Source organism: Ohtaekwangia koreensis (assembly GCF_900167975.1).
GTDB classification, from domain to species: domain Bacteria; phylum Bacteroidota; class Bacteroidia; order Cytophagales; family Cyclobacteriaceae; genus Ohtaekwangia; species Ohtaekwangia koreensis.
Genome location: NZ_FUZU01000002.1, coordinates 1,045,585 through 1,160,927 on the forward strand (window position 1 = coordinate 1,045,585; position 115,343 = coordinate 1,160,927).

A 115,343-nucleotide genomic window follows, 5' to 3' on the forward strand; every position below is an offset into this window, starting at 1 on the left:
TTTGTTTTCTTTTAATTGCTGAACCGGTGTTATTGACAGTTCAGGCATTTGATTTTTGAAATTCAGATTAGGCCAAACCTTTTGTTGTTGCAGGGCCATCAGGCAATATATAGCCTCTACACTTCCGGCAGCTGCCAGTGTATGGCCGGTATAGGGTTTGGTGGAACTGAAGTCTGGGACTTGTTCTCCAAATAGCCGTTGTATTCCTAATCCTTCAGAAAGATCATTGTTTTCTGTAGCTGTACCATGGGCATTGATATAGTCTACTTCTTCCGGAGATATACCAGCCATGGACAATGCTTGCTCCATCGCAAGGAAGGCACCTTTACCATCCGGCGATGATGCAGTCTGATGGAATGCATCGTTCGCATTACCGTATCCTTTTAATTCTGCTATCGGTGTTTTGCCGGATCGTGCTATAGCCTCTTCTGATTCGAGTACAATATAGGCTGCGCCTTCTCCGAGGTTAAGTCCTTTTCGTGTACTATCAAACGGCCTGCAATGTTCCGGATCCAGAATCATCAGGGAATTAAAACCGTTGATGGTAAATTTTGACAATGCTTCTGCGCCTCCGCAGATCACGCGATCAAGCTTTTTATATTTAATCAGCTGAGCACCCTGCATTAATGTATTGGCAGAAGAAGAACATGCTGTACTGATCGTACCTATATATTTTTTTATACCGATGAAGTCTGCCATCCGTTCGCAGTGTTCACCAGGATTGGCAGTATCCGTAAAGCGCACAAAGTCACCGCGCTGTTCCGGGTCCATCAACTCATAATAATATTTTTCGAATTCGCGGATGCCTCCATTGGTAGTGGCCGATAATAGCCCCGAAGACTTTACTTCTTCTTCTGAAAGTCCGGCCATTTTTATGGCCTCTTGCAAAGCCATTAAGCCTAACAATGTAGTGCGGGTAAATCCGATGTCGGCGGTTACGCCAACAGAAGTATATAATTGCTGATCGTGAATCTTTACTTCACATGCCGGTAGTGTTGTGCGATGAATCGTGTCCAACACACTCAACTCACCATACCCGGCTTTGCGATGAACTAGCGCATGAAGATTTTCTGTCGCGTTTTTACCAAGTGATGTTATAATGCCATAGCCTGTGATAAACACACGTTGGCTCATACACGCGTACTGTTCTGATGTATATATTCTGCCATCGTGCGAATGCTTTGGAAAACATGGCGGCCTTCCTTCGGATCTTTTAATTTGATGCCGTAGTTTTTATCAAGCAACACAACCAGTTCAAGCGAGTCGATAGAATCCAGTCCAAGGCCTTCTCCGAATAAAGGAGTATTCTCATTAAATCCTTCCGGGAGCATATCTTCCAGATTCAATTGCTTGATCAGTTCTGCACGGAGTTCAACTACAAGTTCGTCTATCGTTTTCTTCATGAATGGGGGTTTAATATTCAGTTATAAAATGGTTCTTGATTTATGGATGATAACACTGATAAATAAAGTTACCAGTGAGAACCCCGTTAATCGCAATACGTTTGGCAGAATGGTTTGTATAGATGCCTGACGTAAAAATAAGTCATTAAAAGATTCCAGTCCCCAACTCATAGGAGAAAATCGGCTGATGGTTTGTAAAATCTCGGGCATCACGTATACCGGAACCCAAACACCACCAATAGCGGAAAGGATTACCACAGAGACCGATCCGAATGAGAGCGCCTGTTGTGGCGTACGGAAATAGACCGCGATCAATACGCCGTATCCAGTGGCGGCCATGGCTACCGAACAAGCAATGAGCAGGATTCCTGCAATGTTACTGCCCAGCACGAGTTTACTCAGCCCGAGCAGCGGCATGATATAGATGCCAACAGCAATCATCAATACAAACTGCAGGAGGCAGATCATAAAGTAAAAAGCGAATTTTCCTGAGATCACCGGAAATTGTGATCCTGAAATCAGTCGTAACCGAAGTAGACTTCCTTCTTCACGTTCTTTAATAAAATTCCCGGCCAACGGGTATAAAATAAAAAACATGGCAAACATGGTCCATGCTGGTACATTGTGCTGCACCGAGTTAAGCATTAAGCCTTGGTATTTTTTTTCAGACGCGTACTGCTCTTTTACCTGTATAATATCGGTCAGGCTCACCTTTGTTTTCTTTACATCTGCGCGGCCTTCACTTAACTGATTCTGCAATTCATCAAGGATCCATTGTGCCTGAATGCCTGCTATAATTTTTTGTACACCACCCGTAAGGGTCTGCTTATAGTTTGATTTGATAGCCGGATCAAAAAGAATTTTTATACCGATCGCGTTCATGTCCACAGAATCCTTTGAAGCTTCAGCCAAGCCGAAGTTGGAAAACACTTCGATGATTAACTGTTTCGTTTTTTCGCGCAACGTTTCACTGGAGTTGGCAGGTATAACAATGGCTGCTTTAAACGCTCCGGCCTGAATAAGTTTTTTTACTTCGGCTGTATCGGTTTTAACAACCAGGTTTACATTGGGAGAAGAATCAAAAGCCTGCTTTACTTTAGCGCTCAATGAATCTGCATCCTGATCTACGAAGAGTACATCCAGCTTCACTTCCTGGTAATCGCGGAATGGAGCATCCTGTACCAGCGCCATAACGATCACCAGCGCAAGCGGCATAATAAAGATGAGTGCCAGGCCACCGGGATCGCGGATCAGCAACAGGAATTCTTTATATATAGTGGCCAGTGTTTTCAATCGCGAATATTTTTGCCGGTTAATTTCAGGAACAACTGTTCAAGATTCTGACAATCGGGATGCGCTCCCATAATGTTTGTGCGGGTACCTTCGGTGATCAACGTTCCTTCGTCAATGATACCGAGGTGTGAACAGATTCGTTCGGCTTCTTCCAATACATGTGAAGAGTATATAATGGTAGTGCCCTCGCTTTTCAGATCCTTTAAAAAATCAAGGATCATGTTACGTGATTGGACGTCTACCCCGGCCGTTGGTTCATCGAGTATAACTAATTTAGGCTGGTGAAGTAAAGCGGCCATTAGGTTCAGGCGTCTCTTCATTCCTCCTGAGAATGTATGGACTATCTTTTTAGATTTTTCAGTAAGCCCGAATATGTGCAGATACTTGTCGATCTGTGAACGGATCATCGCTCCAGGCATACCATACATGCGACCGAAGTAAAAAAGATTTTCGTAAGCAGTAAGGGTCGGGAACAATGCAATCTCTTGTGAGGCTACACCTATCTTTTGTCTGATCTCCGTGCCTTGCTCCTGCATGTTCATGCCGAGTACATTTACAGTGCCCGCGTCTGGTCGCATCAGCCCACACAGCATCATTACTGTAGTAGATTTACCAGCACCGTTCGGACCGAGTAAACCATATACCGCGCCTTCAGGAATCTGAAGAGATAAATTAGAGACAGCAGCTTTATTGGTTTTAGGATACTGCTTCGTGAGGCCATCGAGTCGAACTGCGCTTGTGCTCATTTTGACCGACTCACTTCGTATAGTTCATTAAATATAGCCTGCTCTTGTTGTGAGCATTCTTCGAGTATGTCGCCAAGCTCAGCAAAAGTCTTTGTGTCTGATTTACGGTTTTTGCAAACACGACCAGCATAGTATGCGAAGTCACGAAGCTTATCTCCGCTCTTGGTGAGTTGCTTGGAAAGATCGATGAGCTTATCGTTGTTAAGCTTTTGACCAGCCTGATCCAGGAAGGCTGCATATATAAAACGGAAGCCTGCACCACCTGTGCCGATCTCTTCCTGCATGCGGATGAGATTGCCAAGCCATAATATAGCTTTACGATCCCCTATGCGCTCAGGCCATTTGCGCATACGACCCGCCAGGTATTTCATTCCTTTCGTGCCCACCAACGGCATGGGTATACGCGTCATGTGGTCGCTGGTTTGTTTGATACCGGTCCATAGTGCCTTCTCAGTGTTAAACTCTCCCGGCACTTGCAACGGATAGTACATACGCCCGCTGGGCTCTGGCATGCCTTTGGCAAAACGTGCACGCGCCAGATCTTCATATGAAATTTCGGTTGTTGTTTCCATTACCGGATCACTTACCAGGTAGCGGCCATTTTCTTTTCCGAAAACAATAATGTTATGTGCATTGAAGTGGAAGCGATACGCTGCCGGGAGATAGTCCAGAAAGAAAACAGAAGTAAGCATACCAACAGGTTGGCCTTTGTCCAGCATTTGGTCTAACGCATCCATTGCCTTCGCAGGATTGGAAAACTTTTTGCGTTCTATTTTGATCCCGATACGATCTGAAAATCTTTTAAAAATCTGTCCTGGCCAGATACGATACGCAACCCCTGGAATTCCATTCACCCGAACAAAAGGCAAATATGTGAAGAACAGTCCCGAGCCGATACCAAATACCATAGGCTCATCGAACTCCAGTCCATGGAACCGGAGCAAGTTAGACACAACGCCATTTTCGCAATGGGCTGATTGTTTATGATTGAAATTAACGGTCATTTTTTTTGAGTCTTTCGATATCGGTTAATTCTTCTACAGAGATGCGGAATGTATAGGCATACTTCTCGAGTTGTTTTTTGCTAAGCCGGTTAAAGAAAAAAGGCTTGCAGTGCAGGCGTACCATAAAACCAAAGGTGGAAGCATACGCTGCTACCATGCCGGTGGTCATTATATTTTTTTTGATCCAGTAAAGCAAAGGACTTGCTTTACCATCGATTACTTTCTTGCGAGCTGTTTCTACTTCATCGTTCACAACATCCCAGGCTTGTTGCATGGCAACTGTTTCGGGCTCCCAGCCGATGCTGTTTACCTTTACATAGTTGCCTTTTTCGTCCGTAGCATAATATAGCTTTGCCAGTTTTCCCTCGTTGAGGTTTTCCTGATCCTGGGGTACTTGTTCCTGTTTCATAGAGGGGATTTTTTCCGTTAACAATGTTATAGTTAACGTTATCTGTTTAGCAGGTAATTATACCAAACAAATAACGGTTCTATAGGTCTATTAACAATTAACGGTTACACGCTTACACTACTGTGAGCATGATGTAGCCGTAATTGAAACGTGCACTTTCAGGAATCATCATCCAAAGCGTATCACCCTTCTTCAATCTGCCTGAATTGAATAATTCTTCAAGCATCAACAACGGAGACGCTGCACCCACATTACCGACCCACGTGAGGTTTGTGAACCATTTGGATGAAGGTATATTCATACCCAGAAGTTCTAACTCCTTGGCTATACGAGATCCAAAATACTGTGATGAGAGATGTGGAAGAAAGTATGTTATTTTATCGATATCAAACTTCTTCTTTTCTACCAGTTCTTTCATAAACTCACCGCCTTTTTTAACGATGAACTCGCCCAGTAATTTGGTATCTTGTTTAAGTGCGAAGGCAGATTCGCCAGCCCACTGATCTTGCTCAAGATCATTCCAGCCAATGAAGTTTCCTGCCTCATCTTTTATAGCACCTGCATACATGCAGGCAGGTAATAAATGTGCGTATGAACGTTGCTCGATCCACTCGATCTTCAAAGAGAGTCCGTCAGCATTGGGTTTGTCTTTCAGTAATGCCGCAGCAGCACCATCAGACAACATGAAGCGCAGAAAATCTTTTTCAAATGCGATCATGCCATCGCCTTCCAACTGTGCTACTTTCTCAGCCTCTTCTTTGAAGAATTTTGCCTGCATCCATTTTGAGAAGCGCTCAGATCCTGTACATACAGCATTCTCGGTGTTACCGGAGAGTACAGAAAGATATCCGAACTTGAGTGCTTGTATACCAGCGCTGCACGACCCCGAAGCGGTGTTGATCTCAACAGGGTTTCCTCCCAATTCTCCATGTACCATGGCCGCATGTGGTGGAAGCAATTGATCAGGGGTAGTTGTACCACATGATAAAAGTTCTATATCAGCTTGCTTGAAATTCTCATCAAGAAGTTTTTCAATCGCTAACCGCGTCAGGTTCGTATTGGTATGCGTTGTCTTTCCTTCCTTATCAAAAGAATAATAGCGGGTTTTGATTTGGTTATTACGCAGGATCAAAGGTCTCGCTTTCGATGGCTGGTTATTGATCAACCCGAGAATCTTTTCTATATCATCATTCGATACCGCTTCGTTCGGGTAATAGCTTGCTAATTTTGTAATGTAAACACTCCTATTCATTCTCTATGGTATGCGTTTTATATATACAGATTTTATTTTTGAATTTGAGCCCGAAAGTACTTCATTCTCTGTAAAATTTAAAACTTCAGACCGCGTCTCGTACCGTTGATAACATTCTATTAAACTTCTTTTGGTACAGTTGTATGATTCACTTGTTTTTTAGAAGCAGTCTGATGTGTATTATTTTTTGCGTAATGAATTCTGCTTAAAATATTCTACATCCAGTACCAACTCTTTTCGCTTTACAGTGAGCAAAATTTTGGATAATAACCACAGCAACGGAGAAAGAAAAAATATAGCTGTCGGTAAGAGGTACATGAATATATAGACCCGGATTTTACGGCCTGTAGAATGCAGGGCACCACCTGAAGCTATAAATTTTGACCACACGGAAAAAGCTTTTTGTCCGCGTCTCTCCATTAATACAAGATTCGGTTTTATTTCAATGGCACCTTCCTGAAGAAGCTGTGATTGAAGCGTAGTAAAATCATTTGCAGTAAGATGTTCATTGATCTGTTTTCCGAATGCTTCAGCATGTTCCACATCCTGATTGGACACGCCTGCTTGCGGAAAAAACCAGAAAGGTTTACGATCGCCAGTAAACATCCAGCGTAAAATTGTAATAAGACTTGTAAGATTACCCGAGCGATCTGCAAGTGCGATGTGTCCTACTAGGTTTGCTTTTGCATCCAGCAGACGCTGCTTCACTTTTTCCTGTGCACCAAGCCACATGTTACGACATCCTAAAATGGTAACGACTGGCTTGTTCTGCAGGATTTTTTTTGCTTCATCATTTTGAAGGAAAGAACTCACAGGACGTGATGGTGTCAGGAACCACGGCTGATAGCCAATGATGACAAGATCATATCCATCGAGCGCCTTGCCTGACAGAGGTTTTAGTGCTAAAGGTTTTTGTGAAAATGTTTCGGGAAATGCATTGAAGAACTGAAATGCACTCCAGGGAAATGGAAATTTTTCTTCTGGCTGAATTTCTTCAAAGTGGACCATGTGGCCCGCACTGACAAATGGTTTTGCCAGAGATTGAAGTATGGACAACTGTTGACCAGACTGGGTGTAATATACAATCAGGACTTTTTTCATCAAGGTTCAGTAGGTAAAGGGTGCAAAGTTATATTTTTTTAACAGTTTTTCCGTCTGCTCCTGAGGGGCTTTCGTTTTTTGACGAGAGCGAGTTTTCGGGTGTCCACCAGCGAACATTTTCATGGATGAAGAGATGTCGCAAATATTAACTTATACATCCTGACCCATAACTAACATTCGAACACCCCGAATGTATGCTCATAAAAAAACTCACCTCGATTGAAGTGAGTTTTTCGGAAGTATATTCTTTACTTAAAATGAGTTACGATATATAAATTATTTTCTATACACTACGAGAATCTAATTTGAATGTTAAGATCATATTAAATTATTCTGTCGATCACTGTTTTAGTATTTTTTTCACCACCTCACGTTTTTCATTTGATATTCGCAGGTAATAAACGCCAGGTGCCAGCGTGTTTACGGTATGGCTATACGTTCCGCCAGAAGTATCATCCGAGAATAAGAGTTGCCCGATGTCATTATAGCAATCGATGTGGGTACCACTTTCGAAACCATTGCTGAGTTTTATAGTAAATTGATTTTGCACCGGATTAGGTGACACAACGGCACCACTATCCGCATTTCGCGCAGCCGCCGCTTCGACAGGATCCAGTGAGTAGAGTAATGTTCCGTAACCAAGCTGATCATACCCGCCACTGCTTGGCCCGTAATTTCCACCACCACCTTCGGGACGAACCTTGCTGGCGAACTGAGCGCTATAGGGAGCCTCCAATCCTTTACGATGTACATAGTGATTATATACAAGCTCCCAGATTGGCCGTGTATTTCCTCTGCCTGCAGAACTAATCTCCGTTTGATTTACGTTAAGGCAATTGTTATAGGTAACATATGGCACAGATTCACCTAAATTATATTTAGCCACATATTCAGCACCTTTTAAGAAACGATTATCATCATAGCCGTAAAGATCATCACCCTGGTTCCAGGCCATTTCACAAAAGATTCCCATCAGCCCTATACCAAGCGAAGAGTGGCCCTGATCTCTGCCACTTTCCTGCCATTGTCCTAAACCATTCGGATGAATATAGTATACCGCGTTCGCGATCGCTCCGTTGCCGGCACCATTTTTAAAATATTCAACCGCCTCATTATAGTATTCACGCTTGTCGCAGAGTACACCTATAGCAAGTATAGACATCATCGTGCATTGATCCCAGTTGGCATAGAAGTGTGTTATACACCGCTCTCTTCGGGTAAGGAAATTGTGGTTGATGGGATAGAAAATTGTGAGCATCATATTTTTGAACCGCGCGAGATCATCGCTCTTCCAACCGCTATAGCTTCGCATAATTTCAGCAGCATTCGCGAATTCATATCCATATAAGCCTGCGGCCAGCACATTGTCATTGTTGCCAGCTAAAGCTTTTAATTTAGCAGACCATGCATTCATGATCTCAATAGATTTGTCTGCGTAAGCAACATCGCCAGAAACCTTCCATCGAATGGCTGTGGCATATGCCGCTGCTATATCATTGTATAGCAAATTATAGTTCTCTTTATGAATACCATCATAACCACGATAAACTGTATCCATCGGGTTTGCAACCCAGTAAAGTGCTGCATGCGGATTTGATGTTAGTCTGTTCCAACCCGAAAGCCAAGGTTCAAGCTTTGCATTGACTTTCGTTCGCATTCGTTGAAAGTCTGCTTCGGTATGCAACAAGCCTGGATGTTTAAATGATTGTGCTAGAGTTATACCTGAATACAGAAAAAACAGGGAAAGGCAAATTGCAATCTTTTTCATAAAGGGATTTCAGAGCATTAGAAATAGGCTTAGTTATGTGGATTAACGACACTTCAATAGGGTGATACTCGAACCACATTTCGCGTAATGTATTCTAAATAAAGTAAAAGACTATTAATTATCGGTATACAAGATACACTGCAAGGTGAATGCTATATCTATACCGTTAAGCAGCAAAATGACGCCAACGTAATGTAGGAAAATCTGGGGGATGGTTTTAAGTAGTAATTTGGTGATTTACACGGGCTTGTGATTTGTGGCAGGATACTAAATTGACCTGAGACGCTGGTCAACGATGTCTTTTTGATACAGTAGATTTATTCGATGGCGGTTTAGTAAATTAGTTTTCACAGCTTGCTATATATAAGCCAATGAATATAGTATATATAAATTCTTTCATGAGTATAAAGACAAGAATTATGGTGATATTTATTCTAAAATAAAACCATGAAAAAACTACTCGTTGTACTTTTAATAGCATTCGCTGGCCAACTTCATGCACAAGACTATAGAATCGGATTCCGGTTTGCCCCGGATCTTTCTTTTACCCTTGTGCATCAGTATAAAAGCGCTTATCCCGGAATAAAACAAAAAGGTGTTGGAATCAGAATGTCGTTTGGTCCGACTGTAGATTATTTCTTTTCGAAAAACATAGCGGCCTCCTCCGGCCTCTGGTATACAGTAAAGGCTGTGAACATATATATGGGAAGCCTGTATAACAGACCAGGCGATCCCAATAGTAAGTATTATTCGAAGACACGTTACAACGTTGCCTATCTGCAGATTCCGGTTACGGGGAAAGTCTATACGAAATTTATGATTAAAAAAATGGCGAAGCTTTATTTTCAGGGAGGAGGTACCATCGATATTAAAGTATCTGAAAAGGCTAAAGACACCGGGTTAAGCTACGGGGCAAATAATTATTTCTATAATACCTCCACGATTCCCTCGTACAATAATGACGGTAAAGTTTTTCGCACGTTCAACCTCGGTTATTATTTGGGAGTGGGGGCAGAGAAATCGTTGAAAAAGAATAAAGCACTATTTGCCAGTGTCAGTTTTACAAAGGGATTAATTCAGATGCTGCGACACATGAATGACCGTGATGATAACGGTGTATTAAATGATATCTCAAAAACGCTTCATGTCCAAACAAGTCAATTGTCGTTTGAGGTAGGTATGAAATTCTTATAGCAATACTAAACTGAAGCAATATTCAACGCTCCCTAAAATCTGATCAGCTATATATATAGTTTTTTTTGAAAATTAATTGATGTGTTTTCAAGAATAGAATTATTCGAAGTATCTAATACATGATTTTGCCCTGTAACATGTTGAGGTACAGCTAATATAGTATGCCGTAAAATGGATGTAAGATAATCTGAATATTTCCACCACTATTAGGGGTCACTTTAGCATAAACGTTGTTATTAACGGCCGAGTCTGTGATTATTGAATTGTGTATAACGGAAGATTCAATCAAGTTTTTGTTACCTCATTATATTGTCTCTATCATAAAAACTTAATCTTAACTCAATTTTTAGCATGAAAATGACCAAATTCCTTTTGCTCGCAGTAGCACTTTTTGCTTTCTCGTGTTCTGATGACGATGAAAAAGCCAGCTCGAGTCTTGAGAACCAAGCCCTAAGTCTTACAGAAAGCAATAGCGTTATCGTTGCACCTTCTGCCATGCAGGCATCCGAAGATAGTTATGCACAAACTGCAGTTTCTTACATCTCTATGGCAAATGCCATGAGTGGCTATCTTTCGTACTTTAAAATTCCGGAGGGATCTGTGAAATCATCCAACAGAATTACAGCTGCTAACGGACGTGCACAAAACACAGGCGATGTAGTAGTATATACCTGGCATGATGCAAACTCTGGTTATAGTGTAGGGTACCAGATCAGTGAAGCTTCCGAAAGTTACGTGTTTGAAATCTTCATTATCCTTCCTGGTGAGACAGCATGGCTTAAGTATTTCCATGCTGAAGAAAAGAAAGATCGCAGCGAAGGCTTCATGAATATATATGATATCTTCGGTGTAGAAGGTGATGATACTTCTGTTGTATGGCTGGCCTATAGCTGGGGTAGAAGTGGTGACATCTTTACTTTTTCAGTGACTGACCATTCCGGTGACTTCAACTTCAAGTTGGCTGTTAACGAAAAGACAAAAGCTGGTAATATTGTTTACTATTTTGACAGTGTAAAACAATTCGAGATGTCGTGGAATTCAGACGGTAGCGGAACATGGGCGTACTATGATACAGAAGGCAACCTGGAGGAAGAAGGTAGCTGGGATGTATAAGTATCATTCCTTAAAATAATTTAAAGAGGCGTTGTTCTACAAAGAGCAACGCCTCTTTGTTTTTACAGTATTTCGAGTCCACATGGGGTAATTATTTTTATGAATATATTTGAGCGTATATAAGGTCGAGCAGCAGTATGACTAAACAACAGATAGGTGATCTAACACTTTGGCAATTTGAGGGGTTTGGTAAAGAAATTTCCATCAAGCATTTTGTTACAGATCGGAGTTCGCATGGTGACGATAAAGAGTTTACATTAAGCTGGTCAAGTTCTCCGGATAGAGAATTTGTCCGGGATAACCGGCATCTTCTTGCGAGCGCGTTGGGCATTGAAGACACGCAACTATATTTTCCATCGCAAGTACATAAAACGCGGATTGTTCATGTTTCCTCCGGAATCTCAAAAGATGAGTTAATGGAAACAGACGCACTGATCACCAATGAAAAAGGTATCTGCATTGCTGTCATGTCAGCGGATTGTGTTCCAATTCTTTTATACGACAAGAAAAATAAAGCTGTAGCTGCTATACATTCAGGTTGGCGCGGAACGGTGGCAAGAATCCTTGATAAAACATTGCAACAGATGCATGCAACATTCGGAACAAAAGGAGAAGATCTTATTGCCGGCATTGGTCCTTCTGTTAGTCAGGAGTCGTATGAAGTAGGGACGGAGGTAGTGGAGGAGGTTATACTCGCATTTGGAAAAGACAGTGGTCTTTTAATTCCTCAGCCGAACCAAAAGGCAAAGCTTGATCTTTGGAAAGCGAACAAAATACAGCTTCAGCAATTCGGTGTACCTGAAACGCAGATTGAAGTTTCCAATTTGTGTACCGTATTGAACAACAATAATTTCTTTTCAGCACGAAAGGGAGATACAGGAAGATTTGCTGCCGGCATCGTGTTGGTATAGTTGTGCGATTAGCGGTAAGTATATAAATATAGCTTACTTCGGCTTTCGTTTCTTGGCAGGTTTTGCCTTTTTATTATAGACCAGGCAGAGGTTAATCCAGTAATCAAGATTCTTCTTCGTCTTGACGTTGTCTTCATTAACGTAGATATAGCCCTTGATGGGTTTGCCATTGCGAACCATCGCACGGCATCCATCGCGTTCGATAGCTTCTTCGTAGATTTCCGGATCGATGCGGCACATGATTTCATCGCCGCTGACGCAGATACACATTTTTCCATTTACCATGAAGCACATCCCTCTGAACATTGTCTTTTCCTCAACCTTTTTCTGGTCTGTAAGTACTTCGCGGATCCGGTCCGCCAGTTTTTCATTATAGGGCATAGTAATTAGATATATAGATGGAAACTAAATATACCATTATTTCAGAAGAATGATTTGTTGAATGATCTTGAGTCGGGATTCAAAAAGTGGTCGTGATGCATCCTGCGCTTTTTGAAAAATGTGTGGTTCTGCATTCCCGGGTGACCCGGAATCGAAAGGTGGCGCAGGATTATACTCCAACATTAACTGGATAGTCTTGGCCATTTCTTCTCCTCCTATCAATGCTGTTAATGTTAGCGCAAAATCAATTCCTGCAGTTATACCACCTCCTGTAATTCTGTTTCGATCAACAACAACACGTTCTGCAACTGCATCAACACCCAACATTGATAGCAACTCAAGTGATCGCCAATGCGTAGTGGCTTTAAAGTTTTGCAGCAAGCCAGCAGCTGCTAATAATAACGATCCTGTACACACCGATGTAATATACTTTGCATGCACAGCCTGTTGTTGCAGGAATGTGTGATATACTTTGTTAATGAGTAAAGGTGTAATGCCTCTGCCACCGGGTACAAATAAAATATCCAGCGGAGGACAATCCTCGAACGAGTAATCAGCTTTTACTGTGAGACCACCTTCAGCATGCAAAAGCGAAGTTGTTTCAGCGACAATATATACTTCAAAGCAGGTAGCCCTGATAAAGACGTCATAGGGGCCAACAAAATCCTGAATCGTAAGGTCAGGAAACAGCAACATACCGATTTTATATTTTTGCATGCTATAGTTTTATAATCCCAACGCGTTCATTTTTTCCTCTTCATACCGACTGTCCTCAGCCGGATATCGGAGTATATTTTCATATTTACCGGATTCCTTTGCCAATGCCCAGATAAGACTTTCCCCGGCAGGAACGGTAGAAGGATTTGAGTCAAATATTTTATCCTTATAGGCTTCGTGTGCGTGAATTGTATTCCATCCTTTTTCTTTAAACATCTTAATCAGATCGCCCAGAAACAAGGCAGAAGTCAGGTTGTGATGCAGCAGCAATGTATGATGTATATGGCGACCCGTTAATTGAAAGGAAAGTTGCTCATAATATAGCGCTCGTTCATATATATGGTTCAGATAGAATTTTTTGAAAGGCTCTAGGTCAGCGGCCGGATTCGTCTTCAGTTTTTTTATTAACCGGCTGTCAATATACCAGTCCGATGCATCAATGGTTACATATCCGTTTTTATAGTGTTGCTCTTTGAGTAATGTTCTGAACAGCTCGATCTTTTGCTTTGTATCACCTTCTTTCAAATATGGAAACCGAAACATTGCCAGGTAATTAGTATACGGATTGATAATTGAATCTGTTACCAGGAGCTCACGTCTGAATTTTTCGAAGGAGGTATGCTTACTGCTATAGTTTGGATGTGAATAAGTATGATTGGCAATTTTATGCCCACGATCGTTCCAGCGCTGTAAGAGTAGCTTTCCCTTTTCATCGGTTTTGTTTGCACCGGTCACAAAGAAGATTGCCTTCAGATTGGCATCATCGAGATGCTTCAACAATTTGTCATTCCATTGTTCAAACGAATATCCAGGCATGTCTCCGGTAACTCCATCATCAAACGTAAAGCTCACAGTGGGCTGTGCGTATGCGGTGAGGTTACCAAAAAACAAAACGAGTGGTATAAGAATGATCCTGAACATGTGGAGGTTTTAATTAGTGATAAAGATTCTACGAATATAATGAGTCTTGAATGAAGTTTCATTTGTAACTTTCCTGTCATTGTATAATTGATTACATGTATATAAATCCTATGAAAAAAGAGATTCTCATAACCCTGGTTACAACGGTAGGCCTGGTGCTTTCCTTCACTTCGAATGCACAGACCAAAGCAAAGAGCTTGTTTAACGGAAAAGACCTCACAGGTTGGCATGCTGATGTGCCCGAGATGGACAACAATGCTGCCGTTAAAAGTCCGTTCATCGTGCGCAATGGTTTATTGGTAAGCCTGGGCACACCCGGTGGGCACTTGATCACGGATTCAGTATATCAGAACTATAGACTTGAAGTTCAATATCGCTTTGCCGGAAAGCCTGGTAACTGCGGAGTGCTTGTGCATGTCTCCACACCACGCGCTTTATATAGTATGTTCCCAAAATCAATTGAGGTACAAATGATGCATGAGAATGCCGGTGACTTCTGGTGTATAGAGGAGGACATCACCGTTCCTGATATGGAAAAGAGACGTGGCCCGAAAGAACAGTGGGGAGTGAACGGTGATAAGAAACGTAGAATTATAAACCTCACCGATGGCTCTGAAAAACCTTTAGGTGAATGGAATACCATGATTATTGAATGTGTCGCAGATGCTGTAAAGGTGTGGGTAAACGGTGACCTTGTAAACTATGGTACAAAGAGCACGGCACAAAAAGGCCAGATAGCTTTGCAAGCTGAAGGGTCTGAAGTTGAATTTAAAAAAGTTGTGCTGACACCAATTGCTTCATTGCGGCCTTAGGCTATATATACGTTACTTGTTTAAAATATATTCCAGTATCCTGTGTAAAGTATATTGAGATAAAGCAGAGGACCATGTTAAGGTCCTCTGCTTATTATATTTTAATGCATGGTTATTATGTGATGAATAGGAAGGACGGCTATATCATCTGATAACACTTCCGCTGTAAATCCAAAATCATGTAAGAGGTCGATTAGTGGAAAACACTGAACCGATCCTGTCGAAGATTTTATACGTAGAATTCTATCACAATCCTCCAGATCAAAATTAGCAATGTAGTCTGTAAAGGTTTTATGAATCTGAGCAATCAGCATGCTCGCGTGATGCTGTTCCTCAACGTTGGTTTTAAACACTTCTACCATATACATATGCTCACTATTTTTTCTGAACTATTCACTACTATACAGTAACGGAATGATTGGTAGATTGCTTTTCAATAACCTGTTTTAGTGTTATAAGGCTCTCTTCCAAATCCTGTCCAAGCATTTTTTCTATATTCATAAATAAGCGCATAAAGTTCATAGGATAGGGCATTGCGCTTTTAAATCCCCAGGTCACATTTGTTTGCGTTAATGCAATTGATTGTGTTGCTATATATGCATCTGCAACTCCTTGAAACGGTTTAACAAATCGAAGTTGCAAGTCGAGTCTCTTGCCTGGTATAATTGCTTTTATTTCCTGCTCACCTTTGCCGACTTTCTTATTATCACTATCCCAGGCTGATATAAAGCCCACAATTCCATCTGTACCGGTATAGGACTTGCGGGCATTGAGATCTGCCATTACCCATTTGCTATAGTAGTCCTGATTCTTTAAGAGCTTTATATAGTTGAAAACCTCTTCACTTGTTTTATGGATGGTTACTGTACGTTCAATGGTATATTCTTTCTTAATGAATAATGTCAGGATTAACGGAATTGCAATAATGGCAGCAATTACCAGGACGATTGTTAATGCGGTGTTCATTCCTTTATATTTTTTTAGTATAGAAGCTTCGACTTATTTATGCGGTGCGTAATCATAATTTACCATCCATTGCACTCCGAACTTGTCCGTTAACATACCGAAGTATGCATTCCAGAAAGTCTTTTCCAGTGGCATTGTTACTTGTCCGCCTTGCGAGAGTCCATTGAATATTCGGGATGCCTCTTCTTCACTATCTGCACCGATGGCGATGGAGAAGTTATTGCCAGGAGATAAAGTATGTCCTGCAGATTCGAGTGCATCAGTACCCATAATTCTATTTTCACGTCCTATAGGTAAAGCGATGTGCATGATTTTATCCTGGTCTTCAGGAGGAACATTCGCTGTTTCGGGAACGTCTTTGAATCGCTGCACCGCTGCGAACTCTCCACCAAAAACAGATCTGTAAAAGTTAAAAGCTTCCTCTGTAGTGCCGTTGAAATTTAGATAGGGATTAATGGTTGCCATGTTCTGTTTTGTTTGAGGTTGATATATAGATATACTTGATCAATGGTATAATTCAGCTGGCGAATGCCAGAGGTTTGAAAGAGGTTAACGATACTTCTTTCTCTTTTCCTCTTAGTTTAATGGCTCCCAATGGTTGGGTCAAAAAGTTATTCGCCAATTGAAGACTTGCTACTAAATCTGCAGATGCAATTACTTCTGCGTTGAATTCTTTGCACATGCTGAGAATCCGGGAAGTAGTATTCAACACATCGCCAGAATAGGTGATGTCACGTTTAATAATTCCAACTTCTCCGGCAACTACTTTTCCACAGTGTATACCAGCTTTAAAAGATGGTACTAGCCCGTAGCGTTGTATATATTTTTCTTTGTTCTTTTCAATGTGCAGTTTAATGTCATAGAAGCATTGTACACATTGACTTTTCTCAATTCCGTCTTTATGTTTCCACGCAATGATAACTTCGTCCCCTACATATTGATGGATTTCCCCTTTGTTGGCAATGATGGGATTCGTAATGTCTGCGAAGAAATCTTTCAGAAGCTCGTGGTATTTTTCATCGCCCAGTTTCTCGGCTATGGTGGTAGATGAGTTCAGGTCCAGAAACATGAAAATACGATTCTCTTCTTTAGGCGTATTATATTTTCCTCTGATAATATTTCCAAAAACACCTTGTCCGAATTTACTGCTGATCTGGAGTAGCAACTGAGTAATTGCAACTACGATTGACCACACAAGTATATTTTTGGCTCGTGAGCTATCCATCAAAAAGTTTTTAAAGGCCTCCTGAGAGACAGGATCCATAAAAGGTTTACCTGTGCGGAGGGGAACGGACACCAGGCCCAGCAGTAAAATTATAAGTAGTATAATGGCGAAAAAAGATATACTCACCGCAGCAACGGTATGGCCATACGACTTATCCTGATATTTTACATTCACAAAGAATACCAGGAGGCTTCCTCCCAGTAAACCTCCAACCAGTGCTGAGCCGAGGTTAAACATCAGCGACAACCCAAATGAATACTCCGGTGAGGGCCCTTGGGAATTGTTCGTCAACAATACAAGATGATCATATATAGATATAATAAAACCAACGATCATCCATGCGCAGATGATTGCGCCAAGTTGGTGTAGTTTGAGTTGTGTTGTTCGATTCATAACTTTTAATATTTCGTGAACCAACTAATTCTATCCCGTCCCCTCAGCCTATTGCATGTACAAATGTAGCGACCATAATAAAAGTAAACGGGGTGTAAATACGGCAATCTAAAGGGTTGACTCCGACATTATCTTCTGCTAGTTTTGGGAGGATGAATTTCCAGAATCAGAGTCTTAACACGTATAATGCTTAACAGATGAAACACATTTCTATTCTCGTTCCAAGAGGTGCTGCTGCCTTAAGTTGTATTGAAGGTGCATTCACTTGTTTTACAAAGGCAAATGATTTTTTAACGAGCATGGGGCGGTCACCATTATTCAAAGTGCAATTGGTGGGTATCGACAATGATGCACAGGTATATGACCGTTTATTTAAAGTGTCGCCTGATGTGGTTGTTGCCGAACTTGAAAAAACCGATCTGATCATTATACCCGCCGTAAATGGAGACATGAATAATGTCATAACAAGCAACGCTGAATTTTTTCCATGGATTGTAAAGCAATATAAAAAAGGAGCGGAGATTGCGAGTCTTTGCGTTGGAGCGTTCCTGTTGGCAGCGACCGGATTACTTGAAGGGAAAAAAGTTGCCACGCACTGGCTATCCGCCAATGACTTCAGAAAAATGTTTCCGGATGTAGAGTTAGTGTCAGATAAGATTATTACAGATGAACAAGGAATATATTCCAGTGGTGGCGCGAATTCATTCTGGAACCTCCTGCTATATTTGTTAGAGAAATATACTGATCGTGAAGTCGCTATTCTTGCAGCAAAATATTTTGCCATTGAGATTGACCGGACTACCCAGTCGGCATTCATTATGTTCAATGGACAGAAAGATCATCAGGATGAATCCGTAAAAAAAGCGCAGGAATTCATTGAGCAAAATTTTCAGGAGAAAATAACAGTCGACCAATTGTCTGATATGTTTGCGGTAGGCAGACGAAGCCTTGAGCGCAGGTTTAAAAAAGCTACGTGTAATACAGTATCGGAATATATTCAGCGCGTTAAAATTGAAGCCGCGAAAAAGAGCTTTGAGACAAGCCGAAAGAATATCATGGAGATCATGGGCGATGTAGGGTATTCCGACACCAAGGCCTTCCGAACGATCTTTAAAAGAGCCACCGGTCTATCACCCCTTGAGTATAGGAATAAGTACAACAAAGAGGCCGTTCTCGCGTAATGTGTTTTTAGTTGTCAACGTGATCAGCCGTTAACCTCAAGTTGTATTTAAATAGTCACCACTATTAAACGCCTTTGTATAACCAATACAAAGGCGTCTCTTTTTCTTGCCATAATACTATAACTGCAGAACTGAACTGGCATTGGAATAGTATAAGAGCAACTAACTATATATTTGTGGTTTTTCGATCACGCGCCACGATAGCATAGAAGTACGTTGCCCGACTTGAATGTTTTTGTTTTTAGAAGCTTGAGATGTAGCCTTTCTATGTTTGATGTATTTTCAGAATAAAACATGGACCTACCATGGCCTAATACTATAGGATTAACAATGATATGATATTCGTCTATTAAGCCATGATCCTTAAGTGTTCGTGATAGATTGGCGCTTCCAATAACAGCGATGTCTTTACCTGCAGTACGCTTTAGCCGCGATATCTCTTCCACTGCATTCTCTTTTACAAGTGTTGTATTATTCCAGGTGGCGTTATTCAGCGTGCGTGAAAAAACAAATTTTGCTAATGAGTTCATTCTTTCAGCAACGGATGGGCTATCTGTTATAGCTGCTTGAGTAGGCCAGTAGCTTTCCATGACTTGATACGTGACCCTTCCAAATAGGATCATATCTACAGCGCTTAAAAAGTCAGTGCAATATGAATTAAATTCATCGTCTACAACGTGCCAGTCAATTTCCTTGTTGGTACCCTCGAAGAAACCATCCAATGTTACCATCATTTGAAGGATTACTTTTCGCATAGCTTTTTTATTATGTCCTTATTCAAAGGTATGGTAAAAATTGTGCCGGTATGGCGTGTGAACACGTCAAAGTGTAAGGCTGATTACGACAGAAATTATAGTATCTTTTAGATTAAGTAGACACTGAACTTCGCTCATGCTTCGTTAAATTGAGTAGTTATTTGTCATTCCCTAACCTGAAGTTATATGGTCGGAAATTACTTTCGTATAGCCTGGCGCCATATTATGGCGAATAAGACGTTTTCTTTTATTAGCATTTTCGGCTTGTCACTTAGCGTTACCGTATTCCTGCTTATTACTCAGTATGCAATTTTCGAACTACGCTTTGACCGCTTTCATAGTCGTGCTAATTGTATATACAGGGTCAATGCAATTACATATTCAGATAGGCAAATTGTATCGAACAGTGCATTGTCATCTTATTCGTTGAAGCAAACAATGGATGGAAGATTCCCCGAGATAGTTAACTCGGTCAGATTGATCTCCACACGTTCTTGGTTTGATTGCACCCTGAAATATGATGAGGGATCGAAAGCTGTAATTTTCAACGAACACAATCTATACTATACCGATGCATCCGTACTTTCTATATTTTCGCTTCCGTTACGGTATGGTAATGCCCAGGCCCTTGCAAAGCCATATACCGCGGTGCTGTCTGAATCGGTTGCCAGGCGATATTTTGGTAATGAATATCCAATAGGAAAGACACTACATTTAAAAGGAAGTTTTGAAGAAAGCGATTATACAGTGACTGGGGTTATTGAAGATATACCTGCGGACTCACACATTGAAGCCGATATATTCCTTTCTATTAATTCCCTTGAACATAATCCTTACGTTGATAACTTTGACGCGTATACCTATATACAAATCTCCCCCTCTGTCAACATGGAGGATTTTACAGACCGTTTTAATGCGTTGGTTTCGAAGTATCTTCCATCGGATAATAAAACATTTATAAAGTTTTCTTTACAGCCAATCACAGAAATACATCTATACTCATCGCTTCAGGATGAAATGAAGCCGGGCGGTAATGCAAAGTCTATTTATTTTTTGATACTTGTTGCTTTCTCAATTCTACTCATTGCATGGATCAACTATATCAACCTTGCTACCGCACAGTCCATAGCACGTGCAAAAGAAGTGGGGATTCGCAAAGTTTCAGGGGCAACGCGAGGCCAGCTTGTAAATCAATTTCTTGCGGAGTCAGTGATTATCAATTTGCTCAGCGCCACGTTGGCGTTTCTTGCTGTGTTTTTTCTGTCGTCATTCTTCTATACGCTAGCCGGCTTCACTGTTTCGTACGATCGGTTCATTTCTGCAGGTATATATGATATAGCGCTCTTAACTTTAATAGTATTTTGCTTCGGTGTTTTTGCTGCCGGTTTTTATCCAGCCCGAATTATATCTTCGTATAATCCTGTTTTAGTATTAAAAGGTAAATTTAATGGTAAGAACAACACGGGACTTACGTTGCGAAAGACGTTGGTTGTATTTCAGTTCACATGTGCTATAGGGCTGACGATTGCTGTGTTAACCTTTAAGCAACAGTTTGAATTTATGCAACGGCAGGATTTGGGTATAGATATAGCGCGGACTGTTATCGTTAAGGCACCTTCCCTGATCGACTCTTCGTTTGCTGATCGTCTTAGAAATTTTAAATCAAGCCTTGCGACTAAATCTGTCATTAGTGGTGTAACCACTTCGAGTGCTATACCGGGCGATAAAATTGAGTGGACTGGAAATGTTCGCATCGATAGGAATTCCAGGGCACAAACTAGTTTTGTTATTAATGTAGTCGATAACGATTTTATCTCTACTTATAAGCTCAAGTTGTTATCAGGAAGAGATTTCACAGTTTCGGATTTTCCGTTGAAAAAATTTGGCGATAAGACTGAGTCGGTTATCTTGAACAAAGCTGCAATACAATTATTGGGTATTGCGACACCGGAGGAAGCCATAGGGCTGGAAATATACTGGGGCGATGATAAGTGTAAAGTGGTGGGAGTTATAGATGATTTCCATCAACAGTCTTTGGAAATTGCTTTACAGCCAATTCTTTTTACTGCGAATAGCGGTCCACGCCTGTCATTAAAGTTTGGTGAAGCGGTTAATACAAATAACCTGAAAGCATCAATAGCTGTTATTCAAAAGGAATGGAGGTCATTTTTCCCAGACGATCCTTTCGATTATTTCTTCTTGGAGGATCACTATGCAACGCAATATGCTGATGATGCACAGATTGCGAATATCTTTCAACTATTCTGCGGTATAGCGATAATAATATCCGGTCTGGGCTTATTTGGCCTATCGTTTTTTATGGTGCGACAGCGGATGAAGGAAATGGGAATTCGAAAAATATTGGGAGCTTCTGTTGTTAATTTGATAACTATATTGACAACGGAATTTGTATGGTTAATTATACTGGCATCCTGTCTCGCTGTACCTTTAGCATACCTTGGAATCACGCAGTGGTTACAACACTTTGCGTTTCATATGGACTTAACCGCGTGGATTTTTGTTTGCCCTGTTTTGCTTTTCATGGGGATTGGATTTATAACAATAGGTTTTCAAACGTTTAAAGCTGCAAACGTCAATCCTGTTAAAATATTGAAGCATGAGTAGCGCAAATGATAGTGGCTAAAATGTACAACTATCGGTAGTGTTTTGTCCGTATATACCTTATTCTTCTAGCTTATACCCAAGCTATATATAGGGTTGCTTATAAGATCAATATTTCATCACGGATCCGTAAAAATGCTTTAGTTACATCCGCAGCCGCCACCGTTCTTTCCTCCATTGGCACCTGAAGCACCCTCCCTATATAGCTGGAAGCTGGTTTCAAACTTCTGGGTTTTGCGCGCGGCAAGTTCCATCTCTGAATCGTTCAGATGCATTTTTTGATATTCTTTTACAGACGCGCATCGCGTGAATGAAATAATTACGATCCCGAAGCAGAGTGCTGTGACAATTTTACTGTTCTTCATAATGATTACGTAAGATTGATATTTTTGGAAGTATATACTGTATTGTTGTCGTCGATGATGATACACGCTATATCTTTTAGTTGATTGATTAAGGTGAGCCCTGGCTTTATACCCATTACCATGACGGGTGTGGCCATCGCATCTGCAATTTCTCCACTGGCGCAGATGATCGTTACGCTCTTGATACCACGTACCGGGTATCCACTTTTCGGATCGATGGTATGCGAGTATTTAACGCCATCGATCATAATATACTTTTCATAATTACCGGAGGTAGCCACAGATGTATCCGTTAGCTGAATAGAAGCCAAGGGCGAATCTTTTTTGTCGGGATCAGCTATACCTATTGTCCACGCCTCTCCACTGGGTTGCCGGCCCCAAACTGTAAGATCACCCGCGGCATTTACGATGCCGTTTGCCACGCCAGATTTGCGCATCACTTCTTTGGCTCTATCAGCAGCATATCCTTTTCCAATGCCTCCGAAGCCGATGCGCATCCCTTTTTCTTTCAGGTAGACGGTTTGATTCTTTTTATCCAGTATAACATTCCGAAAATTGATAAGGCGCACCATCGATTTTGCCGTAGCAACATCCGGTAAGGAAGTCATACTCGTATCAAAATTCCAGAGGCTTTTATCAATCGATCCGTAGGTAATATCAAAAGCACCTTGTGTCAATGCCGAGATACGGAGCGAACGTTCAATCAGATCGAAAACTTCTCTATCTACGTCTACAGGTCTTATGCCGGCATTTATATTGATATAGTGTGTCTGACTTGTTTCACTATAGGTTGTAAGCAATTTTTCAATACGTTGTATTTCAAGGATTGCATCATCAATACAGCTTTTTGCCCATGCCTCATGCTCGGCAACCACAGTAAACCCAAACAGGTTGCCCATCAACTTTAAATCCCGGCTATATATCTGATCCTTGAGGGTAATCATTGCTTGGCAGATATAGTCTTTGTGAGATCGTCTATAAATTTATCCTGACTTGAAAATATATACCCATCCCATTGTTTGATCACTTTACCATGCGCGTCCATTAATACGGTGAATGGAAATTTCCCGGAAGGGTTGTATTTTTCAGCAAGAGCTTCATTGTGTTTTGTTAACTCTTTCGAAAGCTGATTCTTTTTCGAACGTGGAAAATCGGCGCGGACTAATACCAGTTGTTTTTCAGCCAGTGTTAAAAAAGACTCGTTTTCAAATACTTCTTTTTTCATTTTGATGCAGGGCGCGCACCAATCCGACCCGGAAAAATTAAGCAGTATATATTTATTTTCCTGGACAGCTATATTTTTGGCAGTATCAAAATCTGTAAGCCATTCCGTTGATGCACCGATCAGCAGTATGCAGGTAAGCAATGTTTTCATATATACTATTTATTTTATTTTTACTAGAAGTGTAATGATGTTGGCAGTTAATCCTGTAGATCGTTTATAGTGGCCATAGCGCAGTTCAAGTGTGTTAAACTTTGAGATGTTCATCAGGCCTCCTGGTGGCGCATATCGAATCCCGGCACCCATCATGTTGCTCGTAAGTGTTGAGAGATCATAGTCACTGGTATAAAATTCTTCGCTCATGACATGTTGTTCATACCTTGCGAAGTATTTAACACCTTGTTGATTATAATATCTATAGAACGGACTTATGGAAAAGAATGGTGTAATCTTGATGGGCGTCTCCAACTCGACAGTGTGAGCACTCAGTCCCCAATTATCTTTATAGTATCGGTAGTACGTGCGAATAATAAATCGATCACCCAGGAAATAATTTAGTCGCAAGCCTATAGGAACTTTGAGGCGTGTATCGGGTAAGTTTTCAATTTTATGCGAGCCGTTTGTGAAATAGGTTCGATGATAGAGTGTAGCCAGCTGACCTTCCTGGTAAGCAACATCTGCGAGCAACAATATCTGCAATCGTTTTGTAAGCACCTGGCTTAGCGTAAAGGCTGCGCTGTAGGTATTCCGGGGTTCAGTTCCTTTTCTATTGCTGCTGGCTCGCAGTTCAATGGGTAAAATTACAGTCCATGTATCAAGGAATACTTGACCTTTTACGCTGAACTCACGGTTTTTGTCTTTTGATAATTTAGACCAGCCCAGGCTAAGTCCTTTCGAAAAGTAATCAAACTCAGTGGAGATTGATCCATTAATACTCACGGTAGATCCTTTGTCTTCGTTGGTGATGGCATACGTGAGTGATGGATAAATTCGTTTGTCACCAGAGGATGCTGATGAGATTGTATTTGGATCAATTTTGTCCGATGATGCTGAAGAGTATACATCGATACCAACTTCTCCTGTAAGGGTGTGTTTCCGATTGCGTGAATCATAACGCGAGAATTTAACGTCAATGGTTGTTGCGAAGTCGGTAAGTTTTTCGGTGCCAATGCCACCTGTTACAGCAGAGTTATTCCCATCCTGCTTATAATAGCTCGATACGAAATTTACTTCTTCGAGCTTTAGTTTTCTATTCTTATAGGCAGAGGTATCTTGAAGGGATTGTGAAAATCCGGCCAGGGTGGATATGTAAATTCCTAAAGCGGCCAGTGAAATACGAAGCATAGAAATTGATTAGAAAAGCAAATTCCGAAAAAGATTCTGAAAAGATTCTGAATTTTCTGACCATGACAACTGATTTAAATCAGTCCGTCATGAATGTAAAGCAAGAATATGAGTGTACAAGAGTCTTTCAGAAACCCGCTTGAAGAAGATAATATAAACAATAGCTCTATAGCACGGCTACGACGCGGCCTTCAAAAATGTTATTTTGTTGATAAAATCTTCCAGTGTTTCTTTTTCGGGCAAATCAAATTTCTTCTTTAATCGATAGCGTGATTTCTTGATACTCTCCGGAGATATACCCAGCATGGATGCTGATTCCTTGAGCGATAACTTTAACTTGATAAGAGCAGAGAGCCGGAGTTCAGAGACGGTTATGTCAGGGTAATGATATCGTATTTTCGCAAAGAACCGCGGGTATACTTCTTCAAAGGCCTTCTTGAAATTTTCCCAATCGTCATCGGTAAGAATGGCGGAGTGCAGTATTTTATTGAACTTGTCGATCTCCGGATCTTCGTCAAAGGATCTGGTTTTAAGTGTTTCGAGTTCAAGATTTACCTTATCGATCATCTCCGATTTCTCGCGTAGGTTTTGCGTATAGAAATCAAGCAATTGCCTTTTAGAATCCAGCTTCTTTTTCATGATCGCACGCTGGCGTTTAAATATGAATCCGCCGATGATGAGAAGCGCAAGGCAAGCCGCTATAAATGAGTTTCGCCTTAATATCTTCGCGGTCAGTTCATGATCGAGTGCTTTGAGCTCCAGTTCTTTTTTCTTGAGCTCAAAACTGGATTTTATTCTTTCAATGTTACTTCGTCCTTCCGAGCTTTTTATGCTGTCATTCAGTACGACATATAGCGATTGGAAAGTATATGCCATCGGATAATTTTTCAGCGCTTCATATGCTTTTGCCAGCTGGTAATAACTGTCTGCTATATCGCGTTTAAAATCTATAGCACGTGCTGCCTTTAATCCCAGCTCTGCCGCCATCATAGCCTCCTGCGGTCTATTTTGTACCAGGCGAAGTTTACTGATGGAGATATAAATGGAAGGTTGTAAATAAACGCTTTCGGTTTCAATGGCAAGTTGCAAGGCTTTTTGTTGGTAGTAATGGGCTCGTTCATAATCTTTACTCCTAAAATAGATATCTCCGATGGAGGTAAGGTCATTACTTACTGCCGCCTTGTCTTTGATTTCTTCGTTTAGCTTTAGCGACTGATTGTAATAATCAAGTGCTAAGGAATCCCTTTTTTCTATTTCATACACGTCCGCAATATTACTAAGCGCTCGTGCCACGCCACTTTTATAACCCTGATTGCTCCAAGCCGCTAGAGCTTTCTTGAAATGTGTTAAGGCCGCCTTTGTGTCATCCTGTGACAAGTATATTATACCAACATTGTTGTTGCAAACAGCAATCTGCTGGTTGTCATGAATCCTCTCAAAAATGGAAAGAGCTTTTAACAGATATTCTATTGCCTGAGGAGAGTTACCGAGCCTATGGTAGTAGTAGCCTATATATACATATGCCTTACCCTCGCCCTTTCCAAAATCAATGTTCTGCGCTACTACAACGGCTTCATTGGCAACTTCCAGCACCTTTTTGGTACTGGATGATTGCAATACCCTGCAAAGCTTAATAAGTGTATTAACACGATTTGTATCCTGGGGCAATGTTGTCAATACCTTTTCAAGGCTGTCAATTTCCGCTTGATGCTTTTGTGCAGTAGCAATGTGATTTGCCAAAAGGCAAATCGCTACTATACAGATCGTGATATTGCTTTTATTGAACACGTAGTCTACTCTCATCTGGACTATTGAATTTTAACGCTGCCTGCTGCCTCATTGGACAGTTAACACAGCTGTTATACTGAACGAGTACAAAGTAAGTTCATATTTATTTAATGGTCTACCTAATTGTCTACTTAGATGCTCTTATGTCAGTTTTTAACCGAGTTTGATGGAATTTGTGATTCGAAAGACTGTGAGTAAGCAAGCGATCACCACAATGGAGACGCGTTCATAACGGCATTGTGAATCCACAACTGTAAAATTTTTCACCACCTGTGCAGCGCTTGTTTTTAAGAGTCTACTTAAATGACTACCCCGTCTGCATGCTATTATCATTCAAATGATAACAATAATATATTACTTGCAATGATTTTTGTTTTCCCTGCCAGGCAATCTATATACATCGCAATACCTTAAATATAGCGTATGTATTTCATTAAAGTATCACCATATATATGGCATTAGTATATTCTTGAGTTGATAAAATCCTTTGAAACTGAACATAAGGGAAGGTTGATTGAAAGTTAGAACACCATGATGAAGTACATTAACAATCTCACAATAAGTGAAAAACACCGACTGATTATTGTGACGGTAATTTTTTGCATCGGATTATTAGGCGCATCAGTTTGGAAAGTGATGGACTCCTTTAAAGACCAATCTTCAAAGACAGAGGCCATCGCTGAATTGGAAATCCGGTTATTACGGATTAAAAATAACGTGTTGCGGGGTGAGCTTTTGCAGATGTTTGTTGCTGATCGCAAAAGTCAGCGTGCAATCATCGATGATGCCAATGAATTGTTAAACGATCGGATAGAAGCGCTTAACTTCGAACGCGGGCAGGTGAATACCGAAGGTCTTCCGCCCGACATCGTTCAGTCCTATAAGGCATTTAGTACCAGCCTCGATGCATATCTTGATTTTACAGACAGAAATCTTCACGACATACAAACCGTCATGCCGGAAGATTCCCTACGTTATGTAAAGGTGCGCGATGCTTTGTTGATAGATCTGAATAAGCAGTTCACTCCGGTTCGCGAAAATGCGGCAAATGTTGTGGCGAAAACTCAGGCGTATAAGAAAGAAATTATCAGCGAGTATAGCCACAAACGCACTACCGCCTTTTGGATTCTTGCTACTATAGCGATCACAATGATACTGGTGATCAGTATCTTTATTCGTGCCGTCAGCAGATCACTTGTCGTTCAGATATACCAGGCAAAAGATGTACTTGAAAAACTATCGCAGGGAGAACTGCCGGTGGTTGATGAAGCACGTGGTAAAAATGAATTATCCGCGATGCTAAACACGCTACGTTTGTTTGCAAAGCAAATGCATCATCTCAAGGAGTTCGCAGGCAATGTAGCAAGTAATAATTTTGAGATTAGTGCAAAGATGTTTGATGGCAAAGGTTCGATCGCCCACGCATTGGAAAATATGCGCGACAACTTGAAGAAGTCTTTCGTTCAGGAAGCGGAGCGCAAGTGGACAGCACAGGGTATGATTGACTTTGGAAATATTACCCGGTATCAGGAAAATGTAAGTGTGCTATATGATGACGCACTCGGGTATATAATAAAATATCTTTCTGCAAACCAGGGTACTTTATTTGCCATTGATGATCACGATACAAATCATCATACTTTGAAACGGGTATCGGTATATGCATACGAAAGGAAGAAGTATATAAATGGTTCTATTAGAATTGGAGAAGGGCTTGCCGGGCAAGCATTCTTGGAGCGTGAACTGATTTTGCTTAAAGAAGTTCCGGATGACTATCTTAAAATCACTTCTGGTCTTGGTGAATCCTTGCCAGGATTTATAATTGTTTCACCTCTTATTTTGAATGGTGAACCGTATGGCGTTTTAGAGATAGCACTGCTCAGCGAACCTGCCGCCTATAAAATTGAATTTGTTAAACGTGTGAGTGAAGAGCTGGCTTCTTTAATTAAGGCAGCGGGTATCAATACGCATACACATAAGCTTCTGAAAGAAACACAACATAAGGAAGAAAAGCTCCGGTTGAATGAAGAGGCCATGCGACAGACCATAGAAGAATTACATGCGACACGAGAGGCAGAAGCAAGGCGATCTCAGGAACTTCAGCGCAGCTACAGCGAGTTAGAGCTCAGCAAGCAAATGATGGAGCAGGCTTCCTCTCTGGCCAGAACGAAGGAAGAAGAATTATTAGAGAAGGATAAATCTCTGTTCAATACCCGTATGGCTAATCTTCGCGCCAACGCAGCGCAGCTTTCCGGACAGATTAAGGCTTGTATAGATACCGCGCTGAATGCATCACGCACATGCGCCCAGATGTTTACGGTGTTTGCAGAGGACTCCGAACTTTTTCCGGATGCACGCGAGCAAGCCAACCGTATGCTTCAAAGTATATTGAAAAATAATTCAACATTCCTTGCAACGTATACGCTATGGGAAGCTGAGCAACTGGATCACAACGACCAACGCTATATATGTAAGCCAGGACATGATGATACTGGAAGATTTATACCGTATTGGACGATGCAGGGCAATGAATTCCATTTGGAGCCCTTGGTGAACTATACACGTGAAGGTGACGGTGATTATTTCATGATACCGCAAAAGACAAACAGAGAGGCTGTGATCGATCCTTATTTATATCCTGTGCAAGGTAAAGACGTTTGGATCATCTCTGCTGTAGCACCCGTTATCATAGCGGATAAATTCCGTGCTATATGTGGTGTCGATTTTGCCATAGACCGAGTGATGGAAATGATAGACAATGTGAACTGGCGGGATGATAGTATCACGATCGCGCTGATTGCCAACAATAAACAAATTGTAAAGATCTCCAGCGACAATACATTTACCGGCAAACCGAGTTCATGTTTCATTCCAGATGCTATTATGCCAGACGATTTGAGTGAGTCCGTGGAAGTAATGTGGGAAGGGAATACATATTTATTTGAGCCTGTTTTGTTTGGTGAGACAAACAGGCCCTGGACAGTTTGCATCAGAACTTCAAAATAAAGTATCCTTACTTTATTTGTGTGAATTTACTTTTCTAAAGACTATATATCCTTCTGGTATAGTTGTCATTTCAACTAAGTTATCGAAGAAGATGGATCAATGCAAAGTATAGCCTAAAATGGCGAAATACTTATTATTACCTGCTTTGCAAAAGTAGATATACCATAGCCCCTCAACTCCATTCAATCGTAAATATACTTCCGGTTCCCGGTGAGGATATATGGATGCTTCCGTTGTGGAGTTTCATGATTTGTCGTGAAAGACTTAAGCCTATACCTGAGCCCTTTGGCTTTGTTGTAAAGAATGGAACGAAGATCCGTGGCAAAACTTCCGGATCAATGCCCATGCCGTTGTCGGTAACAGAGATGCTTACACGGTCGTTCTTTGTTTTTACGTCAATCGTAATCGCTCCGGTGCCATCGTGTGGTACTGCCTCCATGGCATTTTTCAAAAGGTTGATCAGCACTTGTTCGATCAATGCGACATCTGCTTTTGCTTCCACGGATGTGGCAGGACTATTAACAGTATATTTGATGTTGCGCATTTGAAGATCCGGAGCCAGCAAGGTGCTGATGCGTTTTACAAGCGCCACTATATCTGTGGGCTCCAGCTTTGCGCTCACAGGCCTTGCGTATTCTTTGTATGTATTCACAAACTTCATAAGACCTCTGCTGCGCGAGCCGATTGTTGACAGACTGCTGAATATATCTTCAACATTATCTTCGCTTAGCGTAGTGAGGTCTTTACGTGAGCCATCTGGATTTTTAAGTATAGATTCAATAGCAGCGGTAAGCGATACAATGGGTGTAGCACTATTCATGATCTCATGTGTCAGCACTCGCATCAGTTGGTGCCAGGCTTCTATTTCCTTAGCTTCAAGTTCGCTGTTTAAATTTTGCAAGAGTATAATGCGCACAAGCTCGCCATTTAGGACAATCTCTTTTAACTGCACACTTAACTGGTATTGATCTTCCTGCATCAATACACGCACAACAGTTCGTTGCTCAGGGGAAAGATTTTTTATCGCCTCATATAGCGCTATGTCTATTCGTTTAAAATGTTCCAGTGCACTGAAGGCGGAAAGATTGAAAAGTTTCTTTGCAGCCGGATTCATCATTAGTAATTTTCCTTCTGCATTGAAACTCAGAATCGCGACATTGATATTCTCATTTAGCGTCTGCAGATATTGATAGTGAAGTTCCTTCTCGCGATTAAGCTTGCTGAACTCGCTGACTATATCATTCAGGGCGCCACTGAGTTGTTCATGATGTTTGCCGCGGTGACCTGAAGTATAGGATTCTGTAAACGCGCCCTGCCGAATGGAAAGAAGAAAATGCGTGAGATCTTTATTCGATTTTTCAATATAGCGGATCATGCTGACCACCATTACAATAAGTAGAAACGCTATAGCCGACAGCACAAAAAGCATGGGCTTAAGCACCAGTATAAATGCAAAAGCAAGCGACAGCGCTACTATAGCGAAAACGCGAAGAAATATAGTAAGCCGGAAATTTTTATAGATCATGTTTACTTTTCAAGTCCGTATCGCGTCATTTTTCGATAGAGTGTTGTGCGCCCAACGCCAAGTTCTTTAGCCACCTGACTTAAGTTGCCGTTGTGTTTTTGTATAGCTGCTATAATGGCCTTTCGTTCCATCTCATCAAGATTGAAGGCTTCATTCTTTTCTTCAGTTTCAATTTTAGCTGAAAGCAGAAAATCGTTTTTGTGGAGACTGCTGTGATCACTCATAATCACCGCGCGTTCTATGGCGTGTTGAAGTTCGCGCACATTGCCTGGCCATGTATGCTTTTGCAAGTATACAAGTGCATCTGCAGCAAGAGATTTAGTTTCCTTTCGATACTTAGTAGTATATATTTCCAGAAAGTGATTGGCAAGGGTTGGTATATCTTGTGAACGTGATCGCAACGGAGGCACTGTAATCTCGACTGTATTGATTCTGTATAAAAGATCTTCTCTAAACTCTCCTATACCTACGGCATGACGAAGGTTGAGATTGGTTGCGCAGATTAATCGGATATCCACGGCGACAGGTACATTACTTCCGAGCGGAATGACCTCGCGGTTTTGTAACACAGAAAGTAATTTTACTTGCAGGGGAAGTGGAAGATTTCCAACTTCATCCAGGAAAAGCGTTCCGCCATGCGCAGATTCTATTCGGCCGATCCGATCTTCACGTGCATCGGTAAAAGCTCCCTTTTTATGACCAAATAGTTCTGATTCAAAGAGTGTTGCTGACAGTGCACCGACATCCACCTTTACAAAAGCTCCCGCACTTCGTAATGATTGCCGATGAATATGCTTGGCAATTAATTCTTTCCCCGTTCCGTTCTCACCTAGCAAAAGTATATTTGCATCTGTCTTTGCTACCTTTACAGCAGTGGCGATCACATTTTTAAATGCAACTGAACTACCAATGATTTCAGAACCCGGCTCTGCTATAGCGTGCTCTTGCAATGGTTTCTTTTGTGCGGGTTGAGTCTCTTTCCGCGAAAGCGAATGCTGATATACAGTATATACTGTCGCCTCCAGCTTTTCATTGTCCCAGGGCTTTACAATAAAATCGGCAGCACCTTGTTTCATCGCCTCTACTGCAAGTTGAATGTCGGCATACGCGGTGATCATAACGACTTGCTGTTGTGGATGCAGCGAACGAATTTGATTCAACCAAAATAATCCTTCATTACCTGAAAGTCGTCCGGCTGAATAATTCATATCCAGCAAAATAACGTGATACTGATTTTGGCGAAGCAACACGGTAAGTCGTTGAGGATTTGCTTCGGTGTCAACATGCGTATACCGTTGTCGCAGCACGACACGGGCAGCGGTGAGTATATCTGCATCATCGTCTACTATCAATATCTTCGCTGGGATCTTTTGCATGCAGGGATAAAAATATACGTTTCATTGTGATACACAAAAGTGTTCCACAATGAAACAGGTGCCGGTACATTTAGTTTAACAAAATATTAGAAGCCAGTGAGTTAGTAGAATGGTACAGGTTTGGCCCAAAGCCTTTGTAAATTTACCAGTATGTTGCAAAACTATATTAAGATCGGACTCCGGAATTTGATGAAGAACAAATTGTTCTCGCTTATCAATATCTGCGGAATGGCCATCAGCATTGCTTCTTTTCTTGTGATCGCATTATTCATTCACGATGAGCTTCAGTATGACAAGCATGTTGTGGATGTATCGCGAAAGTATAGAGTTTACAATGAGCATTTTAATGATGACGGACGAACCCTGAAGGGAGCGATGGTGCCTCCTATGATTGGCCCGACTCTGATGGCGGAGTATCCGGAAGTGGAAGATTATTCACGTTTCATGAATTTCAATTCACCGGTATTGTTCGAGGTAGGTACTAAAAAAAATACGGAGACCAACGGTGGCTGTGCTGATCCTTCTATGCTTGAAATGTTCAGCCTTAAAGTAATCGAAGGCGATGCGCAGACAGCGCTACAACATCCCGATGAAATCGCGATCAACCAAACACTGGCGAAGAAATATTTTGGAGATCAACCTGCGCTTGGTGAAGAGATCAAAATATCCGATGATGTTTTAAAAGTAGCGGCAGTGTTCGAAGACTTCCCAATACACTCGCATCTGCAGCTCAGCTTTATGGTTTCAATGGAGAACCTGAATAAGGAAATTCCCGACCGGATGCAGAGTTGGGGATGGAGTCAGTTTCATACCTATATCAAGTTAAAACCCGGTATAGATGTAGGTCGATTCGAAGCGAAGCTGAAAGATTTTGCGGAACGGAATGCCTGGCCCACAACAAAATCATATGGCAGCTACTATATTCCACACCTCATGCCTATGGAGAATGTACATTTGCATGCTGTTGACCAGCGCTGGGATATAGCAGTACGCGGCAATGCGCAGACTATCTATATACTTTCCGGAACGGCAATCTTTATTCTGATCATCTCAATTTTGAATTTTGTTAATCTTTCCACAGCACGTGCCGTAAGCCGCGTGAAAGAAGTAGGTGTACGAAAAGTAGTAGGAGCCTTTCGGGCACAATTGATTTATCAGTTCATAAGCGAATCCATTATTATTGCAGGTATAGCGCTGCTCATCGGTGGCCTGGTAGCGGAATTGGTATTGCCCGTGCTGAATAATTTTACGGAGAAAAATATACCTACTGCTATATTTCTGAATCCATGGGTTGTACTCGTCTTGTTTTTATCTGTATTTGTTATTGGTATAGCGGCAGGAGCGTATCCGGCTTTTTATATATCCGGGTATAAACCGGCTCAGATTCTGTCTAACAAAAACTCGGGACGGTCGGGTAAGATCTTATTGCGAAAGGGACTTGTTGTGCTTCAGTTTATACTTTCATTTTTCCTGATCATCGCTTCCTTTATTGTATCCGATCAGCATACCTATATGCGTACCAAGGATATGGGATTTGATAAGGATAACATTTTGATTCTCCAGCTTCGTGGCGACATGAAAAAAAATCCGGAAGCTGTGAAGACTATATTAGCCAATCATCCTAACATCATTAGCGCTTCCTTGCAATATGGACTACCGGGTGAAGCCTTTGCAGGCGATGGAATTCGCGACAAAGTAACAAAGCGCGAATGGCCTACGTCCATGTTATTGGTAGATCATGATTATATAAAGACACTTGATTTAAAGTTGATTGCTGGTCGCGATTTCTCCACGGAGTTTCCATCAGATATACATGATGCCTTTATAGTAAGTGAAAGTGCAGCGAAGATGCTGGGTTATGCTAACGTAAAGGATGCCCTTCAACATGAAGTTGCCTGGAATCGCTGGGACAAACCCGATTCACTCAAGGAAGGTAAAATAATAGGTGTTGTAAAAGATTTTCACCTGAATAGTCTGCGGGAAACTATATCGCCAGTGGTTCTTCATATTTTTCCATATGCATACTCATCGATATCTTTTCGGATTAAACCTGAAAATATTCCAGCTACGCTTGCACACCTCGAGACTGTCTGGAAGAAGTATAACACGGAGTGGCCTTTTGAATATCGCTTTCTGGACGACAATTTTGATCAGCTATATAAGGGCGAGGAAAAGCTGGCCATTCTGTTTACATTTTTTACGGGTTTCACAATTTTTGTTGCCTGCCTCGGACTTTTTGGTTTGGTAGTATATAGTACATCGCAGAAGTATAGAGAGATCAGCATCCGTAAAGTTTTGGGTGCAGGAGATTCATCGTTGATATTTGGATTATCGAGAAGCTATCTTATTCTGATCGCCATCGCCTTTGTAATCGCTATACCCCTGAGCTACTACGCTGCCAACGAGTGGTTGCAAAAGTTTGCATATCATATAGACATTACTGCATTTTTGTTTATCAAAGCAGCGTTGTTGATCATATCCATCTCCTTGCTAACCGTGGGCATTCAATCTTTTAAAGCAGCACGTACCAATCCGGTAGACGCTTTGAAAGAGCAATGAGTCTTCGAAGGGCTGCTGACTGCAAACTCAGATTTATATATAATATTGTATATAAAACAAGAGCCTGCAGCCAGTAGCCTGAAGACTATATTTATAGATTATAGTATATAGTATAGATTCGCTATTGCACTTTAGCCAGCCAAAGCGATGCGTTAAGATGCAGCGCAGGGTGTGACGTAAAGCCGGAAGGTGAATCACCAGACCATCCGTTGAACAAATTATCATTTGTATCACCAGTACCGTCATCAGAAGGTGAGCTATCGCCTACAAATACAACTCTGCCTGTACTATAGGTTGCAAGTAACGCCATCACACCCGAATTACTTCCTACTGTGCTGCTCGTGCGCCAGAATAATCCTTGCACCGAACTATTGTTTGTCGGATATAGTGTGGCCGTTGTCCCGGCATAAAAAGCAAGTTTGTTAGCCGTGCCGGCAACACCATTTAATACAGCCTGCGCATTTACATTAGAACCAGTATATACTTTAGTAGTAGGTTGATCATCAATATCCACATAGTCGACTACAAATCCGAAAGGATTCGTGTTGTTGATGCCGTTGTTCGTCATCAGATCGTTCCATACGCGTGGTGAATCAAAACCATCGCCATCTCTGTCGGAAGGGTTATATCCGTTGGCGTCTGTACCAGCCGTTGTAGCAGCCGTGTGATCCGCCACCATCATTAATCCGCCACCATTGGAAACGAAATTCATGATCGCAGTTTTTTCAGCCGTTGTAAACAAACGATTTGGTTCGATCACCATGAATACATTGTAGTTACTTAAATCTTGTGGGTTGGAAGAATTACCGTATGTGATCGCAGTACCCACAGGTAGAGATTCAACGAGGTGTCCTCTCTTTACAAGCTCAACAGCCCAGGCCGACATTCCACCTTTCCAATACGATTCCGTTGTACTGGAAGTGATACCGGTATAGGAAGGTGTAGGATAACGTTGCGCTTTTGTCTCAACGGTTGTGCCTCCGGTATAGGTTGGTACACTTTCAGTTCCGTCTGCATCGATTTGCCAGTCTGCACTTCCTGCATTTTCATAATGTGAAGCATCGAATAGAAATTTCTTACCCGTTATACCACCACCGGTGGTGTTGTCATTGATGGTAATGTCATCGATGTTGATTCGGTTAGAAGACCCTGTCAACTTTCTGATCTCCAGACGAACCGTACCGGTAACATTCAATGTAAACGTCTGTGTTTGTAATGAAGATGTAGCCGTAACATTGGAGCCGGACTGTGTCCACGTGCTGCCTCCATTTACAGAATACCATAATCCCCATTGACTCGCAGCATCACTTGAATATATACCATGTTTAATCGTAACGGTACTGATTCCTGTAGTGACATTAAACAGCATGGTAATTTTTCCGGTGTTGCGTATGCGTGCAGACCATGAACCTGATTTTAAATCACCGGCCAGGTTACCGATCAATGCATCATACATATTCCATGAATTACTTTGAAGTGTAACGTTATCACCACTGGACGAACCGGTAGGAGATACATCGTACGCAGTCTTCGGACTGGAGCTGCCGACTTCAAAACCTTGCGTAAGCGAAACGGCCATTAGTGATGCCGTTGCATCAGTTGTGCGTTCTGTAGCGGATACTGTGCTTACATTTTCCTGAATAAAGTTGTCAGAACAACCAAGGATAAATAAACCAGCAGCACATACAGCCGCAAAGGAGTAAATTGTTTTTGAAAAGAATTTCATGATAATAGCTAAGATTAGTTTAGGTGAAACAGATAAATAACCAGCGGTGTGAAAGAAAGATATTCATACCATACGAATGTGGCAAATGTATACTTTATATGCTATAGTAATTTTACCGTATTGTTTCGTTTGTGTAATGGCTTGATAACTTTTGAAGAGCCTTTAGTATAGATGTTGAAACATTATTATATCTGGAGACATCTGTACTATTCATATCGAATCAGGGCTAATGCCGGGCGGCTGTATAGAGTTTCGTTTGGGCATCAAATGCCAGGATATAGGTTGATTTGCTTTCTGTATCTTTTGATATACATTCACCATTCTCCATCATGTTTTCGGTTTCTGTAGTGGCAGTGTTTACTTTGATGTTTTTAAATCCATTCGTTTTTTCTGCGAGCATAATGAGTATGGATTGACTTTTTGAGAAGGTTCCTTCACAATTCGTATCCCATTCGCCATTCATTTCATACATCACCAAATCATCGGCTATTTTTATAAGTTTGTTTTTCTGCGGTATATATAGCGAAAGCACTTCATGGCCAAAGGGATTCGGCCGGGACTGGCCTTCATAGGATTCCCTGATTCCGATAGCCCTGGTTCCGTCAGCAACCCAATAGGGAGCGGTGTCAATTTTTATATTGGCAAGTTGAATTGCATCCGAAGTTATTGCCTCTTTTTCAAAGATCTCGTAAAGTATTTCTCCCGTATTTGTATTAACGATTAGCAAGTACGTGTTGTAGACTATATACATTTCTTCCTTTTGCAAAGGGAGCGCAATAAAAACGATTGAGGTATTTTTATCCAGCGGACTTTCTTTTATAAGTGTAAATCTTGGGTCAGTATCCTCCGCTTTCAATGACAGCTTGTTCAGTATTCTGGCAACCACATTCTCCTGGGCCAAAACAACACCTTCTATACTACAGGCTATTATTAACAATACGATTCGCGCACACGTGTTATACATACAGATTACTTATTAACTGCATAAAATAGTAATTTTTTTGTTGATAAGATGAGTGTTTGAAAGGATATAGTATGATTTAATTCCTGGCTTTTTGTATACTAGCGTATCGGAACAAAACATAAATTGATATTTGTGGTACCGGATCAGGTACATCTGCTCGACTTGACCGGTCCTGCACATATATTCTATGAAGCGATGGAGATGGACGCTCCCTTTGAAATCTCTTTTGTGAGAATAACGGCAGGCAACGATGCCATTAACAGCTCAAGTGGATTGGGATTTGCAAACCTTGTCGATTTCAATGCGATTTCACTCGGAGCACATGACTATATATTTATTCCAGGTATAGATTCTAAGCTTTTGTTCAGTGACTCTTTTAAAGCGGAAACGTTACCCTTCCAACATTGGCTTCAGGTGCAGCATGCGATGGGTGTACACATCTGCTCCGTTTGCACCGGAGCATTTATAGTAGCGGAATCAGGAATTTTAAATGGCAAGCCATGCACAACGCATTGGCGGTATATGGATCGGTTCAGGGAGCAATATCCGAAGGCTCTTGTTGAGAGTAACCGCCTGTTTATTTCCAATGAAAAGATTACCACCAGTGCAGGTGTTGCATCGGGTATAGATATGGCGCTATACCTGGTGGAACAGACGATGGGTCCTGTATTTGCGTTGAAAGTGGCACGTGAGGTTGTAGTATATACACGGAGAACAGAGGCAGATCCGCAGTTGAGTATATTTCTCCAACATCGTAATCACATGGATAATCGTATCCATAGTGTGCAGGATTACCTATCGCAACATCTTTCCGAAAAAGTAACCATAGAGCGACTTGCAGAATTGGTTTGCATGAGCCCGCGTAATTTGTCGCGTTTGTTCAAAGCAACAACGCAGCTTACCATTGGCGAGTATCACCATCAACTCCGCCTCGAAAAAATAGAACACCTGCGCACAGAAAATCACAAGCAGGAAACAATCGCGAAAGCATGCGGTGTAAGCCCCAGCCAACTGCGCCATATCTTAAGGAAGAAGGACGTTACCTATAAGCTTGTCTCTTTATAAGCGCAAGTTGTCCTGTTCCTGTTCTTTTCATAGCTATACATTTGAAAAAAAACAATATGAAGAATCTTTTTACCTTCACGGTGATCTTCTTTGCAATGGCGCAGATCGGTTTCGCGCAAGGCAAATCATACTATTGTCCTCCGTGCAACAATGCTTGTGATGAACTGGTGTTCGATAAACCCGGAAAGTGTCCGCACTGCCACATGACCCTTACAGACACAAAGACAGATATACTCAATGTTAAGAAAATGAAAATTGCTTTTTACCTGCAGGATGGTGTTGAAGTTTTGGATTTCGCAGGACCCATGGAAGTATTTTCATATGCAGGCTTTGAAGTGTTTACAGTTTCTAAAACAAAAGCTCCTATCAAATCGCAAGGTATATTAAAGATTATACCCGATTATTCTATTGAAGACGCACCACAGGCAGATATACTGGCATTCTTTGGTGGCAATGCTAGTGCAGCTTCTGAAGATATACAGGTAACGGAATGGATTAAGCGACAAGATAAAAGCTTGTCATATTATTTTTCGGTGTGCACGGGTGTATTCATCCTGGCCAAAACAGGTTACCTGGAAGGCTTGACGGTTACAACTTTTCATGAGAGCATTGAAAGTCTGCGAAAGCAATATCCGAACCTGAAGGTTCTTGACAATGTACGCTTCGTTGATAATGGAAGGATTATTACCACAGCCGGTATATCTGCCGGAATTGATGGCGCCTTGCATCTCGTGACAAAAATTAAAGGCGCTGCCATGGCAAAGCATATCGTAGAGTATATGGAGTACGATAAATGGAAACCTGGCGAAGGAAAGATTATGGATTAAGATATATGCTAGTTTTTGTATGCTGTATTACAGGATCGGATGATTATAATAGACAAGTAGGAACACAACCGTGAAATAAATCCATAAGGCAGAGAATATAACATGAACGGTTGTTTCAAATGCTTTGCCTCGCCATACATTGGGTGAGTATACAAAGAACTGAAAGAAAAGACGCGTTAACCAAAACAAACCGAGTCCAAGGCAAATACGATTGCCAAGGGTTGTATTGATCAAATCCTCTGCACAACACAGGCAGAGTAATCCCATCAATAAGACTATAAATGCTATAAAGAATGTATGCACATATAAAATTTGTCGGCTGATAAGACTGATTACTGATAGCTCCTTTGACCAATTGAAATATCTGGGGAGAACAATATGCATCAATGCAAGCAGTATAAAAAGTGCACCTGTTGTTTTAAGATGTAGTACCATTGTTTTTACTGAGAATAAAGAGCGCTAAAAAAGGAGTGATTGCAATTTCATCAGTTAGTACCAGTCCTGCTGATGCGAAGTCAGACTTCCATTCTGCTTTTGAGTAGAAATGAAGAAAGCCGATGTTATAGGCTATAAAATTCGGGAGGTCGCGTAAATGTTCTAAAATGAGGACACGTCCTGTGGCGTTTAAACTTTCATTTACTTGTTTTAGAAATGCAACGCGTTCTTGTTTGTCCCGGATCTCATGCGCTGCGAAAATAGCAAGTATATAATCCGCGGTACCAGCCTCAAGCGGAAGGGCAGAAGTATCTACCTGAATTGTATTTGGATAAGCAGGGTATGCTTTGCGCGCTCGCTTGATGGATACTTCTGTATGTTTTTGAGGATCGTAAAAATCGAACACCCGCAGACTGGCACTGGGATATTTTTTTGCCAGTATATGGCTTGTTTCGTCAAACCCGGCATTGATGTTTATAAGCCGCGTGCCGGTGCCAATGCGAAAATCCTGAAGCCAATTCAAGCTATATATAGTGGAATAATCATATATATAGTACGAAACTCCTAAAGAAAGTAAAGTCGTTGTTATAATAAGTATACCGAACGTAGCAGTGATCCAATGAAAATGTACAGGAAGAAAGATTAGCGATACTCCAAACAAGAACACTATCATGACGGCAAAAACATAGAAATGCCAATTGAATCTGATAATGTTCAACACTCCTTGAAACGGTTTCCGGCTTAAGGTTTCCATAGGTCTATCCTTCCTTTTTTCCAGTAATAGGGAATGTTTGAGATTACAAAAGCATTTGCCAGTATAGCTTGCTTCAGATTTAGCGACTGTAGAAATCCAACTTCGTGTTCAATTACAGCAACAGGTTGTGGTGTCCAATGTTCCCTTACGCCTTCGATGATCAATACTTCTTTGCGTTTGGCATTGTAGGTAAAAGTAAACGGTAAAGGGCCTGCGAAACGCCTGGCCTCTTTCCAGTCCTTGAACGGCGATCCGAAGGGTAGCGGTATCGTTGTATCTTTGGTATCGACTTTAATCTGCAAGCCGGATTTATTGGAGGTTACATTTAGTATAGAATCTTCTTTCGTGAAAGTAATATCGGTTGTTTGGTAGTCGTAGTGTGTAAATATATTTCCAAGAAAAGTCATTTTGGTGCTATCCGTTTCGGACCGTAATATATATAGGCCCCTTAACCGTTTTCCTTCTGATGTCGTATAGCGAACAAAAATTCTATAACCTGTCAAGATAAAATCATTTCCCATAAATGCAGGCAATCCCTTCGGCCGAAGTTTTTTCGTCTTTACCATTGCCACCGCTACAAATGCCCATTGGCCATCAAAGGTATCCAACACAAGGCACTCGGGCAGGAGTTGTGCTAATGCTTCCTTTGGCACAGCATAGGTAAGTACTAATGATGTCTCAAAGAAAGATTCTACAGCAAAAGGATGGTCTTTTAGGAAAGTTAGCATGGTATATTAACCTCGTGTGGTAAACGCGTGACGCAAACCATTTGTATTGTGAAGAATAAATTCATTGCTATAGACTACAACCATAAAGATTATTGCGAAGAGCGCGTTGAAGCGTCCAAACAATAGCAGATCCGGTACAAGTATATATTCCAGAGAATTCATGATGCCAACAATAGCAATTTGTAATAATGCGCACCATCGGGACTTGATTCCACTAAGAATCCAAACGACCATACAGATTTCCAAAAAACCAATTGTATGGGTAGCAAACGTTGCATATTGGTCTCCAAGAATTCTCGATACAATCATACGATGCCGTGGTACAAAGTTCAGTACTTTGCAAAGCAGCCCATTTATAAACCACACCATTGCAATAGCAATCGTAATGATGGTTTTAAGCGGCGCAGAAGGTTCCTTCATTTGTTGCTTCTCTTCATAGAAAAGGCAAACATATCTGCATGTTCCAAAGGCTGCAATAGGATTCGTCTTTTTATTATCTTTTATTGAACGGCAGGATGTTGTTGATTAACGGTGGTGCCGTTTGAAAAAGGAGAATGTAATACCACATCCGGTATATGCTTACGGTGATTAATATTCTATAGGATAGGGCAACAGACGTGAGGTAAAGTAATTTGTTTGACTATGGTTGCCCTTTCTTAATCCACCCCCACAGGAATGAGTTTATCGTTCAGCGCTTTTCGGACTGCCTCCGATTTAGAATTGACGTTGAGTTTCTTATAGATGTTCTTTATATGCGTCTTGGAAGTTTCCGTAGCAATGTTCAACTCCAGGGCAATTTCAGAATATGTTTTACCCTGCGAGATTAATCGCAATACATCAGTCTCGCGATGTGAGAGCGGTGTATAGGGATTGAGATGAAAAAAATCGAGAACAATTTTAGTGATCGAAGGACTCAGCACTGCACCTCCGTTTGAAATTATGTCCAGGTATTGAATAAAACCGGAGAGCGATATATTCTTAAGTATATATCCGCTTATTCCCAAACTCAAAGCTTCTGTTACAATCTGGGGTGCATCAATTGTGGTAAACACTACTACCTGACACGGAAACTTGCTGCTCAAAGCGCGTATAGCGTCAAGGTTTTGTATATCTGAAACAGCAATGTCTATAATAATGATCCCCGGACAATCGCGATGGATATTTTTTAATGCATCATTAAAAAATTTATAGGTGTTCACCAAAGTATAATTTCCTACATGTTCAATCGTAAAGGCGATGCCATCACGGAGCTTATCATCTTCTTCTATAACGACTATTCTCTTTTTCAATTTTGCCATAAAGCGTAAGACGTATAAATCTTTTGCTACAATTACAGCTATTTAAACGATAGTGAAAATCCCCCATATAAGGGACTGTAATATGTGTTTAGACCTATATATATCGGTTTGTTAAGTTTTCTGCGGGGAGAGGCATATGAAAAATTTAAGTATTGTGTGTTTCCTGCGTGTTAAGCAGGTTATGGCATCATGTTCAAAGACCTGAAAGTTCGTTAGCGATCCTTCTTGTTTATTTTGCCGGCAACGTTTTCGAATGATAGTATATACCGCAATTAGAGGTATTGATTTATGTAAAATTTCACGACATTAAGTTATTTACTGCTCTTTAGCGCTTCTTCAATTTTAGCACTTTAACCTAAACTATTAAAATGATGAAGAAAGCACTACTGTTTCTGCTTATCCCATTGTGGATAAGTTTTGAAAGTGTGGCCCAGGACAAAACAATCACTGGTAAGGTAACTTCGGCAGACGATGGCTCAGCCCTCCCTGGAGTTAACGTTGTGGTAAAAGGTACAACAAGTGGAACCGTTACCGATACTGATGGTAACTATTCTTTAGTGGTTCCCGCTCCCGGTAAAGTATTGGTTTTTACGTTTATCGGATTGGTGTCTCAGGAAGTTACAATCGGTGAGAAGTCTAAAGTTGATGTTTCCCTTTCAACAGATGTTCAACAACTCAGCGAGGTTGTTATTACAACAGCCGGTGGTGTTCAAACTAAAACAAAAGAAATTGGTTCTGCCAACGCAGTGGTTTCAACAAAGACACTTACTGCAGGGAAAGCTATAAATATAGCTGGTGGTCTTCAAGGTAAAGTTGCAGGACTTCAGATCAACGCGACCAGCAGTGGTGTTAACCCGGACTATAGAATTGTATTGCGTGGACAACGATCATTAACAGGAAACAACCAGGCGTTGGTTGTGTTGGACAATGTAATTGTACCGGCTTCAGTTTTCAGTAATATAAATCCGAATGATGTAGAACAGATCGTTGTATTGAATGGATCGGGTGCAGCAGCACTATATGGTTCGCAAGCTTCGAATGGTGCACTTATTGTTACGACAAAGAAAGGTAAATCAGGACGCACAGAAATCTCGGCATCCAATACAACTACTGTTCAGCAAGTAGCATTCCTTCCTAAAATTCAAAAGAAATTCGGTTCAGGAGGAAGTGCCTATGGTATAGATGAAAATGGTAATCCTGCTTTTAACTATTTAGAAAATCAATCGTATGGTCCTGCGTTCGATGGAACCTTAAGACCACTAGGCCCTGCGCTTGAAGATGGCGATCAGGATTCAACTACCTATTCCTATAAAGATGGACACAGTAAATTTTGGGAGACCGGAGTTACAAATCAAACTGATTTCTCGCTTACAACCGGTGATGATAAATCCAGTTTATATGTGTCGGGTCAGTATGTAAATGTAACGGGTACAACCCCGGGCGATAAGTATAACAGAGCTACACTTCGTGTAAACGGAACCCGTAAAATCGGTGATCGTGTAAACGTTACCTATAGCACTTCCTATACTCCCAACCGGTATGACATCACGTCACAAACATCCTCTATATATTCCAATATGCTCAACATGCCGTCTAATGTTGACATAACGAAGTATAAAAACTGGCGTACCGACAAGTTTGCAAACCCGAACGGTTTCTATAATCCATGGTATCAAAACCCATATTTCACTGCGGATAATTACAGACAGAAAACTCGCAATGATTATTTGACTGGAAACATTGAAGTTAAAGTTACCCCTATAGCAGGTCTTGATCTTATTGCACGCCAAGGTATATCTACACGAAATTACTCTGATAAATATACGAACGGTGCTTTTGACTACACAGACTTTGCAGAGCATACAGACCAGAGTTCCAAGAGTGATATCTCCGGGTCTGTTACGGAAACCAGCAATTACAATACGCAATTGCTAAGCGACCTGTTGGCGCAATACGATAAAAGTTTTGGCGTCTTCAACCTGAATGTTATAGCGGGTGGACAGTGGACACAGAATGAAGCAAGGTATGTATCTACTGCTATAGGTGGTCTTGTGGTAGATGGATTATATAATCTTAGCAATGGTACAGGCTCACCGATTTTTGGCGCATCAGAATACAAGACTCGTCAGATGGGTGTATATGGAAAAGTTACCGGTGGCTATAAAGATTATCTTTTCCTAACGGTAACAGCCCGCAATGACTGGGATTCAAGATTAGCTGCGAACAACCGGGCATTCTTCTATCCATCCGTAGAAGCTTCTTTCGTAGCAAGCGAAGCAATACCAATGATCCAGGAAATTTCAGCGATAAACTATCTGAAGATTCGTGGTAATATTTCTAAAGTTGGTCAGGTTAATTTGGGTAATACTTCTGACTTCGGTGCGTATTATCTTGCCGCTACATTTAACAGCAATGCATACGGATTTCCGTATGGTAGCTTGGCAGGCTATACATTGAATGGTGGTTTAGTGGCAGATAACCTGAAGCCTGAGATAACAAAAGGATATGAGTTTGGTTTTGACCTCAGCGCTTTTGATGATCGCATCATTACAAATGTTACCTGGTTTGATACGAAAACAGATAATCAAACTGTAAGCACGAGCTTATCGAGCAGTACAGGATTTTCTTCACTGCTTACAAATATAGGGCAAACACAAAGCCGTGGTCTTGAACTTACATTACATGTAACACCGGTAAGAACCGCGAACCTGGATATAACGGTTGGTGGAAATTATGCTTACCTCGATAACACAGTTAACTCTATATCTGCAGATGTACCGAATATAAACTTGCAGTCCAGCGGAACTGCAGTGTCTGCTGCTGTAGCGGGAAAAGCATTCCCTGTATTGATGGGTTACGACTATGTTCGCGATGATCAGGGCCGTGTGATTGTAAATTCTTCAACAGGATTGCCAACGCAAACAGGTTCACTTGTTGTTCTTGGAAACGCTACACCGAAACATAAATTAGGCATTGATGGAGCGATAACCTATAAATCTTTGCGCTTCTCTGTCTTATTTGAATACCGTGGTGGCTATAAAGTATACAATGGTATTGGGCCTGAACTCGATTGGTCAGGCACTGGCTATAGAACAGCAGTATACGATCGTAAGAGTTTTGTATTCCCGAATTCAGTATATATGGATGAAAGCGGAAATTACGTTGAGAACAACAGTGTTACGATCGCCAATGGAAATGGAAACAGCGGTTTCTGGTCTGACGGTATAAATCGTAACGTGACTTCAAACTATGTCACTTCTGGTAATTTCTTAAAGTTACGTGAAGTCTCTTTGTCCTATTCTCTTCCTTCGTCATTGCTGGGTAACAAGCTTATTAAAGATGTCACCATCAGTATTCAGGGGCGCAATTTATTTCTTTGGATGGCGAAAGATAACCTGTATGCAGATCCGGAATATAGCAGCGCAAGCAGTACAGGAAACGGTACAGGTCTGAATGACTTGAGCCAGACCCCTCCAACACGTACTTACGGTGCTACTTTGTCCTTGAAGTTCTAGTAAGAACATTAAAATATTCTTTAAGATGAAATATATATATAACCTATTTATAGTAATGAGTCTGGTTGTGCTTGTCACATCCTGCAACGACTACTTGGATATCAACACGAATCCAAATCAGGCGACTACTGTAGACGTTGAATTGATTTTACCGCAGGCGCTTACGGCTACAGCGTATTCATTAAATGGCTTTAACACCTATGGTGCACAAATTGGTGGCTATGCTGCCAATGCTGGCGGCTATGGCGGGTTCAATGAAACTGTTACCTATAATTACAATGCTGGTAACTATAGCGGATTGTGGTCAAGTGTATACGATAACTTGGAAGATTATCAGTATATGATTGATAACTCGGAAGATGTATCATACAGCTACTTCAAGGCTGCAGCGATGATTATGAAAGCCTATAACTTTCAATTGTTAGTAGATGCGTATGATGATATTCCCTATACCGAGGCATTGCAAGGGACAAAATACCTCACGCCAGCGTATGACGATGCCGCTGCTATATATGCAGATCTGGCAAAGCTGTTGGATGACGCAATCAGTACTATAAATACCGCAGCTGAACTCCAGGAAAACGGAACTACGATGGTTGAATTGAAAAATTACGATATTCTTTTCGCCGGTAACGTGTCACAATGGAAGAAGTTGGCCAATACCATTAAGTTACGCATTATGCTGCGCGCTAATGGAAAGGTAAGTTTTTCAGACACCTCGTTTGATAGCGAAGGTTTTCTTGCCACCGATGCTTTAATCAACCCTGGATTCACCAGAGATGTAAGCCGACAGAACCCTGCCTGGAATTCATGGGCCTACGGCTACACCGGATCAGCCGCTACAAAGTCATGGATTCCTACTACATACGTGATGGGTTTTTATGACGGCACTAAACTTCTGGATACATTAAGAGGTGCTGCTATATATTATGAATTTCCGGAGACCGGTACCAACCAGTTGGGCTATGAGAATTCATCCGTACCAGCGTGTCCTACAGGTGGTTTCTGGTATCCTGGATCTGAAAGAGATGGCAAAGTTGCTGGTGACACCACCGGTGTATTGAAAGGCCCTGATGCAGGATACCCGGCATTTACCGCTGCAGAAAGTTATTTCCTGCAGGCAGAAGCTGCCGTGCGTGGCATTGTTTCCGGTGATGGTAAAACTCTTTTTGAAAACGGGATCAAAGCATCGTTTAACTATACCTATATGCTTCCGGATGGTACAGTATCGGCAGATACATTTGCTACTGCAGACAAGAAGATAGTATATATGGCCGGTAAGTATAAAGAAGCCAATACAAATGACTACCGGGTAAATTTTGATAAGGCAACTTCTACCGAACAGAAAATAGAAGCTATCATCACGCAGAAATATATAGCGCTCAATTTCGTGAACAGCCACGAGGGTTGGAATGAATATCGCAGAACAGGCTATCCTGCTGTTAGCGGTTCCAATCCTTCTGAAACCTTTGCTTCTATTGCGTCACAGAGCACACGTGGCGATAATTTGCCAACACGAATCTTATATCCTTCTACGGAAGTGGCGTACAACGGTGCCAATGTTCCGCAGGGAATTAGTCCCTTTACATCACTTATTTTTTGGGCTAAATAACATTTAACCTTTATGAAATTGAAACTATATACTTTAATGCTCCTGTCACTGATGGTGATAGGAGTTACCTCCTGCCTTGATGGAGACGATGCTAATATACCCGAGAGTTCTTCCGAAACTATTGTTGAATTGATATACAATCCTTCCGGTGGTACAACGATCAATTCGGGACTATACTATTTTTCAGGTGCCGCATTAACATATCCGGCATCGCACACAGCGGATACAGCTACTTTCGTGGTGTCACTTCAAGGGCCGAACCCGGCAAGCAAAGACATCACCATAGACCTCGTAGTAGACAACAGTATTTTGAATAACAACTATGCAACAGACTCCATTGTATACTTGGAGATGCCTGATTCAGTATATGATTTTATATCTGAGAAAGCTGTGATTAAAGCAGGCGAAAGTTCCGTAGAGTTTCAGCTCATAATATATCCTTCCAAGTTGGATCCGATTCAAAATTACGGATTGCCGGTAACCGTTACCAATGATGGTGGTATTACTACGAGCTCAAACTTTGGCCATATATACTTTCACGTTATTGGTAATCCTATTGCCGGAGCATACTTGTGGGATTTCTACAGGTATAATACCGAAGAAGCCGTTGGTGACCCTTCTACTACATGGACTGATGAGCCTACTACCTTTGCACCGGTAAGTCCTACCAGTGTAAATGTGAAGACCGGATACTATGTAACGCCTAACTATTTGATATCCTTTAAAAATAACGCAGGCGAGCTTACTGATTTTAAAGCAGTTATTGATCCCGATGAAATCAAAGCAGCCTTTACGGATAACGGAATTACCGTAGTAAGTGGCCCGACTATTACTGTGAATAGTGATTACACCGAGTTCACTATAAACTATGTAGTATACAATGGATCTGCCTTTAGAAATATAACAGATATATTTCACAAATAAGTTTTGAAGTTTGGGACATGTCAAAGAGCATTTAAATGATGCTCTTTGACACAACCGACTTGAAAACAAAATAGTATGATCTCTTAATCATACCTATATATAGCTATAACGAAATGGATTTCTTCGGGCGCGTTACCTGTCAATGATGTAGCGCTTTAAAACCCGGTTGATAATTTTATTCAGCGATGTTTAGCGTTGATAAAAGTGCTATGGAGATAACTCATGCGTTAGCAGGTGCTATCAACTCTCTTTCGAAGTAAGCCAGTTCTTTTCGCTCTGCGTTACCTACAACCGCACAATAGTAAATGCGTTGCATATATTTGGTAATCACCAATTGTACATCCGGATCTTCTTTTGCTGTTATAAAGGTTCCTTCTTTATAAATATTATCGGCGGGTGCTCTATAGCTCATAAAAAATTTGTTTAATGTTTCGATACTTTATTTAAGGTGCAAAAATGAAAAAGCCACCGAAAGCTTTCGCTCACGGTGTTTTCTCAGACATGCCATTTACAGTATTCCTATAATGACGTGAAAGTTCTTCGTTGCTGATTGTTAATAATGCCGGATTATGGCAGACACGTCAAAGGTGATGGTAAAAAACTACAATACGTGTATTGAGCAGATAAAAGAAATATATATTTCATTCAGGCCCTGAAATGGAACTTAATCATCATGCTGATGGATATTCTCGTGTACCCACGCTACTTCTGCTTCGGGCGTGGTGCTATCTACCGTGTTAAAGCGACTGAAAACACGCAGCGGTATCTCGTACGGTGAATTATCTTTCAGATATGGACCCGTTACACCGGTCATCCAGCCATGTTGTGCTGCCCAATGCGGTGGATTGGTTTTGAACTTGTAAACATAATAGTCCACGGTTTCGCCTTCATCATCAATAGTAACGTTGGCGAGAAACTCAATTTCATCAGGTGCAGAGCCCAACTCCGTAGGAAACTCAAGCCAGTTAACGAGAAAACTTTCGCCAGCTTTTTCAGCGGTGAAATATAGGGCCGGGAAAAGATCCATGCGTTTGTGTAACTCCAGCACGCGCAGTACAGCATGGCGAAGTGAGGGATTCTTCACCAGCGACAAAACTTCATCTTCAGCAATGTCCTGCTTCGAAGCAAGCTTCAACACCAGCGGTTCAATCAATTTATACTTTAGGGCGGTGAGCTTTCTGAATTTCCGTTTCACATAATAATTGCGATATAACAGAATCACTGTTACAACAAAAATTACTGCGAGTACTGCGAAGAATAATATTTTCATGTGCGAAATAGAAGAATGATATCAGCTGATTTACTCATCATACCCGGCAACAACACACGCAATCGGAGAGGACTAAGACATTGAATGCTGTGATCGTGAAGGAATATTCAGAATGAAAGTGCTGAAATACCAATCAATCATCTTCCTGAAAAATGCAGCAGGCTCTGTATAAATCCAGAATATTGGGAACGCGAATGCTATAAATATAGCGTTTAAACACCACAATGCGCATGGAAGAAGACTATATTATAAAAATGAACGAAAGCGGGTGTGGAATACGTTATAATTATAAACATAATTATAAACAATCGCATTGATGCTCAAATACACATTCGATACGGCACAGGATTCATTTTTTAAAAAACTCAAAGCAAAAGTGGATGCTTACTTTGTAGAACAAAAGCTACATCCGGCCGGCAATGAAAAACTTTATTGGAAGAGCATCTTGCAGGTAACAACGGCTGCAGCATTATATACTGTGCTCGTATTCTTCACGCCACCGGTTATAATCTCCGCTATACTTTGCTTTATTCTCGGACTAAACCTGGCAGTGATCGGCTTCAATGTAATGCATGAAGGCGGACATCAAAGCTTCTCTCGACATGCGTGGATCAACAATGCATCGTCATACTTTCTGAATGTGCTGGGCGGCATCTCGTATTATTGGAAGATTAAACACAATGTGAATCACCACACCTTCACGAATATAGAAGGAATGGATTCGGATATAGATGTGAAACCCTTTATGCGATTACACGAGGGGCAACCCAGACGGTGGTATCACCGCTTTCAACATATTTACTGGGTTATTCTATATGGTATATCATATCTGGCGTGGATCTTCTATGAAGACTTCGATAAGTATATAAGTGGCAAAGTATCGGCTAACTCCGAACCGAAGAAGATCGCCCTCAAAGAACATTTTATATTCTGGTTTACCAAGATCATGTATGTAAGTGTATATATGGTAATTCCCATCATCGTAGTGGGGTGGTTGCCGTGGCTCATCGGCTTTCTGATTATTACCGTTACGTGTGGCATCGCTATCAGCATCGTGTTTCAGTTGGCACACGTGGTGGAAGGAACACATTTTCATTCGGCTGTAGATCAGGATCAAAACAATAAGCAGGAATGGGCTGTTCACCAGATTGCCTCTACAGCAAACTTTGCAACCAACAGCAAATCGCTTTATTGGTTATTGGGTGGATTAAACTTCCAGATCGAACATCACTTGTTCCCGCGCGTCAGCCATATACATTACCCGAAGATAAGCCAGTTGGTAAAAGAGACGTGTCGCGAGTATAATATCACATACAACGAATACGCTTCCATGTTCAAGGCGGTTGCCTCTCACATTCTTCATCTCCGTAAATTAGGAAGTGCACAAACAGCAAAAGCGTAGCAGCAATCTTGAAATGTGTGATATGTGTAACATGCCTTGGGAAAGATGTAATGCCAGCACGCTTTAATATGGTGAACTTTGTTGTGTAATTATTTCGGTAATCTTTAAACACACATATATATGCAATCTGTTCCACGTGCCCAAAACAAGGTGAACATTCCTTTTAAAGTAGTTGGTAATTGGGATGTTCAATCAAAGACTTTGAAAGAAAAATTTTCTCAACTCACAGACGCTGATCTGAAGTTTGAAACCGGTAAAGAAGAAGAACTCTTGAAACGTGTAGAAACCAGGTTGAATAAAAAACGCGAAGAAGTGATTAACATTATTCAAAAAGGTCAGCCTAAAGTCTAATTCCCATTTTTTTCTTTAGTTCGAAGGACAGGTGCTGATAGCCTGTCCTTTCGTTTTGTATGAAGCCTATACAGGACGATAAACGACAGCGTACACGAGCGGTATTTAGATATAAGGCGGTAATAAGCACGGTGGTACCAGCAAAGTAACATGATCTTAATGGTACCCTCGGAAGTTTTTATAATGATGATACTATATATATAGGAAAGGAAACACGGTCAGCGGATTGAATCCGTTAAATTGAAACGTAAGTTCTTTTAGGGTCACCATCAGCCGTATAGCGAATCGTTTTCGCCAACAGTATAAAGGGTATGTCCAGTCCCTATATTAATGTATTTAGAAATTATGGCTGCATATGTTCCAGGGTTAGTGAAAGGATAGGTCGTGATTCTTAGCTTATGTTGATGTTCAAACTTCTTCTTCCCTGGCACTTTCAAAAGATATATAGTTACTTTTAATCGAAAATAAAGGTTGAATGACACTAACATTGTTTACCTTTATTAGCATTCGCTCTTTTTTTACGTTCAACCTGGCTTATGAAATTGCCGCTGTCAACTATACCTATTGGTGTACTGCTTGCCGAAGATGATCAAGATGATCGGTTCTTCTTCAAGAAAGCTATAGATGCGTTGACATTTCAAATTCAGTTCAAAGCCGTTGAAGATGGCCAGGAGCTAATGGAATATCTTTTAGGAAATTCTGCAATGCTTCCTAATGTTCTGTTTCTGGATTACAACATGCCACGGAAAAATGGCTTTGAATGTCTCTTAGCTATTAAACTAAACCCCAAGCTACAGGCGCTTCCGGTTATTATATATTCAACGTATGTACACGAAGAAATTGCTGAGTTGCTTTATGAAAATGGTGCTCACTTATACATTCGCAAAACAGAGTTCGCAGAGCTGAAAAATTTACTCAATACGATTCTTACACAAATAGCAGAAAACAAATTTGTTCGCCCGCCAAGAGAAAAATTTATTTTTTCATTCTTAAAGGCATAGCATACTAAACAAAAACATGAGACCTTATGCGAAAAGGTAGAAAATCAAAAGTAACAAAATTTAAATTTTTAAAATCTCTAACCGGTATTCAAGGTCTGGATGATATTACAACGGGAGGTTTGCCTAAAAACAGACCGACACTTTTGTTGGGCAATACAGGATGCGGAAAAACAATTATGGCCATGGAATTTCTTGTCAATGGAATTACCAGGTATAATGAGCCGGGTGTATTCATGGCGTTTGAAGAGAAAGCTGACGAACTGATCGTAAATGTAAAATCATTGGGGTATGATTTGGATGAGTATGTGGCGAAAAAAAGTATGTATCTCGAACATGTTCGGGTTGACAGCAATGAGAAATTAGCCACAGGTAAATATGATATTGAAGGTTTATTTGTAAGACTGGGTCATGCCATTGACAAAATAAAAGCCAAGCGTGTAGTGCTGGATTCGCTTGATACACTTTTCTATGGCTTCGACTATGCTATACTACGCTCTGAATTTAAAAGGCTCTTCTCCTGGTTAAAGGAAAAGAATGTAACAGCAATCATTACTGCCGAGATTGGAGACGCATTTCTTACCCGCCATGGATTAGAAGAATATGTAGCCGACTGCGTGATCCTTTTGGATAATCGCGTAACGAATCAAATTACAACCAGGCGGTTAAGAGTCGTTAAGTACCGTGGCTCGCTACATGGTAACAATGAGTATCCGTTTATAATTGATGAAAAGGGGATAACGGTTTTCCCCATTATAGCAGAAGCCCTTCAGCAGAAATCCAGTACCAGGAGAATTTCTTCCGGCATTAAAAACCTGGATGAGATGCTGGGTAAAAAAGGATTTTTTGAAGGGAGCAGTATACTTATATCTGGAACAGCGGGTACAGGAAAAACAAGTATAGCAGCGGCATTTGTATATAGTGCTTGCCAGGAGAATAGACGGTGTTTGTTTTGCGCCTTTGAAGAAGCACCCAATCAGATCATAAGAAACATGCAATCGATCGGTTTCAGTCTGAAGCCGTTGGTGGAATCTGAAATGCTCACGTTTTACTATTCAAGACCTACGCTACAAAATCTCGAATTGCATTTTATTGCTATCAAAAAACTAATAAATGAAATAAGACCTGCTGTGGTTGTTCTTGACCCGATCACGAACCTGATGACCGAAGGCCCTAACAGTGATATCAGATCAATGCTGACAAGGTTTGTAGATTTTCTAAAAACGCAGCATATAACAGTAATGTTCACTGCGGCTATAACAGTAGGCTCAATAGAGCGCAATCCCAGTGATGAAGGAATTTCTTCAATGGTTGATACCTGGATGATGGTTCAGGATATAGAGGTGGATGCCGAGCGCACCCGAAGTCTGTGTGTCATGAAGTCCAGAGGTATGCCACATTCCAACGAGGTAAAGAAGTTTATAATTTCAAACAAAGGAATCAAATTAAATCCAATTGCTACAGGCAAAACAGATTCGAAAAGAGTTGCCAAAGAGAATCAGAATTTATTGCCTCAAAATAATCTATAGGATTAAAGTAAAACAGCACGTTGAAACGTATGGAGAAAGTTAAAGCTGATTGATCATTTATTTTATTTGATAAATACGCATCTTAAGATGTTAAAAAAAATACCTAAAAAGAGAAAAGTAAAGAGTAAAGCTGGAGGTGTTGGTGAAAAATATATTCTCCGATTATTTGTCACAGGTATATTGCCGAACTCTACCAGAGCCGTTGTCAACATTAAGGACATTTGCGAAAAATATTTGAAGGGAAGGTATGAATTAGAGATCATTGATATATACCAGCAACCAGCCCTGGCCATTGAAGAAAATATTATTGCAATCCCTGTATTAATAAAAAAACTTCCATTGCCCGAAGAGCGGTTAATTGGTGATCTGTCCGATACTCAAAGCGTTCTGGAAGGTCTTAATCTTATTAGTTAATTCGCTCAATAGGCTTATGGCGAAGAGCAATACGAAACTCTCAGAAGAGATTAAAAAATTAAAAAAAGAAAAAGCATTGCTCAGGCAACAGCTGGCGGAAGCATTGGAATCTTTTGACACTCTTCAAAAGGGAGGCGTTGATGCTTTCGTAATCTCTGATAAAAAAGATCTTAAAGTATATACTGAAGTAACATCAGATAAGAGCTATAGAATTCTGGTTGAAAACATGCATGAAGGTGCGGTGACACTCAATAAAGATGGAACTATCCTGTATTGTAATTCATACTTTGCAACCATGGTAAACTGTCCTTTACAAAAGGTAATCGGAGCAACATTCAACAATTTTATCGATGATGTTTCAAAGAAAGATTTTGAACTCATGCTTAAGCGCTGCCGAAAGAGCGCTATACGCGAAGAGGTATATTTGTATTCCAAGACGGTTAAAGATCTGCTGGTGCTCATGTCTATAAACTCCTTGTCGTTGGATAATAAAATTGTGTTAAGTATAATTTTGACTGATTTAACGGTTCAAAATAAAAATCAGCAAGAATTGAAGCGCAGAGCCGCAGAACTGGAAAAGAAGAATGCTGAACTGGAAATTGCAAATAAAGATCTGACCGCCTTTACCTATGTATCCAGTCACGATCTGCAGGAACCACTACGGAAAATTCAGAATTTTGTAAGCCTGCTAAACGAAGAAAAAGAAAACTTATCTATAGACGGTAAAGCCTATTTACAAAGAACGTATGAGACAGCCAGGCGCATGCGGATGCTTATAGATGATCTGTTGGTTTACTCACGAGCAAAGAATTTTGAACATAAATTTGAAGAAATCGATCTCGCTATAATTATAGACGAAGTAATAAGTGATTTCAAGGAAGCAATACTTGAAAAGAATGCAACAATAGAAATTCATGTAGGTTGTAAAGTCAATATTATCAGGTTTCAGTTTTACCAGATCTTTCAGAATCTTATCAGCAATTCTCTTAAGTTTTCCAAAGTCGGGGAACCATCGCGTATAACAATAAAATCCAATACTATTCGAGGCGGTAAACGAACAGGCAAAAGCCCTGCTCTGCCCGTGGACAAACTCTCGGCTAAAATGGATTACTGCCATATCATCTATAGCGACAATGGTATTGGCTTCGAGACTAAATACAATGAACGTATCTTTGAAATGTTCCAGCGCCTTCACAGCCAGGAAGAATATCAGGGAACCGGCATTGGACTTGCTATTTGTAAACGAATTGTTGAAAACCATCAGGGTATCATTACCGCCACTGGTAAACCAAACAAAGGTGCCAGATTCGATATCTATATACCTGTTGTATCCAATTCCTCTGCGAAAGCCAGCAGCTGAAGATTTACAATTTCATTTTGATCATGCACTGTTTTGGAAGATCTCACCTTCAACGTCATTACTGGTACTGGTCATCTATAGCACCTGATTGAGTACGAACTACCTCACAATATTTATCGCTAAAATCAGTACCCCTTCAAATCATCATTATATAGGCCTGGTACTCGTAATTCACGTACAAGCTATAGAGGCTCGCTAATTGCATAGATAGTATAGGATATGCTGTATCCACATCGTTGTGTGAGTTCGTAATCGGCCCCGATACCATTCAATGTTGAAAAGCATTTGGTCAAAAATAACAATGATAAATCATGAAGACATTTGCATATAGTGTTCGCGAATATGAACGTCCGTTTCTGGTAGAAGCTGTAGCGCCCAGACACAAGTTAGAGGTTTCCAAAGCGAGATTGAATGTTGATACAGTACACCTGGCTAAAAATTGTGATGCAATTTCTGTTTTCACCTCCGATGATTGCTCGGGTGTTGTACTTGAAAAATTACATGAGATAGGCGTTCGGTTTATTGCGTTGCGCTCGGTAGGATACGATCATGTGGATATCAACAAAGCAAGTGAGCTTGGTATCTCCGTTGCAAACGTACCTGAATACTCACCGTATTCAGTAGCCGAGCATGCTGTTGCTATGCTCATGAGTTTTAATAGAAAGTTTATACTCGCTCAGTCACGCATTCGGGATCATGACTTTCACCTGGATGGTTTAACCGGATTTGATGTGCATGGAAAAACAGTTGGTATAATTGGTACCGGCAAAATTGGGATGGCGTTTGCCAGAATACTAAACGGCTTCGGCACTACAATATTGGCGTATGATCCTGTAGTAAATCCGGATGCTATACTGTTGGGAGTGCGTTACGTTTCACTGGAGGAATTATTACAAAAGAGTGACATCGTATCGGTGCATTGTCCTTTGAATGAACAAACGAAGTACTTGCTTTCCAATCCTCAGTTTGCATGGATAAAGAAAGGTTGCATTCTGATAAATACCTCGCGGGGTGGAATTGTAAAAACAGTAGACCTGATTGAGGCTATTGAAAATGGTCGTTTAGGAGGAGCATGCCTTGACGTTTATGAAAACGAAAAAGGATTGTTCTTTGAAGATCACTCAAATACTATACTAGAGGACAAGCTTTATCTCAGACTCTCTGCCCTGGACAATGTTTTGATAACAGGTCATCAGGCATTCCTTACATGTGAAGCCTTAAAGGGTATTGCAGAAACTACAGTACTCAACCTGGATTACTGGCAACGTGAAGCGGTATCACCAAATGAACTCACCAATATTTCACATATCGAAATTTATCTATATTAGTTCTTGCCTTATTGCTGCTATATATTGAATTATAGGCACAAACTGTTGCAAGTTTAGCGTAGCGTAATTTCTACTACCAACCAACGCGTGTATACTTTGAAAAGGTAGGGGAACAATTCATCCTTAAACCAGCATTAAATATGAAACGCCAGTCTAACGCTGTCAATTCCCCTTTCCCATTTTCTATGGAGTAATCTGCATTTATACTAACGTTGATAAAATGGAGAATACACGCAGGCGCGATTTAAAAATGAAACCGATAATAAACGCGCACACCGAGTAACGTGGCGTGGTCTTTAATAGTACCCGGAAAATGTTTACGAACAATCGACACCTTCGGCTCTATATATACACGGCGAAAGAAAACGCCCGCCAGCAGATCAACGCCATTGAACTGCAATCTCAATTCCTCTGGCTCACCGTTGTAAGTGTAATGCAGCGTTTTGCCTACATTATAGAAAGTATACCCGGCTCCTATATAAAATGCACCGAAAAATGACTTGGTAACGAACAGCGACTGATCAACATAAAATGTATTCTGCCGGTCTACGCCATTGGGTTTAAAATAATAAAAGTCATAACGAAGCGTAGTGCCATAGTGTACAGCAACCGAAGGCAGAAATGTATAGCCCGGAGTAACGTTTATACCCGTGCCATTAACGCCCGCCTGGTAAGCAAAGGGTGCTTGTATGTTTATACTCGATCCACCAGCAGAGCCAGCAGTACTCTGTGTATACAGTATGGTGGTGCGAGCCACCATACCGACATCTACAAAGAACTTACTATCATCTTGCTGTGCATAACAGCGGGAGAACAAACTTGTAATACTGAATACGATCAGGGCAACGCGCATGGGTATATATTATTCGGTAGAGAATTGAGCTTCAAAACAACTGGTCTCGATACGGTGCACACACGGGTGGCGCGTGTTGCCGCATACTTTACCATCGCATACGGGCGATGAATCCATAACACCCGAAGCCAATGCCTTTTGTGACGAGCGATACATAATGTCGAGCTTCGTAGTGATCATGCCCCAACTGCCATCTCCCTTTAATCCATACTCGGCTATAGATACACTCTGCGGCTTTAACCGCGCAGGCCAGTTATCATATTCAAAGAAAACATAGAACACCAGGTTGCCGCGCATCCCTTGATTGTTGGGTGGATTGGAACCTGCTGTGCGCCAGTCTTCGAAAAACATTTTGTTGAAGGCGGAATAGCAATAGGTAGGATTAGCCTTCTTCAACAGACGATGATCGGGATCACCGATCCACTGCGGATCGTGCCGTGAACCATTGAAAGGATTGATGCGCGAACTGAATGTACTATACGAGTGATCCGAAAGATCATTGGCACCCGAAAGTATATTATCAAGGTCGCACTTTAATTTGAAGTTGCGCAGTTTGCCATGATTCCACGCGGTGTTAGACGACTGACAGTAACCGGCAACAAGACAGATTGAAGCTCTGGTTGCATCACTTTCCGGCTCAGCTTCCTTCGGCAAATATACTATAGCACCACCGTGATAACTTTCGCTGAGCGATACCACCCATACCTCGTGCGAGCGTACATACTCTTCATCAACCGTTACTTCTTCCGGCTCGCCCATGGCATTGATCCGCACACCACTCCAACGCGTAAGTTCTTCATCGCCACTATACGACACCAGCGTAGGGTTGCTGTTCAGCAAGCCTTTCGCTTTAAGCTGTTCGTATTCCGGTATATAGATCTGCGGGTAGAGCGAAATCATAGTGGTGCTATCGGGTATATTAGTGAAGGCTTCCAATGAAACGCTAAACGCTCCTGGTTCAGTATACCGCGATGCAGCAAATGTTTCAAATAATGATGGCGACCGCTCTGCGAGTACGTTGAGCAGAACATTATAGTCGCCATCGAAACGTTTTTCTACCTCGCGGTATAGCAGCGATCGAAACGCGCCATCTTCCACCTGCGAAAGTATACCGTTGCGCAGCACATCCAGGTGATGGGTGAGGTATGCATACTGCTCTGCGGGCGTGAGCGTTTGCAGCAAGCTCTTGTCGTTTTCAAGCACCTGGTGGCGCACGTTGTTCGCCAGCTCTTCCTTGCAATGGGCGAAAAATAAAATAAATACGATACTGAGCAGGGCATAGCGGCCCGTCTTCATGTGTTCCATGACTTTAAAGGGATTAGTAGATATAGTATAAAAAAGCCTGGAGGGTTTTATCAGTATGACGGCAAACGTATAGGAGAGGAGCTATAGCGATGGCAACCTGTTATGCAGACTCGGGCGCATGCCAGCGATGCGCATGCCCGGCAGACGAATTGAGCAGTATAAACAGGTTGTATATATTTTCGAGTGAATGGTTGAAGTCTTTCGGGAGCGCATCATGATGATCGATCAGGTAATCGAAAAGCAGACAAAATAAATTGTCTCGAAGTTCTCCCGGGTGTGTGGTGTTGAGGAAGTGAAGGAACGCTTCCTGCAGCGGTGGCGCCAGTTGTTTGGATGGATCGGTTGGTGCTTGCATAAAACATTATAGTTTAGGTGATGTTATTCCTTTAAGAGAAAATTGTTTTTTATAGTGAGATGAGATAGCAGGGTATATATAGCTTTTATGTTTTCTAATTCAGGACTGGTACAGCTTTGGAGATTTACTTTGGCCAATAGCTCTATAATTCCATTTTGATAATTGCTTAGCTCCTGTAAGTCCATGACAGGAATCGTGATTGTATACAATGGTTCTTTCCTGTCATTTCTATTAATCATTTGTAAATACATTATTGTCAAATGTACAGAATGTATTGACATTTTAATTTATTTGTCATGAAAATATTTACAATCGTCAATAATAACTTTATAATTACCCCTCAATTGAGGATATGACAAAGCTTGGTGAATACCTAGAAAGAAGGGCTGTAAATAAATCGCACGTATCAAGGAAGACTGGTATAAGCAAACAGCGGATTAGTGAAATCTCATTAAAAGAAACATCACGGCTGCAGGCAGATGAAGTATATCTGATAGCACTCGCTATAGGAGTAAATCCTTGCGAATTGCTTGAATATGTATGTAGCGATGTGAAATTAGTCGCGAAATAAATGAGAAGTGTTATAGTATAGGCGATTTTGATAAACTGTTATTGCCGTTGAGGATTATCTAAAATACTTTTTGCTCCTATTGTATTTAAAGTAAGTTATCTTACATTTACTAAGAGCCCATCATGCTATGTTCCTCAAAGGAGCATAGCACGATGGGCTTTTTGTTTTTTACTAACATCCAAATGTTGAAAGAATTTACAATTGAATTTTAGCATGGTGAATGGTTCGAATTGGTAAAGGAGTAGAACTATACTTTGCTCACGATACCTTTCGGAAATAAAAACAAAGCTTTCGGAAGCCAGAATATAGCCTTCGGAAAATAATGTTGTTAACGTTATTGTGCGCTGGTTAGTATTGTCTACATAACCCCTAACTTCTACGTACAGAATTTTGACGATTTATTTTGATACTAGTGTTAAAGATTGTGGGGATTAATACTTTTTAGAACAGTTTGACTAATTCTTGTAAACATATATATAATGACTGTTAAAGGTTTTATACGTTCATATGGAGCTGCCGTAAGAAGTGCTGAAAGAGATCAGCAACGTAGGATGCGCGAAGCAGCGAAGTTTTATAGACTACAAGCAAAGGCACGGGAAATCAATGATGTGACTGATGCTGTTGCGCAATACGAAGACTATATCGAAGTACTTCAATCTGTGCACAAGGATTGTTCTGACTATATTGATTGGGACTCGATTATGAACGAGCCACCACCACCTCAACCTATTAGGAACTCGAAGAATGAAGATGAAGCAACATTAATATTGGCAAGTTTTCAGCCTAGTCTATTCGATCGCCTTTTTGGCTTAGCAAAGGATAAAGTTAAGAAGTATCGCGATGCTGTTGAGTATGCGAAGGGGATGGACGAAAAGAAATATCAGTCAGCAGCAGACAAGTATAATGAATGGAAGATAATGCAGGAAATTTCCAAGGACGTATTGGCAAAGATACCGGCTGGTTATACCAGGGCTCTTGATTTCTTTAAGCCTCTTAACGATATAAGTGAGTTAGGGTCAAAATTAGAATTGAGTCTAACAAGCGACCATGTTACTGTTGACCTATTCGTTAAAAATGATGAGGTAATTCCTAATTATATACTTACTCAAACAGGTACAGGCAAGTTGTCAAAGAAGAACATGCCGATATCCAAATTTAATGAGTTGTACCAGGACCATGTGTGTAGTTGTATCCTAAGAGTTGGTCGGGAGATATTAGCATATTTGCCTGTGAAGTTTGTAATCGTAAATGCTAAAGCTGCGCTTCTGAATACAGCAACTGGACAGATAGAAGATCAAGTGATTATTTCGGCAGCAATCCCTCCAGAAACATTAGTGAAATTAAATTTTGAAACACTCGATCCATCGGATTGCCTTCGCAATTTTATTCATAAGATGAAATTCTCTAAGATCACAGGATTTATAGCGGTGGAGCCCATTGGTGCATCATCTATATCGATTTGACAAAACAACTTCGTAGTCGATGTAAATTGATTATAGTATCGAAATTTGGAGTCGTTTGATATAACTATAACAAATCTTATATAGATGTTGAATTTTTTATTTCGACTATTCTTGGCTTTCAATTCGACAGCCCTTATTGTCGTAGTATATTTTATAAAGTCGGGTATAGCTATAAACATTTGCTCGCCATTTGTAATATGTATCCCTAAAGGTGTATCCTATTTAATCTACATAATTTCAATGCTATATCTTACATATTTTAGCTTGCTGTTAAGTAAAAGCTTAAGTTGTGATAGTATAGATGATGGAATTGTAAGCATTGAGTATGCAAATGACTCTTTTTTACCAAGTTACTTGGGGTATTTTTTTGTTGCCTTAGATTAAGAAAGCAACGGGTTAACGAAAACTGAGATTAATAGATTGATCGTTGATTTTGTTCTATATAAATGTTTACAAAGACAAATATATCCGTTTACAAACTCTTATATAGGCAATGATATTCTTATATTAGAATGTTGTAAGCAATGCCCAAATAAATTTACTGTATGATTCCAAGTGACGTCTTAGGTAGAGTTTATTGTTTGAAAATAGGGGACTCAACGGCTACAGGATTCGCTATTGATGTTGACAATAGACAGTACATCGTGACAGCAAAACACTTTGCCATCAATCTTAGCGACGGTACACCATTACAATTGATGTTCGAGGGTAAATGGAATAACTTGGGTGGAACATTGGTGGGACATGCCTCTGGAGAGATTGACATTTCAGTATTGACACTTGATGGAATAGCATCAAACCCAGATCTAAAACTGATTCCAGATCAAGCAATTCTATATGGACAAGATGTTTACTTTGTTGGATACCCATATGGCTCTTGGGGAGACAGTAAGACTGCTTTCATAGGACGACCAATCCCATTTGTCAGGAAAGCAATAGTCTCCTGTGTAGAGGATGGACCCAATGGAGAACATAGAAATTTCTTGGACGGACATAATGTTCCTGGCTTTTCAGGAGGACCTGTTGTTTATTCCGCAAATCCTCCTTACGATTTTAAAGTGACTTCTGTCATAAGTGGATATAAATTTGTTGAGCAACCTGTTTACATTGGTACAAAAAAAACAGACGCGACTGTTCAGTATAATACAGGAATAATAATCACGTATGGGATTAGACATGCTTTAGACTTAATTAATTCAAACCCGATTGGAGCAGTAATAAAAAAGTGAGGACAAGGGCACTGCTTACAACAATGTGTATAAAAAATGGCCTGGCGCGGTGTAGGTTAAAAGTATTATCTTTCTAGCACACGCGGTTGTAGGGGATAGTTTTGCGGTAGGTCGCCAAAGTCATTCCTTCGTCATTTAACTTTGGCTCCTTTGCCGGCCACTTCTTATACACGAGCGTTAGCTGCAATTTCTGCTGGACAACTTGGACTATGGACGACAACGTAAATCATAAGGACGAGCAAGAGAATAAAGTAAAGAACGTAACACTAATTGAGACGATTAGGAGTATACTTCTTGGGGAGCTGAAATCTATAATTTACAATCACAATGGCTCAGCTTATATTAAATTTCTAAATCTTGCTATTGGGATTGAATATTTAGGGGCTTGCTTAGACCATCATCCATTTGACAAAGACAAAGAATCGGAGAATAGATTTAATGAAGCTTTAAAAAACTATTTGACAAGAAATATTTGAAGTTTGCTAAGAAAGGCTCGAGCATATATTTCTTTGAGGACTTTAGATGTCCATTCGTTCATCAATTAAGACCAGACAGGTGAGTTAGTTCTTGTCCTTGAGGACTTCTTTGATGACTTTGAAGATGCGGCAAAGCGACTCATTCGACAATTTGAAGACGGGACCATTACAAATAAAAAGGGGGAAACAGGATTTATAAAATTAGTTTCAATAAAGAATAACAAGTAGTGGACACAGCAGCAAACAATTTTTGTTTTGCAATTTATTCAATGACGTATGACAGCTAAAAAGAAGGTCAATAATTTCAGTGAACTTTATGAAGCTACAGTTTCTGGAGACAGCTTGTTATCCGGTTTTATTAAAGGACATCTCGTAGTTGAATTCTTATTAGTTAAAATAGTAGAAATCGGGCAACCTAAACTCTTAGACTTAGCTGACGGCTTAAATCATAATAGACTAATTCAACTTGTATATGGCCTTGGACATATTAACGATGGACAACGTGATACTTTATTATTAATCAACCAAATGAGAAACAAGTTTGCTCACCAATTAACTTTTACACCGACAATTCAAGAAATTGAGCAAGTATTACTGAAGGCTTCAAACTCTTTTTCAGACTTTACTGATGGAATTAGTCAAGGATTGGATGAAATAAAGGGAAAGAAAAGCATTAACGACTGTGACGAATGGGTATTCCCAGAACTCTTCGTTCAAATATCCTATGACTTACATTCTGTTTATACTGACCTTGGTGGACACATGGAGGATTTTTAGAGTTTAACTAAGTATAGACTGGGGCGATAAACTGCAGCTAACAGTATGTTTCTGCAATGGTGCCGTGACGAGTTGGTTTAAAGTTTTATCTTCGTTCAACGTTTTCGTTTCGTGGGATAGGACGCGGCTTCGGAAAGGCACCACTGCAGAAACACAAACGTTAGCGGTAATTTAAAATGACAAAGTCAGACAAATCAAAACATAATATTTGTATAGCTTCAATCAAGCGAAGTACTATGAAGCCGTACGACTTTAAGTGGACAAAATTTTATGAATCGAATTCAGACTTTCAAGACTCTTATTCTGGACTGCAACTTTCCCTGACAGAAGATGAACTGGTAATTTGCTCGACAGTTATTGACTATGACAACTATAGTATTGTGACAACTCAACGACTGATAACAAAAGAGAAGGGAATCGAAAATAGTGGTGATTTGGACAGGGCGACTGACAAACTTTATGGAGACTTTAAGGGACATAAAGGAGACACCTTTACGTTCGGACTCGTTCAAATGGACGATGGAGGTGACCTGAAATATTTTATTGAAACGGGAAAAGCTTCGATGATTATGATACACGGAGTTAGGACATTGATCAAGTCACAGCAAATGACCAATACACAGGCGGACAACGTGACAAGAATTTGGAATAGAAAGAGTGAGTCTTAAACTCCCTCTAACAAAATGTATGTGCCATTTTCATCCCCATCAGAGTCGCCAGCCTCCGGGACTAATCGTTCCATTGGCTTTTGACTATATATTAAGTTTGGGAAATACAAGTTTTTTAACGTAGTCGCTGATTAGATACTGTGCTCTGATAATTGAAGATTTTCTCTTTGACAATGCCTTGACGACCAGCGCGGCAATTCTTTGGCGTTGCTGATTTTCGCTTGATGTATATTCTTCTGGGGACACTATATTGTCGAATAATAAAATACACAATGCACTCGTTAGTAGGTCGATCTTTTTATCCAGGAACCTGTCATCATCGATCGAGTTTAGGATTATATCAAAGTATGCTACATCGGCAAGAATAATGTCCTCATCTTGTGTCGCGAACGACAAGTTAGAATCCATTCCCCACAGATTCAGAAGCTCCTCGTCTATTTTTACGGACTCTTTGTTTATCATTTTACAGTTCGTGGAGCCACATACGGAACAATTCACATTCCAGAACTTGTCAATGTCATCGGTGTGCGAGAAAGCAGCTTGCAATTTTGTTAACTCAAAGACATCTACATTTTTGCAGTCTTTACATGTTCTGCTCAATTTGTACTTCATTTATTCTATTGTTTATCTCAGAGTCACCGGCCTCCTGAACTCTGATGCTTTGAACAAACAAATGTAATTCATAAAGCCCCATTTATTATATATGTTTGTAAACGACTCACGCGACCGAATTCAATATAATGAACGATATTTTCTTAACATTTAATCTCAATGTTAACGAACCTTGTTTCGACTATCTCACCGATGTTTACAAGATCAACAGTGCTGATTTACTAGGTAAATATTCATACGACATACTCAAGCACACAAGCCATCAACGTCTCTCATTTATTGCAGAAGGAATACTCCAGTCCGACGGAAGTATAGGTATATTGGTTGGTTCCGCGGGCTACAACTATACCGACTTCATGACCATCCACACGATGTTACAGAAAAATGGTCGCGCCATTACAGCCATCTTTGTTCCTTCTCAGAACAGACTTGCTACAGACCTGAAAGAAGGACAAGAAATATACCGGCAACACAACCGCTGGCTCGACTATCCTCCAGGGCACATCGAGAATGTACACGAAGAGCGTCTGAAAATCGTCCGCGAAATAGCAATGCGATTTATGAGGACAGGTGTTAAGGTTGTAGAGAAATAGAAACTTTTCGCAAAGTCCCTCGCGTTATACTATATCTTTGCAATTTCTATTAAAACCTCACAATGAAGGAAGATGAAATCGTAAGCTACACGGAACTCACAACGTGGCTTGACACAACACAGGACGATAGTGAATTTAGAGTGTGCGCAGAATTGCTAGTCCGCGCCATAAACGACTGGCCAATAACGGACCTCACAGATATAGCTGAATTTCTTGCAGTGTTAAAAGACGAAGTAAATAAACCGTTAACGCTTGAAAATCTCAACGCTTATTTAAACAAATTGGAATTTAAAACAGAAGGTGATTCGTGGAAAATGGAATCTATAGCCTCGCTACTCGAAATGTTCAACGCCCATTTATCCGATCGCACCATCACACTTGAAACCATACTGCACAACCTCACGCAACATTGCAGAAAATGAAAAGGCGCTAATGCCGTTTCATCCCATCAGAGCCCCGGAGCCCCGGTGACTCTGATGGAAAAACATAATCATGAAATAAAAACAGTTGTCCCTGCGGCCAATGTTATTCCTATTACGTGAACAACCAGCGCTATAGTATATCGATAGCCCGGATAATCACCTATAGTTTTAAAGTATTTTGGATACCTGACGGTGCTCGTATTTATATACTATCTGTATACAGGTTACAATGAGTATAAAATCAATGGCAACGAATAGCACTTTGCCGATCGGATCGTGACTGCATATATGCGCGATCATCGCCGAGACCATGGTGATCATAAAGCCCGCGTAGATCCATTCTCTTATACGCAGCGATACCTGCGGTATAAGCAAGAGTATAGCACCAATCACTTTTGCTATCACTAATTCTATTCTGAAATAATCCGGGAACCCCAGCATTCTTAAATCATCCGGATGCGAGTATGAGAAATAAGCACTGAACAGCATGAAAAAACTTATAAACCCTTTCGCCACCCAATAAATAGTTTTTTGTTTCGATGTCTCCATAGTTTGCTTTGTTAATGATTCAAATGTATTGACCTGTCTTAACTATATACTATGATATGGTAATAAAAGTTATAAATTTGTTACGAAACCGAAGTAATTATAAACGATGAACAAGACTGTTGAATTAGTGAACGAATGGGCAAAATTTGAGAGCAACCATCCCGAAGGAGGCATCGCTGACTTTTGCCGATACTTTCTCGCCCATCAAAGTGAGAAGAAAATAAAGGGAGCACTGGTAGGCGGTGTTGTTCCTGATTTTACGGATGGCCTGCTGATGAAAATAATCGGACGCATCAGTAAACTGAATATGTTTTATGTAAATATGGCTTTTAAAGACACCGAGGTGAACCAGATTGAAGAATTTGGAATGCTGATGACTATACGTCAAAATAAAAATCCACGTAAAACTGATGTGATCTACGACAACCTATACGAGTTATCAAGTGGAACAGATATGCTGAGACGTTTACAGAAGCGAGGCCTGATAAAGGAGTATATAGATAAAAATGACAAACGCTCAAAGCGCGTAGAGTTAACTCCGAAGGGAGAACGAACCGCAGACCAATGTTACCAGCAGATGGTAAAGAATGCCCGTATGATGACGTACGACCTTGCCGATGATGATAAAAAACTCGTGGTACAATTACTGAAAGGGATTGAAATGAAATATTCAACACTATGGCTCCAGCATAAGAACAAATCTTTCTCAGAAGTATATACCAGCATAACGAAGATAGATGGAGTTGTAAAAGATAAAAGCAGGAAATGAGTTAAAAGCTGGTAGTGAGTTAAAAGCCCAGGGGGAAGACTGATGAGTCGTTAATATATACTTACATTATTTGCGTCTTATTGGCTGCATGACATATAGGGCATTCAAATTTGTCCCCATCAGAGTCACCGGCCTCCGGGACTCTGATGTTGGTGCCGTACACGTATCCTTGAAATCTAAATACAAAAGCAAACCGAAAAATTACTTTGCTTACTCGAAATGAATGTATAGTATATTACCTTCTAGAAAAGACTTGGCCGTAATTTATTCGTGCATGGCGCGTAGCATCAGAGTCCCGGAGACCGGAGACTCTGATGGTGACGGATGAGTTAAAAGTCCCGAAGGCGAGACTGATGGGTTGTTAATATATACTTACATTATTTGCGTCTTATTGGCTGCATGACATATAGGACATTCAAATTCTCCTTTAAGAATTTCATCGTTTGATAGTGTAACTTCCTGGTAGCAGCTTCTGCATCGAAAGTTATCGCCTCCGATGACCAAAGTCTTGGCCCAAAGATCGCCCAGGCGTTGATGCCTGGGAGTGTTGGCAATGGCAATTATACCAACGATGCCTATATCTATCATATCAAGTATATGTCTTTTGAGAGCTTGCGTAAATGAAATGCGACCACCATACTCGGTAACAACGCTTAGTCCTAGTATTAATTTACCGAGCGTTTTTCCGGCAATCCATTCTGTTATCGGAAAGTATGCGAACCATACAACAGGTATCACGATTCCTTTTATACCACTAACGGCATACCCATCTTCCGTGGGAACGCCATAAGTTGCCATGAACCAGATAATGAAAACCATTAATATCGCGTAGTCGATCATCATGGCTACGGATCGTTTTAATAGTTTACGTTCGGTTTGTATTGCCATAGAGATAAAAAAGGACAAGGTTGAAGCAAAAAAAATGCAGGGCTCTTCGATAAAGAACCCTGCAAATATAAGAGGTAAATTTATAGTCTATATTACCGTATCATTGGCAAATACTTTTCGCGATTTTCGAATAACACCCACACGTTAATAAGGAATAACGCAAGTGCTATAGGCAAGCCTGATGGCACAACGAATATATTGGTCAGAAGTATACCGACCATCACCGGGAGAATAACAATGGCACCCAGGGCTCTCGTCTTTGGTGGAATAAAGAGTACGCCACCAATAACTTCAATCGCACCTACCAAAGGCATAAGCCAGCTTATCTCCATAAAAGCTTTCATTAATCTCACCAGGTCTTCTGGCATGTCTTCGGGTACCGGCATGTAGTTGAAGAACTTATTCAGTCCAGCGTTAATAAACATCAGCCCGAAAAGCAGGCTTATCACAAATAGAATTTTGTTTTTCATAGGCTTATTTAGTTTGTCAAATATACATTTCGTTTTTATCTGTTGTCCGAAATAATTCGCATGATACTATATTCGTGGTAATGGCGTGATCTATATACTGCAAAAAAATGTTACTACATGTTTTGCGGTCGGCATAGAATAAAGCTATTAAATCTTGTTGTAAAATTAGAATGACGTATTAAGATTTTAATCGTCTGGGTCCGCCAGTTTGAGGGGGTATTTGCGACAAATTACTTCCAGCCGAGGGTTATGTGTACGAGCCTATATACAAACTGAGAGGAGGTATATTGGGATTTATTTGTAAAACATAGTGGGTGTCAGTGCTTTATTTGAGGCACCGTCTGTTTTTCTAACCCTTGCAATCGTTCCGGCCAGGTGATTAGTTCGCGAAATCTCGATGGTCAATGTATGGTTACGATCTATGAATATGTCCGCAGGAATGTATACATCAGATTGTGCATTTAGCATAATGTAGTTTTTGTCGGATGCCGATTTATACTGAGCAATGCCTTCAATCGTTTTGAAATTCTCCGATTCATTCTGGAAGTTTAAGGTATAGTGAAAGGATGTGGAGTCTATTGTATAGATATCGAGGTTGCATACAAAATTCATACTATCAGTCTGCTGTACACCTACATAATGGCTTTCAGGGTTCGTTAAAAGCATCGATTTTTTTATTGCGTGTGAACTATGGCGAAGTATAGTTTTAAGCGTATCAGACATCATCACACTATCAACAAGCGCAAATTTTTCGGAAACTTTGTTCTTGATTGTTACGACAATATATGCCAGGGTAAAGCAAGTTATACTTACAGCCAGCACGATACCCGTTGTCTTTATATTCACAATTCGTTTTTATTTTATCAGCTTCTTCTCCATATACACCGCTCCGCTAACGGGGTTAAATCTGTACGCTGGTATTTCATAAAAACCAAATGCACGATAAAGATTCAATGCAGGCGTCATAGTAGGCAGCGTATCAAGACGAATATAGTGATAATCTAATTCGCGTGCACGGTCCAGTGCCAGCTCCAATAATTTCTTCCCGATCTTGTATTGCCTATAGTCCGGGTGCACATACATGCGTTTAAGTTCTGCTATAGATGTATCTATTTTTCGTACTCCGGCACAGGCAACGGGTAATTCATTTTTATAGGCAAGCAACAACGCACCGGTAGGAGCGCTATATTGTTCTTCAATGGTTTCAAGTTCTTTCGCAAAATTCTGAAAGCTCAAGTCAAGGTCAAGCGAATTCGCATATTGATGAAAGAGCGCTCGTCCATCGTCAAACTCTTTTTTTGTATTGGCTACGCGAAGCGTAATATCACTATGAAGTAATGATTCTGACATGATCATATATTTGATTTTGAGCAAAGGCGATAGCACTGATCTCTAAAGTATAGATGTAAGTCTGCGTCAATCTGTGAACTCTGCGGGAGTATTTCCCCGCTGAACTCGCAGATTAGCGCAGATAATGCAAAATACATTTATGCTATATATTTAAATGAGAATTAAAGTCTGCGTCAATCTGTGAACTCTGCGGGAGTATTTCCCCGCTGAACTCGCAGATTAGCGCAGATAATGCAAAATACATTTATGCTATATATTTAAATGAGAATTAAAGTCTGCGTCAATCTGTGAACTCTGCGGGAGTATTTCCCCGCTGAACTCGCAGATTAACGCAGATAATACAAAATACATTATGCTATAGATTTAATGAAAATTAAAGTCTGCGTCAATCTGTGAAATCTGCGGGAGTATTTTCCCGCTGAACTCGCAGATTAGCGCAGATAATGCAAAATACATTATGCTATAGATTTAAATGAGAATTAAAGTCTGCGTCAATCTGTGAACTCTGCGGGAGAAATTTTCTGTTGAACTGGCAGGTTAGCGCAGATAATGCAAAATACATTTATACTATAGATCTAATTAAAATTAAAGTCTGCGTCAATCTGTGAACTCTGCGGGAGTATTTCCCGCTGAACTCGCAGATTAACGCTGATAATACAAAATACATTATGCTATAGATTTAAATGAGAATTAAAGTCTGCGTCAATCTGTGAAAATCTGCGGGAGAAATTTTCTGTTGAACTGGCAGGTTAGCGCAGACAACGCAAAATACATTCATGCTATTTGTTTTTCGTGAGTAATGTTTTAACACTGTTCAGAAGTTTAACAAGTTCAATTTGATCGTTGTTGCCCAAGTGTTGAATCAGCGCTGCGACTGAGTCGTTGGAGCGTTTATTAAATTCGGTATACATTTGCTTCCCTTTCTCTGACAACTCGAGTGAAAAAATCCGCTTGTCTTCCCTGGACTGCTTTTTCAGAAGTATCTTTTGCTTTACCAGTTTAGCAATGAGTCTGCTCAGGTATCCTTCGTCCATCTGGAGAAGCGCTTTTAATTGCCTTGCTGTTATACCAGGGTTGTTGCTCGCTTCATGCATTACGCGCACTTCTGTAAGCGAATAATTACTTTCCAATATGTGGTTATTGGTAACCCCTATAACAGAAGTATAAAACCGATTGAATTCCCGGATCTTTTCAACAACTTCTTTTGCCATGAAAGCAAAGATAGTTTGTAATACTTGCTTCAGGCAAGTATTTATGACAAATGTTTTTAGAAATTTTTCACAGATTGCAGTCTGGTCGTTTACAAAATTTAATTTCGTTTGCTGTCGATGTGCTTATACCCTAATGGACGTATGAAAGATCGATCAAATTGTTTTTCAGTAGGAGATTATGAGTACTTTCGTGCTCATGATGAATAAGGGGTTGAGTGTTTTGGTATATAGTATAGCTGTGGTACTGATGGTGTCCTGCAAAACAGCCGGTATAATTTCAGCCACTCAATTTAATCTTCATCAGGATTACTGTGCTCCAACTTCTGTAAATAGTTATAGCGCTTCCAATTTTCCGGTGGCCAATACAGATTCGCTCCTTGCACAAGACACGTTGTTGAAGCAGTATTTTTCCACGCATTTTATTTTAATGGCGAACGGCACCGGTACGCTAAAGCTCCTATACGGGGCGATGGATTGCAAGCGCGATACATCCTTACGCGGACGCATTCGGATGGTTGAAATTAAAAATGAAATACAACAACGGATCACGTTGTTCCGAACGGAGCTCGATGGTGTAGCAGCAGAACTGGATTGTCAGGGAGAGCGGTGTGACCAGCTTGCATCATACCTGGATGATCTGAATAGAAAACGGAATACGCGGCTTACCATCGGTTCAATCATATTGGGATCTGTTACAACGGTAGCTATTGTGGTGGCTCATAATGGTAATGCGCAAAATACAATTAGCATTGCCGGTGGCTTGCTTACGGCTGGTCTGGGCGCCACAACCATTAACCCTGCGGGAAAGAAAGTCAACTATGAACATACCAGAAATTTACTGGAGGATATTTGGTTTACACCTCAACACTCAAGGGTATATCCGCCTTCGGTATGGTATATATTAACGAACCGGAATTTCACGAACAACAAGGATGTAACCTTAGTCGAAAGTATTAAAAAGCGTTGGACTGAATTTCAATTCAACAATCATGTCGACAGCGCAAAAGTAAAGTTGTTGTTTCATGGCGGTGGTATATATACTGCCGATGATTTGCATACCCGAAGCAACATGCTCAATCAGCTTCAGTCCACGATACGTTCTGTTAACCAGGATCTGCAAGGTTTACTGTTGGCGATGGACCATAATCTTTAAACAGAATCTTTAGTATGTATGCTATATTTTTTACTCGCCCTTAAGCGGAAAGGTTATTATAAAGGTGGTTCCTTTGTCAGGTATACTATCGGCAGTAATAGTTCCGCCCATTACTTCTACCTGCGTTTTTACAAGGTATAACCCGAATCCTTTACCAGCAGTGTTAGCATGAAAACGTTGATAGAGATTGAAAATCTTGTCGCGCGCATATTGCATATCGATTCCGATGCCGTTATCCGATACCGTAATACGTACTTTGTCATCCTGTATCAAACACTTACAACGGATCAGCAACGGGCGCCTGGTACTTCTATATTTAAGGGCGTTATGAATGAGGTTGTAAAATATACTATATGCATACGGTTTTAGTCCGTAGATTAAAGCATCATCAATGCCTTCGTGTTGTACAGTAGCGGATGCTGCTGCTATATCTTCTTTCAGTGTATCGAGTGCCAGGTCAAACTGTTCGTGCAGACTCACCAGTTCAAAAGGTATACCGGCTCCCTTACGGATGGTAAGCACTTGGTTCAGGTCGTTGATTACATCATCCAGGTTGGAGACACTGGTCTTTAAGTATTCTGTTATCTGTTCCTGATTGTCGGTGTCCATCAAATGGATCAATCCTTTGATCCGGGCGAGTGGTCCGCGAATGTTATGCGCAGTGATAAATGTAAATTGCTCAAGCTGCGTGTTTTGATCTACCAGTTCTTTATTTAATTTTTGCAGGTCCAGTGTACGCTCTACCACACGCTCTTCCAACGAGTTTCGAATTTGCAGCAGCTCCTGGTTACGAAAGTCAATGGATTCGGACTGTGTTTTCAATTCTTCATTCTGCATGAGAATCTCTTCATTCTGAGCAGCGACTTCTTCATTCCGTAATTGGAGTTCACGGGTGCGTTGATGGACGATGTTTTCTAACGTGGCGGCCTCGCGTTTTAATTTCGTTACACGCAGGTAATATATAGCATACGCGATCCCGGTTGCCAGGAAGACAAGTATTCCGATGAAGGCAGGTGTTTTCCAGAAGGGGCCTTTCACCACTATATATATACGTAAGCCGTCTTCTTCCCACTCCCCAAAGGAGTTGCTTGACTTTACGCGCAGTATATATTCTCCGGGAGGTATATTCGTAAAGGTGATGTCGTTACGGTTCCCGAGCATTGCCCAGTCGTCCATGAAGTCTTCCAGTATAAATTTGTATTGTGTGCGGCTTGGTGAAGTAAACCCAAGGCCGATTACTTCAAAACCAAAGTTGCGTTCGCTCCATGAAAGTACAAGCCGTGTATCATTGAGTACCTGCCGTACCGATTGTCCGCTGGCAAGTATATCTACACGTTGACTATTGATAAACAGACCGGTTACAATAGTTTGAGGCAATGGATAAGCAATAGACAGCGCTTCCTCAGGCTCAAAAAATGTTAGCCCATTGATGCCCCCGAAGTACATTTTGCCGGAAGGTGATTTATAGAATGCACGCGTGTTGAATTCATCTCCCTGTAAACCATCATGGCGGAAGAAGTTTCGGATGGCTCGGCCTTTTGCTTTGTCAAATATACTCAAGCCACGATTCGTGCTCAGCCAAAAGTGGCCTTTGTCATCTTCCAGTATACCATATACTACATTGTTGGGTAATCCATCCTTTTCGTCAAAATGTTGAAATGTTTCATCCTCTGCATTGAAGCGAACCAGACCTGCGCCCCAGGTACCAATCCAGAGCGTGCCTTCCTTATCTTCATAAAAACATTTCGGCCATACCTTCGGAAAACTCGATGCCACGTCAGGATTCTTGTTATATACCCGATAAGGCGATGATGTCTGTGATTGAAACAGTTGTATATCGGCCTGTTGCTCTATCCAGTATATATCTTTTATCTTTTTAACAAGCATCGTACCTCTTGCAACGGTAGTTAACAGGTTTCTCGCTTGATCCCAATGAATCACTCCGGCTTTGGTAGCAAGAAGCAAAGCGTTGTCATTCTGGACCTCACAATCGTAAATATATATATCCGGGGTGTTCAATGCAGCAGCAGGGCTGGGTAGAATTTTTTTTCCATCGAACCGCATTAGCCCATGCGTGGTGCATAGCCAGATGTTGTTATTATGATCTCCTACAATTTTGTTGATCTGAACTTGCTCTTTCTGGACGGAGGGTATCCGGTAATGTGCCGTAATATTCTGATTCAGATTAATAACATCGAGTCCTTCCAGCGTTGCTACATAAAGGTGTATATCATCAGGAGTATAAATCGACTTTACAAATTGATTTGACAAGCTGACGGGTGTACCGGGAAATTTACCTATATACTTGAAGATAGACAGGAGCGGGTTGTATTTGGCGAGGCCCATACCGTTGCTGCCAATCCAGACCACGCCATCTCGCGATTCGTACGCACACGACAGATAGTCTGGTATGCCATTCGGATTGTCAGGTAGAGGTGAAAGTGTTTTTCGGTGCTGAAAAGTTGAGTCGAAAATATCAATATTGCCATGCAATACCCATACGTCTCCATTTGTGCGCTGCATGGTTCGCTGTTTATATCGCTCAAAAGAACTGGATGGTGAAAGCGCGGCAAGCGGTTCAATGCTATGTGACCGAGCGTCATATTGATATATACTATCGCGACTTTGTAAATAGTACTTTCCGGTTGATTTTTGGTAACTGCCTTGCAGGGATTCATCGTGGTGCATTACGTGCTTCCATTCTGCTTGTTTACTGATGCGTATATATACATCATGTTCGTTCATGACAACCTGTGAAGAGTCTGCAGCGATATAAATGGAAAAGAGATTTTGATTCTTTAACCCGGAGAACGATTTGTCATTGGTGAACGCTCCGGTTGTAACGTTGAAGCGGAGCATCCCGAGCTGTGTGCAAAGCAAAGCTTCATCGGCAGAGACCGGAATGAATTCACGAACGATATAGCGTTGCGTTTTATCATTTCCCACATGTATAGTGTGATTTACGAAGTCATTCTTTTCAGGTCTATAACGGCTTAGCGAGCCGACTGAAAAGACCCACAGTTGCTGGTGTTGATCAAGGAATAGTTTTTCGACATTATTTTGCAGGAGCGAATTGCTGTCACCAGCTACCGTACGATACGTATAGAACGACTTGCCATCGTAACGGTTAAGGCCATCCAATGTTGATACCCACAGGTATCCGAACTTGTCTTGTGTAATGGAAGTTATAGCAGACTGCGAGAGGCCATCATCAACGGTGATAGATTCGAATCGAAATTCATGTTGTCCGAAACCACGCGTACATACCAGGAGCATAGCTATCGTGAGAACTCTCGATAGTATCCTTAAACGGTTCAGAAAATCTGACATGCGTTTAATCATCATGGTTAGGAAATATAAAGTAAATATATGCTTCTATTTTATCACGTTTCTGATAGTACAGCCTATTATTCCATAGAAGTTACAGAAATTTCATGCTAACTCCCTGGTATAAGTCGCTTGTATTCCCGTGAACTATACTGGCTATATCCTCGCAATTCAGCCTTTGCGAATGTTACAGTATGAGCAAGGCGGCCATCATCGTGCCAGAGGGTTGATGTGAATAGTTTCTGATAAATATCCCGCTTTCTTTGCATAGAACCTGTATTGGAATGCGATCACAATATCGCATTCCAGATTCTGTACAGTAAAGTGCAATTTTGGGCCTGCATGATTAGCTGTATTTCATTCTGCCCAAGGCCCGTAAATGCATGATCTGATTGTGATGTTATGAAGCAGAATACGTTATGACATCATAATTTATCGGTCATAGATTTCAGCGAGGTGTTTCCATTGTGTCTTCACGTTGTTCAGCAGAACATTACTGTATGCTTAAGATCAAACGAGCGCGCAGGTATATATCAGCGGTCGGCAGTCTTTACTTCAATCTTATAGCGCTTACTCCACGTAATGATGAGTGGCAGAAGTATAGCAGTAGGCAGGAGCCAGACCAGTACCGGAGGCAATTCAACCGGAGCATATTTTGCGTTCACCACCAGGAAGGCAGTGATCGCTGCTATATATGCACCGGTAAGACGCTGCAAATGTACCAGTAGCCAATAGTTCTTTACGCGCGCTTTGCCGCGGTAATTTTCAATGTCCGTTTTAGTGAAGCGTAGAGCGAGTACACCAAAGATCAACAGCACGATTCCGAAGTTGTTTTGATTCACCAAATGAATAACGCCTGTCACTATAAATAGAACGGCCGTGATCAGCATGCCTATTGTTATAGCCCAATCTAAAAGCAATGGTTGTTGATTAACGCCTAACATTTTAAGGTATATATAGCGGTTGCCGGTGCCCACCAGGTAAATGGTAAAGACGCCTACAATAAACAAGAAGTAACTGGGGTGAAGCACCGAAAGCACCAGGGAAGATACACCAGCGATCAACATACCATAAGTAAAAATCTTGCCGACAAGTTTATGGTTCTTGTCACCTTTCTTTCGTACCAGGTTGATTGTTCCGGTAATAAGTCCGGCTGTGCCGCCAGCAATGTGCAGCATTAGGAATAATTGAAACAAGTTCATGAGGTTGGGTTTAGGGCAAGGGTTAGGAGTAAAACTTTTTAAGTTAAAGTCTACGCTAATCTGTGAAATCTGCGGGGAGAAATTTCCCACTGAACTCACAGATGAGTGCAGATAATGCAAAATACATTCAGGCTATAGATCAACTAAAATTAAAGTCTGCGTTAATCTGTGAAATCTGCGGGAGAAAATTTCCTGCTGAACTCGTAGATGAACGCAGATAATGCAAAATACATTCAGGCTATAGATCAACTAAAATTAAAGTCTGCGTTAATCTGTGAAATCTGCGGGAGAAAATTTCCTGCTGAACTCGTAGATGAACGCAGATAATGCAAAATACATTCAGCTATAGATCAACTAAAATTAAAGTCTGCGTTAATCTGTGAAATCTGCGGGAGAAAATTTCCTGCTGAACTCGTAGATGAACGCAGATAATGCAAAATACATTCAGGCTATAGATCAACTAAAATTAAAGTCTGCGTTAATCTGTGAAATCTGCGGGAGAAAATTTTCCACTGAACTCGCAGATGAACGCAGATAATGCAAAATACATTCAGGCTATAAATCAAACGAAAATAACCCAATTTAGCCTTTCACCAAACCAAATACGACATCAATTATTTAGGAGTATCACTTTTACGAGGCTCGAAGAATACGCCAGGCTTCTTGTTAACCTTGTCTCCCAAGAAGCATCCTTTCACTTGATTCCGGTTTACGACAAAAGCTGTGTCCTGACCGTTGAGAGTATATTTGACTTTTATCAGACTATCGGAAGTGCAATAGCCGCCCTTTAACTTCATCGGTTTTTTAGGATCTACAGTGCCTTTGCTGATCTTGAAGGTTTCGTTGAATTCTCCTTCATCCAGGTCTAATACGATGGTAGATTCCTGCGATGCCCCGGCCACCTGGAAATATACCGGGCAGCTGCACGTATTACATTTCGTAAAACTTACACAGAGTACTATAAATAAAAAAAATCTGGATGTAACCCTTCCCGTATACCTCATAGACCAGCAAGGTAAATATTTTTTAGAAACACACCGTAGTCAGTGGCTTTCTTTGCAATGGCAAATGCAACCTTTTAACCTGTATACCAATTTTATATAGGTTTATCCAACGCCTTATTTACTCAGTGATTTCTCTCAACTTTGATTTCCTGCTTCTCCGTCCGTTTAGGCAAACGCTTCTTCATTAAAAGAATTTGTCCCAGGTGACTCGATTGATGTTCCATAACATGGAACCAGCAAAAGTGATTGTTGATATCTGAACCCGGCCGTTCCTGTGCAAGCCATTGGTCATTGCGCTTGCGTAACTCTTCAATCGTTTTTTGGCGAACCTCTTTATATATAGCAAGGTAATACTCAATGTCGTGTCCTTTGAATTGCTGGCGCGCTTCATCACCAAGGTTCAAGGCTACATCCCACTTCTTTTTTTCTTCTTCGTTAAACTCGCGGTTCTCGAAAGTATATACCTGGTAGTATGCTTCAGCCGCAGCCAGGTGCATCACCAACGCCCCGATTGAATTTGCCTTATCATCCATCAGGTGATCGGTCTCTTGCTGGTTGAGCAAACGCACTGCCGACTCTACACGTGAACTGAGGTTGTTCAGCATGGTTACCAGTGTGCCGATCTGTGGTGAAAAACCATTTACAGGTCCGATGAGGTAGGTGGTGTCGCGCACTATACCTTTGCCTTCCAACAGCAATGATAGCTTGCCTTGTGTGCCCTCGTTGGCGGAAGCAATTGTAAATTCTTTAACCCGTACAGGAGCGAGTGGATTTGTGCCTTCGTTCCACTCCGGAATTATATTCTTCGCTGCAGGCATTTCGAAACTGCCATTTTTTATAGGAGCCTTTTGAAGTTTACCGGCATCGTTCTGCACATAGAATTCGAAATTGTCAAAATAGAATTTACCATTGTTGACGCAAAGACCACCGAAATTTATTTTGTCAGCATTGGCGTCCATTTCACCTTCAATAGTATAGGTGCGCCACTCATTGGATTTGATAGGCCTGTCGTTCATATTATCGAAGAAGCCGGCTTCACCATTTTTATTATCTACGCGTACCCAAAGGCCTGCGGACGCAGAGGTATCTGCGGTAATTATTTTTGCAGATGCAGAAATTTTGAATTTCACTTTCTTCTTTAGAAAAGATGCATCGGCAGTTTGCACAAAAGATGCCCAGTTCCGGGAGATTTCTTTCACCTGACCAAAGGAGTGAACGCTTATAGCGGCTAACACAATTACAACGAGGATCTTTTTCATGAGGGGTTTGTTCTTTAAATATAGATATAGTTTGATTTTTTGCCTTTAAAGGTTATTTGTTAAGAGTTATTCACTTACGATCAACGATCCCTTTCAGCACCAGTCAGTCCAAGACAGACGTAAAATAATCAATATTTTTTTACTCACAACGTTCTTGTGAAATGGATACGGAGTCACACGCCCAACGATGGCAGCAAGCTTAAAATAGCGTCACGGCAAGGCACCAACACATATTTAATAAACTGTGCATGAAATAACAACGGCATCGGCAGAATAAGCCACAACATCACCCAAACATGTGATAAAATCCGGTGCCCTATAATTCTCTTCACAAACGGTATTTCACCTTCAGCGTACATAACGATACCATGAATTACAAAATATAGCAACGGCAAACCGAATCCTGCATTTACAGGAAAGGATATAGCGATTTCATGCAATATACCCGAGAGTAGAAATGCTGCCAGCATAGCAGGTGTTGGTCCAATGGAATTTTTAAGTGGTCTGTAAATAATGAGCGAAGTCATTTCCGAGAACGCTATATTCCAGCGTTTCCCCCAGAACTCTTTCAAAGAAGAAGCTTTATAGGGCGAGCGAAACAATTCTTTCACGTCAACACCAGACAATCGCCATGATGCAGCCGATAAATTCAGGATACCAAAATGCAAAATCATGCTTAGCCCTACCAGCAGTGCCAGCGCGGACGCATAATATAGGTTGATGAAGTTTCTTTCTATATATACTGAAATATAAAGTAGTACTATACCCACGGCAATCCGGGATATTCCGGTGACTATGAAGGAAATATAGGGTAAAGGCGGTGAAGGGAATTTTTCAAACAGCACCGGCCGCATGCCAAACCACCCGAGCGAGAATGCACACCATTGAATGAACGTCAATCCCATGTTACCGGAATATGTTTCAACCATAACAACCGCCTTCATTGACAATAGTTGTAGAGAAACAATGGCGATCATTCTATACAATGCTGATTCTTCCGCAGTGATACCCGCTGAAAAGAATACAGTAATTATACCCAGCGACCAGACTATTATTCTTGCAGTGGTTTTATTCTTTAAGAAAGGCAAAAAATATCCGATCAATAAAAGCGATAAGCCAAAGGCTACTAAACAGACGAGTGTTATATCCATGAAAGGTTATATAGGAAGGCTACAAAATATACGATGGTAAAAAGCGCGAACAGCGTAATGAGTGCAAATTCTCCCACTGTATAAATGATTCCTTTAGGGGCGTTTGTTTTATCAAAGTAAAAGAATTGTATACCGATTCGTGCCAGCCAATATATACTGATAAATAACGTGATGCTTTTCGCCAGCATAGATTTGTTGATGAGCTCATCGGCAGCGATCAGGGAGAGAACGCCAAAGCTGAGGTTGATCACCAGGATATAGGCTGCATACGTCCAGAACATTTGGCGAAGCAGTGGCTGCAGATTTTTAAGATGCATATTCCATTGCAGGGCTTTTGGTATAGCCAGACTTCCGATGCTTAGCGCAATGTGGCCGAGACCACATACGAGGATGAGTAGTTTCAGGGTAGCAGGAGGCATACTTTTGAGGGTCTGTTATCAGTAACAGGGAATACAATACTAGCAGATCGCAGCAAATAAAAATACATATATATAGCACTTTCAAAACTTTTTTCGGGTATGGCGGTTCGATTGCTAATCACTTGGAATTTACCAGAATTAAACTGCTGCTAAACCTGAGTTTGTTATCTTCAATTTGATTTTATTTGTAATTGTTAAGAAATGATTTGTTGTTGAAGGGCGGGAAAAATCTGAATTACAGGAGCATACAGCATGAGTTTACTTTTGAAGAAACATATCCGTGAAATTATACCTGCACTTTCCGATCAGGAGTTTGAATATGTTATGCGTCATTTTGTTCCCGTAAAAAGACAGAAGCATCAGTTTCTCATTCAGGCAGACGATGAAGTGAAAAGTAACTACTGGGTTGTGAAAGGTTGCTTAAAACTATATTGTCTGGATGACGATGGCAAGGAGCACATCCTTCAGTTCGCCATGGAGAACTGGTGGGTGTCGGATTACATTGCACTTTACAGCAGAGGGAAGTCGGAGTTTTATATTAGCTGCATTGAAGATTCGGAGTTGCTTTCCATTACGATGGATAACATTGACAAACTCTGCAGCGAGATGCACGCGATGGAACATTTCTGGAATGTTAAAAAGAGATTTGGTTATGTGGCGCTGCAGAAAAGAATTGTATCGCTTTTGAAAAATTCTGCGGAAGAGCGCTATAACCAGTTGCTGGAACAGTACCCGCAGTTGTTACAACGTGTTCCTAAAAAAATGATCGCCTCTTACCTGGGTGTATCACGCGAAACGCTCAGTCGTTTCAATGCCGGGCAGGATGTGATGTAGATCACTTTATATTAGTGACCTAGCTCCTCTCGTAGGAAGTTATCTTGCTTCATCTTTGTACCGTTATCAGATATATATTTTATGAAAAAAGCACTTAAAATTTTCCTGACGGGAATAATGTTATTAAATATTCTTTCAGGGTACGCACAATCACATCCGAATCAATCGGCAAAAAATTCAAAACTTAAAAAGATGAAAGTTCTATTTGTATTAACGTCACATGACGCATTGGGAAACACGGGTGAAAAAACCGGTTTCTGGATTGAAGAATTTGCAACGCCGTATTATAGCCTGACAGATCAGGGTATTGATGTAACCATCGCCTCACCGAAAGGTGGCCAGCCTCCTATAGATCCGAAGAGTAATTTGCCAGAATATAGCACAGCTTCAACAAAACGCTTTCAAGGCGATGTTAAAACACAGGAGAAACTGAAAAACTCGGTTGTATTGAAAACCGTTGATCAAAAGAATTTTGATGCCGTGTTTTATCCGGGAGGTCACGGTCCGCTGTGGGATCTGGCAGAAGATCAGAATTCTATCAAGTTGATTGAATCGTTCTACGCAAACAATAAACCTATAGCATTTGTATGTCACGCACCAGGTGTACTTAAAAATGTAAAAGATAAAAACGGTGATTTTTTAGTGAAGGGCAAAAAAGTAGCAGGCTTTAAAAATTCAGAAGAGGAAGGCGTGAAACTCCAGGATATAGTTCCGTTTTTGGTGGAGAATGTTCTCAAGCAGAATGGTGCCCTATATCAAAGTGGTGATGATTGGAAACCGTTCATTGTTACAGATGGTTTGTTAATCACCGGACAAAACCCTGCATCATCTGAAGGTGTGGCTGAAAAACTGCTGGAGTATCTTAAGAAATAGGCACTATAGTATAGATTGAAAAGAAATAAAAACCAGCAGCGCTGATCTATAGCGCTGCTGCTTTTTTATGTTCGACAATGACAATTAGAAGTTGAAAAAGAAGAGCTTCATTTCTTGGCTATCGACTTTTTGATATTGCTGAATGACCAAACGCCACGCTTTAGCAACAGGTTGTTTGCATTTAAATTCAACGAGTTCCCATCTTTATAGTATATCCGCCAGTTGGCGTCATGCAGGTCGAATTTTTCTACGAAGAGATAATATACTAATCGCGGAATGGATACAACCCGTTTCTTGCCTTCCTTCGCCATGCACACAAATGTACTGCCGGGTACTTCTTTACCTTTGGCATCGATCCTGAAATCAACCGTGAGCCTTTGAATTTGCTCGGGCATCCACTTCTGTTGCTTGCCGTACGTTATTTTCTGAAGCGCTTTTCCGCGGCCGTAGTTCGATACTTTATAGAGGCCTTCATATCCGGGTGCATCTTTCCAACGCTCTCCGGGCATCGACTCTGTTGACAGATTTAAGAATGGAGGAAGATTGTCTGGATCAATATTTCGTAGGCGCAGACGTTTCTTCAGGCTTGTATGTATAGTCTCACGCGTTACATTGCGTTCGATCTTTCCAAGGTTCAGCTTACGCTTGTGTATACCTTCTTTCCAGAAGAATCCTTTATACATGTGTACTTTGCCGCTCACTACTTCGGCAATGTTGCGTCCGCCGAAACCCGTTATCTTACCGGCTTCATACATGCTTGGAAAACTCGCGATTGGGTTCCCCTCCATATCAAATTGTGTAACAGGCTTACTTAAAACGGTGAGGTGACTAATCGCTCTGCCTTTTTTATAGGATGCAAGTTTGATTGTGCTGATATCCGACTTTACCAGATTGTCTACATGTGTATTGCGTCCGTCACCATCTTTATAGGAGATAAATATAGTTTTATCATCCAGGTCAAAAGGCTCGTTGAAAATATTATATACCAGCCGCGGCACAGAGTAGTGATACGTTATTCCGTCAAGGTACAACGTGATGATTACAGTATATAGATTTTGTTGAATCGTTTTATTAAGCTTCACCTCAAGCTTTGATTTCCTGATCTTCTCCTGCGAAGTATAGGAACCTCCTTGTGGCGTATTCATCACCGTTTCACGCGGAAGTGATTTAATACGACCATAGTTGGAGATCTTATAGAGTCCTTCAAAAGCAGGAATATCTTTCCATGTTTCTTTTGGCAGGTTAACAAGAGAATAATTTTGATACGGAAACAGAGCTTTCAAAATTGTATTATCCTTAAAGGTTAAATACCTGCAAGTTCAGTATTCTGTAGCCTTGAAGCAATGTGATTCAGCGATTAGATTTAGGAGTTACATTATAAGATAGTAGTTGCGAATTAAATTAAAACCAGGATTAACAGTTACATTAATTCACTGCTTTGTTAATCGGGAGATTATTTATCTTCTCTTCTATCCCCTGTTTTTCGGTAGCAGTTTTAGCTAATGAATACGCTTTTTGTAGATGTAGTCGTGCTTTTTCGTTGTCTATATTTTTATAGAGTTCACCCAGCAGTATAAAATAGAAGTGGTTGGTTTCAAGGTTCAGTTGCTCTGCTTCAGCCAAGGCTGCCTGCGCGCCTTTGGCTTTGTATAATGCGAAAGTTCTGTTAAGCGCAACACTGGGTGAATAGTTAACAAGCAGGAGCTGATCATAGAGTTGAAGTATATCTTCCCATTTTTCGGCTGTATCTTCTTTCATGCAATGCCAGTACGCAATGCGTGCTTCCAAATGATAGGCGCTTACTTCATCGCCCTGCGCAGAGAGGTTAAGGAAATGCATGCCTTGGTTGATCAACGCTATATCCCACAATGTTTCGTCTTGTTGCTCATATAGCACCAAAGAGTTTTCATCGGTTTGCCGCGCACTGAAGCGTGAAGCATGAAAGCACATAAGCGCTAGAAGGGCATTTGTTTTTGGAAGGTTGGTTAATGTATACTCGGTAAGCATGATGCCAAGACGCATCGCTTCCACACATAAATCTTTTCTCAGAATCTGGTCTTGTGTTTTGGAATAATATCCTTCAGTAAAAAGTAAATATATAATGTGCAGTACAGTATCGAGGCGGTTCGGTATTTCACCTTCCGGGGGTAACTCCATCGTCACTTTTTCTTCGCGCAATTTCTCTTTCGCCCTGAATAATCTTTTGTTAATGGTTTCTTTGTTTGACAAGAATGACTCTGCAATTTCATCGATGCCAAAACCGCAGAGAATGCGTAGCGCCAACCCAATCTGTGCTTCACTGGCAATGGCAGGCGTACAGATAGCGAACAACATTTGAAGCTGACTATCGCGAATGTTCTCTTTCGAAAAATTTAATTCTTCTGGTTCCTCTTTGCTTTCCTGTGTGATGGACAGCTCCGGGACAATCTTCTTCTCAAAAATTTTATTCCTTCTGAAATGGTAAAGTGCTTTTTGTTTGGCTACTGCGTATAACCATGCCGTTGGATTTTCAGGCATACCCTTCAGTCCCCAGGTTTCAGTTGCCAACATGAATGTTTCACTTACCAGGTCTTCTGCAAGTTCGATGTGCTGTAACCCAAACTGTTTACTGATAACAGCAACCATTTTGGAAAACTCGTGCTGGAATAAATGCTTTAAAGATTCGTATTCGCTGTCCATATACGCTACAATAAAACCCACTCTTAGTGAAAGAGTGGGTTTCTATTTATACTAAAGATGACGGTTTTGTTATTCAAATATAGGGCGGATCTCAACACTGCCATTCGCATCTATAGCAGGACAGCCGTGCGCCAGTGTTGTTGCTTCTTCAAGGTTCTCTGCCTTTACGATGATGAAACTACCGAGCCGCTCTCTGATCTCTACAAATGGACCATCGGTAACAACGCCCCCTGCTTTCAGTACTTTTCCTTCTGTTCCCAGACGCACAGGATTGCCGGCTAATTTTCCCTGTGCTGCTATACCACCAATCCAGTTCTTCCATTTTTCCACGAGAGCTTGCATTTCCTTGGGCGATACGCTGCTATAGTCATAACTTGGCTGACGAAATATTAACGCAAATTCTTTCATTATGCTGTTTAATTTTGCTGTGAATGTATAAAATATATACCTGATTTTTATAGGCTTTGGCCGATGTTCTGCAAATATAGAAAGGCTTTAACGTGTAGTTAAAGCCTTTCTATATTGTCTATGCATATTGCCCTACTTTATATGTTCCACCAGGAACACGGAAGGCTATATTAATGCGATTATAGGTGTTGATAGCGGTGGCGGCCATCGTTAGATCAATCAACTCCAATTCAGAAAAATGTTTCACGGCTTCTTCATATACTTCGTTTGGTACATGGCCTTCTGTGATCTTCGTGATAGCCTCTGCCCAGGCAAGTGCAGCACGTTCGCGATCGGTAAAGACGATGGCTTCGCGCCATGCTGCTACCATATATAGGCGTTGCTCCGTTTCACCGCCTGCGCGTAAATCTTTGGAGTGCATGTCGAGGCAATATGCACAGCCATTGATCTGCGATACTCTGAAATATAGCAGGTGCAACAGCGGTTGTTCGATCGATGATTTTGCAAGATAGGCGCCTACGCTGTACAATGCTTTCAAAGCTGGCAGACCTTTTTGATGGGGATTTAATCTTTGTTCCATGTTTTTGTTTTTTTAAATTGTTAGTGATGTTTTTGACTTACACCCCTACAATGACTGACATTTCAGGAATTGGACATCTTCACGAAAAATATTTTAAAAATTTTCTGACGGCAATGGAAATAACTCAGAAACAGAGTGTTAGATAGTTGCACTGGCGAAGCATACGGCTAATGTTGTTTCCCTCGAATCCAGGATCCATTTTAAACATTCTGTTGCAAGCCTTATATCGGAAGGTCTTGTGACTTACAGGGGTTCTTGTAATTACATATCGCAGAAGATTGCCTGGAAGGTTATGAAGTTGAAGTTATTGTTTTTACTGGTTATTATTCCTGCTACAGGCACTCATGCATGTCAATGCCCTTCCAGAGGTATTGTGTATGAAGCTGATTGTGCTTTTGATATTGTTGTCGCGAGAGTTGTTGCAGAAAAAGAAGATCCTATTACCTGTGGAGAGTTTTATCTTGATCACTCGTTCATGATACAGATTGAGTTTTCTTACAAGGGGAATCTTAAAGGCACACAGAAAATCTTTGCAGGACAGGGTGGTGGCCCTTGTGGCGCTATATTATGGACAGGTGTTGACTATTTGTTGGTTGTACAAAAGTATGGTGACCATCATCTATATGCCACGATGTGCAATGATAATACATACTTGCATTCCGCAGACGATCACGTAAAATTCCTGAACCAATACTATAATAAGGACTATCACATCACAGATCGCCTGTACTTTATAGCCATCATGTTACTGTGTTTAGCAGTAGCATCCTGCGCTTGCATCGTTGTTTTCAGCTATTACAAACAGACACGAGATTCTCAATATATATAGTGTACTAATCGTCACTCAGCGTCTTAACCGGGTCCATAATGGCTATTGAATATATCTTATATCCGATGGTTACGCCACAAACCGCGAGCAGTACTCCTATAGATGCAGCGAAAGTATATACGTCAACTGTTTTGTAGTAGCGCCATATATTACTCATGATGGTGCTCGACCATGCATAACCGGCCCATGCTCCTAGTATAGATGCCACTAATAATATGATCACGAACTCTGTATTAACAATTCGACTAATGTTAAAAGTGGATGCCCCCAGGATTGCGTAATTGTTATAGCGCAGTATATAATTATAAAAGCCACACGAAGCTCCAGTCAGGAGGTCGTGTGGCTTTTCTGTTGCCGGTTTTCAAAACCTACTTTTGTATACTCAAAGTGTTTTGCGTAGTAAAGAGCAGGAATATTTTATCTATTTGAAAATGTTATAATCTGCGGCCATCTTTTTATACTCGGGGAGAATCTTTTCGTAAAGTGCTTCGTCTGCTTTCTTCAGGGAGTTCATCAACGACCCAATACCCGAGTCTTTCAGGCTGACACGTTGTTGCCTGATGTCTTCCATTTTAGTACGGATAGTACCTTCCAATTTACGCAGTTCTCGTTCAGTCATTGCATTAACATTTACTGCAAAGATAAGTCTATTTACAGATTTATCTGATAGTGTGTTATAGGTGATATAAGTGCCGTGTGAATTTGAATTTGCAGTGCTGTTTCTTCTGAACACTGGTCTGTTTAAAAATAGATCATAAAGTATAACCGAATAGGTTATCTGTATTCCATTGATGATGTGTATAGGTTGAGTTATTTTTTCCTTCCCACAAAGCGGATAACAGAACCTCGCCCATTATGATATAACCCTTCGGCAAGTTCAATTTCGGTTTCTGTAAGTTCGATAATATTGTAGTTTTCAAAATCGGACTTTAACTCGTCTGTGGAGAATAGCGATGCTATATCTTTTGGTCCGCCAACCTTTTCATTCTTTGAATTATAGTCAATATGCTTTTTACTGAACGCCTCGAAGATTATGATACCATCGTTACGCAGATATTTGCTCAGCGTTTTGTGGTATAAAGATTTAATATCTGCGGGGAAATGTGCATAGATTAATGCAATGGCGTCAAACTGTTCATCGTGATAATTCAATGACTGTAATTCGCCAACCTGATAATCGATGGTCACATTATAATTTTCTGCAAGTCGTAGCGCTTTCTTCTTTCCTTCTAAACTGATGTCGAACGCAGAAACGGTCCAGCCGTGTTTTGCTGCATATACTGCGTTGCGTCCTTCACCTTCCGCAGGAAAAAGTATTGTTCCGGGCGTTAACTTTTCCAGTTGTTGTTTGAAATAGGTGTTGGGCTCCTCACCGAATGCATATTCTGCAGCACTATACCTGTCATTCCATTTATCACGCCAGTGGTCGTTCATACATTTTATTTTTTATCTGCCAACAAAAGTAGCGGGTGTCATACTCTGCACGATAGGATAAAAGTTTAGTTTGACAGGACGCATCTGAAATTGTGGGTAACTATCCGATCATCATGGTTGACAATTTTATTTCAGATGAAAAAAATTTAAGCTTAAAATGAAAGTCAGAGGTATTTTATCAGCTTCAGGAATGATTTAAAAAAAATATTTTCAGAATTTTTTTAAATAAAAAAAGCCAGATGCGCTTGCATCTGGCTTTTGGAGTGATCCCGCTGGGATTCGAACCCAGGACCCATACATTAAAAGTGTATTGCTCTACCAGCTGAGCTACGGAATCTTGTCAATTTTGCGGTTTTTCCCGTAATTGAGGGCACAAAGGTAATCCAATCTGAAATATATGCAAAGGTGCGTTTCAAAATTTCTCATCATTCTTTCATTAAATATTTTTTGTGCTGGTTATTCGGCTTTTGCGCAGGCTTCTACGCACCGATTAAGTCAAGCCGATTCTCTTTTTAAGGAGAAGCGTTACGTACAATCGCTCGAACAATACCAGGCAATCTTTGCTCAGAAGCAGTATACACCTGCCATGTTGCTGAAAATGGCCTACATAGAAGAAGGATTACATAAAACCGGGGAGGCTCTTTACTATCTAAACCTCTATTATAATGTAACAAACGATAAGAGCGTACTCGAAAAGATGGAAGAGCTTGCAGATAAGCACAACCTGGCAGGGTATGAACAAACCGATACCGGGAGATTTTTAAATTTTTATAATGATTATCATTGGCCGGTAGGCATTGCATTGATGGCCATTGCATTATTTCTTTTAAGTCTGAGTTTTTATTTCAAAAGAAAAAAAATAAAAATATGGCCTTCGCTTACCGGGCTCGCGATTATTCTCGTGCTGCTGGTTGTACATAACACTGCCGGAGAAAAAGTTTCGAACGGTATTATCGCGAACACCAACACGTATATAATGGATGGCCCATCGCCTGGGGCAACCGTTGTTTCAGTAATTGAATCGGGGCACCGTGTAGAGGTTATCGGAAAGAAAGATGTTTGGATAAAAATTCTTTGGAAAGGTGAAACGGCTTACGTAAAAGAAAATAATCTTTTACCGTTGAGCTTGTGATTCATCATCCCAATACGAAACAGACACTACACCTTTATATTCTTTGTTGGAATATTTGATAAGGTAGTAATATATACCGGAGGCTTCTCCCGGTGCGTACCATTTAAACTCCCGGTCGGCACTGGTAAATATTTCGCGACCCCAACGGTTGTAGATTACTATACCTTCAAAGTGACCAGTGCAATTATCGAGTGGCAGAATGTTTTTCAGTTCACCGGTAACGGCATCGCGCTTGATCATCGCGAAGAAATCATTTTTTAAATCGCCATTGGGTGTAATAACATTGGGAGGAAGAAACTCGGTATCGCTTCCGTCAACATCTTTTATTTTGATGTTTACATCTATCGTGTCGCCCTTCTCATTGAAGCATCGGTTGTCAGAAACCAGAAATGTAAAGACATAGTCATTTTCATATACACCGTTGGTGAAAATATCACACTCGGGCTTCCAGGTGAACGGACTTTGTACATTGCCAAGTCCTTCCGCATCGGCAAAGGTATATCCTTCTGGCTGTACGTTGCCTGTAGCGGAGAGCAACTTCAATTGTAAAAGATCGGCGTGGGGCGAAGTGTCATAATCAAACCCATTCAAACTCAGATCAATTTGTTGTCCGAGCGTTACGGCGAGATGATTGTCAGTGCTAAGCAGAAGCTCCGGGTTTACGCTCGATATAAATAACTCCGGTGCTGTATTATCAGGCGGAGTAACCGTAACATTCACTACGAGTGTATCGGAATAATGAAAACGACATTTGTTTTCATTGTCGCTTACAATAAAATGAAATGTAAACTCATCTTTTGCATCCAGGTTTACATTATCGCAGGTGATATTCCAGGTAAACAAAGAGCTTACGTTCTCGACATCAGCGTCTCCCGGAAAAGTAATAGAGTATGTTGCTAAACTAAAGTCTTTACCAGTACCTGTTAATACAATTTTATCTTTATCATCATCATGTCCATTAACATGGAAGGTGAGTGATTCATTTACTTTCCTTTCAAGGTTTACAGTATCAATCAATGGACTGTTGTTGGTAAGCTCTGGTGAGAAAATTATTGGCTTGCTGTTACCCGGAAGAAGAATGTTCAGATTTATTTTCATTTGATCCGGATGATTGAAGTTACAGTCATCTTTATCTTCCACCTGAAGCATGATATCAAAATTTGTGCGACTGGTGAAATTATATACATCGCAGCGTGGATCCCAGGTAAACTCTGTAAACAACGTATCGCCTACCTGCCCCAATGATTTAAAGCTCATGCCAGCACTGGCTAAATCTACACCTATACCAGGCACGATCACTTGTGTCATCACATCAAAATCTTCATCAACTGCTTTGATCAGCCACTTCCGCAATGCAGAACCTTCTGTGATGGAAGAAGTAATGTTAGAGGTAACGTAATATGGATTGTGATTTACAGGAGGCGTGATATTCACCAGTACTTTTAGTGTATCAAAGTAAGGAAGGCTACAGGCATCATCGAATGCGACAATGCCAATGGTAAAAGGCCCTTCTATATATGGACATTCGTCAAAACAGATCTGAAATGTTTTTGTGGGGTTTGTTGATGTAAGTGTAACCGAAGTTATAGAAGGTAATATACCACTCACATCTTTTTTAAAACCTAGCGGGATAGCCTTGATGGTAACGTTCTCCATAAATCCATCTGAACTTTTCAAAGCATCCGGATCAGATACCTGTACTTCGATGCAGCGATTTGCATCGCTTACCGTATTGCTGAAAGTAACGTTCATCGTTTTATCATACGTAAAACTTCCATCGGTTAATTTCTTACCAAGTATCTGAGGAGGGTCTGCCACCGGACAAGCATCGACTACCAGCATCTGGAAGTCACGTCTTACTTCACCAAGCTTTACACCTTTTCTATACTCTTCACATTTCACGGCGAATACAAACAACCCTTGCAACGTAGGGGTTACTGTAAGCAAGCCATCGGAAGTGACTTTAAGATCGGGTGCACCGCCAACTATATTTGTAAGATTAAAGGGTGATTGCCACGTTACTAATGGATAGGGTGCCGAAGCCGGACCTGCCGAAGGAATTGCTTCGGCAGTATGCGTGTTTAGCGGAGTGACAAGGGTGTATGCGAGCGAGTCGCCATCAACGTCTGTTCCTGCAAAGTCTGCATAGTAAAATTTATTAGGACAAGCGTAATCATTAAGAGGGGGAAACAACCGTGGTGTTGAATTGATAAAGGGCTTGCCATCTTTTACTACCGGGGGAAATTCAAGATAGAAAGTTTGTCCTGCAGCCGTAGGATAATCAATCACACCGGGTGGAGGTTCAGCACTTACAATATTGATAAGTCCTTTACTATTATAGTTACGACAGCATCTTTCCCACACTATATAATATCCTTGGGCATCGCCATATTGGCTATCAGAAAATGTGACCGTTGTTTTATATATTAATTTATTAGTCTGAATCTCACCGTTTGAACATTCGGGTTGAGTATAGGAAACTCGTGAGATGCTATCCAAAGGAAGAAATACATCTTGCATGAAGCGATTATCGCGTTTCCTGAAAATGCGCGCATTTGCAAAATCATCCTGTGCACCCGGATTACCATTTTGAAGATCGAAGTACAGGATGAGCCTCACCTCATAGCGGTTACTGGATATATACCGTATTTCAAATTCTCCACCCACTATGTGGGAAGCGATGACAGGAAACGTCACTACGCATAATGTCAGCAACAGTAAAGATCTTTTCATACGTTTCGGCAAGACATTAAATATACAGAATCAGGATGAGGCGAAAAACCCCCGCGGCTTTGTATTTTTGCGCCCTTATGCGAAAAGGAGACGTAATCGAAAATCTTGTCGTTGAAACCATGGCTTCTGAAGGCAAATGCGTTTCGCACATTGAAGGAAAAGTGATCTTTTTACAAGGTGGAGCACCTGGTGACACTGTAGACGCCCGGCTCACCAAGATCAAAAGCAGTTTTCTGGAAGGAACCGTAACCGCTGTTAAGAAATTTTCTGCCGACCGCGAAACTCCTTTTTGTATACACTTTGGTTTATGTGGTGGTTGCTCATGGCAACATATCAACTATGCAACGCAGTTGCTATACAAACAAAAACAGGTAGTCGACAACCTCGAAAGAATCGGGGGGCTTGAGCTTCCTGCTATTAACCCAATTGTGGGATCCACGAAAACAAGGTTCTATCGCAACAAGCTTGACTATACATTTTCTGCGCAACGTTGGTTAACAAAAGAGGAGCTTGCTACGCGCAAAGCGCAATCACCTGATGGCTGGATTGAAGATTTACACACTGCAGATGATGTTGCCTTGGGATATCATATTCCACGTAAGTATGATTTAGTATTTGATGTAAAGGAATGTCATCTGCAACCCGATCCTTCCAATGCTATACGTCTTGCAGTGAGAGACGAAGCTGTTAAATCATCGATCCCGTTTTTTGATCTGCGCAAGCAAATTGGATTTCTACGCACCGTTACCATTCGCACCGCGAATACAGGTGAGACGATGATCATTCTGCAAGTGACCTATGATAAAATGGAATGGATCGAAAAGATTTTACATCGACTCGAAAAAGATTTTCCACAAGTGACCTCTTTCAATTATGTTATTAACGGCAAGAAGAATGATACCTTCAGCGATTTGAATATAGTTTGCTGGAAAGGCAATCCCTATATAACGGAATCTATGCCGAAGCCCGATGGATCGGGAACACTTCAGTTTCGTGTTGGTCCGAAATCATTTTATCAAACCAACTCCGATCAGGCTTTCGAACTCTATAAGATTGCATGGCAGATGGCCGAGTTAAAAGGCGATGAACTGGTATACGATCTATATACGGGCACCGGTACCATTGCAAACTTTGTTGCCGGGCAGGCAAAGAAAGTTATAGGACTTGAATATGTAGCGGCTGCTATTGAGGATGCAAAAGTAAATTCACAGATCAACAACGTTGGCAATACTGATTTTTATGCAGGGGATATAAAAGATCTTCTCGATGATAATTTCCTGGATCAACATGGAAGACCCGATACAATTATTACCGATCCTCCACGTGCCGGTATGCATGAGGATGTATGCAGAATGTTACTAAAGGCTGAGCCGAAGAAGATCGTATATGTGAGCTGCAACCCAGCAACACAAGCTCGCGATCTGAAAATGCTTTCTGAGAAATATACTATCGTTGCTGTGCAGCCGGTGGATATGTTCCCGCATACCATGCACGTAGAAAATGTAGTGAGCCTGGTGCGAAAATAATGTTTATGCACTCATCGCTGGTGTGTGCTAAAGAGTGGTTAAAAAATTATTCAAGAGTAACCATTGTAATTCATGATGAGTGATTCATTGATGTAATTGTAAGATTGTCGCTTCTGATTTTAACCCTTGGTAATTATATATATGATTTCAGCACTTTTAGAATAAGTTAAAAGTCTTTGATTGATCTGACATCCCGCTACCAAACACTTGTTATAAAAATTTTTTAGTGATTCTTCTTGAATCCTTCCTGCAAAACTCTCAACATCGCTTTTTGAAATTTTAAGGCATGCGACAGAAGTTATTAAGTGAAGGTGCAAAGGAGCTGAGCTACGAGATCCGCGAGATCGTGAAGAAAGCTGATCTGCTAAAGAAGCTTGGTGTAAACATCACGTGGGAGAACATTGGTGACCCGATTCAGAAGCATCATAAACTTCCGCAGTGGATTAAGGATATCATTTCTGATATGATGAAACAGGATGATACCTATAGCTACTGCCCATCGAAGGGTATGTTGGAGACACGTGAGTTCCTGGCCAGGCAAACCAACGCCATGGGTGGTGTACAGATTACAGCAGATGATATTTGCTTCTTCAACGGATTAGGCGATGCTATATCAAAAGCATATCAGTTCATTTCACGAACGTCACGCGTCATTGGTCCATCACCTGCATATTCAACACACTCCAGTGCTGAAGCTGCACACGCTGCGCATGAACCGCTTACCTATAAACTTGATCCGAATAATAAATGGTATCCGGATCTGGATGATTTGTACAACAAGGTAAAGTATAATCCCAACGTGGTCGGTATACTCATTATCAATCCGGACAACCCTACGGGGATGGTATACCCGCTCGAAACGCTGAAGCGGATTGTTGAGATTGCCAAAGAGTTTAACTTGTTCCTCCTGGCAGATGAGATATATATCAACATAACCTATAACGGAGCACGGGCATATTCTCTTGCTGAGATCATTGAAGATGTACCTGGTATATCCATGAAGGGTATCTCAAAAGAATTACCATGGCCCGGTTCACGCTGTGGCTGGATGGAATATTATAATCGTGATAAAGACGAGGACTTCAACAGATTTTGCCAGGCACTCGATAATGCCAAGATGATTGAAGTATGTTCTACTAAACTTCCGCAGTTAACTATACCGAAGATCTTTGGTGATCCGCGCTTCAAAGTATACCGCGAAGAAACAAATCGGAATATTGGAAAGCGGAGCAAGATCATTTCAGATATACTTAGCACCGTTCCGCAGCTTACATTTAATGAAACATTCGGAGCATTCTATAACACGATTATTTTCCGCGATGGAAGTTTGAAGCCAACACAAAAACTGGCGATCGGCAATGAACAAATCAGTAAACTGGTAAGCAGTTGGGTAAACAATGCGGATGGCTCACCTAAAACAGATATAGCCCTCGACAAGCGTTTTGTATATCATCTGCTCGCAGCGAAAGGCGTTTGTGTTGTTCCGATTTCATCTTTCTGTTCCGAGTTGCAAGGCTTCCGCGTGACGTTACTGGAAGAAGATGAAGAAACACTGGTAAAAACCTTCACAGCTATTCGTGATGGGATCGTTGAATATTTAGAGTCTTAAAATCTTAAATATCTCGAGTCTTAAATTTTTTCTACTGCAGATTTATCCTGAAATCTGCGGTAGAATTCTTTCCGAAATCGAACACCGTGATCTGATAGCGGACGACTTTTTGGTCAAAAAGCCCTCTTTTACCCTGGTTTAGCAATGGTACGACCTTTGTCATAGAACTGGTCAAACCAATTCCGTGGTATGATCAAGTATTACATTCTTTTGTTTGTCCGTAACATCAAGCGTCAAAAATTATTCTCTGCGATTAACCTCCTGGGCTTGACTGCTGGTATCGTCAGCACGCTGCTCATATACCTATATGTACAGCATGAGTTCAGCTATGATCGCTTTCATAAAAACGGTGACCATATTTATCGCATCAATCAAACCTTTATTTGGGGTGAAAAAGATGACAAACAGTTTGCTTCGCTTGGTCCTGGCGTTGCGTATGCATTAAATGCTGAGATTCCCGAAATAAAAGAAGTGACGCGTGTACAGCCTCCTGGAAATTTTCTGGTGACCTACGCTGATAACAAAGAAGACATTAAAGCATTTGATGAATCAAATATATTGGCGGTTGATTCAAATTTCTTTCGTGTATTCACTTTTCCCTTGCTTAAAGGAGATATAAATACGGCGTTGCAAAAGCCGCACTCTGCTATACTCACTGAATCAACAGCGCGAAAATATTTTGGAACAAATGAAGCACTTGGTAAACTTCTGCAAGTTGGAAGTGACAGCGCGAAGGAAACATATGAAGTAACAGCCGTTGTTCAGGATGTTCCGGATAACTCCTATATACAATTTGATATACTGGTATCGATGAACAGTTTCCCGAAGGTGATGAGCGCGAACGATCTTTGGCTTTGGACGACCTTCGAAACTTTTGTACTACTCGATGAACGTGCTACGATAGCCGCATTGGAAAGCAAACTTCCGGCACTTCCAAGAAAGTATGCCGAAGGAACCTTGCAGCGCGTCATGAATCAGTCGTTTGACGACTATATAAAAACCGGTAAAAAGTGGGAACTCTTTGTTCAGCCTTTTACATCTATACATTTACACTCTACCAATGTATATAACCGGCTCAACAACGTTGGAAATATTACAACGGTATATACTTTGATAGGGGTGGAGGTTTTGATCATCCTGTTGTCGTGTATCAACTTTATGAATCTTTCTACGGCGCAGTATACACGTAGAATAAAAGAATCAAGCCTGCGAAAAATTATGGGCTCCGATAAGTTTCAGTTGGCACTGCATTTTTTTTCAGAAGCATTTATGTTCTGTTGTCTCGCAGCATTGATAAGCCTGGGACTGGTGCAAATTCTTCTTCCTTTTTTTAACGTTCTTACTGGCAACGATCTGAAGCTAAACCTGCTTCGTCATCAGGATATACTTTGGGTGCTGCTCGGATTGATTGTAGTGATGAGTTTGTTATCCGGAAGTTACCCGGCTATATTCCTGAGTAAATTCTCACCAGTGGAGGCTATGAAAGGAAAACTGCGCACTGGTAAACAAGGTAAAACTTTACGAAACGGATTGGTAACATTTCAATTCGTGATCTCGATGGTATTGATTGTTTGCACGATTGTAGTCTTTCAACAGATCAGGTTTTTAGCACAGAAAGACATCGGGTTTAACCGTGAAAACCTCCTGGTTGTAAACCGTGTCGAACGCATAAACGATAAAGAGACATTTATACATTCACTGGGAAATATATCCGGTGTGCAGGAGGCTTCATGGTGTAGTGCTGTGCCACCCTATATTCAGGATGGAGATCAATTCAGTGCGGAAGGCTCTGGTGGGAAAATTACACCACTGAATTATGTGAAGGCTGATGAGAAGTATATACCAACCTTAAACCTGGATCTTAAAATAGGCCGTAATTTTTCCAAGGATGTACCGGCTGATAAAAACAGGGTTATCATAAACGAGTCGGCAGCAGAAGCCTTAGGTTGGAACGTGGACGAAAGTGTGATCGGCAAAAAAATAGATTATCCAGGTCGTGAGCAATATGAAGTGATTGGCATTGTACGTGATTTTAATTACTGGTCATTGAATCAGCCGATTCAACCCATGGCTATATTTCATATCAATAGCAATATATTCACAGTGGGTGAACAAAGTGCTGTCTTGCGCATTGCACCTGATAATACAACTGCGCTCAATGCATTACTTGCTTCTGTAGAAAAGGATTGGAAACAGTATGCTGGTAACAACCCGTTTCAATACAATTTTGTAGACGATTCCTTTGAAAGAAATTTTCAGTCTGAAGAAAAGTTTGGTCACGCTCTCACTGTATTTGCTGGGTTGGCAATCATGATTGCATGCTTCGGCTTACTGGGGATGATCATCTATACTGTAGAGCAACGCACCAAGGAAATTGGCATACGCAAAGTCGTAGGTGCTTCCGTATGGAGTATATGGTTGTTGGTAGTAAAAGATTATACGTTGCTTATACTCACTGCGATTATAATAAGTACACCGTTATGCCTTTGGGGATTGAATACCTGGCTTGAAGGATTTCAATACAAGGTACAAATCTCTCCCTGGGCGTTTATCATTTCAGGTGGGGGAATAATAATTACCGCGTTAGCGATTACAAGCTATCATGTCATTAAAGCCGCGCTTACGAATCCCGTTACAGTTTTGAAGGACGAGTAGCCTATATATAGCATGAAATATATAGTTATGGCAGCTGAATATCGGATAGGGATGAATAGGACAGTAACTACAAATTTAGAGGGTGAACATGTGTTTTAATACTACATTAACGAACGCCTGTAAGCAGTAGCTAACATTCGTTTTTAGCGAAATTTTCAAATATTTTTTACGTTTCGCTTGAATAGTAATTGATTATTTGTGACAATTGTACTCGCACAGAATTTTATGATGAACAATCAACAAATCACCGAACGCTTGTTAAACTCTACGGAGTTGAGCAGCTTCACTGTGCTTGTAAATAGTGTGAATATTCTACTTGTCAAACCCGCGGGGGCGATAGTGATATAGCATTTTTAAAAAGAACATCACAGACCGCCCCGATAGCCTCGGGGCGGTTTTGTTTTATATAGTAAACTACAAACTAACAGTTGTAAATATGTACTACACGAAAGACACGATCTTGTTCCTGAATGGTAAGTTCATTAAGGCTGTCGATGCGCATACGGATTTGTATAGTCAATCGCTCCATTATGGATTTGGCGCTTTCGAAGGGATCCGTGCCTATCAGACAATGAACGGTGTAAAAATCTTCAAGGCATATGAACACTTTGAGCGTTTGAAAAAAAGTTGTGCACTGGTAAACATTCCGTTCAGCTACGAGACTGAAGAACTTATACAGATCGCATATCAACTGTTAGAAAAAAATGATATGGGTGATGCGTATATCCGTCCGTTGGTTTACTGTGGCCCGAATATGCAACTCACGCACACCGATGAAGTATACCTCATGATGTGTACATGGGAATGGGACAAGTATCATGGTGACAAGCAATTGAAAATGTGTGTGTCATCCTACCAGCGCCCCAATCCAAATTCATTGAAGATGGAAGCGAAAGTTACCGGTCATTATGTAAACTCTATACTGGCAACAAGTGAAGCAAAAGTAAGAGGCTATGATGAAGCCTTGATGCTCGACATGAATGGCTTTGTTGCGGAGGCTCCCGGAGCAAATTTCTTTTTGGAAAAAGACGGAGTACTCTATACACCTTCTCTTGGACATATACTTCCTGGTATAACGCGTCAGACTGTAATGAACATTTGCCGCGAATTAGATATACCTGTAAAAGAAAAACAGATAAAGGTAGAAGAACTTGAATCAGCTGACAGCGCATTCCTGTGTGGTACAGCTGCTGAAATAGTAGGCATTGAATCGATCGATGCCAAGCCATTTAAAAAAGAATGGTTCGACAGCTTAGGCGCAACAGTACAAGAAGCATATAAATGCCAGGTGCTCGAAAAATCATTTAGCTACGTCATCATCTAAACAACCAGATGTCCGTGGATAGGGAGTATCCTTCGGGGTACTCCTATATCTGCGAGATGATAAAAAACAAAATGCGAAAACATCCCGAATGTTAGCGGGATACGAATCTGAAGGGAAGAATTTTTTAAACTTAATCATTAACCAATAACGTGAGTAAAGAACTAAATAAGTACAGCAAGACATTAACGCAAGATCCAACCTTGCCTGCTGCACAAGCGATGCTATACGGAATCGGGCTTACCGATGATGACATGCAAAAAGCGCAGGTAGGTATCGTGAGCACAGGCTATGATGGAAACACGTGTAACATGCATTTGAATGCGCTCGCACAAGATGTAAAAACGGCTGTATGGAGTAATGAACTGGTAGGATTGATTTTCAATACGATCGGTGTAAGCGATGGGATGAGCAACGGTACCGAAGGTATGCGCTACTCACTCGTAAGCCGTGAAATTATAGCGGACTCAATTGAAGCTGTATGTGGCGCCCAGTATTATGATGGATTGATCGCAGTAGTGGGATGTGATAAAAATATGCCCGGAGCACTCATCGCAATGGGACGCTTGAATCGCCCCGCCATTATGGTATATGGTGGAACGATAGCGGGCGGTGACTGGAAAGGTCAGGAACTGAACATCATCTCTGCTTTTGAAGCGTTGGGACAAAAGATGGCAGGTACTATATCTCCGGAAGATTTTAAAGGTATAGTAAAAAATTCATGTCCGGGTGCAGGTGCTTGTGGTGGTATGTATACTGCTAACACCATGGCTTCTGCTATAGAAGCACTAGGCATGTCGTTGCCATACTCTTCGTCTAACCCCGCTGTAAGCAAGGACAAGAAAGATGAATGTATAGCTTCCGGAAAAGCGATTAAGAATTTACTCGCGCTTGATCTCAAGCCTCATGATATCATGACATTCAAAGCATTTGAAAATGCAATTACAGTCGTGATGGCGTTAGGAGGATCAACCAACGCTGTGCTGCATTTAATTGCCATGGCTAAATCTGTGAATGTAAAAATCACGCAGGAAGACTTTCAACGTATATCGGATAAGACTCCATTGCTTGCTGACTTTAAACCAAGCGGTAAATATCTCATGGATGCGTTGCATAAAATCGGTGGTGTTCCATCGGTGATGAAGTATTTATTGGAACAAGGTTTTCTGCACGGTGATTGTGTCACCGTAACAGGAAAGACGATTGCTGAAAATGTGAAGGATGCTCCATCACTTGATTTCGCGAAGCAAGACGTTATATACCCTATTGAAAATCCGCTCAAAGCTACAGCACACTTGCAGATCCTCTATGGTAATCTCGCAGAGAAAGGTTCTGTAGCGAAGATCACGGGTAAAGAAGGAGAGAAGTTTAGCGGTCCTGCTAAAGTTTTTAATGGTGAGTTTGAATTGATTAATGGTATACAAAGTGGTCGCGTAAAAGCGGGCGATGTAGTCGTCATCCGTTATGTAGGCCCACGGGGTGCACCCGGTATGCCCGAGATGCTGAAGCCTACATCTGCCATTATGGGAGCTGGCCTTGGTAAGGCAGTAGCCATGATAACAGACGGACGTTTTTCCGGAGGTTCTCACGGATTTGTTATAGGTCACATCACACCGGAAGCTTATGAAGGTGGAGTGATTGCCCTAGTAGAAGAGAATGATCAGATCGAGATCGATGTTCAGAAACATACTATCAACTTGTTGGTAGACGATCAGACGATAGCCCAACGTAGAGCAGCCTGGAAAAAGCCAGCGCTGAATGCCAAGAATGGAGTTTTATTGAAGTATGCTAAACAAGTAAAAACTGCGGCTGATGGATGCGTTACTGACGAAGACTAAATCTGCTGTTGAAAAAAACACTCAACAGAAACAAAAAATTTCCGGCTCGGAAGCATTACTGATTTCGCTTATCGAAGAGGGGGTTGATATAATTTTCGGATACCCGGGCGGAGCGATCATGCCGGTATACGATGCGTTGTATGGCTATGCAGATAAACTGAAGCACATCCTGGTTCGTCACGAGCAAGGTGCTATTCATGCTGCACAAGGTTATGCACGTGTATCCGGAAGAACAGGCGTTGTGTTTGCAACGTCAGGGCCAGGCGCCACAAACCTGGTGACAGGTCTTGCTGATGCGCTGATCGATTCAACACCGTTGGTGTGTATCACAGGTCAGGTATTTGCACATTTATTAGGTACCGATGCGTTTCAGGAAATAGATGTAGTGAACACAACGTTGCCGGTCACTAAATGGAATGTGCAGGTAGCAGAAGCAAAAGATATAGCACCTGCTGTCGCGAAAGCATTTTATATCGCCAAGACCGGAAGACAAGGTCCTGTACTCATCGACATTACAAAGAATGCTCAGAACGAAATGATCGATGCATTCGAGTATAAGAAGTGTGACTATATACGTACCTATAAACCGAAGCCTGTACTTCAACCATCACAAGTTGAGAAAGCAGCTGATCTGATCAACAACGCAAAACGTCCATATATACTTGCCGGGCAAGGTATATTGTTGTCAGGTGCGACCAAGGAACTGATTGCATTCTCTGAAAAAACAGGTATACCGGTAGCCTCTACGTTGCTTGGACTTGGAGCATTTCCAACCGATCATCCAAACTATGTAGGATACCTGGGTATGCACGGTAACTATGGACCGAACGTTAACACGAATGAGTGTGATGTACTGATCGGTATAGGGATGCGCTTTGACGACCGCGTGACGGGTAATGTAAGCAAGTATGCACGTCAGGCGAAAGTTGTTCACATCGATATTGATAAAGCCGAGATCGACAAGATCATCAAGACCGAAGCATTTATACATGCCGATGCAAAAGAAGCATTGGAACTGCTCACACAGAAGTGTAATACAGGTAAGCATGATGAATGGGTGAAGAGCTTTCACAAGCTTAATGACATTGAGTACGACAAAGTCATTCACCGTGAATGTAATCCATCCGAAAAGATTACTATGGGAGAAGCAATCTATAATCTCTCAAACCTTTCAAAAGGTGAAGCGATTGTAGTAACAGATGTAGGGCAGCATCAAATGGTAACATCACGTTACTATAAATATAAAAACCCAAGAACCAACGTGACCTCCGGTGGCGCAGGTACAATGGGATTTGCATTGCCTGCTGCATTGGGAGCGAAGCTTGCGAAACCACAGAACCAGGTGATCGCTGTCATTGGTGATGGTGGTTATCAAATGACAGTACAGGAATTAGGGACGATTATGCAATATGAAATACCAGTAAAGATCATGGTATTGAATAATAGCTTTCTCGGTATGGTGCGTCAGTGGCAGCAGTTATTTCATAACAAGCGTTACTCGTTTACAGAAATGACGAACCCTAATTTTATAAAGCTTGCAGAAGCCTATAACATTAAGGCCCGCAAAGTTGAAGATCGCAAAGATCTTGTTGACGCTTTACAGGAAATGCTGGATTCAAAAACTTCATACTTCCTTGAAGTAGTGGTAGGAAAAGAAGACAACGTATTCCCGATGGTTCCAGCAGGAGCAGGTGTAGCAGATGTATTGCTGGAAGCGCCTCCTTGCAAAGATTAATTGATCACACACAAACTCACAACCCACACGACTAGTGGCGTATAGCCAGTACCTAGCAACTATATTTATGAAACAGGATTTCACATTAGAGATACATTCGGATAATAACTTTTCGGTTTTAAACCGGATCGTCAATATTCTGAACAGGAGAAGAGTAAGAATAAAACGACTGATCGCACATGAAGCGGAAGATGATTTTCGCAGAGGTGTAGCCGTAGTACTTCTCTTTACATCAGAAGATATGATCGAAAAAGTAAAACAACAGGTTGAGAAATTGATTGAAGTAGAGCATGCTATATATTATGCAGGTAGCGATCTCTACTGTGAGCTCAGTGCAAGACACGCTGCACAGATTGTGTAATTATAGTCTGTAATCAATACAAGTATTTATCAATTGTAAACACTTAAAACACGTACAAAACGTAATAACTTAAACACAACGAAAATGGCAAAAATTAATTTCGGAGGAACCATAGAAGAAGTAGTAACTCGCGAAGAGTTCCCGATGGAAAAAGCACTGGAAGTAATGAAGAATGAAACCATTGCAATTATCGGATATGGTGTACAAGGTCCTGCACAGGCATTGAACCTTCGTGATAATGGTTTTAAAGTAATTATTGGTCAGCGTAAAGGATCAAAGACCTGGGACAAGGCTGTTGAACACGGATGGGTTCCTGGCGAAACGTTATTTGAAATTGAAGAAGCAGCAAAAAAAGGAACGGTAATTCAGTTTCTTCTTTCAGATGCTGGTCAGATCGAATTATGGCCAACCATCAAACCATACCTTACAAAAGGAAAGACACTATATTTCTCACACGGCTTTGGTATCACTTTTAAAGATCAAACCAACATCATCCCTTCAGCAGATGTAGATGTAATTCTGGCTGCTCCAAAAGGATCGGGTACATCTGTTCGCAGATTATTCTTACAAGGTAAAGGTATAAATGCAAGTTATGCTGTATTCCAGGATGCTACCGGTAACGCGAAAACAAAAGCGATTGCGTTAGGTATTGGTGTAGGTGCAGGATACTTGTTTGAAACAGATTTCAGAAAAGAGGTATATTCTGATCTTACAGGCGAGCGTGGTACATTAATGGGTGCTATTGCCGGTATATTTGAAGCACAGTACGAAGTATTGCGTGCAAAAGGTCATACACCTTCAGAAGCATTCAACGAAACAGTAGAAGAGTTGACGCAATCATTGATGCCACTGGTGGCAGAAAATGGTATGGACTGGATGTATGCTAACTGTTCTACAACAGCACAACGTGGTGCGTTGGATTGGAAGAAAAAATTCAAAGCCGCTACACTTCCTGTGTTCAAAGAACTATATGAAAGTGTTGAGTCGGGAGCAGAAGCAAAACGTACCATCGATACTTGCAGCAAGCCTGATTACCGCGAGAAACTCGCAGAAGAATTGAAAGAACTTCGCGAAAGCGAACTCTGGCAAGCAGGCGCAGCAGTGCGCAAACTCCGCCCTGAAAAACAGCAGGTAGAAGCCAGCATGATAAACTAATTATAGCTCAACCGTCAGCGCTTCGTCTGAGATCAGACGAAGCGCTATACGGAAGAGTATAGATCTCACTTATGTCACCAGCTACACAAACATATACCCTTAACATCAACGCAGCAGCGGATATACTCAAAACCGTTGTACTGAAAACCCCGTTGCAATTCCATCGCAAGCTATCTGAAAAATTTAAGGCTGAGATTTACATTAAGCGTGAAGACTTGCAGGTAGTGCGCTCCTATAAGTTGCGTGGCGCCTATAACTTAATGCAGAGCCTCACAGATGAGCAGAGGAGCCGCGGTATTGTTTGTGCGAGTGCAGGGAATCACGCGCAAGGCGTAGCGTTCTCGTGCAGGCACTTGGATATAAAGGGAGTGATCTATATGCCGGCCATTACGCCAAAGCAAAAGATCAACCAGGTGAAGATGTTTGGTGGTGACAATATAGAGATCGTACTTACAGGTGATACATTTGACGAATGTCAGGCGCATGCCCTGGAGTATACTCAAAAGAACAACATGGTATTTATTCCTCCATTCGATCATGTTAAAGTGATTGAAGGACAAGGAACCGTTGCAAAAGAAATTCTGGATGAAGTATCCGGTATAGACTATATCTTCGTGCCGATTGGCGGAGGAGGTTTATGTGCCGGTGTAGGAGAGTATTTCAAAACGTACTCACCACAAACAAAAATTATAGGTGTAGAACCCGCTGGAGCTCCTTCCATGAAGGAAGCATTGAAAGCAGGGAAACCGGTGAAGCTCGAAAAAATACAACGCTTCGTTGATGGCGCTTCTGTTCAGAAAGTAGGAGACCTCACCTTTTCTTATTGCAAAGATGCACTGACAGATATGTTGTTGGTGCCTGAAGGAAAAGTAAGCTCTACGATACTTCAACTCTATAATCAGGATGCCATTGTAGCAGAGCCTGCAGGTGCACTTTCCATTGCTGCGCTTGATCAATATGCAGAGCAGATCAAAGGAAAAAAAGTAGTCTGTGTTCTTAGTGGAGGAAACAATGATATAGACCGCATGCAGGAGATCAAGGAACGATCTTTACTATATGAAGGACTGAAGCATTATTTCATCGTTCGCTTTGCACAACGCCCGGGAGCGCTTAAAGAATTTGTCAACCAGATCTTAGGTCCAACCGATGATATAGTACGCTTTGAATTCATTCAAAAGCATAACAAGGAAACCGGTCCTGCATTAATAGGTATAGAAGTAAAATCAGCGGAAGATTTCAAAACGCTTATCGAGCGGATGGATGGACACAAGCTGAACTACACTCTTGTTAATCAGAACGAGAACCTGTTCGAATACCTGGTATAATTCTTCTTTCTTCGATTTTGTAATTTTATTTTCTTGCTTGACGCAGGGATTGCAAAGTCATTTTTTCTCCCTCAGATTTCGCAGATAGACGCAGACTTTTAAATGCATCTGCATAATATCGATCGGCAAAGAGACTCGTCAAAAATCTTGTCGCCAAAGGCGATAAAAAAATGCATTATCTGCGTTAATCTGTGAAATCTGCGGGAGATGTTTTACTTTCATCGATTATGTTAGCCACGATGAACCCGTTCGAAAACAATCCGATCTTTGAGTTGGCCGCCAATCTTGTGAAGCAGACAAGCCGGCATATTTTCCTGACAGGTAAAGCAGGTACAGGTAAAACAACCTTCCTGAAGTATATAAAAGAGCATTCTCCGAAGAAGAGTGTCGTTGTAGCCCCCACAGGTATAGCGGCTATTAATTGTAGCGGTGTTACCATTCACTCATTTTTCCAGTTGCCATTTACACCGTTCATCCCGGTGCCACAGCGGGGAACTGACTCAGAGAGTTCAGGGCTTTCGGATGCATATACACTTCTGCAAAATCTTCGTCTTCATAATGAAAAAAGAGAATTGTTTGAAGAGATCGAGTTGCTGATTATTGATGAGATCTCCATGGTGCGTTGTGATGTACTCGATGCAATTGATACCGTCCTCAGGCACGTTCGGAAAAGGCATGGCATTCCTTTTGGAGGTGTGCAGATGCTATATATAGGAGACCTCTTTCAGTTGCCACCCGTTGTACAGGAACAGGAGTGGAGCATTCTTCGAAATTTTTACAAGACTCCGTTTTTCTTCCACGCAAAAGTTCTCGAGCAAATACCACCGTTGATCATTGAGCTGCAGAAAATATACAGGCAACAGGACGCTGTATTTATAGATTTACTGAATCGGGTTCGTAACAACAATACACTGCGTACGGATCTTGAATTGCTAAATAGCCGCCATGCTATAGCACTCGGGCAAGGGGAAGATGAAGTCGTTATTACCCTAACCTCGCACAACTATCTGGCAGATCGTATCAATGCAGAAGAACTCGCAAAGTTGCCAGGCGAATCATTTCGGTTCGATGGAACCGTAGATGGCGATTTTCCAACAAAATCATATCCGACAGAAAAAGAACTTTGGCTGAAGGAAGGCGCTCAGATTATGTTCATCAAGAATGATTTACAGAAAGAGCGAAGATATTTCAATGGTAAACTCGGGCGCATCGCGCAAATCAGTGATGATAGAATCGAGGTAGAATTTCCGGGTGAATCTATATACTTTACATTGGAGCGCGAGACGTGGCGAAACATACGATATGCTTACAACGCTTCCGAGCAACGCATAGAAGAAGAGGAACTTGGATTGTTCTGTCAATTTCCAATTCGCCTCGCCTGGGCTATAACGATTCATAAAAGTCAGGGACTTACATTTGAAAAAGTAATTGTAGATGCAGCAAACTCTTTTTCTGCAGGTCAGGTATATGTGGCATTGAGCCGTTGTACTGCATTGGAAGGTATTGCTTTGAAATCACCGATCACCAGCCGCAGTATACAGACCGATGAACGCATCCTGGACTTTATGCGTGACAGCACTTCCATGGATACCTTACAGTCAGTATATCACAATGAAAAACACCAATATCTTTATAGCATTATCGTAAAGGCTTTTGAATGGTCGGCAATCTCACATCAGGTTATCGAGTTGCTGGAGTCGATTGATCAGAAAAATATTCCGCACAAAGAGGATGCTATAGCATTGATGCAAAGTATAAATACCTGGTTGGAGGATAATAAAAAAGTAAATCAGACTTTTAAAAGACATTTATATACCTGGATGAAAGAGGCATCCGATCAGAATGATTATACGCATGTATATCAGCGTGTAAAAGATGCTTCGGATTATTTTACAAGCAAGATGCAGGACGATATTATCAGTCCGTTAGAGTTGCATATACAAGCCACACGAAAACTAAAGAAAGTAAAAAAGTATCTCAAGGAAATTCAGCAGCTGCTTCGTATACTTTTACAGCAAGAAAAAAGCATGATACAGTCACGAGAATTGCTTGTGGTGAGCAACTATAAACAACCAATCAATCGTTAGTTTTGGTAAATATTTTTTAACAATTCGTTGATGTACGGCTTAACTTTTTTCATCTTCGTGTCTGAAGAACCCTCGTTTTGATATAGACTTTTTTGAGTATTCAGATCAACAAAAAATGACCTGAATTAAATATAGAACAACCGTTATCGTCCCGTCTGATATACTCAGACGGGACGTTTCGTTTTTTATGTAGCAGGACAAACTAACACTTGTTCTACTTCGATGCAATTGAAACACAAATAGACCTGAAAACTGAGACATGAGTCAACCGAAAACACTGTTCGACAAACTCTGGGATGCACACGTGGTGAAGACAAGTGAAGGGTACCCGGATGTAGTGTACATCGACCGTCACTTCATTCACGAAGTAACCAGTCCGCAAGCCTTTGACGGATTACGGAAACGCGGCATTAAATTATTCAACCCGGCCCGCACAACGGCTACGCCAGATCACAACGTTCCTACAAAAGATCAGCACCTTCCAATCAAAGAAGCACTCTCCCGTCACCAGGTAGAAACACTTCGTAAAAATACGGCCGAGTTTGGCGTTACGATGTACGATCTAGGTCATCCGTATCAAGGTATAGTTCACATCATCGGCCCGGAGCTGGGATTAACTTTACCGGGTATGACCATCGTATGTGGCGATAGCCATACATCAACGCACGGAGCGTTCGGAAGTATAGCCTTTGGTATTGGTACCAGTGAAGTTGAGCAGGTACTGGCTACACAATGTATACTTCAGTATCGCCCGAAAACGATGCGCATCGAAATCAACGGTACGCTTGGTAAAGGCGTGGTATCCAAAGATATTATACTATATATCATCGCGAAGATTTCAGCCAGTGGCGCAACAGGATACTTTGTGGAGTATGCCGGTGAAGCCATCCGCAGTCTTTCTATGGAAGCACGTATGACCATTTGCAATATGAGTATTGAAATGGGCGCTCGTGGCGGATTGATCGCTCCGGATGAAACCACTTTCAACTATATAAAAGGAAGAAAATTTGCACCACAAGGAGCAGCTTTTGATAGCATCGTTGAAGAATGGCGTCAATTGAAAACCGATGATGACGCGAAGTACGATCACGTACTGACTTACGATGCAGCAGATATAGCTCCTATGATTACCTATGGAACCAATCCAGGCATGGGTATAAAAGTTACGGACCGTATCCCTACCATTGCAGAACTGAATGATATAAGCGAACAAAATTCTTTCACAAAGTCGCTTGAATATATGGGACTTGAACCCGGTTCACAGTTACTGGGTAAATCAGTGGATTATGTTTTCATCGGAAGCTGTACCAACGCACGCATTGAAGATTTAAGATTGGTAGCTTCTATTGTGAAGGGCAAGAAGAAAGCTGCCGGTGTTGAAGTATGGGTGGTGCCCGGATCGAAACAAGTAGAAGAGCAAGCACGCAAAGAAGGTCTTCATACAATTTTTGAAGAAGCAGGTTTCGAATTACGCGAACCAGGATGCTCCGCTTGTTTAGGAATGAACGAAGATAAAATTCCCGCTGGTAAATATTGCATCAGTACATCGAACCGAAACTTCGAAGGAAGACAAGGTCCAAAGTCCAGAACATTTTTGGCGAGTCCGTTGAGCGCAGCAGCAGCAGCGATCACCGGCAAAGTAACAGACGTACGGGAACTGGTATAATTAAAACGGATAACATTGGACCAATGGCGAAAGAGAAATTTATAACCTTGAAGAGTCGTGCAGTGCCACTGCCGATTGAAAATATAGATACAGACCAGATTATACCGGCACGTTTTCTGAAAGCAACAACACGTGATGGTTTTGGAGAAAATCTTTTCAGAGACTGGCGCTATAACAACGACAATACTCCGAAGGATTTTGTGCTGAATGATAAAACGTATACTGGGCAAATTTTAGTGGCTGGTAAAAACTTCGGATGTGGTAGCAGTCGCGAACATGCAGCGTGGGCTATAGCCGACTATGGTTTTAAAGTAGTGATCTCAAGTTTCTTTGCAGATATATTCAAGAACAACGCACTCAATAATGCAACGCTACCGGTACAGGTAACGGATACGTTTTTGAAAAAGATTTTTGCGGCGATTGAAAAAGACCCGGCAACAGAGATTACAGTTGATCTTCAAAATCAAAAGGTATCGCTCGAAGATGGTTCTTCAGAATCATTCGACATCAATGCCTACAAGAAGATCTGCCTTACCAACGGATACGATGATATAGATTATCTGTTGAGCCTTCGTGAAGAGATCAAACAATTTGAACTCGCCCGCGCTTAAACACAACTCACACAACTCAGCTTGCAGCTGGAAACTCGAAGCTTATTAAAAGAGATTGAATGAAAAAGAAAATTGTAATACTTCCCGGAGACGGTATAGGAAAAGAAGTAACAGCATGTGGTAAAAAAATACTCGAACAAGTAGCCGAATGCTTTGGTCATCAATTTACATTCGACTATGCAACGATTGGCCATGAGGCTATAGAAGCTACTGGAAATCCACTACCGGATGAATCCCTTGAGAAAATGAAAAATTCGGATGCTATACTCTTCGGAGCTGTAGGACATCCTAAATATGATAATGATCCTTCAGCGAAAGTTCGTCCGGAACAAGGTCTGCTGAAGATGCGCAAAGAGTTAGGCCTATATGCCAACCTTCGTCCGATAAAACTTTTTGATGAATTGCTTGCAGCCTCCAGCATTAAACCTGAAATACTGAAAGGTGCAGATATACTTTTCTTCCGTGAATTGACAGGAGATGTATACTTCGGTGAACGCGGACGCAAAGACCAGGGCAGTACTGCTTTTGATACCATGATATACTCTCGTTATGAAGTAGAGCGTATCGCACACAAAGCTTTCAAGGCTGCATTAACACGCGGAAAGAAATTAACATCCGTTGATAAAGCAAACGTACTGGAAAGCTCACGCCTCTGGCGCGAGGTTGTTCAGGAAGTAGCAAAGCAATATCCGGATGTAACAGTAGAGCACATGTTTGTAGATGCTGCTGCCATGAAGTTAATCCAGAATCCGCGCAGCTTCGATGTAGTAGTAACCGGAAATCTTTTCGGAGATATACTTACAGATGAAGCATCGCAGATTGCAGGTTCCATGGGTATGCTTGCCTCTGCTTCTATCGGTGACACGGTAGGGCTATACGAACCTATCCACGGAAGTGCACATGACATTACCGGCAAAGGTGTTGCTAATCCATTAGCATCTATACTTTCAGCTGCATTGTTACTGGATATATCTTTTGGTCTGAAAGAAGAATCCGAAACGGTGATTAAAGCTGTAGAGCAAACTTTAAAGGACGGATACAGAACACGTGATATAGCAGATGCAGCTACTCCACACGAAAAAATTCTGGGAACAGAGGTGATGGGAAATGTAGTATGTAACAATGCACGCATGCTGGTGAATTGCCAGGTTGCGGTATAGTATATAAATAATGGTGTTGAATACCAGCACAGATGCCTGACCCGAAACCCGAAATAATACTTTTAACAATTAAAGGATAACGAAACCATGAGCAGAAAAATTGAAATCTTCGACACTACGCTTCGCGATGGCGAGCAAGTGCCCGGCTGTCAATTATCAACCGATGAAAAGGTCGTGATTGCACGGGAGCTTGAGCTACTCGGAGTAGATGTTATAGAAGCCGGTTTCCCTATATCCAGTCCCGGTGATTTTCTTTCGGTTGTAGAGCTTTCCAAAGCTGTGAACGTTGGTATATGTGCATTGACGCGCTCCAAGAAAGAAGACATTGATGTAGCAGGAGAAGCGTTGCATCATGCAAAACGTGGGCGCATCCATACCGGTATTGGTTCATCTGATATTCATATCAAACATAAGTTCAATACAACACGCGAAAAAGTTCTCGAGCAAGCCGTATGGGCTGTAGGATATGCGAAAGCAAAAGGTGTTGAAGTAGAATTCTTCGCAGAAGATGCCGGTCGTGCTGATCTTGCATTTCTCGCACAAATGGTAGAAGCTGTTATTGCTGCAGGTGCAGATGTAGTGAACATTCCGGATACTACAGGCTATTGCCTTCCGCATCTATATGGAAAACGCATTCAGTATTTGTTCGAGCATGTTAAGAACATTGATAAGGCAACAATCTCTGTACATTGCCATAATGATCTTGGACTTGCTACTGCCAATACAATGGCTGGCTTAATTGCTGGCGCAGGACAGGCTGAAGTAACGATCAATGGTATAGGAGAGCGTGCAGGAAATACTTCCCTTGAAGAAGTAGCCATGATCATTAAGACGCATAAAGATCTTGGCTTGCATACCAATCTTAAATCGGAAAAATTATTTGCAATCAGCACGCTCGTATCGGATATGATGCGTATGCCAGTGCAGCCGAACAAAGCAATTGTTGGTGCGAATGCTTTTGCGCACTCATCCGGAATTCACCAGGATGGTTTCCTGAAGAACTCAGAAAATTATGAGATCATCAATCCTGCAGATGTAGGTGTACCGACTTCATCTATCTTGTTAACTGCGCGTAGCGGCCGTGCTGCATTGAAGCACAGACTTGAATTACTCGGTTATCAACCTAATAAAATAGAGCTTGATCAGCTATATGAAAACTTCCTGATCGTAGCAGATGAGAAGAAAAGTGTAAATGATTCAGACTTGATCACCATTGTGGCCAACACACCACTTCTGGTTCAGAAATAGCCAACCAAACCAAATCGTTTATACCCCAAAAGCGTCATCATACGGTGACGCTTTTTTTACGTGCTTTATCTGCTTAAATGTTATTTGTTATTCAGTCTATTAAATTTTGTGTCTCATTTTTGAACTCAATGGCGTTGGATTTTTTTCATCGGTAACAACGTGCCTTAACGGCTAACGGTAGAAAACTCACAATTAACTTTAAGTCCGGCCACTCATCGATTGTTTCTTCACCCAGTTTACCTATCTTGAATCAAGAATTCTCTCTATGCAACCCTCTTTCAAAAAACTCGTTGGACTACTCCTCGTACTTTTTAGTCTCGCTACTCATGCGCAGGAAATCGGACTACAGCTTCACAGCCTTCGTAATGAATTTGCGAAAGATGTGCCTGGCACGATGGCAAAAATCAAATCGTTTGGAATAAAGGAAATTGAAATAGGGGACTCATATGGATTGGAATTTCCGGAGTTCATAAAGTTAATCGCCCAGAATCAACTCCAGGTTGTGAGTTATGGTACGGACTTCGAACGACTAATGAATTATCCGCAGGCTGTAGCCGATGACGCACGTGCCTATGGCGCAAAGTATGTAGTTTGTTTTTGGATACCACACAAAGGCGATACGCTTACCATTGAAGATATCAACCGGGCATCCGCTGTTCTTAATAAAGCAGGAAAGATCCTTGCGCAAAACGGCTTGCTGCTGTGTTATCATCCTCACGGTTATGAATTCCAGCCACATGAAAACGGAACGTTGTTTGAGTATATGGTGAATACATTCGATGCACGCTATATATATCTGGAGATGGATGTATTCTGGATTAAACAAGCTGGTCAGGATCCTGTAGCGCTGTTGAAAAAATATGCTAACCGCTGGATCTTGCTTCATCTAAAAGATCGTAAACCGGGCACACCTGATAGCAAGAATGGAAGAGCAGATGTGGAAAGTAATGTTGTATTGGGAAAAGGAGATGTCGGTATCGATGCAATTATGAAAGAAGCACGCGCTATAGGTATAAAACATTATTTTATAGAAGACGAATCTTCACGTGCAGTGCAACAAATTCCGCAAAGTCTTAGTTACCTGCGGTCGCTGAAATAAAAACGAATCTATTGGGTGTTTCTCGATCTGTAAGAAAGAATATATACCGAGGCTATAATTTTAATTTGCTCAGTAATACATCTGGTATCGTTGCTATTTTTCTTTTCTCATAATCAAAGCACACAACGCCTGTTTTGCCACGCGCTACTTCTTTGCCAGTCTCTTTGTTTTCAATCACATAATACATATCAAAACCGTATTTGGAAAAATCGTCAACGGCAATTTTTATAATTAGAAGTTCACCTAAGAATGCTTCAGATTTATATTGAATGGCGGCATCAGCAATGATTTGTCCTATAGAACCTTCAAAACTTATTTCATCTTTAAAACCGAGCGTACGATAGAAGATCACGCGAGCTTCCTGCATCAGCGTAAGAATTGAGTCGTTGCCAACATGTGCACCGTAATTCAAATCAGAGACACGAACGGGCAGTTCAGTTGTAAATATAAATTCATCAGGAAGTGTAAGGTGTATACGAGCCATAGCGTGAAGATAAAAATTTCGTCACACATGAAT

General features: G+C 41.2%; 105 protein-coding genes and 1 tRNA gene (1 of these 106 running past the window's edge). 48 read left to right on the plus strand and 58 right to left on the minus strand.

Annotation, left to right across the window (positions count from 1 at the left end):
- The 9 genes from B5Y40_RS17495 to B5Y40_RS17535 all read right to left on the minus strand — a co-directional run.
- Positions 1-1,134 carry the 5' portion of a beta-ketoacyl-[acyl-carrier-protein] synthase family protein gene (locus B5Y40_RS17495; protein ID WP_079688069.1) on the minus strand. It extends 75 nt beyond the left edge of the window, so only the first 1,134 of its 1,209 coding nucleotides appear in the window; the start codon lies at positions 1,132-1,134; its stop codon lies off the left edge, out of view.
- On the minus strand, positions 1,131-1,403 hold the full coding sequence (locus B5Y40_RS17500; protein ID WP_245840612.1) for a phosphopantetheine-binding protein: 273 nt from the start codon (positions 1,401-1,403) through the stop codon (positions 1,131-1,133). The genes B5Y40_RS17495 and B5Y40_RS17500 overlap by 4 nt, the downstream gene beginning before the upstream one ends.
- A gap of 21 nt (positions 1,404-1,424) precedes the next feature.
- Complete coding sequence (locus B5Y40_RS17505) at positions 1,425-2,696, minus strand: ABC transporter permease (protein WP_079688070.1); 1,272 nt, start codon at positions 2,694-2,696, stop codon at positions 1,425-1,427.
- Positions 2,693-3,442: an ABC transporter ATP-binding protein gene (locus B5Y40_RS17510; RefSeq protein ID WP_079688071.1), complete on the minus strand. Its 750-nt coding sequence runs from the start codon at positions 3,440-3,442 to the stop codon at positions 2,693-2,695. Before B5Y40_RS17510 ends, B5Y40_RS17505 begins: the two co-directional genes overlap by 4 nt.
- Positions 3,439-4,446, minus strand: a complete 1,008-nt coding sequence (locus B5Y40_RS17515; protein ID WP_079688072.1) for a BtrH-related acyltransferase DarH — start codon at positions 4,444-4,446, stop codon at positions 3,439-3,441. The genes B5Y40_RS17510 and B5Y40_RS17515 overlap by 4 nt, the downstream gene beginning before the upstream one ends.
- Positions 4,436-4,855 carry a DarG family dialkylresorcinol biosynthesis protein gene (locus tag B5Y40_RS17520; protein ID WP_079688073.1) on the minus strand — a complete coding sequence of 140 codons (420 nt, stop codon included), beginning with the start codon at positions 4,853-4,855 and terminating at the stop codon, positions 4,436-4,438. Before B5Y40_RS17520 ends, B5Y40_RS17515 begins: the two co-directional genes overlap by 11 nt.
- A 112-nt stretch (positions 4,856-4,967) precedes the next feature.
- Positions 4,968-6,107, minus strand: coding sequence for a dialkylresorcinol biosynthesis protein DarB (locus B5Y40_RS17525; RefSeq protein WP_079688074.1), 1,140 nt, complete (start codon positions 6,105-6,107; stop codon positions 4,968-4,970).
- Between the two features lie 180 nt (positions 6,108-6,287).
- The gene (locus tag B5Y40_RS17530) at positions 6,288-7,208 is read right to left on the minus strand and encodes a hypothetical protein (protein WP_079688075.1); all 921 of its coding nucleotides are present in this window, start codon (positions 7,206-7,208) and stop codon (positions 6,288-6,290) included.
- Between the two features lie 340 nt (positions 7,209-7,548).
- Positions 7,549-8,976, minus strand: coding sequence for an alginate lyase family protein (locus B5Y40_RS17535; RefSeq protein WP_079688076.1), 1,428 nt, complete (start codon positions 8,974-8,976; stop codon positions 7,549-7,551).
- A gap of 447 nt (positions 8,977-9,423) precedes the next feature.
- On the opposite strand from B5Y40_RS17535, the gene B5Y40_RS17540 reads away from it, so the two are divergent.
- The 3 genes from B5Y40_RS17540 (at position 9,424) to pgeF (ending at position 12,194) form a co-directional block, all read left to right on the plus strand.
- Positions 9,424-10,170: a porin family protein gene (locus B5Y40_RS17540; RefSeq protein ID WP_079688077.1), complete on the plus strand. Its 747-nt coding sequence runs from the start codon at positions 9,424-9,426 to the stop codon at positions 10,168-10,170.
- A gap of 351 nt (positions 10,171-10,521) precedes the next feature.
- A complete protein-coding gene (locus B5Y40_RS17545) occupies positions 10,522-11,283 on the plus strand; it encodes a hypothetical protein (RefSeq protein ID WP_079688078.1) in 762 nt (253 codons plus the stop codon).
- Between the two features lie 137 nt (positions 11,284-11,420).
- Positions 11,421-12,194, plus strand: a complete 774-nt coding sequence (pgeF, locus tag B5Y40_RS17550) for a peptidoglycan editing factor PgeF (protein WP_079688079.1) — start codon at positions 11,421-11,423, stop codon at positions 12,192-12,194.
- 33 nt (positions 12,195-12,227) lie between these two features.
- On the opposite strand, the gene B5Y40_RS17555 is transcribed toward pgeF, so the two are convergent.
- The 3 genes from B5Y40_RS17555 to B5Y40_RS17565 are packed head-to-tail and all read right to left on the minus strand — an operon-like array spanning position 12,228 to position 14,213.
- Positions 12,228-12,575, minus strand: coding sequence for a TfoX/Sxy family protein (locus tag B5Y40_RS17555; RefSeq protein WP_079688080.1), 348 nt, complete (start codon positions 12,573-12,575; stop codon positions 12,228-12,230).
- Between the two features lie 36 nt (positions 12,576-12,611).
- Positions 12,612-13,292, minus strand: a complete 681-nt coding sequence (locus tag B5Y40_RS17560) for a DJ-1/PfpI family protein (protein ID WP_079688081.1) — start codon at positions 13,290-13,292, stop codon at positions 12,612-12,614.
- Between the two features lie 9 nt (positions 13,293-13,301).
- Positions 13,302-14,213, minus strand: coding sequence for a polysaccharide deacetylase family protein (locus tag B5Y40_RS17565; protein WP_079688082.1), 912 nt, complete (start codon positions 14,211-14,213; stop codon positions 13,302-13,304).
- Positions 14,214-14,323: 110 nt separating this feature from the next.
- Here B5Y40_RS17565 and B5Y40_RS17570 point away from each other — a divergent pair, with 110 nt between their 5' ends.
- Positions 14,324-15,025, plus strand: coding sequence for a 3-keto-disaccharide hydrolase (locus B5Y40_RS17570; protein ID WP_079688484.1), 702 nt, complete (start codon positions 14,324-14,326; stop codon positions 15,023-15,025).
- 399 nt (positions 15,026-15,424) lie between these two features.
- Here the strand turns inward: B5Y40_RS17570 and B5Y40_RS17580 are convergent, their stop codons facing one another.
- From B5Y40_RS17580 to B5Y40_RS17590, 3 genes are read right to left on the minus strand one after another with little or no spacing between them, the layout of a single operon-like run.
- Positions 15,425-15,991, minus strand: coding sequence for an SRPBCC family protein (locus B5Y40_RS17580; RefSeq protein WP_079688084.1), 567 nt, complete (start codon positions 15,989-15,991; stop codon positions 15,425-15,427).
- Positions 15,992-16,024: 33 nt separating this feature from the next.
- Positions 16,025-16,456, minus strand: coding sequence for a VOC family protein (locus B5Y40_RS17585; protein ID WP_079688085.1), 432 nt, complete (start codon positions 16,454-16,456; stop codon positions 16,025-16,027).
- A 52-nt stretch (positions 16,457-16,508) separates the two neighbouring features.
- On the minus strand, positions 16,509-17,609 hold the full coding sequence (locus B5Y40_RS17590; RefSeq protein ID WP_079688086.1) for an adenylate/guanylate cyclase domain-containing protein: 1,101 nt from the start codon (positions 17,607-17,609) through the stop codon (positions 16,509-16,511).
- A 197-nt stretch (positions 17,610-17,806) separates the two neighbouring features.
- Here B5Y40_RS17590 and B5Y40_RS17595 point away from each other — a divergent pair, with 197 nt between their 5' ends.
- Positions 17,807-18,790, plus strand: coding sequence for a GlxA family transcriptional regulator (locus B5Y40_RS17595; protein WP_079688087.1), 984 nt, complete (start codon positions 17,807-17,809; stop codon positions 18,788-18,790).
- Between the two features lie 188 nt (positions 18,791-18,978).
- Here B5Y40_RS17595 and B5Y40_RS17600 read toward each other — a convergent pair whose 3' ends face one another.
- Positions 18,979-19,545 (minus strand): dihydrofolate reductase family protein, encoded by a 567-nt coding sequence (locus B5Y40_RS17600; protein WP_079688088.1) that lies wholly within the window; start codon positions 19,543-19,545, stop codon positions 18,979-18,981.
- Between the two features lie 186 nt (positions 19,546-19,731).
- On the opposite strand from B5Y40_RS17600, the gene B5Y40_RS17605 reads away from it, so the two are divergent.
- Positions 19,732-22,170, plus strand: a complete 2,439-nt coding sequence (locus B5Y40_RS17605; protein WP_079688089.1) for an ABC transporter permease — start codon at positions 19,732-19,734, stop codon at positions 22,168-22,170.
- A 137-nt stretch (positions 22,171-22,307) separates the two neighbouring features.
- On the opposite strand, the gene B5Y40_RS17610 is transcribed toward B5Y40_RS17605, so the two are convergent.
- The 5 genes from B5Y40_RS17610 to B5Y40_RS17630 form a co-directional block, all read right to left on the minus strand.
- Positions 22,308-22,532, minus strand: coding sequence for a DUF4266 domain-containing protein (locus tag B5Y40_RS17610; protein ID WP_079688090.1), 225 nt, complete (start codon positions 22,530-22,532; stop codon positions 22,308-22,310).
- A gap of 5 nt (positions 22,533-22,537) precedes the next feature.
- A complete protein-coding gene (locus B5Y40_RS17615; protein WP_079688091.1) occupies positions 22,538-23,476 on the minus strand; it encodes an FAD:protein FMN transferase in 939 nt (312 codons plus the stop codon).
- A complete protein-coding gene (locus tag B5Y40_RS17620) occupies positions 23,473-23,907 on the minus strand; it encodes a thioredoxin family protein (protein ID WP_079688092.1) in 435 nt (144 codons plus the stop codon). The genes B5Y40_RS17615 and B5Y40_RS17620 overlap by 4 nt, the downstream gene beginning before the upstream one ends.
- 9 nt (positions 23,908-23,916) lie before the next feature.
- Positions 23,917-25,098 carry a DUF3570 domain-containing protein gene (locus B5Y40_RS17625; RefSeq protein ID WP_079688093.1) on the minus strand — a complete coding sequence of 394 codons (1,182 nt, stop codon included), beginning with the start codon at positions 25,096-25,098 and terminating at the stop codon, positions 23,917-23,919.
- Between the two features lie 177 nt (positions 25,099-25,275).
- Positions 25,276-26,901, minus strand: a complete 1,626-nt coding sequence (locus B5Y40_RS17630) for a tetratricopeptide repeat protein (RefSeq protein ID WP_079688094.1) — start codon at positions 26,899-26,901, stop codon at positions 25,276-25,278.
- Positions 26,902-27,417: 516 nt separating this feature from the next.
- On the opposite strand from B5Y40_RS17630, the gene B5Y40_RS17635 reads away from it, so the two are divergent.
- Positions 27,418-29,892, plus strand: coding sequence for a GAF domain-containing protein (locus B5Y40_RS17635; protein WP_079688095.1), 2,475 nt, complete (start codon positions 27,418-27,420; stop codon positions 29,890-29,892).
- A 172-nt stretch (positions 29,893-30,064) separates the two neighbouring features.
- On the opposite strand, the gene B5Y40_RS17640 is transcribed toward B5Y40_RS17635, so the two are convergent.
- Positions 30,065-31,417, minus strand: coding sequence for a sensor histidine kinase (locus B5Y40_RS17640; protein ID WP_079688096.1), 1,353 nt, complete (start codon positions 31,415-31,417; stop codon positions 30,065-30,067).
- Between the two features lie 2 nt (positions 31,418-31,419).
- Positions 31,420-32,793, minus strand: a complete 1,374-nt coding sequence (locus B5Y40_RS17645; protein WP_079688097.1) for a sigma-54-dependent transcriptional regulator — start codon at positions 32,791-32,793, stop codon at positions 31,420-31,422.
- 150 nt (positions 32,794-32,943) lie between these two features.
- Between B5Y40_RS17645 and B5Y40_RS17650 the strand changes: the two genes are divergently transcribed.
- Positions 32,944-35,352: an ABC transporter permease gene (locus tag B5Y40_RS17650; protein ID WP_079688098.1), complete on the plus strand. Its 2,409-nt coding sequence runs from the start codon at positions 32,944-32,946 to the stop codon at positions 35,350-35,352.
- Positions 35,353-35,473: 121 nt separating this feature from the next.
- On the opposite strand, the gene B5Y40_RS17655 is transcribed toward B5Y40_RS17650, so the two are convergent.
- Entirely contained in the window at positions 35,474-37,078 is a 1,605-nt protein-coding gene (locus B5Y40_RS17655; RefSeq protein ID WP_079688099.1) for a hydrolase, read from the minus strand.
- Between the two features lie 226 nt (positions 37,079-37,304).
- Entirely contained in the window at positions 37,305-38,042 is a 738-nt protein-coding gene (locus B5Y40_RS17660) for a PA3715 family protein (protein ID WP_079688100.1), read from the minus strand.
- A gap of 132 nt (positions 38,043-38,174) precedes the next feature.
- Between B5Y40_RS17660 and B5Y40_RS17665 the strand changes: the two genes are divergently transcribed.
- Together B5Y40_RS17665 and B5Y40_RS17670 are read left to right on the plus strand one after the other, a co-directional pair.
- Positions 38,175-39,107, plus strand: coding sequence for a GlxA family transcriptional regulator (locus B5Y40_RS17665; RefSeq protein WP_143785804.1), 933 nt, complete (start codon positions 38,175-38,177; stop codon positions 39,105-39,107).
- Positions 39,108-39,163: 56 nt separating this feature from the next.
- Positions 39,164-39,934, plus strand: coding sequence for a DJ-1/PfpI family protein (locus B5Y40_RS17670; RefSeq protein WP_079688102.1), 771 nt, complete (start codon positions 39,164-39,166; stop codon positions 39,932-39,934).
- 27 nt (positions 39,935-39,961) lie between these two features.
- On the opposite strand, the gene B5Y40_RS17675 is transcribed toward B5Y40_RS17670, so the two are convergent.
- From B5Y40_RS17675 to B5Y40_RS17695, 5 genes are all read right to left on the minus strand, one after another.
- Positions 39,962-40,369: a hypothetical protein gene (locus B5Y40_RS17675; RefSeq protein WP_079688103.1), complete on the minus strand. Its 408-nt coding sequence runs from the start codon at positions 40,367-40,369 to the stop codon at positions 39,962-39,964.
- On the minus strand, positions 40,353-41,123 hold the full coding sequence (locus tag B5Y40_RS17680; protein WP_079688104.1) for a class I SAM-dependent methyltransferase: 771 nt from the start codon (positions 41,121-41,123) through the stop codon (positions 40,353-40,355). Before B5Y40_RS17680 ends, B5Y40_RS17675 begins: the two co-directional genes overlap by 17 nt.
- A complete protein-coding gene (locus B5Y40_RS17685; protein WP_079688105.1) occupies positions 41,111-41,851 on the minus strand; it encodes a DUF2071 domain-containing protein in 741 nt (246 codons plus the stop codon). Before B5Y40_RS17685 ends, B5Y40_RS17680 begins: the two co-directional genes overlap by 13 nt.
- A gap of 6 nt (positions 41,852-41,857) precedes the next feature.
- Positions 41,858-42,271: a DoxX-like family protein gene (locus B5Y40_RS17690; protein WP_079688106.1), complete on the minus strand. Its 414-nt coding sequence runs from the start codon at positions 42,269-42,271 to the stop codon at positions 41,858-41,860.
- A 236-nt stretch (positions 42,272-42,507) separates the two neighbouring features.
- The gene (locus tag B5Y40_RS17695; RefSeq protein ID WP_079688107.1) at positions 42,508-43,149 is read right to left on the minus strand and encodes a LuxR C-terminal-related transcriptional regulator; all 642 of its coding nucleotides are present in this window, start codon (positions 43,147-43,149) and stop codon (positions 42,508-42,510) included.
- Positions 43,150-43,517: 368 nt separating this feature from the next.
- Between B5Y40_RS17695 and B5Y40_RS17700 the strand changes: the two genes are divergently transcribed.
- The 3 genes from B5Y40_RS17700 to B5Y40_RS17710 are packed head-to-tail and all read left to right on the plus strand — an operon-like array spanning position 43,518 to position 49,200.
- Positions 43,518-46,664: a SusC/RagA family TonB-linked outer membrane protein gene (locus B5Y40_RS17700; RefSeq protein WP_221408957.1), complete on the plus strand. Its 3,147-nt coding sequence runs from the start codon at positions 43,518-43,520 to the stop codon at positions 46,662-46,664.
- A gap of 25 nt (positions 46,665-46,689) precedes the next feature.
- The gene (locus tag B5Y40_RS17705; protein WP_079688109.1) at positions 46,690-48,276 is read left to right on the plus strand and encodes a SusD/RagB family nutrient-binding outer membrane lipoprotein; all 1,587 of its coding nucleotides are present in this window, start codon (positions 46,690-46,692) and stop codon (positions 48,274-48,276) included.
- 12 nt (positions 48,277-48,288) lie between these two features.
- Positions 48,289-49,200: a DUF1735 domain-containing protein gene (locus B5Y40_RS17710; protein ID WP_079688110.1), complete on the plus strand. Its 912-nt coding sequence runs from the start codon at positions 48,289-48,291 to the stop codon at positions 49,198-49,200.
- Positions 49,201-49,420: 220 nt separating this feature from the next.
- Here the strand turns inward: B5Y40_RS17710 and B5Y40_RS17715 are convergent, their stop codons facing one another.
- Positions 49,421-49,612: a hypothetical protein gene (locus B5Y40_RS17715; protein WP_079688111.1), complete on the minus strand. Its 192-nt coding sequence runs from the start codon at positions 49,610-49,612 to the stop codon at positions 49,421-49,423.
- Positions 49,613-49,864: 252 nt separating this feature from the next.
- Positions 49,865-50,470, minus strand: coding sequence for a hypothetical protein (locus tag B5Y40_RS17720; RefSeq protein ID WP_079688112.1), 606 nt, complete (start codon positions 50,468-50,470; stop codon positions 49,865-49,867).
- 316 nt (positions 50,471-50,786) lie between these two features.
- Here B5Y40_RS17720 and B5Y40_RS17725 point away from each other — a divergent pair, with 316 nt between their 5' ends.
- The 7 genes from B5Y40_RS17725 (at position 50,787) to B5Y40_RS17755 (ending at position 57,852) form a co-directional block, all read left to right on the plus strand.
- Positions 50,787-51,872 (plus strand): fatty acid desaturase family protein, encoded by a 1,086-nt coding sequence (locus B5Y40_RS17725; protein ID WP_079688113.1) that lies wholly within the window; start codon positions 50,787-50,789, stop codon positions 51,870-51,872.
- A 120-nt stretch (positions 51,873-51,992) separates the two neighbouring features.
- Positions 51,993-52,223 carry a hypothetical protein gene (locus tag B5Y40_RS17730; protein WP_079688114.1) on the plus strand — a complete coding sequence of 77 codons (231 nt, stop codon included), beginning with the start codon at positions 51,993-51,995 and terminating at the stop codon, positions 52,221-52,223.
- A 536-nt stretch (positions 52,224-52,759) separates the two neighbouring features.
- The gene (locus B5Y40_RS17735; protein ID WP_079688115.1) at positions 52,760-53,224 is read left to right on the plus strand and encodes a response regulator; all 465 of its coding nucleotides are present in this window, start codon (positions 52,760-52,762) and stop codon (positions 53,222-53,224) included.
- Between the two features lie 26 nt (positions 53,225-53,250).
- A complete protein-coding gene (gene kaiC, locus B5Y40_RS17740; RefSeq protein WP_079688116.1) occupies positions 53,251-54,750 on the plus strand; it encodes a circadian clock protein KaiC in 1,500 nt (499 codons plus the stop codon).
- A gap of 87 nt (positions 54,751-54,837) precedes the next feature.
- Positions 54,838-55,164 (plus strand): circadian clock KaiB family protein, encoded by a 327-nt coding sequence (locus tag B5Y40_RS17745; protein ID WP_079688117.1) that lies wholly within the window; start codon positions 54,838-54,840, stop codon positions 55,162-55,164.
- Positions 55,165-55,180: 16 nt separating this feature from the next.
- Complete coding sequence (locus tag B5Y40_RS17750) at positions 55,181-56,524, plus strand: sensor histidine kinase (protein WP_079688118.1); 1,344 nt, start codon at positions 55,181-55,183, stop codon at positions 56,522-56,524.
- Between the two features lie 311 nt (positions 56,525-56,835).
- Positions 56,836-57,852, plus strand: coding sequence for a 2-hydroxyacid dehydrogenase (locus B5Y40_RS17755; RefSeq protein WP_079688119.1), 1,017 nt, complete (start codon positions 56,836-56,838; stop codon positions 57,850-57,852).
- A 244-nt stretch (positions 57,853-58,096) separates the two neighbouring features.
- On the opposite strand, the gene B5Y40_RS17760 is transcribed toward B5Y40_RS17755, so the two are convergent.
- The 3 genes from B5Y40_RS17760 to B5Y40_RS17770 form a co-directional block, all read right to left on the minus strand.
- Positions 58,097-58,705 carry a hypothetical protein gene (locus B5Y40_RS17760; RefSeq protein ID WP_079688120.1) on the minus strand — a complete coding sequence of 203 codons (609 nt, stop codon included), beginning with the start codon at positions 58,703-58,705 and terminating at the stop codon, positions 58,097-58,099.
- A gap of 9 nt (positions 58,706-58,714) precedes the next feature.
- Positions 58,715-60,010, minus strand: coding sequence for a hypothetical protein (locus tag B5Y40_RS17765; protein WP_079688121.1), 1,296 nt, complete (start codon positions 60,008-60,010; stop codon positions 58,715-58,717).
- 100 nt (positions 60,011-60,110) lie between these two features.
- Positions 60,111-60,365: a hypothetical protein gene (locus B5Y40_RS17770; RefSeq protein WP_079688122.1), complete on the minus strand. Its 255-nt coding sequence runs from the start codon at positions 60,363-60,365 to the stop codon at positions 60,111-60,113.
- Between the two features lie 352 nt (positions 60,366-60,717).
- Between B5Y40_RS17770 and B5Y40_RS17780 the strand changes: the two genes are divergently transcribed.
- From B5Y40_RS17780 to B5Y40_RS17805, 5 genes are all read left to right on the plus strand, one after another.
- Positions 60,718-60,936 carry a helix-turn-helix domain-containing protein gene (locus B5Y40_RS17780; protein ID WP_079688124.1) on the plus strand — a complete coding sequence of 73 codons (219 nt, stop codon included), beginning with the start codon at positions 60,718-60,720 and terminating at the stop codon, positions 60,934-60,936.
- Positions 60,937-61,415: 479 nt separating this feature from the next.
- Positions 61,416-62,399, plus strand: a complete 984-nt coding sequence (locus tag B5Y40_RS17785; RefSeq protein ID WP_079688125.1) for a hypothetical protein — start codon at positions 61,416-61,418, stop codon at positions 62,397-62,399.
- Positions 62,400-62,944: 545 nt separating this feature from the next.
- The gene (locus B5Y40_RS17790) at positions 62,945-63,628 is read left to right on the plus strand and encodes a S1 family peptidase (RefSeq protein WP_079688126.1); all 684 of its coding nucleotides are present in this window, start codon (positions 62,945-62,947) and stop codon (positions 63,626-63,628) included.
- Between the two features lie 752 nt (positions 63,629-64,380).
- Positions 64,381-64,881, plus strand: coding sequence for a hypothetical protein (locus B5Y40_RS17800; RefSeq protein ID WP_079688128.1), 501 nt, complete (start codon positions 64,381-64,383; stop codon positions 64,879-64,881).
- Positions 64,882-65,117: 236 nt separating this feature from the next.
- On the plus strand, positions 65,118-65,549 hold the full coding sequence (locus B5Y40_RS17805; protein ID WP_079688129.1) for a hypothetical protein: 432 nt from the start codon (positions 65,118-65,120) through the stop codon (positions 65,547-65,549).
- A gap of 84 nt (positions 65,550-65,633) precedes the next feature.
- Here B5Y40_RS17805 and B5Y40_RS17810 read toward each other — a convergent pair whose 3' ends face one another.
- On the minus strand, positions 65,634-66,161 hold the full coding sequence (locus B5Y40_RS17810; RefSeq protein ID WP_079688130.1) for a hypothetical protein: 528 nt from the start codon (positions 66,159-66,161) through the stop codon (positions 65,634-65,636).
- A gap of 128 nt (positions 66,162-66,289) precedes the next feature.
- Here B5Y40_RS17810 and B5Y40_RS17815 point away from each other — a divergent pair, with 128 nt between their 5' ends.
- Together B5Y40_RS17815 and B5Y40_RS17820 are read left to right on the plus strand one after the other, a co-directional pair.
- Positions 66,290-66,754, plus strand: coding sequence for a hypothetical protein (locus tag B5Y40_RS17815; protein ID WP_079688131.1), 465 nt, complete (start codon positions 66,290-66,292; stop codon positions 66,752-66,754).
- A gap of 62 nt (positions 66,755-66,816) precedes the next feature.
- Positions 66,817-67,176 (plus strand): hypothetical protein, encoded by a 360-nt coding sequence (locus tag B5Y40_RS17820; RefSeq protein ID WP_079688132.1) that lies wholly within the window; start codon positions 66,817-66,819, stop codon positions 67,174-67,176.
- A 168-nt stretch (positions 67,177-67,344) separates the two neighbouring features.
- On the opposite strand, the gene B5Y40_RS17825 is transcribed toward B5Y40_RS17820, so the two are convergent.
- Positions 67,345-67,725 carry a DoxX family protein gene (locus B5Y40_RS17825; RefSeq protein ID WP_079688133.1) on the minus strand — a complete coding sequence of 127 codons (381 nt, stop codon included), beginning with the start codon at positions 67,723-67,725 and terminating at the stop codon, positions 67,345-67,347.
- Positions 67,726-67,831: 106 nt separating this feature from the next.
- Between B5Y40_RS17825 and B5Y40_RS17830 the strand changes: the two genes are divergently transcribed.
- Entirely contained in the window at positions 67,832-68,494 is a 663-nt protein-coding gene (locus B5Y40_RS17830; RefSeq protein ID WP_079688134.1) for a MarR family winged helix-turn-helix transcriptional regulator, read from the plus strand.
- Between the two features lie 372 nt (positions 68,495-68,866).
- On the opposite strand, the gene B5Y40_RS17835 is transcribed toward B5Y40_RS17830, so the two are convergent.
- The 5 genes from B5Y40_RS17835 to B5Y40_RS17855 form a co-directional block, all read right to left on the minus strand.
- Positions 68,867-69,382: an RDD family protein gene (locus tag B5Y40_RS17835; protein ID WP_079688135.1), complete on the minus strand. Its 516-nt coding sequence runs from the start codon at positions 69,380-69,382 to the stop codon at positions 68,867-68,869.
- Positions 69,383-69,474: 92 nt separating this feature from the next.
- Entirely contained in the window at positions 69,475-69,852 is a 378-nt protein-coding gene (locus B5Y40_RS17840) for a MauE/DoxX family redox-associated membrane protein (RefSeq protein WP_079688136.1), read from the minus strand.
- A 294-nt stretch (positions 69,853-70,146) separates the two neighbouring features.
- Positions 70,147-70,698 carry a hypothetical protein gene (locus B5Y40_RS17845; RefSeq protein ID WP_079688137.1) on the minus strand — a complete coding sequence of 184 codons (552 nt, stop codon included), beginning with the start codon at positions 70,696-70,698 and terminating at the stop codon, positions 70,147-70,149.
- A 9-nt stretch (positions 70,699-70,707) separates the two neighbouring features.
- A complete protein-coding gene (locus B5Y40_RS17850) occupies positions 70,708-71,202 on the minus strand; it encodes a GNAT family N-acetyltransferase (RefSeq protein ID WP_079688138.1) in 495 nt (164 codons plus the stop codon).
- Positions 71,203-71,981: 779 nt separating this feature from the next.
- Positions 71,982-72,413 (minus strand): MarR family winged helix-turn-helix transcriptional regulator, encoded by a 432-nt coding sequence (locus tag B5Y40_RS17855; protein WP_079688139.1) that lies wholly within the window; start codon positions 72,411-72,413, stop codon positions 71,982-71,984.
- Between the two features lie 178 nt (positions 72,414-72,591).
- Here B5Y40_RS17855 and B5Y40_RS17860 point away from each other — a divergent pair, with 178 nt between their 5' ends.
- Positions 72,592-73,566 carry an AAA family ATPase gene (locus B5Y40_RS17860; protein WP_079688140.1) on the plus strand — a complete coding sequence of 325 codons (975 nt, stop codon included), beginning with the start codon at positions 72,592-72,594 and terminating at the stop codon, positions 73,564-73,566.
- Positions 73,567-73,596: 30 nt separating this feature from the next.
- Here the strand turns inward: B5Y40_RS17860 and B5Y40_RS17865 are convergent, their stop codons facing one another.
- The 6 genes from B5Y40_RS17865 to B5Y40_RS17890 all read right to left on the minus strand — a co-directional run bounded on the left by B5Y40_RS17865 (position 73,597) and on the right by B5Y40_RS17890 (position 81,928).
- Positions 73,597-76,911: a sensor histidine kinase gene (locus B5Y40_RS17865; protein ID WP_079688141.1), complete on the minus strand. Its 3,315-nt coding sequence runs from the start codon at positions 76,909-76,911 to the stop codon at positions 73,597-73,599.
- A 515-nt stretch (positions 76,912-77,426) separates the two neighbouring features.
- A complete protein-coding gene (locus B5Y40_RS17870) occupies positions 77,427-78,095 on the minus strand; it encodes a DUF2306 domain-containing protein (RefSeq protein WP_079688142.1) in 669 nt (222 codons plus the stop codon).
- Between the two features lie 614 nt (positions 78,096-78,709).
- Positions 78,710-79,099, minus strand: coding sequence for a hypothetical protein (locus B5Y40_RS17875; RefSeq protein ID WP_079688143.1), 390 nt, complete (start codon positions 79,097-79,099; stop codon positions 78,710-78,712).
- Positions 79,100-79,221: 122 nt separating this feature from the next.
- Entirely contained in the window at positions 79,222-80,358 is a 1,137-nt protein-coding gene (locus B5Y40_RS17880) for a mycothiol transferase (RefSeq protein ID WP_079688144.1), read from the minus strand.
- 173 nt (positions 80,359-80,531) lie between these two features.
- Positions 80,532-81,509 (minus strand): wax synthase family protein, encoded by a 978-nt coding sequence (locus tag B5Y40_RS17885; protein WP_079688145.1) that lies wholly within the window; start codon positions 81,507-81,509, stop codon positions 80,532-80,534.
- Positions 81,500-81,928, minus strand: a complete 429-nt coding sequence (locus B5Y40_RS17890) for a hypothetical protein (protein WP_079688146.1) — start codon at positions 81,926-81,928, stop codon at positions 81,500-81,502. Before B5Y40_RS17890 ends, B5Y40_RS17885 begins: the two co-directional genes overlap by 10 nt.
- 252 nt (positions 81,929-82,180) lie before the next feature.
- Here B5Y40_RS17890 and B5Y40_RS17895 point away from each other — a divergent pair, with 252 nt between their 5' ends.
- Entirely contained in the window at positions 82,181-82,762 is a 582-nt protein-coding gene (locus B5Y40_RS17895; protein WP_079688147.1) for a Crp/Fnr family transcriptional regulator, read from the plus strand.
- Positions 82,763-82,954: 192 nt separating this feature from the next.
- Complete coding sequence (locus B5Y40_RS17900) at positions 82,955-83,635, plus strand: type 1 glutamine amidotransferase domain-containing protein (RefSeq protein ID WP_221408958.1); 681 nt, start codon at positions 82,955-82,957, stop codon at positions 83,633-83,635.
- A 107-nt stretch (positions 83,636-83,742) separates the two neighbouring features.
- On the opposite strand, the gene B5Y40_RS17905 is transcribed toward B5Y40_RS17900, so the two are convergent.
- From B5Y40_RS17905 to B5Y40_RS17920, 4 genes are all read right to left on the minus strand, one after another.
- Positions 83,743-84,918, minus strand: a complete 1,176-nt coding sequence (locus tag B5Y40_RS17905; protein WP_079688149.1) for an NUMOD4 domain-containing protein — start codon at positions 84,916-84,918, stop codon at positions 83,743-83,745.
- Positions 84,919-85,060: 142 nt separating this feature from the next.
- A complete protein-coding gene (locus B5Y40_RS17910) occupies positions 85,061-86,314 on the minus strand; it encodes an RNA polymerase sigma factor (protein ID WP_079688150.1) in 1,254 nt (417 codons plus the stop codon).
- Positions 86,315-86,383: 69 nt separating this feature from the next.
- Positions 86,384-86,722 carry a YciI family protein gene (locus B5Y40_RS17915; RefSeq protein ID WP_079688151.1) on the minus strand — a complete coding sequence of 113 codons (339 nt, stop codon included), beginning with the start codon at positions 86,720-86,722 and terminating at the stop codon, positions 86,384-86,386.
- Positions 86,723-86,840: 118 nt separating this feature from the next.
- On the minus strand, positions 86,841-87,302 hold the full coding sequence (locus tag B5Y40_RS17920) for a carboxymuconolactone decarboxylase family protein (protein ID WP_079688152.1): 462 nt from the start codon (positions 87,300-87,302) through the stop codon (positions 86,841-86,843).
- A gap of 292 nt (positions 87,303-87,594) precedes the next feature.
- On the opposite strand from B5Y40_RS17920, the gene B5Y40_RS17925 reads away from it, so the two are divergent.
- The gene (locus tag B5Y40_RS17925) at positions 87,595-88,131 is read left to right on the plus strand and encodes a hypothetical protein (RefSeq protein WP_079688153.1); all 537 of its coding nucleotides are present in this window, start codon (positions 87,595-87,597) and stop codon (positions 88,129-88,131) included.
- A 4-nt stretch (positions 88,132-88,135) separates the two neighbouring features.
- Here B5Y40_RS17925 and B5Y40_RS17930 read toward each other — a convergent pair whose 3' ends face one another.
- The 4 genes from B5Y40_RS17930 to B5Y40_RS17945 form a co-directional block, all read right to left on the minus strand.
- Positions 88,136-88,354, minus strand: a complete 219-nt coding sequence (locus B5Y40_RS17930; RefSeq protein ID WP_079688154.1) for a hypothetical protein — start codon at positions 88,352-88,354, stop codon at positions 88,136-88,138.
- A gap of 198 nt (positions 88,355-88,552) precedes the next feature.
- The gene (locus B5Y40_RS29395; protein WP_143785805.1) at positions 88,553-88,750 is read right to left on the minus strand and encodes a hypothetical protein; all 198 of its coding nucleotides are present in this window, start codon (positions 88,748-88,750) and stop codon (positions 88,553-88,555) included.
- A 191-nt stretch (positions 88,751-88,941) separates the two neighbouring features.
- Positions 88,942-89,565 carry a class I SAM-dependent methyltransferase gene (locus B5Y40_RS17940; RefSeq protein WP_079688156.1) on the minus strand — a complete coding sequence of 208 codons (624 nt, stop codon included), beginning with the start codon at positions 89,563-89,565 and terminating at the stop codon, positions 88,942-88,944.
- Positions 89,566-89,829: 264 nt separating this feature from the next.
- Positions 89,830-89,902 (minus strand) — tRNA-Lys (locus B5Y40_RS17945).
- A gap of 60 nt (positions 89,903-89,962) precedes the next feature.
- On the opposite strand from B5Y40_RS17945, the gene B5Y40_RS17950 reads away from it, so the two are divergent.
- The gene (locus tag B5Y40_RS17950) at positions 89,963-90,697 is read left to right on the plus strand and encodes an SH3 domain-containing protein (protein WP_079688157.1); all 735 of its coding nucleotides are present in this window, start codon (positions 89,963-89,965) and stop codon (positions 90,695-90,697) included.
- Here the strand turns inward: B5Y40_RS17950 and B5Y40_RS17955 are convergent.
- The gene (locus B5Y40_RS17955) at positions 90,680-93,430 is read right to left on the minus strand and encodes a T9SS type B sorting domain-containing protein (RefSeq protein WP_079688158.1); all 2,751 of its coding nucleotides are present in this window, start codon (positions 93,428-93,430) and stop codon (positions 90,680-90,682) included. The two genes, B5Y40_RS17950 and B5Y40_RS17955, sit on opposite strands and share 18 nt — an antisense overlap.
- A 77-nt stretch (positions 93,431-93,507) precedes the next feature.
- Between B5Y40_RS17955 and rlmD the strand changes: the two genes are divergently transcribed.
- The 15 genes from rlmD to B5Y40_RS18030 all read left to right on the plus strand — a co-directional run bounded on the left by rlmD (position 93,508) and on the right by B5Y40_RS18030 (position 114,826).
- Positions 93,508-94,956, plus strand: coding sequence for a 23S rRNA (uracil(1939)-C(5))-methyltransferase RlmD (rlmD, locus tag B5Y40_RS17960; protein ID WP_079688159.1), 1,449 nt, complete (start codon positions 93,508-93,510; stop codon positions 94,954-94,956).
- A 286-nt stretch (positions 94,957-95,242) separates the two neighbouring features.
- Positions 95,243-96,565: a pyridoxal phosphate-dependent aminotransferase gene (locus B5Y40_RS17965; protein ID WP_079688160.1), complete on the plus strand. Its 1,323-nt coding sequence runs from the start codon at positions 95,243-95,245 to the stop codon at positions 96,563-96,565.
- Between the two features lie 189 nt (positions 96,566-96,754).
- Positions 96,755-99,220 (plus strand): ABC transporter permease, encoded by a 2,466-nt coding sequence (locus B5Y40_RS17970; protein ID WP_079688161.1) that lies wholly within the window; start codon positions 96,755-96,757, stop codon positions 99,218-99,220.
- A gap of 436 nt (positions 99,221-99,656) precedes the next feature.
- Positions 99,657-100,544: a branched-chain amino acid transaminase gene (locus tag B5Y40_RS17975; RefSeq protein WP_079688162.1), complete on the plus strand. Its 888-nt coding sequence runs from the start codon at positions 99,657-99,659 to the stop codon at positions 100,542-100,544.
- 149 nt (positions 100,545-100,693) lie between these two features.
- A complete protein-coding gene (gene ilvD / locus B5Y40_RS17980) occupies positions 100,694-102,379 on the plus strand; it encodes a dihydroxy-acid dehydratase (RefSeq protein ID WP_079688163.1) in 1,686 nt (561 codons plus the stop codon).
- Complete coding sequence (gene ilvB / locus B5Y40_RS17985) at positions 102,354-104,114, plus strand: biosynthetic-type acetolactate synthase large subunit (RefSeq protein WP_079688164.1); 1,761 nt, start codon at positions 102,354-102,356, stop codon at positions 104,112-104,114. The genes ilvD and ilvB overlap by 26 nt, the downstream gene beginning before the upstream one ends.
- 67 nt (positions 104,115-104,181) lie before the next feature.
- Entirely contained in the window at positions 104,182-104,475 is a 294-nt protein-coding gene (locus tag B5Y40_RS17990) for an ACT domain-containing protein (RefSeq protein WP_079688165.1), read from the plus strand.
- 84 nt (positions 104,476-104,559) lie between these two features.
- Positions 104,560-105,630 (plus strand): ketol-acid reductoisomerase, encoded by a 1,071-nt coding sequence (gene ilvC / locus B5Y40_RS17995; RefSeq protein ID WP_079688166.1) that lies wholly within the window; start codon positions 104,560-104,562, stop codon positions 105,628-105,630.
- A gap of 71 nt (positions 105,631-105,701) precedes the next feature.
- On the plus strand, positions 105,702-106,955 hold the full coding sequence (gene ilvA, locus B5Y40_RS18000) for a threonine ammonia-lyase IlvA (RefSeq protein WP_079688167.1): 1,254 nt from the start codon (positions 105,702-105,704) through the stop codon (positions 106,953-106,955).
- A gap of 191 nt (positions 106,956-107,146) precedes the next feature.
- On the plus strand, positions 107,147-109,042 hold the full coding sequence (locus tag B5Y40_RS18005) for an ATP-dependent DNA helicase (protein ID WP_143785806.1): 1,896 nt from the start codon (positions 107,147-107,149) through the stop codon (positions 109,040-109,042).
- A gap of 259 nt (positions 109,043-109,301) precedes the next feature.
- On the plus strand, positions 109,302-110,708 hold the full coding sequence (gene leuC / locus B5Y40_RS18010) for a 3-isopropylmalate dehydratase large subunit (RefSeq protein WP_079688169.1): 1,407 nt from the start codon (positions 109,302-109,304) through the stop codon (positions 110,706-110,708).
- Between the two features lie 23 nt (positions 110,709-110,731).
- A complete protein-coding gene (gene leuD, locus B5Y40_RS18015; protein ID WP_079688170.1) occupies positions 110,732-111,319 on the plus strand; it encodes a 3-isopropylmalate dehydratase small subunit in 588 nt (195 codons plus the stop codon).
- A gap of 59 nt (positions 111,320-111,378) precedes the next feature.
- Positions 111,379-112,479 carry a 3-isopropylmalate dehydrogenase gene (gene leuB / locus B5Y40_RS18020; RefSeq protein WP_079688171.1) on the plus strand — a complete coding sequence of 367 codons (1,101 nt, stop codon included), beginning with the start codon at positions 111,379-111,381 and terminating at the stop codon, positions 112,477-112,479.
- Between the two features lie 87 nt (positions 112,480-112,566).
- Positions 112,567-113,727, plus strand: coding sequence for a 2-isopropylmalate synthase (locus tag B5Y40_RS18025; RefSeq protein ID WP_079688172.1), 1,161 nt, complete (start codon positions 112,567-112,569; stop codon positions 113,725-113,727).
- 265 nt (positions 113,728-113,992) lie between these two features.
- Entirely contained in the window at positions 113,993-114,826 is an 834-nt protein-coding gene (locus B5Y40_RS18030) for a sugar phosphate isomerase/epimerase family protein (protein ID WP_079688173.1), read from the plus strand.
- A gap of 52 nt (positions 114,827-114,878) precedes the next feature.
- On the opposite strand, the gene B5Y40_RS18035 is transcribed toward B5Y40_RS18030, so the two are convergent.
- Positions 114,879-115,310, minus strand: coding sequence for an acyl-CoA thioesterase (locus B5Y40_RS18035; protein ID WP_079688174.1), 432 nt, complete (start codon positions 115,308-115,310; stop codon positions 114,879-114,881).
- Between the last annotated feature and the right edge of the window lie 33 nt (positions 115,311-115,343).

Coding starts and splice junctions, on each gene's coding strand:
- B5Y40_RS17500 (WP_245840612.1), bottom strand. CDS start 1,403: ATGAAGAAAACGATAGACGAACTTGTAGTTGAACTCCGTGCAGAACTG.
- B5Y40_RS17510 (WP_079688071.1), bottom strand. CDS start 3,442: ATGAGCACAAGCGCAGTTCGACTCGATGGCCTCACGAAGCAGTATCCT.
- B5Y40_RS17515 (WP_079688072.1), bottom strand. CDS start 4,446: ATGACCGTTAATTTCAATCATAAACAATCAGCCCATTGCGAAAATGGC.
- B5Y40_RS17520 (WP_079688073.1), bottom strand. CDS start 4,855: ATGAAACAGGAACAAGTACCCCAGGATCAGGAAAACCTCAACGAGGGA.
- B5Y40_RS17525 (WP_079688074.1), bottom strand. CDS start 6,107: ATGAATAGGAGTGTTTACATTACAAAATTAGCAAGCTATTACCCGAAC.
- B5Y40_RS17530 (WP_079688075.1), bottom strand. CDS start 7,208: ATGAAAAAAGTCCTGATTGTATATTACACCCAGTCTGGTCAACAGTTG.
- B5Y40_RS17535 (WP_079688076.1), bottom strand. CDS start 8,976: ATGAAAAAGATTGCAATTTGCCTTTCCCTGTTTTTTCTGTATTCAGGT.
- B5Y40_RS17540 (WP_079688077.1), top strand. CDS start 9,424: ATGAAAAAACTACTCGTTGTACTTTTAATAGCATTCGCTGGCCAACTT.
- B5Y40_RS17545 (WP_079688078.1), top strand. CDS start 10,522: ATGAAAATGACCAAATTCCTTTTGCTCGCAGTAGCACTTTTTGCTTTC.
- pgeF (WP_079688079.1), top strand. CDS start 11,421: ATGACTAAACAACAGATAGGTGATCTAACACTTTGGCAATTTGAGGGG.
- B5Y40_RS17555 (WP_079688080.1), bottom strand. CDS start 12,575: ATGCCCTATAATGAAAAACTGGCGGACCGGATCCGCGAAGTACTTACA.
- B5Y40_RS17560 (WP_079688081.1), bottom strand. CDS start 13,292: ATGCAAAAATATAAAATCGGTATGTTGCTGTTTCCTGACCTTACGATT.
- B5Y40_RS17565 (WP_079688082.1), bottom strand. CDS start 14,213: ATGTTCAGGATCATTCTTATACCACTCGTTTTGTTTTTTGGTAACCTC.
- B5Y40_RS17570 (WP_079688484.1), top strand. CDS start 14,324: ATGAAAAAAGAGATTCTCATAACCCTGGTTACAACGGTAGGCCTGGTG.
- B5Y40_RS17580 (WP_079688084.1), bottom strand. CDS start 15,991: ATGAACACCGCATTAACAATCGTCCTGGTAATTGCTGCCATTATTGCA.
- B5Y40_RS17585 (WP_079688085.1), bottom strand. CDS start 16,456: ATGGCAACCATTAATCCCTATCTAAATTTCAACGGCACTACAGAGGAA.
- B5Y40_RS17590 (WP_079688086.1), bottom strand. CDS start 17,609: ATGAATCGAACAACACAACTCAAACTACACCAACTTGGCGCAATCATC.
- B5Y40_RS17595 (WP_079688087.1), top strand. CDS start 17,807: ATGAAACACATTTCTATTCTCGTTCCAAGAGGTGCTGCTGCCTTAAGT.
- B5Y40_RS17600 (WP_079688088.1), bottom strand. CDS start 19,545: ATGCGAAAAGTAATCCTTCAAATGATGGTAACATTGGATGGTTTCTTC.
- B5Y40_RS17605 (WP_079688089.1), top strand. CDS start 19,732: ATGGTCGGAAATTACTTTCGTATAGCCTGGCGCCATATTATGGCGAAT.
- B5Y40_RS17610 (WP_079688090.1), bottom strand. CDS start 22,532: ATGAAGAACAGTAAAATTGTCACAGCACTCTGCTTCGGGATCGTAATT.
- B5Y40_RS17615 (WP_079688091.1), bottom strand. CDS start 23,476: ATGATTACCCTCAAGGATCAGATATATAGCCGGGATTTAAAGTTGATG.
- B5Y40_RS17620 (WP_079688092.1), bottom strand. CDS start 23,907: ATGAAAACATTGCTTACCTGCATACTGCTGATCGGTGCATCAACGGAA.
- B5Y40_RS17625 (WP_079688093.1), bottom strand. CDS start 25,098: ATGCTTCGTATTTCACTGGCCGCTTTAGGAATTTACATATCCACCCTG.
- B5Y40_RS17630 (WP_079688094.1), bottom strand. CDS start 26,901: ATGAGAGTAGACTACGTGTTCAATAAAAGCAATATCACGATCTGTATA.
- B5Y40_RS17635 (WP_079688095.1), top strand. CDS start 27,418: ATGATGAAGTACATTAACAATCTCACAATAAGTGAAAAACACCGACTG.
- B5Y40_RS17640 (WP_079688096.1), bottom strand. CDS start 31,417: ATGATCTATAAAAATTTCCGGCTTACTATATTTCTTCGCGTTTTCGCT.
- B5Y40_RS17645 (WP_079688097.1), bottom strand. CDS start 32,793: ATGCAAAAGATCCCAGCGAAGATATTGATAGTAGACGATGATGCAGAT.
- B5Y40_RS17650 (WP_079688098.1), top strand. CDS start 32,944: ATGTTGCAAAACTATATTAAGATCGGACTCCGGAATTTGATGAAGAAC.
- B5Y40_RS17655 (WP_079688099.1), bottom strand. CDS start 37,078: ATGAAATTCTTTTCAAAAACAATTTACTCCTTTGCGGCTGTATGTGCT.
- B5Y40_RS17660 (WP_079688100.1), bottom strand. CDS start 38,042: ATGTATAACACGTGTGCGCGAATCGTATTGTTAATAATAGCCTGTAGT.
- B5Y40_RS17670 (WP_079688102.1), top strand. CDS start 39,164: ATGAAGAATCTTTTTACCTTCACGGTGATCTTCTTTGCAATGGCGCAG.
- B5Y40_RS17675 (WP_079688103.1), bottom strand. CDS start 40,369: ATGGTACTACATCTTAAAACAACAGGTGCACTTTTTATACTGCTTGCA.
- B5Y40_RS17680 (WP_079688104.1), bottom strand. CDS start 41,123: ATGGAAACCTTAAGCCGGAAACCGTTTCAAGGAGTGTTGAACATTATC.
- B5Y40_RS17685 (WP_079688105.1), bottom strand. CDS start 41,851: ATGCTAACTTTCCTAAAAGACCATCCTTTTGCTGTAGAATCTTTCTTT.
- B5Y40_RS17690 (WP_079688106.1), bottom strand. CDS start 42,271: ATGAAGGAACCTTCTGCGCCGCTTAAAACCATCATTACGATTGCTATT.
- B5Y40_RS17695 (WP_079688107.1), bottom strand. CDS start 43,149: ATGGCAAAATTGAAAAAGAGAATAGTCGTTATAGAAGAAGATGATAAG.
- B5Y40_RS17700 (WP_221408957.1), top strand. CDS start 43,518: ATGATGAAGAAAGCACTACTGTTTCTGCTTATCCCATTGTGGATAAGT.
- B5Y40_RS17705 (WP_079688109.1), top strand. CDS start 46,690: ATGAAATATATATATAACCTATTTATAGTAATGAGTCTGGTTGTGCTT.
- B5Y40_RS17710 (WP_079688110.1), top strand. CDS start 48,289: ATGAAATTGAAACTATATACTTTAATGCTCCTGTCACTGATGGTGATA.
- B5Y40_RS17715 (WP_079688111.1), bottom strand. CDS start 49,612: ATGAGCTATAGAGCACCCGCCGATAATATTTATAAAGAAGGAACCTTT.
- B5Y40_RS17720 (WP_079688112.1), bottom strand. CDS start 50,470: ATGAAAATATTATTCTTCGCAGTACTCGCAGTAATTTTTGTTGTAACA.
- B5Y40_RS17725 (WP_079688113.1), top strand. CDS start 50,787: ATGCTCAAATACACATTCGATACGGCACAGGATTCATTTTTTAAAAAA.
- B5Y40_RS17730 (WP_079688114.1), top strand. CDS start 51,993: ATGCAATCTGTTCCACGTGCCCAAAACAAGGTGAACATTCCTTTTAAA.
- B5Y40_RS17735 (WP_079688115.1), top strand. CDS start 52,760: ATGAAATTGCCGCTGTCAACTATACCTATTGGTGTACTGCTTGCCGAA.
- kaiC (WP_079688116.1), top strand. CDS start 53,251: ATGCGAAAAGGTAGAAAATCAAAAGTAACAAAATTTAAATTTTTAAAA.
- B5Y40_RS17745 (WP_079688117.1), top strand. CDS start 54,838: ATGTTAAAAAAAATACCTAAAAAGAGAAAAGTAAAGAGTAAAGCTGGA.
- B5Y40_RS17750 (WP_079688118.1), top strand. CDS start 55,181: ATGGCGAAGAGCAATACGAAACTCTCAGAAGAGATTAAAAAATTAAAA.
- B5Y40_RS17755 (WP_079688119.1), top strand. CDS start 56,836: ATGAAGACATTTGCATATAGTGTTCGCGAATATGAACGTCCGTTTCTG.
- B5Y40_RS17760 (WP_079688120.1), bottom strand. CDS start 58,705: ATGCGCGTTGCCCTGATCGTATTCAGTATTACAAGTTTGTTCTCCCGC.
- B5Y40_RS17765 (WP_079688121.1), bottom strand. CDS start 60,010: ATGGAACACATGAAGACGGGCCGCTATGCCCTGCTCAGTATCGTATTT.
- B5Y40_RS17770 (WP_079688122.1), bottom strand. CDS start 60,365: ATGCAAGCACCAACCGATCCATCCAAACAACTGGCGCCACCGCTGCAG.
- B5Y40_RS17780 (WP_079688124.1), top strand. CDS start 60,718: ATGACAAAGCTTGGTGAATACCTAGAAAGAAGGGCTGTAAATAAATCG.
- B5Y40_RS17785 (WP_079688125.1), top strand. CDS start 61,416: ATGACTGTTAAAGGTTTTATACGTTCATATGGAGCTGCCGTAAGAAGT.
- B5Y40_RS17790 (WP_079688126.1), top strand. CDS start 62,945: ATGATTCCAAGTGACGTCTTAGGTAGAGTTTATTGTTTGAAAATAGGG.
- B5Y40_RS17800 (WP_079688128.1), top strand. CDS start 64,381: ATGACAGCTAAAAAGAAGGTCAATAATTTCAGTGAACTTTATGAAGCT.
- B5Y40_RS17805 (WP_079688129.1), top strand. CDS start 65,118: ATGAAGCCGTACGACTTTAAGTGGACAAAATTTTATGAATCGAATTCA.
- B5Y40_RS17810 (WP_079688130.1), bottom strand. CDS start 66,161: ATGAAGTACAAATTGAGCAGAACATGTAAAGACTGCAAAAATGTAGAT.
- B5Y40_RS17815 (WP_079688131.1), top strand. CDS start 66,290: ATGAACGATATTTTCTTAACATTTAATCTCAATGTTAACGAACCTTGT.
- B5Y40_RS17820 (WP_079688132.1), top strand. CDS start 66,817: ATGAAGGAAGATGAAATCGTAAGCTACACGGAACTCACAACGTGGCTT.
- B5Y40_RS17825 (WP_079688133.1), bottom strand. CDS start 67,725: ATGGAGACATCGAAACAAAAAACTATTTATTGGGTGGCGAAAGGGTTT.
- B5Y40_RS17830 (WP_079688134.1), top strand. CDS start 67,832: ATGAACAAGACTGTTGAATTAGTGAACGAATGGGCAAAATTTGAGAGC.
- B5Y40_RS17835 (WP_079688135.1), bottom strand. CDS start 69,382: ATGGCAATACAAACCGAACGTAAACTATTAAAACGATCCGTAGCCATG.
- B5Y40_RS17840 (WP_079688136.1), bottom strand. CDS start 69,852: ATGAAAAACAAAATTCTATTTGTGATAAGCCTGCTTTTCGGGCTGATG.
- B5Y40_RS17850 (WP_079688138.1), bottom strand. CDS start 71,202: ATGTCAGAATCATTACTTCATAGTGATATTACGCTTCGCGTAGCCAAT.
- B5Y40_RS17855 (WP_079688139.1), bottom strand. CDS start 72,413: ATGGCAAAAGAAGTTGTTGAAAAGATCCGGGAATTCAATCGGTTTTAT.
- B5Y40_RS17860 (WP_079688140.1), top strand. CDS start 72,592: ATGAGTACTTTCGTGCTCATGATGAATAAGGGGTTGAGTGTTTTGGTA.
- B5Y40_RS17865 (WP_079688141.1), bottom strand. CDS start 76,911: ATGATGATTAAACGCATGTCAGATTTTCTGAACCGTTTAAGGATACTA.
- B5Y40_RS17870 (WP_079688142.1), bottom strand. CDS start 78,095: ATGAACTTGTTTCAATTATTCCTAATGCTGCACATTGCTGGCGGCACA.
- B5Y40_RS17875 (WP_079688143.1), bottom strand. CDS start 79,099: ATGAGGTATACGGGAAGGGTTACATCCAGATTTTTTTTATTTATAGTA.
- B5Y40_RS17880 (WP_079688144.1), bottom strand. CDS start 80,358: ATGAAAAAGATCCTCGTTGTAATTGTGTTAGCCGCTATAAGCGTTCAC.
- B5Y40_RS17885 (WP_079688145.1), bottom strand. CDS start 81,509: ATGGATATAACACTCGTCTGTTTAGTAGCCTTTGGCTTATCGCTTTTA.
- B5Y40_RS17890 (WP_079688146.1), bottom strand. CDS start 81,928: ATGCCTCCTGCTACCCTGAAACTACTCATCCTCGTATGTGGTCTCGGC.
- B5Y40_RS17895 (WP_079688147.1), top strand. CDS start 82,181: ATGAGTTTACTTTTGAAGAAACATATCCGTGAAATTATACCTGCACTT.
- B5Y40_RS17900 (WP_221408958.1), top strand. CDS start 82,955: ATGAAAGTTCTATTTGTATTAACGTCACATGACGCATTGGGAAACACG.
- B5Y40_RS17910 (WP_079688150.1), bottom strand. CDS start 86,314: ATGGACAGCGAATACGAATCTTTAAAGCATTTATTCCAGCACGAGTTT.
- B5Y40_RS17915 (WP_079688151.1), bottom strand. CDS start 86,722: ATGAAAGAATTTGCGTTAATATTTCGTCAGCCAAGTTATGACTATAGC.
- B5Y40_RS17920 (WP_079688152.1), bottom strand. CDS start 87,302: ATGGAACAAAGATTAAATCCCCATCAAAAAGGTCTGCCAGCTTTGAAA.
- B5Y40_RS17925 (WP_079688153.1), top strand. CDS start 87,595: ATGAAGTTGAAGTTATTGTTTTTACTGGTTATTATTCCTGCTACAGGC.
- B5Y40_RS29395 (WP_143785805.1), bottom strand. CDS start 88,750: ATGACTGAACGAGAACTGCGTAAATTGGAAGGTACTATCCGTACTAAA.
- B5Y40_RS17940 (WP_079688156.1), bottom strand. CDS start 89,565: ATGAACGACCACTGGCGTGATAAATGGAATGACAGGTATAGTGCTGCA.
- B5Y40_RS17950 (WP_079688157.1), top strand. CDS start 89,963: ATGCAAAGGTGCGTTTCAAAATTTCTCATCATTCTTTCATTAAATATT.
- B5Y40_RS17955 (WP_079688158.1), bottom strand. CDS start 93,430: ATGAAAAGATCTTTACTGTTGCTGACATTATGCGTAGTGACGTTTCCT.
- rlmD (WP_079688159.1), top strand. CDS start 93,508: ATGCGAAAAGGAGACGTAATCGAAAATCTTGTCGTTGAAACCATGGCT.
- B5Y40_RS17965 (WP_079688160.1), top strand. CDS start 95,243: ATGCGACAGAAGTTATTAAGTGAAGGTGCAAAGGAGCTGAGCTACGAG.
- B5Y40_RS17970 (WP_079688161.1), top strand. CDS start 96,755: ATGATCAAGTATTACATTCTTTTGTTTGTCCGTAACATCAAGCGTCAA.
- B5Y40_RS17975 (WP_079688162.1), top strand. CDS start 99,657: ATGTACTACACGAAAGACACGATCTTGTTCCTGAATGGTAAGTTCATT.
- ilvB (WP_079688164.1), top strand. CDS start 102,354: ATGGATGCGTTACTGACGAAGACTAAATCTGCTGTTGAAAAAAACACT.
- B5Y40_RS17990 (WP_079688165.1), top strand. CDS start 104,182: ATGAAACAGGATTTCACATTAGAGATACATTCGGATAATAACTTTTCG.
- ilvC (WP_079688166.1), top strand. CDS start 104,560: ATGGCAAAAATTAATTTCGGAGGAACCATAGAAGAAGTAGTAACTCGC.
- ilvA (WP_079688167.1), top strand. CDS start 105,702: ATGTCACCAGCTACACAAACATATACCCTTAACATCAACGCAGCAGCG.
- leuC (WP_079688169.1), top strand. CDS start 109,302: ATGAGTCAACCGAAAACACTGTTCGACAAACTCTGGGATGCACACGTG.
- leuD (WP_079688170.1), top strand. CDS start 110,732: ATGGCGAAAGAGAAATTTATAACCTTGAAGAGTCGTGCAGTGCCACTG.
- leuB (WP_079688171.1), top strand. CDS start 111,379: ATGAAAAAGAAAATTGTAATACTTCCCGGAGACGGTATAGGAAAAGAA.
- B5Y40_RS18025 (WP_079688172.1), top strand. CDS start 112,567: ATGAGCAGAAAAATTGAAATCTTCGACACTACGCTTCGCGATGGCGAG.
- B5Y40_RS18030 (WP_079688173.1), top strand. CDS start 113,993: ATGCAACCCTCTTTCAAAAAACTCGTTGGACTACTCCTCGTACTTTTT.
- B5Y40_RS18035 (WP_079688174.1), bottom strand. CDS start 115,310: ATGGCTCGTATACACCTTACACTTCCTGATGAATTTATATTTACAACT.